The organism is Pontivivens marinum (assembly GCF_900231835.1).
GTDB lineage: Bacteria > Pseudomonadota > Alphaproteobacteria > Rhodobacterales > Rhodobacteraceae > Pontivivens > Pontivivens marinum.
In genome coordinates, this window is sequence record NZ_OCTN01000005.1 from 112,452 (window position 1) to 227,794 (window position 115,343).

At 59.4% G+C, this 115,343-nt stretch carries 105 protein-coding genes, 3 tRNA genes and 2 pseudogenes (2 of these 110 cut by a window edge); 68 read left to right on the top strand and 42 right to left on the bottom strand.

Going from position 1 to position 115,343, the window contains the following annotated elements; genetic code table 11:
- The 3 genes in view from CR254_RS12675 to puuE are tightly spaced (at most 59 nt apart) and all read right to left on the bottom strand, a layout consistent with a single transcriptional unit that may run on beyond the window.
- Positions 1-863, bottom strand: partial view of a uracil-xanthine permease family protein gene (locus CR254_RS12675; RefSeq protein ID WP_097930544.1) — the 5' portion only. Its footprint begins 571 nt before the window's first position; 863 of the gene's 1,434 nt are visible here — the first part of the coding sequence; its start codon is at positions 861-863; its stop codon lies off the left edge, out of view.
- Between the two features lie 59 nt (positions 864-922).
- Positions 923-1,408: an ureidoglycolate lyase gene (locus CR254_RS12680; RefSeq protein WP_097930546.1), complete on the bottom strand. Its 486-nt coding sequence runs from the start codon at positions 1,406-1,408 to the stop codon at positions 923-925.
- Positions 1,405-2,817, bottom strand: a complete 1,413-nt coding sequence (gene puuE, locus CR254_RS12685) for an allantoinase PuuE (RefSeq protein ID WP_245851622.1) — start codon at positions 2,815-2,817, stop codon at positions 1,405-1,407. The genes CR254_RS12680 and puuE overlap by 4 nt, the downstream gene beginning before the upstream one ends.
- Positions 2,818-2,965: 148 nt before the next feature.
- Here puuE and uraH point away from each other — a divergent pair, with 148 nt between their 5' ends.
- Positions 2,966-3,319 carry a hydroxyisourate hydrolase gene (gene uraH / locus CR254_RS12690; protein WP_097930549.1) on the top strand — a complete coding sequence of 118 codons (354 nt, stop codon included), beginning with the start codon at positions 2,966-2,968 and terminating at the stop codon, positions 3,317-3,319.
- Here uraH and CR254_RS12695 read toward each other — a convergent pair.
- On the bottom strand, positions 3,304-4,236 hold the full coding sequence (locus tag CR254_RS12695; RefSeq protein ID WP_097930551.1) for a LysR family transcriptional regulator: 933 nt from the start codon (positions 4,234-4,236) through the stop codon (positions 3,304-3,306). The two genes, uraH and CR254_RS12695, sit on opposite strands and share 16 nt — an antisense overlap.
- Before the next feature lie 97 nt (positions 4,237-4,333).
- Between CR254_RS12695 and CR254_RS12700 the strand changes: the two genes are divergently transcribed.
- Entirely contained in the window at positions 4,334-5,569 is a 1,236-nt protein-coding gene (locus CR254_RS12700; RefSeq protein ID WP_097930552.1) for a urate hydroxylase PuuD, read from the top strand.
- A gap of 1 nt (position 5,570) precedes the next feature.
- Here the strand turns inward: CR254_RS12700 and CR254_RS12705 are convergent, their stop codons facing one another.
- Complete coding sequence (locus CR254_RS12705) at positions 5,571-6,773, bottom strand: aminopeptidase P family protein (protein WP_097930554.1); 1,203 nt, start codon at positions 6,771-6,773, stop codon at positions 5,571-5,573.
- Positions 6,774-7,025: 252 nt separating this feature from the next.
- Here CR254_RS12705 and CR254_RS12710 point away from each other — a divergent pair, with 252 nt between their 5' ends.
- Together CR254_RS12710 and CR254_RS12715 are read left to right on the top strand one after the other, a co-directional pair.
- Positions 7,026-7,733, top strand: coding sequence for a CoA transferase subunit A (locus CR254_RS12710; protein ID WP_097930556.1), 708 nt, complete (start codon positions 7,026-7,028; stop codon positions 7,731-7,733).
- Positions 7,733-8,359: a 3-oxoacid CoA-transferase subunit B gene (locus CR254_RS12715; protein WP_097930558.1), complete on the top strand. Its 627-nt coding sequence runs from the start codon at positions 7,733-7,735 to the stop codon at positions 8,357-8,359. Before CR254_RS12710 ends, CR254_RS12715 begins: the two co-directional genes overlap by 1 nt.
- On the opposite strand, the gene CR254_RS12720 is transcribed toward CR254_RS12715, so the two are convergent.
- Complete coding sequence (locus CR254_RS12720) at positions 8,356-9,117, bottom strand: lytic transglycosylase domain-containing protein (protein ID WP_097930560.1); 762 nt, start codon at positions 9,115-9,117, stop codon at positions 8,356-8,358. The genes CR254_RS12715 and CR254_RS12720 overlap by 4 nt on opposite strands.
- 280 nt (positions 9,118-9,397) lie before the next feature.
- On the opposite strand from CR254_RS12720, the gene CR254_RS12725 reads away from it, so the two are divergent.
- From CR254_RS12725 to CR254_RS12810, 18 genes are all read left to right on the top strand, one after another.
- The gene (locus tag CR254_RS12725; RefSeq protein WP_097930562.1) at positions 9,398-9,610 is read left to right on the top strand and encodes a Flp family type IVb pilin; all 213 of its coding nucleotides are present in this window, start codon (positions 9,398-9,400) and stop codon (positions 9,608-9,610) included.
- A gap of 102 nt (positions 9,611-9,712) precedes the next feature.
- Positions 9,713-9,934: a hypothetical protein gene (locus CR254_RS12730; RefSeq protein WP_097930564.1), complete on the top strand. Its 222-nt coding sequence runs from the start codon at positions 9,713-9,715 to the stop codon at positions 9,932-9,934.
- 66 nt (positions 9,935-10,000) lie between these two features.
- Positions 10,001-10,852, top strand: coding sequence for a Flp pilus assembly protein CpaB (gene cpaB / locus CR254_RS12735; RefSeq protein ID WP_097930565.1), 852 nt, complete (start codon positions 10,001-10,003; stop codon positions 10,850-10,852).
- A gap of 244 nt (positions 10,853-11,096) precedes the next feature.
- Positions 11,097-12,488, top strand: a complete 1,392-nt coding sequence (locus tag CR254_RS12740; RefSeq protein ID WP_097930567.1) for a type II and III secretion system protein family protein — start codon at positions 11,097-11,099, stop codon at positions 12,486-12,488.
- Positions 12,475-13,101 carry an OmpA family protein gene (locus tag CR254_RS12745; RefSeq protein ID WP_180955987.1) on the top strand — a complete coding sequence of 209 codons (627 nt, stop codon included), beginning with the start codon at positions 12,475-12,477 and terminating at the stop codon, positions 13,099-13,101. Before CR254_RS12740 ends, CR254_RS12745 begins: the two co-directional genes overlap by 14 nt.
- A gap of 92 nt (positions 13,102-13,193) precedes the next feature.
- Entirely contained in the window at positions 13,194-13,808 is a 615-nt protein-coding gene (locus tag CR254_RS12750) for a TadE/TadG family type IV pilus assembly protein (protein ID WP_097930571.1), read from the top strand.
- Positions 13,809-13,828: 20 nt separating this feature from the next.
- The gene (locus CR254_RS12755; protein ID WP_180955988.1) at positions 13,829-14,440 is read left to right on the top strand and encodes a TadE/TadG family type IV pilus assembly protein; all 612 of its coding nucleotides are present in this window, start codon (positions 13,829-13,831) and stop codon (positions 14,438-14,440) included.
- Between the two features lie 76 nt (positions 14,441-14,516).
- Positions 14,517-15,668 (top strand): CpaE/TadZ family protein, encoded by a 1,152-nt coding sequence (locus CR254_RS12760; RefSeq protein WP_219618010.1) that lies wholly within the window; start codon positions 14,517-14,519, stop codon positions 15,666-15,668.
- A 48-nt stretch (positions 15,669-15,716) separates the two neighbouring features.
- Complete coding sequence (locus CR254_RS12765; RefSeq protein WP_097930576.1) at positions 15,717-17,168, top strand: TadA family conjugal transfer-associated ATPase; 1,452 nt, start codon at positions 15,717-15,719, stop codon at positions 17,166-17,168.
- Complete coding sequence (locus CR254_RS12770; RefSeq protein WP_097930578.1) at positions 17,168-18,130, top strand: type II secretion system F family protein; 963 nt, start codon at positions 17,168-17,170, stop codon at positions 18,128-18,130. The genes CR254_RS12765 and CR254_RS12770 overlap by 1 nt, the downstream gene beginning before the upstream one ends.
- A 5-nt stretch (positions 18,131-18,135) precedes the next feature.
- Positions 18,136-19,146, top strand: coding sequence for a type II secretion system F family protein (locus CR254_RS12775; protein ID WP_097930819.1), 1,011 nt, complete (start codon positions 18,136-18,138; stop codon positions 19,144-19,146).
- Entirely contained in the window at positions 19,118-19,723 is a 606-nt protein-coding gene (locus tag CR254_RS12780) for a tetratricopeptide repeat protein (protein WP_145996746.1), read from the top strand. Before CR254_RS12775 ends, CR254_RS12780 begins: the two co-directional genes overlap by 29 nt.
- The gene (locus tag CR254_RS12785) at positions 19,720-20,568 is read left to right on the top strand and encodes a tetratricopeptide repeat protein (protein ID WP_097930582.1); all 849 of its coding nucleotides are present in this window, start codon (positions 19,720-19,722) and stop codon (positions 20,566-20,568) included. The genes CR254_RS12780 and CR254_RS12785 overlap by 4 nt, the downstream gene beginning before the upstream one ends.
- Positions 20,565-21,053, top strand: a complete 489-nt coding sequence (locus CR254_RS12790; RefSeq protein WP_097930584.1) for an A24 family peptidase — start codon at positions 20,565-20,567, stop codon at positions 21,051-21,053. Before CR254_RS12785 ends, CR254_RS12790 begins: the two co-directional genes overlap by 4 nt.
- A gap of 3 nt (positions 21,054-21,056) precedes the next feature.
- The gene (locus tag CR254_RS12795; RefSeq protein WP_097930586.1) at positions 21,057-22,373 is read left to right on the top strand and encodes a DUF8689 domain-containing protein; all 1,317 of its coding nucleotides are present in this window, start codon (positions 21,057-21,059) and stop codon (positions 22,371-22,373) included.
- On the top strand, positions 22,373-23,149 hold the full coding sequence (locus CR254_RS12800; RefSeq protein ID WP_097930588.1) for a crotonase/enoyl-CoA hydratase family protein: 777 nt from the start codon (positions 22,373-22,375) through the stop codon (positions 23,147-23,149). The genes CR254_RS12795 and CR254_RS12800 overlap by 1 nt, the downstream gene beginning before the upstream one ends.
- Positions 23,146-23,907, top strand: coding sequence for an NAD(P)-dependent oxidoreductase (locus tag CR254_RS12805; protein WP_097930590.1), 762 nt, complete (start codon positions 23,146-23,148; stop codon positions 23,905-23,907). The genes CR254_RS12800 and CR254_RS12805 overlap by 4 nt, the downstream gene beginning before the upstream one ends.
- Before the next feature lie 6 nt (positions 23,908-23,913).
- Positions 23,914-26,301, top strand: a complete 2,388-nt coding sequence (locus tag CR254_RS12810; RefSeq protein ID WP_097930592.1) for a ligase-associated DNA damage response DEXH box helicase — start codon at positions 23,914-23,916, stop codon at positions 26,299-26,301.
- Here CR254_RS12810 and CR254_RS12815 read toward each other — a convergent pair.
- Positions 26,298-26,984 (bottom strand): M48 family metallopeptidase, encoded by a 687-nt coding sequence (locus tag CR254_RS12815; protein WP_097930594.1) that lies wholly within the window; start codon positions 26,982-26,984, stop codon positions 26,298-26,300. The genes CR254_RS12810 and CR254_RS12815 overlap by 4 nt on opposite strands.
- A gap of 7 nt (positions 26,985-26,991) precedes the next feature.
- The gene (locus tag CR254_RS12820) at positions 26,992-28,236 is read right to left on the bottom strand and encodes a polyhydroxyalkanoate depolymerase (protein WP_097930596.1); all 1,245 of its coding nucleotides are present in this window, start codon (positions 28,234-28,236) and stop codon (positions 26,992-26,994) included.
- A 163-nt stretch (positions 28,237-28,399) separates the two neighbouring features.
- Here CR254_RS12820 and CR254_RS12825 point away from each other — a divergent pair, with 163 nt between their 5' ends.
- From CR254_RS12825 to CR254_RS12840, 4 genes are all read left to right on the top strand, one after another.
- A complete protein-coding gene (locus CR254_RS12825) occupies positions 28,400-28,738 on the top strand; it encodes a TIGR02300 family protein (RefSeq protein WP_097930821.1) in 339 nt (112 codons plus the stop codon).
- Between the two features lie 86 nt (positions 28,739-28,824).
- Positions 28,825-28,900: transfer RNA gene (locus CR254_RS12830), tRNA-Ala, on the top strand.
- 285 nt (positions 28,901-29,185) lie between these two features.
- The gene (locus CR254_RS12835) at positions 29,186-30,325 is read left to right on the top strand and encodes an MFS transporter (RefSeq protein ID WP_097930598.1); all 1,140 of its coding nucleotides are present in this window, start codon (positions 29,186-29,188) and stop codon (positions 30,323-30,325) included.
- Complete coding sequence (locus CR254_RS12840) at positions 30,318-31,709, top strand: MATE family efflux transporter (RefSeq protein WP_097930600.1); 1,392 nt, start codon at positions 30,318-30,320, stop codon at positions 31,707-31,709. Before CR254_RS12835 ends, CR254_RS12840 begins: the two co-directional genes overlap by 8 nt.
- Positions 31,710-31,730: 21 nt before the next feature.
- Here CR254_RS12840 and ychF read toward each other — a convergent pair whose 3' ends face one another.
- Entirely contained in the window at positions 31,731-32,828 is a 1,098-nt protein-coding gene (gene ychF, locus CR254_RS12845) for a redox-regulated ATPase YchF (protein WP_097930602.1), read from the bottom strand.
- Positions 32,829-33,058: 230 nt separating this feature from the next.
- Between ychF and CR254_RS12850 the strand changes: the two genes are divergently transcribed.
- The 7 genes from CR254_RS12850 to CR254_RS12880 all read left to right on the top strand — a co-directional run bounded on the left by CR254_RS12850 (position 33,059) and on the right by CR254_RS12880 (position 41,051).
- A complete protein-coding gene (locus CR254_RS12850) occupies positions 33,059-34,450 on the top strand; it encodes an aspartate aminotransferase family protein (protein ID WP_097930604.1) in 1,392 nt (463 codons plus the stop codon).
- Positions 34,447-35,736 carry an NAD(P)/FAD-dependent oxidoreductase gene (locus CR254_RS12855; protein ID WP_097930606.1) on the top strand — a complete coding sequence of 430 codons (1,290 nt, stop codon included), beginning with the start codon at positions 34,447-34,449 and terminating at the stop codon, positions 35,734-35,736. The genes CR254_RS12850 and CR254_RS12855 overlap by 4 nt, the downstream gene beginning before the upstream one ends.
- Before the next feature lie 145 nt (positions 35,737-35,881).
- The gene (locus CR254_RS12860) at positions 35,882-37,309 is read left to right on the top strand and encodes an aldehyde dehydrogenase family protein (protein ID WP_097930608.1); all 1,428 of its coding nucleotides are present in this window, start codon (positions 35,882-35,884) and stop codon (positions 37,307-37,309) included.
- Positions 37,310-37,338: 29 nt separating this feature from the next.
- Positions 37,339-38,079: an SDR family oxidoreductase gene (locus tag CR254_RS12865; protein WP_097930610.1), complete on the top strand. Its 741-nt coding sequence runs from the start codon at positions 37,339-37,341 to the stop codon at positions 38,077-38,079.
- Positions 38,079-39,065, top strand: coding sequence for a P1 family peptidase (locus CR254_RS12870; protein ID WP_097930612.1), 987 nt, complete (start codon positions 38,079-38,081; stop codon positions 39,063-39,065). The genes CR254_RS12865 and CR254_RS12870 overlap by 1 nt, the downstream gene beginning before the upstream one ends.
- Positions 39,066-39,081: 16 nt before the next feature.
- The gene (locus CR254_RS12875; RefSeq protein ID WP_097930614.1) at positions 39,082-39,705 is read left to right on the top strand and encodes a TRAP transporter small permease; all 624 of its coding nucleotides are present in this window, start codon (positions 39,082-39,084) and stop codon (positions 39,703-39,705) included.
- A complete protein-coding gene (locus tag CR254_RS12880) occupies positions 39,702-41,051 on the top strand; it encodes a TRAP transporter large permease (RefSeq protein WP_097930616.1) in 1,350 nt (449 codons plus the stop codon). The genes CR254_RS12875 and CR254_RS12880 overlap by 4 nt, the downstream gene beginning before the upstream one ends.
- Before the next feature lie 32 nt (positions 41,052-41,083).
- Here CR254_RS12880 and CR254_RS12885 read toward each other — a convergent pair whose 3' ends face one another.
- The 3 genes from CR254_RS12885 to CR254_RS18080 form a co-directional block, all read right to left on the bottom strand.
- Positions 41,084-41,227, bottom strand: coding sequence for an entericidin A/B family lipoprotein (locus tag CR254_RS12885; protein WP_097930618.1), 144 nt, complete (start codon positions 41,225-41,227; stop codon positions 41,084-41,086).
- Positions 41,228-41,594: 367 nt separating this feature from the next.
- On the bottom strand, positions 41,595-42,152 hold the full coding sequence (locus tag CR254_RS12890) for a sigma-70 family RNA polymerase sigma factor (protein ID WP_097930620.1): 558 nt from the start codon (positions 42,150-42,152) through the stop codon (positions 41,595-41,597).
- Positions 42,145-42,318, bottom strand: a complete 174-nt coding sequence (locus CR254_RS18080; protein ID WP_180955989.1) for a hypothetical protein — start codon at positions 42,316-42,318, stop codon at positions 42,145-42,147. The genes CR254_RS12890 and CR254_RS18080 overlap by 8 nt, the downstream gene beginning before the upstream one ends.
- 154 nt (positions 42,319-42,472) lie before the next feature.
- Between CR254_RS18080 and CR254_RS12895 the strand changes: the two genes are divergently transcribed.
- The 3 genes from CR254_RS12895 (at position 42,473) to CR254_RS12905 (ending at position 50,427) form a co-directional block, all read left to right on the top strand.
- The gene (locus CR254_RS12895; RefSeq protein WP_097930622.1) at positions 42,473-43,276 is read left to right on the top strand and encodes a response regulator; all 804 of its coding nucleotides are present in this window, start codon (positions 42,473-42,475) and stop codon (positions 43,274-43,276) included.
- A gap of 150 nt (positions 43,277-43,426) precedes the next feature.
- Positions 43,427-45,223 (top strand): autotransporter assembly complex protein TamA, encoded by a 1,797-nt coding sequence (locus tag CR254_RS12900; RefSeq protein ID WP_097930624.1) that lies wholly within the window; start codon positions 43,427-43,429, stop codon positions 45,221-45,223.
- Positions 45,223-50,427, top strand: coding sequence for a translocation/assembly module TamB domain-containing protein (locus CR254_RS12905; RefSeq protein WP_097930626.1), 5,205 nt, complete (start codon positions 45,223-45,225; stop codon positions 50,425-50,427). The genes CR254_RS12900 and CR254_RS12905 overlap by 1 nt, the downstream gene beginning before the upstream one ends.
- 10 nt (positions 50,428-50,437) lie before the next feature.
- On the opposite strand, the gene CR254_RS12910 is transcribed toward CR254_RS12905, so the two are convergent.
- Positions 50,438-51,346, bottom strand: coding sequence for an NUDIX hydrolase (locus CR254_RS12910; RefSeq protein WP_180955990.1), 909 nt, complete (start codon positions 51,344-51,346; stop codon positions 50,438-50,440).
- Complete coding sequence (locus tag CR254_RS12915) at positions 51,343-51,930, bottom strand: HD domain-containing protein (RefSeq protein ID WP_097930628.1); 588 nt, start codon at positions 51,928-51,930, stop codon at positions 51,343-51,345. Before CR254_RS12915 ends, CR254_RS12910 begins: the two co-directional genes overlap by 4 nt.
- A gap of 88 nt (positions 51,931-52,018) precedes the next feature.
- On the opposite strand from CR254_RS12915, the gene ahcY reads away from it, so the two are divergent.
- Entirely contained in the window at positions 52,019-53,410 is a 1,392-nt protein-coding gene (gene ahcY / locus CR254_RS12920; RefSeq protein ID WP_097930630.1) for an adenosylhomocysteinase, read from the top strand.
- A gap of 100 nt (positions 53,411-53,510) precedes the next feature.
- On the top strand, positions 53,511-54,107 hold the full coding sequence (locus CR254_RS12925) for a hypothetical protein (protein WP_097930632.1): 597 nt from the start codon (positions 53,511-53,513) through the stop codon (positions 54,105-54,107).
- A 339-nt stretch (positions 54,108-54,446) separates the two neighbouring features.
- Here the strand turns inward: CR254_RS12925 and CR254_RS12930 are convergent, their stop codons facing one another.
- The 8 genes from CR254_RS12930 to CR254_RS12965 form a co-directional block, all read right to left on the bottom strand.
- Positions 54,447-55,097 (bottom strand): spermidine synthase, encoded by a 651-nt coding sequence (locus CR254_RS12930; protein WP_097930634.1) that lies wholly within the window; start codon positions 55,095-55,097, stop codon positions 54,447-54,449.
- Positions 55,098-55,124: 27 nt separating this feature from the next.
- Positions 55,125-56,129, bottom strand: a complete 1,005-nt coding sequence (locus CR254_RS12935; protein WP_097930636.1) for an LLM class flavin-dependent oxidoreductase — start codon at positions 56,127-56,129, stop codon at positions 55,125-55,127.
- Positions 56,130-56,180: 51 nt separating this feature from the next.
- Positions 56,181-57,023: an SDR family oxidoreductase gene (locus tag CR254_RS12940; RefSeq protein WP_097930638.1), complete on the bottom strand. Its 843-nt coding sequence runs from the start codon at positions 57,021-57,023 to the stop codon at positions 56,181-56,183.
- A gap of 22 nt (positions 57,024-57,045) precedes the next feature.
- Positions 57,046-58,071, bottom strand: coding sequence for a tRNA epoxyqueuosine(34) reductase QueG (gene queG / locus CR254_RS12945; protein ID WP_097930639.1), 1,026 nt, complete (start codon positions 58,069-58,071; stop codon positions 57,046-57,048).
- Positions 58,071-58,736: an FtsZ-binding protein FzlA gene (gene fzlA, locus CR254_RS12950; RefSeq protein WP_097930641.1), complete on the bottom strand. Its 666-nt coding sequence runs from the start codon at positions 58,734-58,736 to the stop codon at positions 58,071-58,073. The genes queG and fzlA overlap by 1 nt, the downstream gene beginning before the upstream one ends.
- A 94-nt stretch (positions 58,737-58,830) precedes the next feature.
- Positions 58,831-59,496 carry a monofunctional biosynthetic peptidoglycan transglycosylase gene (gene mtgA, locus CR254_RS12955; RefSeq protein ID WP_180955991.1) on the bottom strand — a complete coding sequence of 222 codons (666 nt, stop codon included), beginning with the start codon at positions 59,494-59,496 and terminating at the stop codon, positions 58,831-58,833.
- 42 nt (positions 59,497-59,538) lie between these two features.
- Complete coding sequence (locus CR254_RS12960) at positions 59,539-59,808, bottom strand: hypothetical protein (RefSeq protein WP_145996747.1); 270 nt, start codon at positions 59,806-59,808, stop codon at positions 59,539-59,541.
- Positions 59,805-61,463 carry an NAD+ synthase gene (locus tag CR254_RS12965; RefSeq protein ID WP_097930645.1) on the bottom strand — a complete coding sequence of 553 codons (1,659 nt, stop codon included), beginning with the start codon at positions 61,461-61,463 and terminating at the stop codon, positions 59,805-59,807. Before CR254_RS12965 ends, CR254_RS12960 begins: the two co-directional genes overlap by 4 nt.
- A gap of 225 nt (positions 61,464-61,688) precedes the next feature.
- On the opposite strand from CR254_RS12965, the gene CR254_RS12970 reads away from it, so the two are divergent.
- From CR254_RS12970 to CR254_RS12980, 3 genes are all read left to right on the top strand, one after another.
- Positions 61,689-63,125: an MORN repeat-containing protein gene (locus CR254_RS12970; protein WP_097930825.1), complete on the top strand. Its 1,437-nt coding sequence runs from the start codon at positions 61,689-61,691 to the stop codon at positions 63,123-63,125.
- Positions 63,126-63,625: 500 nt separating this feature from the next.
- Positions 63,626-64,948, top strand: a complete 1,323-nt coding sequence (gene gltX, locus CR254_RS12975) for a glutamate--tRNA ligase (RefSeq protein WP_097930647.1) — start codon at positions 63,626-63,628, stop codon at positions 64,946-64,948.
- 59 nt (positions 64,949-65,007) lie between these two features.
- Positions 65,008-67,512, top strand: a complete 2,505-nt coding sequence (locus CR254_RS12980) for a methyl-accepting chemotaxis protein (RefSeq protein WP_097930649.1) — start codon at positions 65,008-65,010, stop codon at positions 67,510-67,512.
- On the opposite strand, the gene CR254_RS12985 is transcribed toward CR254_RS12980, so the two are convergent.
- Complete coding sequence (locus CR254_RS12985; RefSeq protein WP_097930651.1) at positions 67,496-69,331, bottom strand: ABC transporter ATP-binding protein; 1,836 nt, start codon at positions 69,329-69,331, stop codon at positions 67,496-67,498. The genes CR254_RS12980 and CR254_RS12985 overlap by 17 nt on opposite strands.
- Complete coding sequence (locus tag CR254_RS12990) at positions 69,328-71,166, bottom strand: ABC transporter ATP-binding protein (protein ID WP_097930653.1); 1,839 nt, start codon at positions 71,164-71,166, stop codon at positions 69,328-69,330. The genes CR254_RS12985 and CR254_RS12990 overlap by 4 nt, the downstream gene beginning before the upstream one ends.
- Positions 71,167-71,330: 164 nt before the next feature.
- Here CR254_RS12990 and hemF point away from each other — a divergent pair, with 164 nt between their 5' ends.
- Positions 71,331-72,218 carry an oxygen-dependent coproporphyrinogen oxidase gene (gene hemF, locus CR254_RS12995; protein ID WP_425440273.1) on the top strand — a complete coding sequence of 296 codons (888 nt, stop codon included), beginning with the start codon at positions 71,331-71,333 and terminating at the stop codon, positions 72,216-72,218.
- Positions 72,215-72,808 (top strand): hypothetical protein, encoded by a 594-nt coding sequence (locus CR254_RS13000; RefSeq protein ID WP_097930655.1) that lies wholly within the window; start codon positions 72,215-72,217, stop codon positions 72,806-72,808. Before hemF ends, CR254_RS13000 begins: the two co-directional genes overlap by 4 nt.
- On the opposite strand, the gene CR254_RS13005 is transcribed toward CR254_RS13000, so the two are convergent.
- The 4 genes from CR254_RS13005 to CR254_RS13020 form a co-directional block, all read right to left on the bottom strand.
- Positions 72,774-73,355, bottom strand: a complete 582-nt coding sequence (locus CR254_RS13005; protein ID WP_097930657.1) for a LysE family translocator — start codon at positions 73,353-73,355, stop codon at positions 72,774-72,776. The genes CR254_RS13000 and CR254_RS13005 overlap by 35 nt on opposite strands.
- Positions 73,352-73,966 carry a LysE family translocator gene (locus CR254_RS13010; RefSeq protein ID WP_180955992.1) on the bottom strand — a complete coding sequence of 205 codons (615 nt, stop codon included), beginning with the start codon at positions 73,964-73,966 and terminating at the stop codon, positions 73,352-73,354. The genes CR254_RS13005 and CR254_RS13010 overlap by 4 nt, the downstream gene beginning before the upstream one ends.
- Before the next feature lie 82 nt (positions 73,967-74,048).
- Complete coding sequence (locus tag CR254_RS13015) at positions 74,049-75,203, bottom strand: CCA tRNA nucleotidyltransferase (RefSeq protein WP_097930661.1); 1,155 nt, start codon at positions 75,201-75,203, stop codon at positions 74,049-74,051.
- Complete coding sequence (locus CR254_RS13020) at positions 75,187-75,819, bottom strand: CoA pyrophosphatase (protein WP_097930663.1); 633 nt, start codon at positions 75,817-75,819, stop codon at positions 75,187-75,189. The genes CR254_RS13015 and CR254_RS13020 overlap by 17 nt, the downstream gene beginning before the upstream one ends.
- 48 nt (positions 75,820-75,867) lie before the next feature.
- Between CR254_RS13020 and CR254_RS13025 the strand changes: the two genes are divergently transcribed.
- Both CR254_RS13025 and CR254_RS13030 read left to right on the top strand, forming a co-directional pair.
- Positions 75,868-76,386 (top strand): DUF4329 domain-containing protein, encoded by a 519-nt coding sequence (locus CR254_RS13025; protein ID WP_097930664.1) that lies wholly within the window; start codon positions 75,868-75,870, stop codon positions 76,384-76,386.
- The gene (locus CR254_RS13030) at positions 76,383-76,916 is read left to right on the top strand and encodes a DUF4329 domain-containing protein (RefSeq protein ID WP_097930666.1); all 534 of its coding nucleotides are present in this window, start codon (positions 76,383-76,385) and stop codon (positions 76,914-76,916) included. The genes CR254_RS13025 and CR254_RS13030 overlap by 4 nt, the downstream gene beginning before the upstream one ends.
- 21 nt (positions 76,917-76,937) lie before the next feature.
- Here the strand turns inward: CR254_RS13030 and hslO are convergent, their stop codons facing one another.
- The gene (gene hslO, locus CR254_RS13035) at positions 76,938-77,975 is read right to left on the bottom strand and encodes an Hsp33 family molecular chaperone HslO (protein ID WP_097930668.1); all 1,038 of its coding nucleotides are present in this window, start codon (positions 77,973-77,975) and stop codon (positions 76,938-76,940) included.
- Between the two features lie 85 nt (positions 77,976-78,060).
- On the opposite strand from hslO, the gene CR254_RS13040 reads away from it, so the two are divergent.
- Positions 78,061-78,492 carry an NUDIX domain-containing protein gene (locus CR254_RS13040; protein ID WP_097930670.1) on the top strand — a complete coding sequence of 144 codons (432 nt, stop codon included), beginning with the start codon at positions 78,061-78,063 and terminating at the stop codon, positions 78,490-78,492.
- Positions 78,493-78,495: 3 nt separating this feature from the next.
- Here the strand turns inward: CR254_RS13040 and CR254_RS13045 are convergent, their stop codons facing one another.
- A complete protein-coding gene (locus CR254_RS13045) occupies positions 78,496-79,305 on the bottom strand; it encodes an ABC transporter permease (protein WP_245851623.1) in 810 nt (269 codons plus the stop codon).
- 199 nt (positions 79,306-79,504) lie between these two features.
- On the opposite strand from CR254_RS13045, the gene CR254_RS13050 reads away from it, so the two are divergent.
- Positions 79,505-80,104: a GcrA family cell cycle regulator gene (locus CR254_RS13050; protein WP_097930672.1), complete on the top strand. Its 600-nt coding sequence runs from the start codon at positions 79,505-79,507 to the stop codon at positions 80,102-80,104.
- The gene (locus CR254_RS13055; RefSeq protein ID WP_097930674.1) at positions 80,104-80,457 is read left to right on the top strand and encodes a glyoxalase superfamily protein; all 354 of its coding nucleotides are present in this window, start codon (positions 80,104-80,106) and stop codon (positions 80,455-80,457) included. The genes CR254_RS13050 and CR254_RS13055 overlap by 1 nt, the downstream gene beginning before the upstream one ends.
- A gap of 35 nt (positions 80,458-80,492) precedes the next feature.
- Here CR254_RS13055 and phoB read toward each other — a convergent pair whose 3' ends face one another.
- The 8 genes and pseudogenes from phoB to CR254_RS13090 form a co-directional block, all read right to left on the bottom strand.
- Positions 80,493-81,206 (bottom strand): phosphate regulon transcriptional regulator PhoB, encoded by a 714-nt coding sequence (gene phoB, locus CR254_RS13060; protein WP_097930676.1) that lies wholly within the window; start codon positions 81,204-81,206, stop codon positions 80,493-80,495.
- Between the two features lie 9 nt (positions 81,207-81,215).
- Positions 81,216-81,914, bottom strand: coding sequence for a phosphate signaling complex protein PhoU (gene phoU, locus CR254_RS13065; RefSeq protein ID WP_097930678.1), 699 nt, complete (start codon positions 81,912-81,914; stop codon positions 81,216-81,218).
- A 23-nt stretch (positions 81,915-81,937) separates the two neighbouring features.
- Positions 81,938-82,735, bottom strand: coding sequence for a phosphate ABC transporter ATP-binding protein PstB (pstB, locus tag CR254_RS13070; protein WP_097930830.1), 798 nt, complete (start codon positions 82,733-82,735; stop codon positions 81,938-81,940).
- Between the two features lie 30 nt (positions 82,736-82,765).
- A pseudogene (gene pstA, locus CR254_RS18370) lies at positions 82,766-83,560 on the bottom strand (phosphate ABC transporter permease PstA); the annotation flags it as partial.
- Positions 83,561-84,076: 516 nt separating this feature from the next.
- A pseudogene (locus tag CR254_RS18375) lies at positions 84,077-84,544 on the bottom strand (DUF3333 domain-containing protein); the annotation flags it as partial.
- Between the two features lie 12 nt (positions 84,545-84,556).
- Positions 84,557-85,936: a phosphate ABC transporter permease subunit PstC gene (pstC, locus tag CR254_RS13080; protein ID WP_180955993.1), complete on the bottom strand. Its 1,380-nt coding sequence runs from the start codon at positions 85,934-85,936 to the stop codon at positions 84,557-84,559.
- A 121-nt stretch (positions 85,937-86,057) separates the two neighbouring features.
- Positions 86,058-87,047: a substrate-binding domain-containing protein gene (locus CR254_RS13085; protein ID WP_245851627.1), complete on the bottom strand. Its 990-nt coding sequence runs from the start codon at positions 87,045-87,047 to the stop codon at positions 86,058-86,060.
- 178 nt (positions 87,048-87,225) lie between these two features.
- Positions 87,226-88,482, bottom strand: coding sequence for a sensor histidine kinase (locus CR254_RS13090; RefSeq protein ID WP_097930682.1), 1,257 nt, complete (start codon positions 88,480-88,482; stop codon positions 87,226-87,228).
- A gap of 119 nt (positions 88,483-88,601) precedes the next feature.
- Here CR254_RS13090 and CR254_RS13095 point away from each other — a divergent pair, with 119 nt between their 5' ends.
- The 9 genes from CR254_RS13095 to CR254_RS13135 all read left to right on the top strand — a co-directional run bounded on the left by CR254_RS13095 (position 88,602) and on the right by CR254_RS13135 (position 98,963).
- Entirely contained in the window at positions 88,602-89,015 is a 414-nt protein-coding gene (locus CR254_RS13095; RefSeq protein WP_097930684.1) for a DUF1178 family protein, read from the top strand.
- Positions 89,016-89,125: 110 nt separating this feature from the next.
- On the top strand, positions 89,126-90,376 hold the full coding sequence (locus CR254_RS13100) for an aspartate kinase (protein WP_097930686.1): 1,251 nt from the start codon (positions 89,126-89,128) through the stop codon (positions 90,374-90,376).
- A gap of 65 nt (positions 90,377-90,441) precedes the next feature.
- The gene (locus CR254_RS13105; RefSeq protein WP_097930688.1) at positions 90,442-91,707 is read left to right on the top strand and encodes an NAD(P)/FAD-dependent oxidoreductase; all 1,266 of its coding nucleotides are present in this window, start codon (positions 90,442-90,444) and stop codon (positions 91,705-91,707) included.
- A 77-nt stretch (positions 91,708-91,784) separates the two neighbouring features.
- Entirely contained in the window at positions 91,785-94,046 is a 2,262-nt protein-coding gene (ptsP, locus tag CR254_RS13110) for a phosphoenolpyruvate--protein phosphotransferase (RefSeq protein ID WP_097930690.1), read from the top strand.
- A 103-nt stretch (positions 94,047-94,149) separates the two neighbouring features.
- Positions 94,150-95,076: a hydroxymethylbilane synthase gene (gene hemC / locus CR254_RS13115; protein ID WP_097930692.1), complete on the top strand. Its 927-nt coding sequence runs from the start codon at positions 94,150-94,152 to the stop codon at positions 95,074-95,076.
- Positions 95,073-95,756, top strand: coding sequence for a uroporphyrinogen-III synthase (locus tag CR254_RS13120; protein ID WP_097930694.1), 684 nt, complete (start codon positions 95,073-95,075; stop codon positions 95,754-95,756). The genes hemC and CR254_RS13120 overlap by 4 nt, the downstream gene beginning before the upstream one ends.
- A gap of 75 nt (positions 95,757-95,831) precedes the next feature.
- On the top strand, positions 95,832-97,319 hold the full coding sequence (locus CR254_RS13125) for a COG4223 family protein (RefSeq protein WP_097930696.1): 1,488 nt from the start codon (positions 95,832-95,834) through the stop codon (positions 97,317-97,319).
- Between the two features lie 18 nt (positions 97,320-97,337).
- Positions 97,338-98,843 (top strand): heme biosynthesis protein HemY, encoded by a 1,506-nt coding sequence (locus tag CR254_RS13130; protein WP_097930698.1) that lies wholly within the window; start codon positions 97,338-97,340, stop codon positions 98,841-98,843.
- 44 nt (positions 98,844-98,887) lie between these two features.
- Positions 98,888-98,963 (top strand) — tRNA-Thr (locus tag CR254_RS13135).
- 110 nt (positions 98,964-99,073) lie between these two features.
- Here CR254_RS13135 and CR254_RS13140 read toward each other — a convergent pair.
- Positions 99,074-99,150 (bottom strand) — tRNA-Arg (locus CR254_RS13140).
- A gap of 126 nt (positions 99,151-99,276) precedes the next feature.
- Between CR254_RS13140 and CR254_RS13145 the strand changes: the two genes are divergently transcribed.
- Positions 99,277-100,662: a M48 family metalloprotease gene (locus tag CR254_RS13145; protein WP_097930700.1), complete on the top strand. Its 1,386-nt coding sequence runs from the start codon at positions 99,277-99,279 to the stop codon at positions 100,660-100,662.
- Complete coding sequence (locus CR254_RS13150) at positions 100,662-101,456, top strand: phosphotransferase (protein WP_097930702.1); 795 nt, start codon at positions 100,662-100,664, stop codon at positions 101,454-101,456. The genes CR254_RS13145 and CR254_RS13150 overlap by 1 nt, the downstream gene beginning before the upstream one ends.
- Here the strand turns inward: CR254_RS13150 and ubiB are convergent.
- Positions 101,422-102,969: a 2-polyprenylphenol 6-hydroxylase gene (gene ubiB / locus CR254_RS13155; RefSeq protein ID WP_097930704.1), complete on the bottom strand. Its 1,548-nt coding sequence runs from the start codon at positions 102,967-102,969 to the stop codon at positions 101,422-101,424. The two genes, CR254_RS13150 and ubiB, sit on opposite strands and share 35 nt — an antisense overlap.
- Positions 102,966-103,706: a bifunctional demethylmenaquinone methyltransferase/2-methoxy-6-polyprenyl-1,4-benzoquinol methylase UbiE gene (gene ubiE, locus CR254_RS13160; RefSeq protein WP_097930706.1), complete on the bottom strand. Its 741-nt coding sequence runs from the start codon at positions 103,704-103,706 to the stop codon at positions 102,966-102,968. The genes ubiB and ubiE overlap by 4 nt, the downstream gene beginning before the upstream one ends.
- A 137-nt stretch (positions 103,707-103,843) precedes the next feature.
- Here ubiE and mutM point away from each other — a divergent pair, with 137 nt between their 5' ends.
- The 5 genes from mutM to dnaA all read left to right on the top strand — a co-directional run bounded on the left by mutM (position 103,844) and on the right by dnaA (position 108,183).
- Positions 103,844-104,722: a bifunctional DNA-formamidopyrimidine glycosylase/DNA-(apurinic or apyrimidinic site) lyase gene (mutM, locus tag CR254_RS13165; protein ID WP_097930708.1), complete on the top strand. Its 879-nt coding sequence runs from the start codon at positions 103,844-103,846 to the stop codon at positions 104,720-104,722.
- A gap of 73 nt (positions 104,723-104,795) precedes the next feature.
- The gene (locus CR254_RS13170; protein WP_097930710.1) at positions 104,796-105,572 is read left to right on the top strand and encodes an enoyl-CoA hydratase; all 777 of its coding nucleotides are present in this window, start codon (positions 104,796-104,798) and stop codon (positions 105,570-105,572) included.
- 87 nt (positions 105,573-105,659) lie between these two features.
- Positions 105,660-105,923 (top strand): 30S ribosomal protein S20, encoded by a 264-nt coding sequence (gene rpsT, locus CR254_RS13175; protein ID WP_097930835.1) that lies wholly within the window; start codon positions 105,660-105,662, stop codon positions 105,921-105,923.
- Between the two features lie 379 nt (positions 105,924-106,302).
- Entirely contained in the window at positions 106,303-106,719 is a 417-nt protein-coding gene (locus CR254_RS13180; protein ID WP_097930836.1) for a rhodanese-like domain-containing protein, read from the top strand.
- Between the two features lie 90 nt (positions 106,720-106,809).
- Positions 106,810-108,183, top strand: coding sequence for a chromosomal replication initiator protein DnaA (gene dnaA, locus CR254_RS13185; protein WP_425440275.1), 1,374 nt, complete (start codon positions 106,810-106,812; stop codon positions 108,181-108,183).
- Positions 108,184-108,224: 41 nt separating this feature from the next.
- On the opposite strand, the gene CR254_RS13190 is transcribed toward dnaA, so the two are convergent.
- Entirely contained in the window at positions 108,225-111,824 is a 3,600-nt protein-coding gene (locus CR254_RS13190; protein WP_097930712.1) for a hydantoinase B/oxoprolinase family protein, read from the bottom strand.
- Positions 111,825-111,929: 105 nt separating this feature from the next.
- Between CR254_RS13190 and CR254_RS13195 the strand changes: the two genes are divergently transcribed.
- The 4 genes from CR254_RS13195 to CR254_RS13210 all read left to right on the top strand — a co-directional run.
- On the top strand, positions 111,930-112,889 hold the full coding sequence (locus CR254_RS13195; RefSeq protein ID WP_097930714.1) for a TRAP transporter substrate-binding protein: 960 nt from the start codon (positions 111,930-111,932) through the stop codon (positions 112,887-112,889).
- Between the two features lie 96 nt (positions 112,890-112,985).
- The gene (locus tag CR254_RS13200; protein ID WP_097930716.1) at positions 112,986-113,513 is read left to right on the top strand and encodes a TRAP transporter small permease; all 528 of its coding nucleotides are present in this window, start codon (positions 112,986-112,988) and stop codon (positions 113,511-113,513) included.
- Between the two features lie 75 nt (positions 113,514-113,588).
- Positions 113,589-114,884 carry a TRAP transporter large permease gene (locus CR254_RS13205; RefSeq protein ID WP_097930718.1) on the top strand — a complete coding sequence of 432 codons (1,296 nt, stop codon included), beginning with the start codon at positions 113,589-113,591 and terminating at the stop codon, positions 114,882-114,884.
- 14 nt (positions 114,885-114,898) lie between these two features.
- On the top strand, positions 114,899-115,343 hold the beginning of the coding sequence (locus tag CR254_RS13210; RefSeq protein ID WP_097930720.1) for a hypothetical protein. The gene runs 494 nt beyond the window's last position; only the first 445 of its 939 coding nucleotides appear in the window; the start codon lies at positions 114,899-114,901; its stop codon lies off the right edge, out of view.

Here is a 115,343-nt window from a genome sequence, read left to right on the forward strand (position 1 = left end):
GTAATACCGGACACGTCGCCAACGGTTTCAACTGCGGAAACGAACGCCATCAGACAGAAACCGATGATCGCGGCGAAGCTCAGCTCGAACCCGTATTTGAACGGCATCGGGAATTGGAACACCGATGCACGGCCCCAGCTATTGGCGATACCGTCCAGGGTAACCATGCCCATCATCATCGCATAGAAATAGCCAACGAAAATGCCGATCACGACCGCAGATACGGACAGCATGCCACGGGCAAAGAACTTCAGCCCCAGCGTCACAAAGATCACGACCAGCGCGGCGGACCAGTTCAGCAGCGATCCATATTCGGGCGAGTTGATCGCAGGAACGCCACCGGCGGCGTATTGAATGCCAACCTTCACCAGTGCCAGACCGATCATCGTCACCACCAGACCCGTCACCAGTGGCGGTAGGGCGAAGCGGATTTTGCCGATTACCGTTCCCAGCAGGGCGTGGAACAGGCCGCCGACCAGAACACCGCCGAACAGGGCTGGCAGTGCCTCAACACCCTTGCCCGCAACCAGCGGGATCATGATCGGGATAAATGCAAAGCTGGTGCCCTGCACGATTGGCAGGCGCGCGCCGACCGGCCCCAGACCGATGGTTTGAAACAGTGTCGCAATGCCCGCAAACAGCATCGACATCTGGATCAGGTAGGTCATATCGGGAAAGCCGCTGGCCCCCGCATCCGAGCCAAAGCCAAATCCGGCCGCGCCCGCAATGATGATAGCCGGTGTCACATTCGACACGAACATCGCCAAGACGTGTTGAATGCCCAACGGGATCGCCTGGTGTAGGGCCGGTGTGTAATTAGGATCGCGCAGTTGTTCCGGCGTTCCGATTGTGGTGTCTGCCATAGTGAATATTCCCTGTCCTGAAGGTGAGAGAACCAACCTTTGCGATCGGCATTTTTTATTTATTCCCCAATGAGGTAAGGCGTATCGAACCAATGCTCCTGCAAATTTGCGCCCTGTCCGATGCGGTCCACGACTGCAAATAATCCCGGCTCATGCAGGGGCGTTAGAACCCCGTGCCATGTGCCGCGATGGAAATTGATGCCCTGCCCCGCCTGCGTGATGAACACCTGCGGGCGGCCCGGAATGCCGTTCTGATCCGGTGCGACGACCACGATAAAGGGATCGTGGCTCATCGGTAGGAACGCTTGGCTACCCTGCGGGTGACGTTCCACCATATCCAGCGTGATGGGCAGGGTACGGGGCTGGGCCTTGAACAGGCTAATGCCTGCGCGCCCGTCCACGATGTCGAGGTTTGCGCGGTCGTGATAGCGCCCGCACAGGCCCTGATTGATGATTTTATCCGGTGCGCCGGACACGTCGAGCACATCGCCATAGGGCGCGAAGAGTTCGGCGGTTAGCGGTGTGATGGGCAATTGGGTGCTCATCCTGCGAACTTCTCGATCAGGCGCAGCTGGGCGATGCGCTCCACCTGTTTGCAGGCGGCGGCGAATTCTGTTGCGCGGTCGTTTTCCACGCGCTGCTGGAACGCCTGTAGGATCGACGCCTTGGTGTTGTCACGCACGGCAATGATGAACGGAAAGCCAAATTTGGCGGTGTACGCATCGTTCAGCGTGGTGAAAGCATCGCGTTCTGCATCGGTCAGCGCGTCCAACCCGACGGAGGCTTGCTCTGCCGTGGATTCCGCCGTCAGACGTTTGGCGCTGGCCAGCTTTCCGGCCAGATCGGGATGCGCGGTCAGCACCCCCAGACGTTGCTCGGGTGAGGCGCTGCGGAAAATACGGGACAGTGCCTGATGGATACCCTGCGCGGTATCATCGGTATGGCCCAGTTCCAGCGCATGTGCGCCCTGCGCGATCCACGGGCTATGCTCGAAGATACCGCCGAATTCCGCCACAAAGGTTTCGCGATCCATCTCCGAGGGGCGATCCTGTTGTACAGGCGGGTTTTGCATGGCCCAATGTTCCGCGATTTGTAGGCGGGTGGCGAACCAGACGCCCTCATGCGATTTGAAATGCTCAATGGCGCGGCGTAGCGCGGCGGCGCGGCCCGGACGGCCGATCAGGCGACAATGCAGCCCGATGGACAGCATTTTGGGGGCGCAGGCAACGCCCTCCTCATATAGATAATCAAAGCTGTCCTTGAGATAGCTTTCAAACTGATCACCATTGGTAAAGCCCGCCTGAATGGCAAAACGCATATCGTTGCAATCCATGGTGTAGGGCACGATCAACTGATCGGTGCCGTCGAATTGCATCCAGTATGGCAGGTCATCGGCATAGCTATCCGCGATATAGGCGAACTGGCTGGTTTCCGCGGCGAGGCGAATGGTGTTGTTGGAACAACGCCCCGTATACCAACCGCGCGGGGGGGTGCCCGTAACCTCGGTATGCAGGCGGATCGCTTCGGCTATCTGGGCGCGCTCCTCGTCCTCGGGCATGTCCTTATGCTCGACCCATTTCAGGCCGTGGCTGGCGATCTCCCATCCGGCGGCGTGCATGGCGGCGACTTGCTCGGGCGCGCGGGCCAAGGCGGTGGCCACCCCGTAAACGGTGATCGGCAGATCCTGAAGCATCCGGTGAACCCGCCAAAATCCGGCCCGTGCGCCGTATTCATAGATGGATTCCATGTTCCAGTGCCGCTGACCGGCCCATGGCTGCGCGCCTGTAATCTCGGACAAAAATGCCTCGGATGCGGCATCGCCGTGCAGGATGTTGTTTTCGCCGCCCTCCTCGTAATTCAGTACGATCTGGACGGCGATTTTCGCGCCATTGGGCCAGTTCGCGGCAGGAGGCGTTGCGCCATATCCGGTCATATCTCGGGGGTAGCGGTTCACGGGAACGTCCTTTCAGATTTAGATATCTGTAATCCAAAACAATCAAAGTGGTTTTCAAAAAAAATGCGAAGGAGCATTCTGTCCTCCACGCTTTGCCGATTTTTGCAGTATCAGCCTATATAAGCGGAATAGTATAGGAGTAGCCCCGATGACCGGATATCTGACAACTCACGTCCTAGACACGGCGCGCGGCTGCCCTGCGGCAGGACTGCGGATCGATCTGTACCGCATCGACGGTGAGGCCCGCACCCTGCTAAAGACCTGCGTGACCAATGATGACGGTCGCACGGATGAGCAAATTTTGCCCGCCGATCAGTTTGAAACCGGCACATATGAGCTGGTCTTTCACGCGGGTGCCTATCTGGACGCGACCGGCACACCGCCTGAAAGCCCGCGTTTTCTGGATATGATCCCGATCCGGTTCGGCATGTCGCAGGCCTCGCATTACCACGTGCCGCTGCTGCTATCGCCGTTCGGTTATTCCACCTATCGCGGCAGCTGAACCTGTAGCGAGCTGTTGCGCACGGCCTGACTGATCCGCTCGATCACGAATTCCATGAACAGGCGCGTTTTGGGGTCCTGCTGTTTGCGGTGGGTATATAGGCACGCCATCTGGATTGGCTCTGGCGGCGTCTGCGTGGCCACCGGCACCAAGCGGCCGGCGTGGATATGGTCGGACACCTCGAAGATCGGTTTCATCACGATGCCATGCCCGCCCAGCGCCCAATCGGTCAGCACGTCGCCATCATCGGATTCGTAGCGGCCCGTTACGCGAAACCGCTTGGGGCCGTCAGCCGTCATCAGCCGCCACTGGAATTCCGTCGCACCGGGAAACCGCAGGCTGATACATTCGTGCTGATCCGCAATCAGCGCATCCCCATTGGCCGGATTGCCCCGCGCCGCGATATAGTCCGGGGCGGCGCAGAGCACACGCGGCACGTCGGCAATCTTGCGTATGCGCAGCTTGCTATCCTGCGGTTGGCCGAGGAAAAAGGCGAGGTCCAGCCCCTCTCCCGTCAAATCAACCTTACGATCGGTCAGGCGCAGGCGGACCTGCACCTGCGGGTATTGTTCCAGAAAGGCGGGCACTTGCGGTGCGATCAGGCGACGACCAACGCCCAGCGGGGCGGCAACATATAGCGATCCCTTGGGGTTATCGGTGATATTGACGATCTGCGCCTCGGCGCTTTCCACCGATTCCAGAATCTCGCACGCACCGGCATAAAATGCCTGCCCCTGTTCCGTCGGGGTCAGGCTGCGCGTTGTGCGCTGGAACAAACGCACGCTAAGGTGATCCTCAAGCTGGGAAATCCGCGCGGAGGTCACAGCGGGCGAAATCCGCATATCGCGCCCCGCCGCAGACATGCTGCCCAGTTCATAGACCCGCACAAAGGTGCGTATGTTATCGAGATAGGACATTGTTCTGTTTTTTTTGATGCTGATTGATATTTTGCAAGAATAGCCCAGCAATAGCCTGTCGCCTAGTGTGCCACGAAATCGAATTTGGGAGTTTGCCATGTATGATATGGCCGTCATGTGGGACTGGATCGCGTTTTCCGTCCGTTGGTTGCACGTCATCACCGCCATGGCGTGGATCGGTGCGTCGTTTTTCTTTATCGCGCTGGATCTGGGCCTGCGTAAGGCCTCCAATATGCCCACCGGTGTTCATGGTGAGGAATGGCAGGTTCATGGCGGCGGATTTTACCACATCCAGAAATATCTGGTGGCCCCCGAAAACATGCCCGAGCATCTGATCTGGCACAAATGGCAGAGCTATATCACGTGGGTTTCCGGCGCGGCCCTGCTGATGATCGTGTACTGGGTTGGGGGTGAGCTGTTCCTGCTGGACCCGACCAAGGCGGATCTGGCGCTGTGGCAGGGGATTATCATCTCCGCCGGATCGCTGATCATCGGCTGGCTGGCCTATGATTATATGTGCAAGTCCAAGCTGGGCGAGCAGCCGACCCTGCTGATGCTGTTGTTGTTCGTCATTCTGGTGGTGATGGCGTGGGGCTATAACCAGATTTTCACCGGTCGCGCCGCGCTGCTGCATCTGGGCGCGTTTACCGCCACGATCATGACCGCCAACGTGTTTTTCCAGATCATGCCGAACCAGCGCATTGTTGTGGCCGATCTAAAGGCAGGGCGCACGCCCGATGCGAAATACGGCAAGATTGCCAAGCTGCGCTCCACCCATAACAACTACCTGACGCTGCCGGTCGTGTTCCTGATGCTGTCGAACCATTATCCGCTGGCCTTTGCCACGGAATATGCGTGGATCATTGCCAGCCTTATCTTCCTGACTGGCGTGACGATCCGGCATTATTTCAACACGATGCATTCCACGGGCAAGGGGCCGAACTGGACGTGGCTGGTCACGGTGATCCTGATGCTGGTCATCGCGTGGCTGTCCTCCGCCGGTACGGGCGAAACGTGGGAGGACGCGCAGGCCCGTGATCTGACGCCCTATGAGCAACGCTATGCCGCTGCGGACGGGTTCGAGGATGCCTATATCGCCGTCGCGGGCAATTGTTCCATGTGCCATTCGCGCGAGCCATCGTGGCCCGGCATTCGCTGGGCGCCGCGCGGTGTCTATCTGGAGACGGAGGGCGATGTCGCGCGCCATGCCAGCCAGATTTACATGCATGCCGGTGTTAGCGCCGCCATGCCGCCCCCCAACGCGATCCAGATGGATGCGCAGGCCCGCGCGGATATCGTCGCATGGGTGCGAGAAGTCCGCGCAGGCAGTTAATTTAGCCAACCACGTTGAAATCCGGCCCATAGGGGTAGCCGGTGATATTCTCGTTTCCATCCGCATTGATGACCAGAATATCATGCTCGCGGTAGCCACCGCCGCCCGCCTGACCGTCGGGGATCGTCAACATCGGCTCCATCGAGATGACCATCCCCGGTTCCAGCACAGTGTCGATATCCTCGCGCAGTTCCAGCCCGGCCTCGCGCCCGTAATAGTGGGACAACACGCCGAACGAATGCCCGTAGCCGAAGCTGCGGTATTGCAGCAGGTCGCGCTCGGCAAAGAAGTCGTTGATCTTGGCCGTGACCTCGGCACAACTCGCCCCCGGTTGCAGCAGGCTGATCCCGTATTCATGGGCGGCGACGTTGGCCTGCCAGATTTTCAGGCTGGCGGGATCCACCTCACCCACGAACATCGTGCGCTCCAGTGCGGTATAATAGCCTGAGATCATCGGGAAGGTGTTCAGGCTGAGGATATCCCCCCGCTGCAATTGCCGACTGGTCACGGGGTTATGCGCCCCATCGGTGTTCAGGCCGGATTGGAACCACACCCATGTATCGCGGTATTCGGCATCGGGGAACCGCTTGGCGATTTCCAGCTCCATCGCGTCACGCCCTGCCATGGCCACGTCGATTTCGCGCGCGCCAACGGCAACCGCATCGCGGATCGCGTAGCCGCCAACATCAGCCACCTGCGCACCGGCGCGGATCAGGTCGATTTCGGCGGGGGATTTATGCATGCGCTGCTGCATGGTGGCAGGGGCGATGTCGGTCGTTGCATTGGGCGTCAAAAATTCATCCAACAGTGCCTTTTGCGCCAAGCTGATATGATCGCCCTCATAGCCGATAACCTTGTTCGGGCCCGTCACCGACAGGATTGCGCGCCAATAGTTATTCCGCTGCCAGTCGGTATAGGTGATGTTATCCGCGTGCGATCGCCGCCATGGCTGCGCGGCATCAATGCCCGCGCTAAAGGTCACACTGTCCGTCGCCGTTACGACCAGCGCATAGGGCCGCCCGAATGCGCAGTACAGGAACCCCGAATAATAGGCGACATTGTGCATTGAGGTGAAAACGCAGGCATCAACGCCCTGCGCGGCCATGCTGGCACGCAATTTGGTCAAGCGCGCCTGATATTCAGCATCGGCAAAGGGCAGCACCTTGGCCCCCTGATGAAAGCGGTAATGTTGTGGACGATCCATAATGGCTCCTTCGTTCCGCAATGCGGCGCACGAAGCAGCGGGAAAACCTCCCCCACTGCGACGCAGCAAAGCAAGATCCCGGCGTTCAGGATGGGTTTCAGGTCTGCAATTTGCACTGGCGACGCCATCGCCGACCCGATGTTTTTAACATTAATAGCCCACGTGCAGGTGGCAAGTGCGAAGTTGTCCGGCTTGACTTGGCCCTGCCTTGCACGGCACTAATTCGCAAATGCAGCACGGGGAGGTGACGCAATGGTAAAGAAGGTTTACGGTTCTGCGGCGGAGGCACTAGAAGGTGTCCTGTTCGACGGAATGCAGATCGCAGCGGGCGGGTTTGGCCTATGCGGCATTCCGGAGAACCTGATCGCGGCAATTCGCGACGCCGGAACAAAGGACTTGACGGTCGCATCCAATAATGCAGGCGTGGACGGCTTCGGCCTTGGCGTGCTGCTGGAAACGCGGCAGGTCAAGAAGATGATCTCGTCCTATGTGGGCGAAAACGCTGAATTCATGCGCCAATATCTGGCCGGTGAGCTGGAGCTGGAATTCAATCCGCAGGGCACCTTGGCCGAGCGGATGCGCGCTGGCGGTGCCGGCATTCCCGGATTCTACACCAAGACCGGCGTTGGCACCGTGATTGCCGAAGGCAAAGAGGTGAAGAATTTCGACGGTCAGGATTATATCCTTGAGCGCGGGATCGTCGCCGATCTGAGCATCGTAAAGGCGTGGAAGGCTGACGACACCGGCAATCTGGTGTTCCGCAAAACGTCGCGCAACTTTAACCCGCCCGCAGCAACCTGCGGCAAAATCTGCATCGCAGAGGTTGAGGAAATCGTCCCACGCGGCAGCCTGAACCCCGACGAAATCCACTTGCCCGGCATTTATGTGCACCGTCTGGTCCAAGGCCAGCACGAGAAGCGGATTGAACAGCGCACCGTGCGCAAGCGGGAGGAAGCATAATGCCCTGGGATCGTAATCAGATGGCCGAACGGGCCGCGCAGGAACTAGAAGACGGCATGTATGTGAACCTCGGCATCGGGATTCCGACGCTGGTGGCGAACTATGTCGGGGATAAGGACATCACCCTGCAATCCGAAAACGGCATGCTGGGCATGGGCCCCTTTCCGTTCGAGGGTGAGGAAGATGCCGACCTGATCAATGCGGGCAAGCAAACCATCACCGAGCTGGACCGCACCTCCTATTTCGACAGCGCGCAAAGCTTTGCCATGATCCGTGGCGGCAAAATCGCAGCTGCGGTTCTGGGCGCCATGGAAGTGGCCGAAAACGGCGATCTGGCGAACTGGATGATTCCGGGCAAGCTGGTCAAGGGCATGGGCGGCGCGATGGATCTGGTGGCCGGCGTTGGCCGCGTCATCGTCATCATGGACCACGCCAATAAAAAGGGTGAGAGCAAGCTGCTCAAGGAATGCACCCTGCCTCTGACAGGTAAGGGCGTTGTGGACCGGATCATCACCGGTCTGGGCGTGTTTGACGTGGTTGAGGGCGGCCTGAAGGTTGTCGAAATCGCTGATGGCGTCACCATGGCCGAGATCGAGGCCGCGACCGAGGCAACCTTGGTTGCCTAATACATAACCTCGCAAGGCCCCGTCGGACTGATCGGCGGGGTCTCGCAAATATCCCTTGCGACATGCCACGCGGCTAAGATCTTGGGCACATAGGCACGGGTCTCAGCAAAGCGTGGCACACCACCCGCCCGCGCAACCGCCCCCGGCCCGGCATTATACGCCGCCAGCGCCAACACCGCGTCACCATCATGCTGCACCAACATCTGCGACAGATAGCGTGCGCCACCCATCACATTGTCACGCGGGTCCGTCGCATCCGCGACTTGCATCAATTCCGCCGTGGCAGGCATCAACTGCATCAGGCCAACAGCGCCGGCGGAACTGACTGCATCCGGCGCACCACCGGATTCCACCATTACCAGCGACATCAAAAAGGGCAGCGACAATCCATGCGCCGCCGCCGCGTCCTGAAGATCGTCGCCATATTCAGCAAACAGCGCCAGAAACCGCGCCCGCGACGGCACCTGATACGGGCCTGTTACAGCCAGCTCCGCCGCAGCCAACATCCGTCGGGGTGCTGCGGCATCCCGCTCAGGCGCAACCCCGCGCCAGAACCAGGCATCAAGGTCCGATACAGGCTGGCGCGCAATGCTGGTGGTTTGTTGGTCGAACAGATCGATCACCCCACCACGGGGCCGTCGCGCCAATTCCCCCGGAACCGAGCGAAACAGGCTATTGCTCTGGGCTGCAACTGGCGTGACAGCCGGAAACCCCGATAGCGCAACCAGAATCACCGCAAATGCGATTCGTAGAATCATCCGTGTTTCAGCGCGATCTGCGCCCCCATGCCATTCACATTTAGGGCAGCTTGTCTTATTTTGGCTCCAATTGGAATCGCACCCGACATGATTGTGACGCAGTCGCGGATTCCCGCCACATTTCCGCCGCAATTGGCGTCCGATTTCCACCTATGATTGTGTTTTCGCATATTTTCGTCGGACAAATTCAGGCCACAAATGCGTTTCATATTATAGGCAATCGCGGTTCAGCTCACTACGGCAAGCGATAACGGAAACAAATCTCTTGGAGGGGATTACTATGACTAAATTCTTCAGCAAGTTCGCTAACGACGAATCCGGCGCAGTAACAGTTGACTGGGTTGTTCTGGCAGGCGCAGTCGTTGCACTGGCAATCGGCGTTGTTGCTACCGTTGAGTCCGGTCTGGGCACTGCTGCTTCCAACGTTGGCTCGCAGCTCGAAAGCGCAGTCAGCTCGACAGCTATCGGCACCGACCAAGACCTCGGGGGCTGAATCCTATCCTAGTATAGGTTAAGTTACGGATGCCGTTCGCAATCGTGCGAGCGGCATTTTTTATACCTATCGTATGGAAGATACATATTTGCAGGATCCGACATGATGCGATCAAAAATCAGCTTTCACAGGTTCGTCGCCAGTGAAAATGGCGCAGTTACAGTGGATTGGGTCGTGTTAAGTGGTGCGGTTGTGGCATTAGGATTGGGCGTTCTGGTTCTGATTGATCCTAGCATCGAAAACAGTACTGAGGTCGTTTCGAACGCAATCGGAACAGCGGTTGTTGATCGCACTGGCGAAAGCTCGATCCCTGACCTAGACTAAAAACTTGAAACTGGCTGGGATACACAACCAGAGAAGACATAATATCGCACATATCCAGGGGGCATTATGCGATTTCTGTTTCTAATATTCCTCGTTGTCGGCCTAGGGCTGGGCGGGTTCGCTGTATACACAGCCAAAAGTCGCTTTGATGCCTATGAGGTTCGTTTGGCGCATACACTCGAACTAGAATCGCAGCAAAACTCATATGTTTCCGTTGCTGTTGCGCGGCGAAATCTAGCCTATGGTTCAGAGATCACGACAAACCACGTCTTATTTGTGGATTTTCCCACACGTGTTGTTGATATCGTTGGTGAAAACTGGTTCTTGACAGAGGAAGCGCTTTTCGACACTAATAGCGACACACTAAACGTATTGCGCAACATCGAGATGGGTGAGCCGATCACTCGCAGTAAAATTTCAGGCTTTGGTCAAGATGTTGGCATGGCCGCCCGTCTGGGTGAGGGCTTTCGCGCTTTCACCATTCGCGTCGATGTGGCGTCTGGCGTATCCGGTTTTCTGACACCTTCGGATCGCGTAGACGTGTTCTGGTCCGGCCGTTTTCGGGGTGAGGCTGTGACCCGCCTGATCATGGAAAACATGCAACTTATCGCGGTGGATCAAATCTCGGATCAAGACCGTAATAGGCCTGTTGTTGCGCGCACCATTACTGTTCGCGCCACTCCACAGCAGGCGGCGTTGTTGGCGCAGGCACAGACCTCCGGTGCGCTGTCTCTGTCGCTGCGCGGCATCGGGGATGTGGCTGAAACTGGTGATGTTGAGGTGAACCTCGACGACGTTGTTGGCTATGTCGCGCCCGAGCCTGTGATAGCTGAGGAAATCATTCCCGAGGTTATCGCCCCCCGTCGCACGATCACAATTCGGCGTGGATCTGACGTTTCGACGGTAAACGCGGACTAAGCTACGCCCTATACGGCCCTGAATGGCGAAAATCCGATAAATACTTACAATAGTTGGGTTTTCCGAGCGAAACGGGATGGTTTCAGCAACCTTAACGCGTGTTTCTGTTGCTGAAATCCCATAGTAAACACAGCTTACAACCCCTTGATTCTTGCCTTTTTTCCGAATTCAGGCACGATCACGTGAAAGCGCGCCCGTCAGATGGCGCGATACCAGAGGTTGTGGGTCAGGAGATTTCGGCAACATGTGCTTGAGAAAGCTGATTCGAGCAGGCGTGCTCGCTGGGAGCTCTGCGTTGATGGCGACTACCGCCACCGCGCAGCAGGAGCCCATTCTTACCGTTCAACGCGGCGCGATTGCGCAGGCGATTTCCGTAACAGTCGATCAGGCCAGTGTGCTGCAATCCAGCGTTGGAATTAGTGAGCTGAGCCTCGCCAATCCGCGGATTGCAGATGTGGCCGTGCTCAGCGATCAAAGCTTGTATGTTCTGGGCCGCGCGCCGGGGCGGACAACGTTAACCCTGATCGGTTTGAATAATGAGCTGGTTGCCAATGTCGAAATCCGCGTGACACCGGATTTGGCAGAATTCAAGGAACGACTGTCAGACATTCTGCCCGGTGAGAATATCGAAGTTCGCACCGCCGGTGCCGGTATTGTCTTGTCAGGCCGCGTTTCTGGCGCACGTAAGGTCAGCCAAGCATTGGAACTGGCCGAGCAATATGCGCCCGAAAACGTCACGAACCTGATGACCGTAGGCGGATCGCAGCAGGTGATGCTGAAGGTTCGCTTTGCCGAGGTGGCCAGATCCGTATCCCAAAACCTTGGTCTCGGCCTCGGCATCACAGATCAGGACGGGCACTTTACAGGAACGTTCGGTAGCGCAACGGCTGCTGCACCTTTGCCGGGCACGGACACTCTCTCGATTGGTGCCTCCACAACAGGTCAGCTTGGGGCACTTTTCCAGCTTGGTGATATCGGCATCGAAATTGCTATCGACGCGCTGGAGACCGAAGGCTTACTGCGTACGCTAGCTGAGCCCAATTTGGTTGCACTGTCAGGTGAAGGCGCTGAATTTCTAGCTGGCGGTGAATATCCAGTTCCCGTCACCGGAGAAGACGGCGCTATTTCGGTTGAGTACAAGCCATTTGGCATTCAACTTGCCTTCACACCTACAGTTGTTGATGATGACTTAATTAATCTTCAACTCCTGGCAACAGTTAGCTCAATCAACAGCAGCTTAACTGTCACTGGTGCAAACGGCATTTCGGTCAATGGTTTGATTTCACGCAGTACACAAACCACAGTGGAGATGCGCGACGGGCAAAGCTTTGCAATCGCGGGCTTGCTACAGGATGATTTCAGCGACGAGATATCTAAGATCCCGTTTTTAGGTGACCTGCCGGTGCTAGGCGCCCTGTTCCGGTCCACGGAGTACAGTCGCTCTCAAACCGAACTGGTTATCCTAATCACTCCCTATCTGGTTTCGCCCACTGATGGTGAGTTGCTATCCCTGCCAACCGACCGTGTGCGCATTCCGAATGAGCGTGAATTGTTCCTCTTGGGTCAAACGATTGGACAAAGTGATGCCATCGCCGCGCAAGATTTCGAGGGGGAGTACGGCTATGTCCTGGAGTAAGCTTGCACTACTTAGCGCGGCTGCGATTGCGCTGACGGCATGTAATAGCCGCGATACCCAGAATGTTTTACCCGGTTTCGGCACCGCAGTTAACGCGAACAACGCAGTTCAGGTCGGCTATGCCGTTGCTGGACCCAGCTTTGAGGAGCTGTCCTCGCGGTTCGTTTCACAGGTCGATGACACGATCAATTTCGAGTTCAACAGCGCCACGTTGACCTCGCAGGCGCAAATCACGCTGGAGCAGCAGGCATCATGGCTGCGTCGCACACCGCAGGCGCGTTTGCGTGTTGAGGGGCATACCGATCTGGTTGGCGGTGAAAACTACAACCTGCAACTGGGTTTGCGCCGCGCTGAATCGGCGGTGAACTTTCTGGTCGCGCGCGGCATTCGTCGTGAACGTCTGGATGCGACATCCACCTTTGGTGAGCAAATGCCAGTGGTCGACTCGACCGAGCGTGAGCTTTTGAACCGTCGGGCTGTTACACGTGTTGCCGGCATCGCAATCGAGCTGGCCGGTGGTGAGTTTGATGGCCAGCGCGCGAACATCATCTATGACACCTATGTTGAGCGGCCCGTCTACACGCTGGACGCCGGCGCGACCACTTCTGAATAATCGGTTAATATCCCCGCGCCTGCGCAGAATTATTTACAATTGCGTGCTTCGTGATACTGTCCTTGCGTGGGGCACTTTGGATCGGATCGGACATGCGCGTGGGGCGTAACTCCTTATCCCGTATCCGCAGCTTCGTTAGTGATACGCGGGGGGCGATCACTGTCGAATTTGTCGTAACGTTGCCAATTCTATTGGCTGCGCTCGGCTTTGCGGAACAATACGGGCAAGCAATGCAGACGCGGAACTCGCTGGACGTTGCGGCACGAGATGCTGCGCGTTTCATCAGCAGGGCACCGCTGGACCCGACTGGCACCACGGTGCCGGATACATTCCTGTGCACAGCGCGTGGCATCATCGAAACCCGTATGGGCGATGCGATTACGTTGTTCGATAGCGAACAGGACGGAATGGATTCGCTGGGCTGCACCGGCTTTTACACCAATGGCTCGGGCGAGATTGCGACGGATAGCTCAGGCGCGCCTGTGGTCGACTCCATCTCAATTGTCGCAACGTCAACATCGACGCAAATCACCATCAAGGCCTTTGCCGATTTCGCCTTCGTTAAGTTTATTGGAATGCGCGAAAATGATGCCGAATTCACAACCGAAAACGGCAATGCGGTCTACTCCTATACCGATCTGGAGGAGCGCAGTTTCGCTGAGGGCATCTGGATGACTGCCACCGAAAATTGGCCGAGAACACAATGATGCGCGCTCGGATTCGCCAAATGATTGGCCGCTTCATTTCGAATGAGCGTGGGGCCGCATCGCTGGAATATGTAATCGTCTTTACACCGTTGATGCTGCTTATCCTATTGATTGTGCAGGTTTCTATTGCATATCACTGGGCGTTGAGCGCGCAAAAGGGCCTGGAAATGGCCGCACGTCTGGCCGCAGTTACGCCACCGGTTTCAACCTCGCTAACGGTACAAACCGGATTGGGCACACGGGTCATTAACCGCACACCAACATCAGGGGCCAGCGTTGGTGATGCCTGCTATCTGGGCGCATGTGAGACGATCGCAACCAGCGTTTGCAACGGGTCCGCATTTGCACTGCGAGATGACGAAACGATCCCTGATAGCGACTGTGATTTCACGAGATTCAAGCTGATTTACGATGAAGTTGATCGGTTTGCCTATAGTCTTGAACTTGAAGATTTTGCTATTGCCTACGAGGATGTATCCTTGGGCAATGCAGGCCAAACATATGTGCCGCTCATCGTGCTAGCCGTTAGTCCACAATCTATGCCAATGATTTTGCGCATGTTTGATACATCGGTTGAATTCGAGATTCCTGAGATACTCGCCACAATCGTGGCTGAGGACCTCAGCAACTAAAGGCGGAAATTGCCCAGTCATGGCGCTACTCAGGAAACAGCCGGCAAAGGTCGAAGCCCTTGCTGTGGCTCGCGAAATGGATCAATTCGATTTGCTGATCGAGGATCTCGACGGTGAATATACAGGTACATGGCAGGGCTGTGGGCTGGATGATGCCGTTGCGCGCATTGCCGCACTGGATCTGGAACTGGCCGAATGTGTCATTCTGGCCGTGCAGCGTCAGGATGAGGCCGATCTGGACCCGTTCGAGATCGTCATCTCCACCGCCAAGGCGCGCGGCCTGAACGTATTGCTGGTGGTTGAGGAACTGACCCCGACGGCCATCCACCAATTGGTGCGCCGTGGTGCGGATGAATTCACGCCATACCCCCTGCCCGAGGGCGTTCTGTCCGAAAGCCTCGCAAAAATGCGCAGCGCGCCTGTACAGGCTGCGGCAACGATGGGCACCGCACGGCGCGGCATGATCCTGCCGGTGCACGGTATCGCAGGTGGCGTGGGTGCCAGCACGATGGCCATCAATCTGGCTTGGGAAATGGCACAGGCCCCGCGCAAGGTGGATCGCAAGGTCTGTATTATCGACCTGAACCTGCAATTCGGATCGATTGCGACCTATCTCGATCTGGCCCGCCGCGATGCGACCATGCAATTGCTGGCCGATCCGCAGGGGCGGGACAAGGCGGCGGTCCTCGACGCGATGACCACCTATGGCAAAAAGCTGTCGGTGCTGACTGCGCCGCCGGACACCGTGCCGTTTGATATCGCGGATAATGACGATATCCGCTTTATTCTGGACGTGGCCGCATCGTCCTATGATTTTGTCATCGTGGACATGCCATCGGTTCTGGTGAACTGGACCAGCGTTGTTCTGGAAATGGCCGAGACCTATTTCGCCGTTATGGAATTGGACATGCGCTGCGCCCAGAACATGTTGCGGTTCCTGCGCGCCCTGAAATCCGAGGATTTACCGCTGGAAAAGGTTCAATATGTTATGAACCGTACCGCCAGTGGTTTCGGTGGAAACAAGGCCCGGATCAAGCGCATGGCGGAATCCCTTGGCATCGAATATAATGTGATGCTTCCCGATGGCGGAAAGGCCGTCGTCGCCGCCGCTGATCAGGGGGCGCCGCTGGCTGAAACCGCGTCGGGCAATGTCCTGCGTAAGGAAGTGCGCAAGATCGCAAAATCGCTTGTTGATCTGGCCGAAAAGCAAAAACTAGGCGCAATCTAACGATCACGCTTGGCCATATGGCCCAGTGTACATTTTCGGGGGTATGGGATGTTTTCGCGCTATCAAAAACCAGGGCAGAACTCTGCCCGCCCAAAGGCGTCGCCCGCATTGGAAAAGGCCGCACCGGTCAAATCTGAACCGGCGGCGGCGCCCCCCTCACCCTCGATCAGCAAACCACAGGTCGATACCGCCGCACAGATCGCGGATAAGGAGCGTGACGCCAAACGGCGCGCGCGTCTGCTTGATATCCGCATGGAGCTGCATCGCCGGTTGCTGGAAACGCTGAACCTCGCCGTGCTGGACAAGGTTAGCGAGGGCGATTTACGCCGCGAAATCAGCGCCATCACCCGTGAGGGCCTGCGCGAGCAAGGCATCGTGCTGAACGCGATTGAGGTCGATCAGCTCAATAACGACCTATATGACGAGGTCACGGGCCTAGGCCCGCTGGAGCCATTGCTCAAGGACCCAACGGTCAACGATATTCTGGTGAACTCCCACCGGCAGGTTTTTGTTGAGCGTAAGGGTAAGCTGCAACTGACCGACACCGTCTTTAAGGACGAAAAGCACCTGCTGCGCGTGATCGACAAGATCGTTAGCGCCGTGGGTCGTCGTGTCGATGAATCAAACCCCTATGTCGATGCGCGCTTGCAGGACGGATCGCGTTTCAACGCATTGGTGCCGCCCTGTGCGGTGGACGGGCCGCTGGTATCCATCCGGAAATTCTCCAAGGAAAAGCTGTCCATCGACGAGCTGATCGATTTCGGAGCCTTCACCGAGGAAATGGCCGCCTATTTGCAGGCCGCTGTGTCGTGTCGCCTGAACATCATCGTATCGGGTGGTACGGGTTCGGGTAAGACAACGACACTGAACGCGCTGTCCTCGTTCATCGACAATTCCGAGCGGATTGTGACGATCGAGGATACAGCCGAACTTCAGCTGCAACAGGTTCATATCGGCCGCATGGAAAGCCGCCCTCCCAACGTTGAAGGACGTGGAGAGGTGACGCAGCGCGACCTGCTGCGCAACGCGCTGCGGATGCGACCGGACCGGATCATCGTGGGTGAAACCCGTGGTGATGAGGTTATCGACATGTTGCAGGCCATGAACACCGGCCACGATGGGTCGATGACCACGATCCACGCCAACTCCGCCCGTGATGCGGTCAGCCGCTTGGAAAACATGATCGCAATGACCGGCGTTGAAATGCCGATGAGCGCAAGCCGCGCCCAGATCGCGGCGGCGGTTAACCTCTTGGTACAGGTCAGCCGTTTGCAGGACGGATCGCGGCGGATGCTGTCCATCACCGAATTGACGGGGATGGAGGGGGAGATCGTGTCGATGCAGGAGATTTTCCGATTCAAGCGCACGGGTCTGGACGAGGACAATAAAATCCTTGGCCACTTCACCGCAACGGGCCTACGCTCCGTCTTCTCGGATCGATTCAAGCAATGGGGGTTCGAACTACCGAACTCCATCTACACACCGGTAAAGTCTGACTGATGTCGTTTGAACCACTCATCTACGCAATGGTATTTGTCGGCGTTCTGCTGATGGTTGAGGGCGTGTATCTGCTGATCTTTGGCAAATCCGTCCGACTGGAAAGCAAGGTCAACCGCCGGCTGGAGCTGCTGGAAAAGGGTGAGGACCCCGAGGACGTGCTGGAAACCCTGCGCGCCGAACGGGACCAGCATCGCAAAAGCAGCGGCATCCCGATCATGGCCCCGCTATATGAACGGGCAGCGCAGGCAAATATCGCCTTTACGCCCCGCGGATTGGCGCTGGTCATCGCGATGATGGCAATCATGGTTTTCGTACTGCTGACGGTGTTTTCCACGGCCGCGCTGGTTCTGCGTATCGGTCTGTCGGTGCTGATGGGATTTGCCGGCGTTTACCTGTGGCTGAACAACAAGGCCAAGGCCCGCATGGCGCTGTTCGAGGAACAATTGCCCGACGCGGTTGAGCTGATCGTACGCTCTCTGCGGGTGGGACATCCGTTTTCATCCTCCGTTTCCATCGTGGCCCATGAAATGCCCGATCCGCTGGGCACCGAATTCGGCATCATCGCGGATGAGGCAACTTACGGCATGGACATCACGGAATCCCTCGCGCGGATGTCCGAGCGGATTTCGGTGCAGGATTTACGCTTTCTCGCCGTTGCGGTTAGCATCCAGTCCCAATCAGGCGGTAACCTGGCCGAGGTTCTGGCCGGTCTGGCGGCGGTGATCCGGTCACGGTTCAAACTGTTCCGCCGGGTTAAGGCCATCACGGCCGAGGCACGCTGGTCTGGCTGGTTCCTGTCCGTCTTTCCATTGCTGGCGATCATTATCATTCAGTTGGTCGAACCCAATTACTATGACGACGTTCAGGAAAGCACCTATTTCACCCCGGCGGTGATCGTCGTCGGGGTCTTTCTAGTGGTCAATGTCCTGTTCATGCGGGCAATGGTTAATATCAAGGTTTGATGGCAATGGATGCGGTGCTTAGCAAACTGGATGGGGCCTATGTGTTTCTGGAGGCGGCCTTTGGCCCCCTAGGGCCGCTATACGCATCGATTGCATTTATCCTGTTACTGGTGGCACTGGCCGCCCCGCTGGCCCTGCGCCGCCCTGCGGACCGGTTGGACCGGCTGCATGAGGATGGCGGCCATAGCGGCCAAAACCGTCAAACCCGCCCCGAGGTGGTTCAACAACAAACCGGCCTGAAACTGCGCCACGATTCAGATGCGCGCGGGCTTGCCTCACTTGCCCCTTATCTGGAACCGCAGGATCAAAAGGAATTCTCGGAAATCCGGCTGAAACTAACGCGCGCCGGTTACCGGTCACGCTCGGCGGTTTCGACGTTCTTTTTCCTGCGGGTTGCGCTGGGGATTGGCCTACTGGGAACGGGCCTGATCGTCTATCTGATCACGGCGGGTGAAAATACCGACCTGACGAAGATGATGATGTATGTCGCCCTGCCCGGTCTGGTTGGATATATGGGCCCGAACTATTGGGTCACCAAACGCCTACAGGAACGGCAGGAGGAGATCGCGGTTGGTTTTCCTGACGCGCTGGACCTGATGCTGGTCTGTGTGGAGGCAGGGCAATCGCTGGATCAGGCGATCCTGCGGGTAAGCGAGGAAATCCGCGCCGGCTATCCCACCTTGGCAGAGGAATTCGAGATTGTCGCAAACGAGGTCCGCGCCGGTAAGGACCGCGTGACCGTTCTGCGCGACATGGCGGAACGCTGCGGTGTGCCCGACGTGTCCAGCTTTGTTACCGTGCTGATCCAGTCGGCCAGCTTTGGTACGTCGATTGCGTCTGCGCTGCGGGTTTATGGCTCGGAAATGCGGGACAAACGGGTGATGCGGGCCGAGGAAAAGGCAAACACCCTGCCCACGAAACTGACGCTGGGAACGATGCTGTTCACCGTTCCACCGCTGCTGATCATTCTGGTTGGCCCGTCCGTTTATGACATCCTGTATACCCTTGGCGGGTAAGGCTGCGATCCTTCTGGCGCTGGGGCTGGGCGCATGTACCCCGATGCAGGGGGATCAGCCGCTGCCCGAAACGCGCTATTCAACCCCGACCCTGTATGACATCGACGCCGTGGATGATCCGCTGGCGACGGGGCACCTGCTGATGCGGGCGCAGCAATTCGAGCTGGCCCTGCGCGCCTATACACGCGCCTTTGCACTGGGCCAAACCGGCGAGCCGGGGCAGATCGAGGCGGCACTGGGCACCGTCAATGCGCGGCTGGGCCGATTGCACACGGCCAAACGGTTCCTGAACATCGCGGTGGAGAAGAACCCCGCCTCCGTCGAGGCATGGAACAATCTGGGCGTCGTGAACCTAAGTTTGGTGGATCTGGTCAAGGCACGCAATGCGTTCGAAACCGCCTTTGCCCTGTCCAGCGGCACCAACATCGCGGCCCGTGAAAACCTCGCCCGTATGGACGAGGTCGAGGCAAATGAAACACCGGCACCGGAATTGCTGCTGTCCGAATTGACACTGGTACGCCACGGGTCTGGGCGATACCTTCTGGGCACGCCGTCGGGCGAGGGGGAAACAGAATGATACGCAAAATCACGATCCTTGGCACGGTGGGGCTCATGACCCTCAGCGCCTGTGAACAGGGCACACCCTTTGGCGAAAGCCCGAGCAGGTTGAACGCCATCGACAGTGTGAACCTGACCGAACTGATGCTCACCACCGGTGAGCCGGAGGCAGCGGTCGATTTTTTCCGATCCTCGCTGGCGGATGAACCGAACCGCGTGGATTTTCAGCGCGGCTATGCCATCAGCCTATCCCGCGCCGATCGCCATGACGAGGCGGTTCTGGCCTTTGAGCGGCTCGACGTTCAGGGTGACTTGCAGGATGGCGACCGCATGACCTTTGCCCAGTCGTTGATCCGCCTGAACCAGTGGGAGCGTGCAGAGGCGCAGCTATCATTGGTCAATAATGGCGCGGATGATTACCGCTGGAACCAGCTCAACGCCATGCTGTCCGATAATTACGAGCGGTGGGAGGAAGCGGATACCTATTACGCCAAGGCCCGCAGCCTGACCTCGCAGCCCGCCACGATCCTGAACAATTGGGGCGTTTCCAAAATGTCCCGTGGTGATCTGGAGGGTGCGGCCCGCCACTTTACCGACGCGGTGCGCTATGACCCTGAGGGGTTCGGCGCCAAAAACAACCTCGCCATTTCGCGCGCGCTGCGCGGCATCTATGCCCTGCCCGTCGTTCCGCTGAACGAGGAGGAGCGCGCCCAGCTATACCACAACATGGCGCTGGTTGCCCTGCGCCAGAATGATTCCGACATTGCCCGCGGCCTGCTAGAGCTGGCCGTCGAAACGCATCCCCGCCACTTCTCCGCTGCGGCGGATAAACTGGCCGCCCTACAGGGTACTGTAAACCGATGACATCCAGCATTGCCCTGATACATCTATGCGCCATTGCCGTGCCCGCACTAATCGCCGTGTGGACCGACCTTAGCGCGATGCGCATTCCCAACTGGATCAGTGTCGCAATGCTGGCGATCTTTGTGGTGGTGGCACCGCTAACCCTGCCGCTGGATATGCTGCCCGGTCGTCTGCTGACCGCCGGTATCGTGTTCGCAATCGGACTGGGCCTGTATGCATTGGGGCAAATGGGTGCGGGCGATGTGAAATTCGCGACCGTCGTGTTCCTGTTTGTGGAACCGGCTGATGCGACCTTCTTTATCCGTATTCTGGGCGTGATGGCGCTGGCGGGCCTGCTGACCCATCGCGCCTTTGCACGCTCGACCATGGCACGCGAAATGGCACCGCACTGGACCAGCTGGACGGCCAAGGGCGTGTTTTCCTATGGTGTCGCGCTGTCACTATCGCTGATCTACTACCTGCTCGTGCTGGCATTGGGGGGCTAAGATATGAGCCAGACCCTGCCTGCCACGGCCCCGATCGCCCCTGTCCGTTTGCAGGATCTGGGTCTGGAGGAGACATTCGCGCGGGACCTGATGCTCAAGACGATGTTCCGGATGAACCTCAGCATGCCGACGGAAATGTCACGCATCTGTGGCGTAACCCCGACCATCATCGACGCGCTGATCGACATTGCCCGCTCGCAAAACCTGATTGAGACATTGGGAAATCGCGGGGCGTCCTCCTCATCCGAGCTGCGCTACCAGTTGACGGATTCAGGCCGGATGCGGGCGCAGGACGCGCTGGCACAATCAGAATATTACGGCATCTTCCCCGTCGCCCTGTCCGCGTTCGAGGCGCAGAGCAAGCGGCAAAGCATCGGTGACGCCGCCATTCGCCGCCCGGGGTTGGAGGCCGCCTCGCGCCACCTCGTCCTGCCCGACGGCATGCTGGACAAGCTGGGACCGGCGGTGAATTCGGGCCGCTCTATCCTGTTTTACGGCCCCCCCGGCAACGGCAAATCCGTGCTGTCCGAGGCGATCCGCGATGCGCTAGGCGACGCGGTGTTCATCCCCCATACACTGACCGTTTTCGGCCAGACGATCAGCCTGTTTGACCCCATCGTGCATCAGGTGGTTGAGGGACCGCAGGTCGATCCGCAGGGCATCCGCGCGCGCCCGCCGTTTGATCCGCGCTATGTGCTGTGCAAACGCCCCTCGGTGATTACAGGCGGGGAACTAACGCTGGATATGCTGGATCTGGGCTATAACCCGATCAGCCGCACCTATCAGGCCCCTTTGCAGCTAAAGGCGACGGGCGGCGTGTTCATCGTAGACGATTTGGGACGCCAACGTGAAAGCGCGCAGGCGCTGATGAACCGCTGGATTGTTCCGATCGAGCAGCGTTATGACCTTCTAAACCTGCAATCGGGGCAGAAATTCACGGTTCCCTTTGATACGCTGGTGATCTTCTCCACCAACTTTGCGCCCACCGAACTGTTCGATGGCGCAGCGTTGCGGCGGATTTACTACAAGATCAAAATCGACCGGCCAGGTCAGCAGGACTTCCTGAAGATGTTCGTCATCATGTCGCGCAAGGCAGGGTTCGAGCCGCGTGAGGAAGTCATCACCCATATGCTGCGCAACCTGTATCCCAGCCCCAGTGGCCCCTTTGCCGCATATCACGCCCCGTTTTTGATGAGCCAGATGGGATCGATCTGCGATTACGAGGGCATCCCGCGTGAGATGACAATCCCGCTGATGGAACGCGCATGGCAGAACCTGTACGTCGATTCCGATGATAGCAGCGCGAAAGGAACCGGATAATGACCTGCGTCACAGTCGAGATTATAGACCACGTCGCCCATGTCCGCCTGAACCGTGCGGATAAAATGAATGCGCTGGACCCTGAAATGCTGGACGGCATCGTGCAGGCGGGCGCGGATGTGAACCGTGACGATGTGCGCGCCGTAGTCCTGTCGGGCGATGGCCGCGCCTTTTGCGCGGGTCTGGATGTTGCGACCTTTGGGAAGCTGGGTTCGGACCCGCAAATGTTGCTGGAACGAACCCATGGCCGGTCGAACCTGTTTCAGCGGGTCGCGATGATCTGGCACGAATTGCCAATGCCGGTGATCTGCGCGCTGCACCACACCTGCTTTGGCGGCGGCCTGCAAATCGCGATGGGGGCCGATATCCGTATCGCGGCACCCCAAACCCGTATGAGCATTATGGAGATGAAGTGGGGCTTGGTCCCCGATATGGGCGGCATGGTCCTGCTGCCCCGCCTGATCCGCGCCGATGTGATGCGCCGCCTGACCTATACCGGTGAGGTGTTCACGGCGGAACAGGCGCTGGACTGGGGCATGGTGACAGAAATCGCGGATGACCCGCTGGCGCGCGCACGCGAACTTGCCACCGATATTGCCGGCAAATCGCCCAGCGCCATTCGCACGGCCAAGGCATTGGCCGAAATCGCAGCGACACAACCGGTGGAGCAGGTTCTACTGGCGGAATCGCAGCTACAGGCCGATCTGATCGGCAAACCGCATCAGATGGAGGCCGTGATGGCCAATATGCAAAAGCGCGCACCGGATTTCAAATGAGGGTCGGCGTCGCCGGATGTGGTCGCATGGGCGGACCAATGGCCGCTGCATTGGCCATGAAATTCGACACGGTCGGCTATGATGTCTTGACGAAACCCTATCCGTTCATGAGCGACAGTCTGGATGGATGCGAGGTGATCTTTACCGTTGTGCGCGATCAGGCGGAAACCGATCTAGTCCTCTCCGACGTACTGAAAATTGCCTCGCTGCACACGTTGGTTATCTGCTCCACCCTATCGCCGGTCTATGTGAAATCCCTGCGCGCCCGCGTGCCTGCCCATATCGATCTGGTCGATGCCCCGATGTCAGGCGCGGCGATTGCGGCGCAGGAACAGCGGCTCAGCTTTATGCTGGGCGGTGACGCCGCTGTGCTGGACCGGCTGCAACCGCTGCTCGACGTGATGGGCACGAAGTTCCACCGCATGGGCGATTACGGCGCGGGCATGACGGCCAAGGTATGCAACAACCTCGTCGCGGCCAGTTCCACCGCTGCGACGCGCACGGCGCTGGCATGGGCGGCGGAACATGGGCTGGACCGTGATGCGCTGCTGAAACTGATGCATGATAGCTCCGGCCAAACATGGCTCGGCTCGAACTTCGATGCGATCGAGTTTGCGGCAGATGGCTATGCCGACGATAACACCATCGGCATTCTGGCCAAGGACGTGACCGCAGCCAAGGACGCCGCCCCCGCAGGAGGCGACACCACATTGGCCGACGCGATCATCCACACCATTCGCAATCTAAAGCCGCTGTGATTCCCCATGGCGCTGCCCGACCTGTTCACCGACTGGTTTGCGTCAAAGGGCTGGTCGCCGCACCCGCACCAACTCGCGCTACTAGACGCACAGGCACGCTCCACCCTGCTGATCGCCCCGACCGGTGGGGGTAAGACGCTGGCGGGGTTCCTGCCCTCACTGGTGCAGCTATCCAACGGCCCGCATCAGGGGATGCACACGCTGTATATTTCCCCGCTCAAGGCATTGGCGGCGGATATCCGGCGTAACCTTGAAACCCCCGTCCGCGAAATGGGTCTGGACCTGCGGATCGAGGACCGCACCGGCGATACCAAGCAAAGCACCCGTCAGCGGCAGCGCGTCGATCCCCCCGATATCCTGCTGACCACACCGGAAAGCCTCGCCCTGTTGCTCAGCTATCCGGAAGCCCCGCGCATCTTCGGCGGTCTGCGCCGCGTGATTGTTGATGAGATTCATGCGCTGGCCGAAAGCAAACGCGGCGATCAGATGACCCTGTGTCTGGAACGGCTGGAAACTCTCGCCCCCGATTTCCACCGCACAGGGTTGAGCGCAACGGTCGAGGACCCGCCTGCGCTGGCTCGGTTCCTTGGCCCTGATACGGATATCCTGCTGGCCGATGCAGGCCCGCCTGCCGATATTGCCATGCTGGACACCGCCCAGCCCCCGCCATGGATCGGTCAGGGTGGCAGGCATGCCGCGCCCGAGGTGATGCAGCAAATCCACCAGCACAAGATCACCATCATCTTCATCAACACCCGCGCCCAATCTGAGCTGTTCTTTCAGGCGCTCTGGGCGGTAAACGACGAAAATCTGCCGATTGGCCTGCACCATGGCTCGCTCAGCAAGGAGGCCCGTCAGCGGGTCGAGGCCGCAATGGTGGCGGGCGAATTGCGTGCCGTTGTGGCGACCGGCAGCCTCGATCTGGGCATTGATTGGGGGAATGTTGATCTTGTGATACAGGTCGGTGCCCCAAAAAACGTCAAGCGTTTGGTGCAGCGGATCGGGCGGGCGAACCACCGGTATAACGCCCCGTCCAAGGCGTTGATTGTGCCTGCAAACCAATTTGAAATCATCGAATGCCGCGTCGCGTTGGAGGCCGTAGAGGATGCCGATCTGGACGGCGATCCCCGCCCCGATGCGCCACTGGACGTGTTGTGCCAGCACATCCTGCTAACCGCCTGTTCCGCCCCGTTCGATGCTGATGCGCTCTATGAGGAAGTTAAACGTGCGGGGGCCTATCACACCCTCAGCCGGGCGGCATTTGAGCGGTGCCTGGATTATTGCGCCACCGGCGGCTACGCCCTGCGCGCCTATGACCGTTATCAACGCTTGGTGGAACGTAACGGCAAGTGGCAGCTACGCGACCCCCGCGCGGCCCGTGATCTGCGGATGAATGTCGGCACGATTCTGGACAGCCACACGCTAAAGGTCGCCTATCGTCGTGGCCGCATGTTGGGAGAGGTCGAGGAAGCCTTTGCCGCGCAACTGGTCCCCGGCGATACCTTCCTGATTGGCGGGCAGGTCGTGGAATATGACAGCCTGCGGGAAATGACGGTGCGCGTTAGTCCGTCGAACGGAAAAGCCCCCAAGATCGCAGCCTTTGGCGGCAGCAAACTGGCCATGTCCACCAAACTGGCGCACCGCGTGCTAGATTTTCTGAATGATCGCGCCGCATGGGCCCGCCTGCCACAGCACAGCGCCGACTGGCTGGACCTGCAAACGCGTATCAGCCAGATGCCACAGGCGGATCGGCTGCTGGTCGAAACCTTTGCCCGTGGGCCGAATTTCTATTCCGTCTGGTACGCCTTTGCCGGTCGCAACGCCCATCAAACGCTGGGCATTATCCTGACACGACGGATGGAGGAGGCTGGGCTGGGCCCCCTCGGCTTTGTCGCCAATGATTACGCGCTGATGATCTGGTCTCTGGACCCTGTGACCGACCCCGGCGCCCTGTTGCAAGGCGAGGATTTGCGCAGCGCCTTGGACACGTGGTTCAGCGAAAACACGGTGATGAAGCGGACCTTCCGCATCCCTGCCCGCGTCGCCGGATTGATCAGCCAGAACCTGCCGGGCCAACGCAAATCGGGGCGGCAGGCGACGTTTTCCACCGATATCCTGTACGACACGCTGCGCCGCTATGATCCTGAGCACCTGATGCTGGAAATCACCCGCGCTGAGGCGATGCGCGGCATGGTCGATTTTGATCGGGTCGAGGAATTATTAAGCCGGATCAAGGGCCGCGTCGATCACGTCGCAGCACCCCATGTCACGCCCCTCAGCGCGCCACTGATTCTGGAGGTCGGTCGCGTTCCGGTAAGGGGAGAGGCCGAACGCCGCCTGCTGGACGATGAGATTGGCGCGGTATTGCGCGAGGCAGGCGTCGCAACGCCCTAGGCGTCAAACCGATACCGATGCAAATCCGCCCCATCCGTGCGCAGCCAAGTGCGCTGCTCCTGCCAACCCGGTTTCAGCCGGTCCACAATGGTCCAGAAATCGGCGGAGTGGTTCATCTCGATCAAATGCGCGACCTCATGTGCAGCGACGTAGTCCAGCACTTGCATCGGGGCCATAATCAACCGCCACGAAAACATCAGATTGCCGTCGCTGGTACAACTGCCCCATCGGGATCGCGGGTCGCGCAGGGTCAGCTTGCCGCTTGGAACGCCTAGCTGCGCCGCATAATGCACCGTCGCAGTGGCCAGCCGGTCACGGGCCAGCCCGCGCAGCCACGCGGACAGCGCCCCACCCGGATTGCCCAGCGGCGCGTGCAGCACACCCTGCGCCGCCGCGATACCCCGACGCTTGCTCAACTGAACCTTGTGCAGGTTTCCCTCGACAGGAATGACCGTCCCCTCGGCAATGGGGACGGGTTGTGGCGTGCGGGCCAATGCGGCGCGCAGCCAATCCTCACGCTCCATCAGAAAGCCATCAATGGCCTTATCCGCCACACGGCGCGGCGCGGTCAGCACAGGATCACCGCCGATAAAGGGCACACGCAACGTCAACTGACGCGCCTGCGCGGAACGGCGCAACACCACCGTAATCGGAGGCGACCCGATGCGTCGAAGCTCGCTCACCTAATCCTCAGGCGTGGGGTGCGCGCTGCGCTTGCATGAACTCCGCCACCTTGGGCTGGATGAAATTGCGCCAGCGCGATCCGTTGAACACGCCGTAATGGCCAACCTTTTCCTGCACATAGTGCACACGCTTTTCATCCGGCAGATTCGAGGCCAGATCATGCGCCGCCTCGGTTTGGCCCAGACCGGTAATGTCGTCCTTCTCACCCTCAATGGTCATGATGGCGATATCGGTAATCGCCGCAGGCTGTACCAGACGGTCGCGATACATGTATTCGCCAATGGCCAAGGACCGCTTTTGGAACACACGCTCAATCGTTTGCAGATAGAATTCCGCAGTTAGATCCATCACCGCGTTATATTCATCATAAAAGGTCTGGTGCTGCGCAGTGCTGTCACCATCCCCCTTGATCAAATTGCGGAACTGGCGGACATGCGCGTCAACATGGCGATCCATGTTCATGGACATAAAGCCGGATAGTTGCAGGAACCCGGGATAGACCCGCCGCATGAACCCCTGATTGGGGAAGGGCACAGTCACGATGACGTTGTTCTCAAACCAGCTCAACGGGCGACCGGTGGCCAGATCATTGGGTTGCTTTGGATTGCGCGAGGTATCAATCGGCGACCCCATCAGCGTAACAGATGCAGGGCGCGCAGCATCGTTATCCTCGGCCATTAGGGAGGCCGCGGCCAGAACCGGCACACCGGGCTGACATACGGCCAGAACCGCAGGACGCTCACCGGTTTTGCGCGCCAGATAGCGGCACAGCTCCATCACGTAATCGGTATAATCATCCAGATCGAAATCACCGGCGGTGACCGGCACGTCACGCGCATCGACCCAATCGGTGATGTAAACGTCGTGATCGGGCAACATCTGCGTGACCGTACCGCGCAACAGCGTGGCGTAATGGCCCGACATTGGCGCCACAATCAGAACCGGTGTTTGGTCCGCAGGGGCGTCAGGCTTGGTAAAATGCAGCAGGTTGCAAAATGGCAGTTCCAGCTCGATCTGCTCAACCACGTCGAGGGTCTTACCATCGGTTACGACGGTTTTGATGCCGAATTCCGGCTTTGCGTAACGTCGCGTCGCATTGATGAACATCTCACATGCAGCAGCGGATGCGCGGGCCTGATAGGACGTGGACATGGGATTGAACGGCGAGGACAACATCTGCTGGCCCATCCGCGCGGCCTGCCGCATTGGGCCTAGCGCCGCATGCGTATATTCGTAGGCATGATACAGCATTGCCTGTCCCCTGTACTGACTCTTTTTGTTTGCGTCTGCGAAGGTGCGCCGTTTTGCGGTGCATTGCAACACATTGCTGCTTTCAGGGGCCAAAGCCTTTGACATCTATCCGCCCCTGTGGCACGGCACCGTCTTTAGTTATACGAGCAATGAGGGAAGTCTGATGCCGGAACAGGAATGGGGCACGAAGCGTCTTTGCCCTAGCTGCACGACACGCTTCTACGATCTGAATAATGAACCGACCACGTGCCCCAATTGCGGCGCAGTGCATGAACTGTCGGTCTTTACCCTGACCAAAGCCAAAGGCGCCCGCGCCGAGGCCGCGAAAAAGGAAAAGGCAAAGGCAGATGCAGCCGAGGCTGTGGTCGATGACGTGCTGGACGATGATGACGACGACAGCGATCTGAATGCCGATGATGATACGGTGTTGGACGATGACGACGATGACAGCGTTTCGCTCGATGAGATCGCAGACGCATCGAAAGATAACGACGACGATTGATTTCCGTCTTTGCGGAAATAACACTTTTCCCCTTGCGCGGGACCGGCAGTCGGCCTAGACATCCGCCGGTATCGTGCAAGCGGTTCGGGGCCTTAGCTCAGCTGGGAGAGCGCCTGCATGGCATGCAGGAGGTCAGGGGTTCGATCCCCCTAGGCTCCACCAAATATCCTTTTTTCGATATTTGACGGGAATGACCGAACAGGTCACCTGTGTTCCTGATGCAAAATCAGCACCCCCAATAGCGCAACAATATTTCGCGAACAGCACAGTTACCATTTAGTTAACGCACCCCTACACAGCTATTTATGCGCATTAAGAAATAAACTTATCCCTGTTTTGGGCAAGACACCTGCACCACCCACACAGTAGAGTTACCGCATCGCATCGTCATATCTGCGTCTGTAAAGCAGGCACTCATATCGGCCCGCCCCTTGCAGGACTATATTTATGCTGATCCTTGTGCTGTCGCTTGGCAACTTCGTCATTGGGATGGGCGTCTTTGTTGCCATCGGCCTGATCTTACCGATTCAGGAAACCTTTGGACTGACCGAATCTCAATCGGGATTTATCCTGACCATTTACGCCATCACCTATGCGATCAGTTCTCCGTTGCTGATAGCCGTCACAGGCGCGCAATCGCGCAAACGGGTGATGTTGTTCGGGCTGGGGGTGTTTGCGCTATCGGCGATTATGATCGCATTCGCGCAATCGGCGGCGATTCTCTTTCTGGCACGGGCGCTCTCTGCGCTGGGGGCGGGCCTCGTCACACCGGTCACCGCCAGCGTCGCCGCGTCGATCACAGCCCCCGAGCGGCAGGGCAAGGCACTTGCAACGGTTTTCGCCGGTTTAACCTTTGCCCAAGTGCTCGGCGTGCCAGCGGGAACATGGATCGGCTACACCTTTGGCTGGCAAACCGCGTTCTGGCTGGTTGCCGGACTGGGGCTGCTCTGTATGGGTGGCATCGCCCGCTATGTGCCGCGCGATCTGCCATTTCAGGTCACAAACCTGCACAGCCTGCGCGACGCGCTGCGAAACTGGCGGGGATTGCTGATCATCGGCTTCACCACCAGCTTTCTGGGCGCGATCTACGTGGTTTTCACGAACCTGCCCCCCTTGGTCGAGCAAACGATGGGCTATGGGCGCGACGGCATCACCGCCCTGCTGATCCTGTTCGGCGTGGGTGCGGTGCTGGGCAACTATCTGGGCGGATGGATGGCGGACAGGATCGGCCCGCTGAAAACGCTGAAAATGCTGTGCATCGCGCAAGTCATCCTGATGCCCGCCTATAGCCTGCTGCCCATGTCCGACTGGATGCTGGCCGTCCTGATGATCCTTTGGGCCGTGTTCGGATGGTCCTTTATGGCGGGACAGCAGGTGAGGGTCGTGCGCATGTCGGGCAACCGGCCTGCGGTCAGTCTGGCCCTGAACGCGGCGGCGGTGTATCTAGGGGCCACGATAGGCTCCAGCATCGGCGCAGCGACGATCTCAACGCTTAGCGTGAATGCGCTGGGGGTGGTGGGGTCCGCGACCGCGCTGCTCGCACTGGGCCACCTGCTACTGTCCGAGAGGGTCGTCCGCAATGGTTGAGAAGGCTAAGTTCCTGCACGGGCCCCTGATGGGCCACGTTGCGGTGATGTCGTTCACGGCCTCGCTGGGGTTGATGGCGGTGTTTCTGGTCGATTTCGCGGATATGCTGTTTATCTCGATGCTGGGCAATGCGGCGCTGGCGGCGGCGATCGGCTATGCCGGTGCGATCCTGTTTTTCACCACGTCGATTTCCATCGCCTTTGCCATTGCGACCGCCGCGCTTAGCGCCCGCGCGATTGGACAGGGCGATAACGACCGCGCGCGCCACGTGGCCAGCCACGCCATCACCTTTGGCATCGGGATCGCGATAGTAATCGCCAGCGTGGTCTGGCTGAACCTGCACAGCCTGGTCGCGCTGATCGGCGCGCAGGGTGAGGTGGCAGATCTGGCCGTCGGCTATCTGCGCATCATCGTGCCATCGCTGCCGGTCATTGTGATCGCGATGTCTGCGGGGGCCTTTCTGCGGGCCCATGGCGCTGCACGCGCGGCGATGTGGTCCACCATTGGCGGGGCGGTTGTGAATGCCGTGCTGGACCCGATCCTGATCTTTGGCTTCGATATGGAGCTACAGGGCGCAGCCATCGCCTCAGTCATCTCTCGCATGGCAATGGCATGGTTTGCGCTGCGGCCGATCTGGCGGGACTATGGCGGACTGCCGCTGCCGCGTATCTCGGAGCTGGTGGCGGATATCCGCCCCGTTGCCGCGCTGGCCATTCCCGCAATGATGACCAATGTGGCAACGCCCGTGGGCCAAGCATGGGTGACACGCTCCATGGCCCAATTTGGTGAGGACGCCGTGGCCGGCATGGCGATCATCAGCCGCATCGCGCCCGTTGCCTTTGCCGTGATCTTTGCCCTATCCGGCGCGATTGGCCCGATCATCGGTCAGAATGCAGGCGCGAACCAGCCGGAGCGCGTGCGCCGCGCCTTTACCGACGGACTGCTCTTTGTCGTGGGCTATATCGTGGTCGCAGCCACGCTGCTGTACCTGCTGCGCGCCCCCATCGCCGGTGTGTTCGAGGCGCAGGGCATCACCCGCAGCCTGATCTACCTGTTCTGCGGGCCGATTGCGCTGCTCTGGGGCTTTAACGGCGCGATCTTTGTGGGCAATGCCGTGTTCAACAATCTGGGGCACCCGCTATGGTCCGCCTGTGTGAACTGGGGGCGCAATACGCTGGGCACGATCCCGTTCGTGGCACTGGGCGCCATGTGGTACGGGGCCAGCGGCGTGTTGATCGGTCAGGCTGTTGGGGGAGTGGTTTTTGGCATTCTCAGCATCTGGCTAGGCTATCGCCTAACCTCGCACCAACTGCCACCATTGGGTGATCGCACATTGCCGCCGATGCAAATCCGGCTAATGCAGTTGATGGGCCGCAATCGTTAGGCGGCCCACCAACGGGTAAAATCAGGTGTTGAACAGGAAGTGCAGCACGTCGCCATCCGCGACGGTATAGGCCTTACCCTCAGCGCGCATCTTGCCCGCCTCCTTGGCCTTTTGCTCACCGCCCAGCGCGACAAAATCGGCATAGGCGATGGTCTCGGCGCGGATAAAGCCACGCTCGAAATCACCATGGATCACACCGGCGGCCTGTGGCGCCTTGGTTCCCTCATGGATAGTCCATGCGCGAGCTTCCTTTGGACCGATGGTGAAATAGGTCTGTAGGTTCAGCAGAGTATAACCCGCGCGGATCAGGCGATCCAAACCGGCTTCCTCCAGCCCCATATCGCCGAGGAATTCATCGCGCTCCGCATCGTCGAGCTGCGAGATTTCTTCCTCAATCGCGGCGGAGATAACGACCGAAACCGCACCCTGTGCAGCAGCCATTTCAGCAACACGGGCGGATTGGGAATTCCCCTCAGCCGCGCAGCTTTCCTCGACGTTGCAAACATACAACACGGGCTTCGCGCTCAACAATTGCAGCATTTTCCAGGATTTCTGCTCATCCTCGTCCACCTCAACGGTGCGGGCGGGGCGGCCATCCTCGATTGCGGCTTTGGCCTTTTGCAGCAGGGCTTCCTGCTCCTTGGCATCCTTGTCGCCGCCCTTGATCTTGCGCTGAAGGTTGGTCAGGCGCTTTTCGATACTGTCCAGATCGGCCAGCATCAGCTCCATCTCGATCACCTCCGCATCGGCAACGGGGTCAACGCGCCCGTCAACATGGGTGATGTCGTCATCCTCGAAACAGCGCAGCACATGGGCGATTGCGTCTGTCTCACGAATATTGGCCAGGAACTGGTTGCCCAGCCCCTCACCCTTGCTGGCACCCTTCACCAGACCGGCAATATCGACGAAGGTCAGGCGCGCGGGAATGATGCTCTTGGACTGTGCGATAGCGGCCAGTTCATGCAGGCGCGTATCGGGAACCGAGACCTCACCGACATTCGGCTCGATCGTACAGAACGGAAAATTGGCAGCCTGCGCAGCCGCCGTGCGCGTTAGCGCGTTGAAAAGCGTCGATTTGCCTACATTGGGCAGGCCCACGATACCGCATTTGAAACCCATGATCCTGCTCCTTGACCCAGAATGACCGGCTTCACTAAGGCCGCGAAGCGCCTCCGGTCAAGTGCGCCGCTCACTTGCATACATATATGGGGCAAATAACCCTGCGAACGGGGCGATTTCCGGTCAGATGAGGCTAGCGAAAATAACGACCGCACAACCCGCCCGACGCTGCTTATTCCCTTCCCTTCGCCGCGCCGCCGCGCCACTCTCACCGCAAAGGAGAGACTCACATGGCACCGAAGGATAACCACCCCCCCACCGCGGAAATGCAGGCGCTGGACGCCGCGCATCACATCCACCCGTTTTCGGATACCGCGCAAATGCGCAGCCGTGGCGCGCGTGTGATTACGCAGGCGGACGGGTGCTGGCTGACCGATAGTGAGGGAAAGCGTATTCTGGACGGCATGGCCGGTCTGTGGTGCGTGAATATCGGCTATGGTCGGCATGAATTGGCTGAGGTTGCAGCACGTCAGATGCAGCAGCTTCCCTATTACAACACCTTCTTCATGACGACACATCCGCCCGCAGTGGCCCTGTCCGCGAAGCTGGCCGAAATCGCGCCGGGCGATATGAACCGCGTGTTTTATGCCGGCTCGGGGTCCGAGGCGAACGACACCAATATCCGCCTTGCCCGCCATTACTGGCACCTGATGGGCAAACCGACCAAGCGCACGATTATCTCGCGCAAGAACGGCTATCACGGCTCCACCATGGGCTCTGCCAGTTTGGGCGGGATGTCGGGAATGCACGCACAGGGCGGCATGCCGATCCCTGACATTGTGCATATCGATCAGCCCTATTGGTGGGCCGAGGGGGGCGATCACTCGCCCGAGGAATTTGGCCGCATCCGCGCCGCACAACTGGACCAGATGATTGATGAGCTGGGGCAGGACAATGTCGCCGCCTTCATCGCGGAGCCCGTACAGGGCGCCGGCGGCGTTATCATTCCCCCCGAAACCTACTGGCCCGAAATTTCGCGCATCTGCAAGGAACGCGACATCCTGCTGATCGCGGATGAGGTCATCTGCGGCTTTGGTCGGACCGGCAACTGGTTCGGTTCGCAAACCTATAATATCGACCCTGACATCATGACCATCGCCAAGGGGCTTTCTTCCGGCTACCAGCCCATCGGCGGCTCGATCATTCGCGAAAGCGTGGCACAGGTGATCGAGGATGGCGGCGACTTTAACCACGGCTATACCTATTCCTCGCACCCCGTTGCAGCGGCAGTAGCACTGGAGAATATCCGGATTCTTGAGGAAGAAGGCATCGTCACCCGCGTTGCCGAACATACCGGTCCGTATTTGCAGAAAAAATGGGCCAGCCTTGCAGATCACCCGATGGTGGGTGAGGCCCGAATGGTCGGCATGATGGGCGCGCTGGAACTCACGCCAGATGCCTCGGCCCGCGCTGGTTTCGCGAATGAGGGCACGGTCGGCCTAATGACCCGCGAACGGTGCTTTGCCAACGGTCTGGTAATGCGCCATGTGGGGGACAAGATGATCCTGTCGCCGCCGCTGACCATCTCGGATTCCGAGATCGACACCTTGGTCGAGCTGGCATGGAAAAGCCTGGATGAGGGCATGGCCGTCGCCAAGGCCGAGGGGGCGTTCACCGCGTGAACCTGCTCTACGCCAACGACACACAGGGAACATATCCGCCCAGCTGGTATGCGGAAACAGCGATCCCGCACCCTGTCTCCGCGCCGCTGGATGGCGATATCACCACCGATATCGCCATTGTCGGCGCGGGCTATACCGGCCTCAGCGCGGCGCTGCATCTGGCACAGGCGGGGCGGCGCGTTGTTCTGGTCGATGCGCACCGCGTCGGCTGGGGCGCGTCAGGGCGCAATGGCGGACAGGTCGGGTCCGGCCAACGGATCGATCAGCCCGATCTGGAACAAAGCCTCGGCATGCAGGCCGCCCGCGACCTGTGGAATATCGGGCAGGATGCCAAATCGCTGGTCAAATCCCTGATCGCCAAGCACGCCATCCCCTGTGACCTGACACCGGGCGTGCTGCATACAGATCACCGCCAACGCTATGCCGCCGACAGCCGCGCCTATGTGGAGCATATGAACCGGCACTACGATTACCCCGTGGAATACCTGAACGCACAGCAGGTGGGTGAGCGTTTGGGCACCAGCGCCTATTTCTCAGGCTCCTATGACCCTGACGCGGCGCACCTGCACCCGCTGAACTATGCGCTCGGTCTGGCCGCTGCCGCGCGTAATGCGGGCGTCACGATATATGAGAACACCGCCGTCACCGCCCGCGACGGGCGTGTGCTGACCACGGCCACGGGAACCATCACCGCCGATCATGTGGTGCTGGCCTGTAACGGTTATCTGGGGCCGCTGGACGCGCAGGTGGCGCGCCATGTCATGCCGATCAACAATTTCATCGTGGCGACGGAACCGCTGGGCGAAAAACTGGCGCGCGAACTGATCCGCGATAATGTCGCCGTGGCCGATAGCCGCTTTGTGGTGAACTACTACCGCCTCAGCCGCGATCACCGGCTGCTCTTTGGCGGGGGCGAGAGCTACTCCTACCGCTTCCCCAGGGATCTGGCGGCCAAGGCGCGTAAGCCGATGCTAGAGATTTACCCGCAGCTGGCCGATGCAAAAATCACCCATGCTTGGGGCGGAACGCTGGCGATCACCATGTCGCGGATGCCCTATCTGCGACGGTTGCAGGATGGGGTGCTGTCGGCGTCCGGCTATTCCGGTCACGGGGTCGCGCTGGCCACGCTGTCCGGCGCGCTGATGGCCGAGTCGATTACCGGCAACAGCCCGCGGTTCGACACGATGGCGCGCCTTGCCCACCGCGCCTTTCCCGGCCCTCCCCGTTGGCGCACACCGCTGCTGGCCCTCGCGATGAGCTGGTACGCCCTGCGCGATCGCCTTTAACTCTTTTCGGCTGCTGGCTTTCTGCCAGCCACATAGCAGCCGGAAAGCAGCCACAGCGCAGCCTGCCGAAATATAGGTTAACGCAACCGCGCTTGACCTTTCGTCAGGCGCACGTTTGGGTTGCGCCAAAATTGGAGTGAACGACATGAATTTTGATCAGCGCGGCGTTTTTATTGCAGGTCAGTGGCACCCGGTCGCCAGCCACCTCCCCCTCGAAAATCCCTCAACCGGTGAGCAAATCGGAGAGATCGCACGCGGCGACGCCGATCACATCGAACAGGCTGTAATTTCAGCGAAAAAAGCACTCTCTGGCGATTGGGGCCGCGCAACAGCCGCCGAGCGGGGCCGGTTGTTGAGCAAGATCGGCCGCATGGTTCTGGAACGCGCAGATGATCTGGCGGAGCTAGAGGCGCAGGACGTCGGAAAACCGCTGGGACAGGCCCGCGCCGATGCTGTCGCACTGGCCCGCTATCTGGAATTCTATGGCGGCGCTGCGGATAAATTACATGGCACAACAATACCTTACCTAGATGGCTATACCGTCTACACCCTGCGCGAACCCCATGGCATTACCGGTCATATCGTGCCTTGGAACTACCCGATGCAAATCATCGGCCGGTCGGTCGGCGCGGCCCTGGCAACGGGCAATGCGTGCATCCTGAAACCAGCCGAGCAAGCCTGCCTGACCGCCCTCGCCTTTGCCGCCATCGCGCATGAGGCGGGCCTGCCCGAGGGGGCGCTCAGCGTGGTTCCCGGATTGGGTGCCGAGGCCGGTAGTGCGTTGACCGCGCACAAGGAAATCAACCATATCAGCTTCACCGGATCGGTCGGCGTGGGCCGTATGGTGCAGCGTGCAGCCTCGGAAAACATCGTACCGGTCACATTGGAATTGGGCGGGAAATCCCCGCAACTCGTCTTTGCCGATGCCGATCTGGACGACGCCCTGCCCTTCCTCGTGAATGCGGGTATTCAGAACGCCGGCCAAACCTGCTCCGCCTCGTCCCGTATCCTTGTAGAACGCTCGCGTTATCAGGAGGTTGTGGACAAAATGGCCCAGCGTTACAGCGCCCTGCGCGTCGGCGCGGCCAAGGATAATCTGGAGATCGGCCCCCTGATTTCCGCCCGTCAGAAGGCAACGGTCGAGGGCTTCCTGAAACTGGGCGGCGACATTGCCGGTCAGGGTCGTATCGTGGATGATGCGCCACAGGGTGGCCACTATGTCGCGCCGACTTTGCTAACCGGATTGGCGCCGGATCACCCCCTTGCGCGGGATGAAATTTTCGGTCCTGTTCAGGTGGTTATCCCCTTTGATAGCGAGGAGCACGCCGTCAAGATCGCCAATGGTACCGATTACGGTCTGGTCGCCAGCATCTGGTCCGATAGTGGTGCACGGCAGATGCGCCTAGCCAAGAAACTACGCGCGGGTCAGGTTTTCCTGAACAATTACGGCGCTGGCGGCGGTGTTGAACTGCCCTTTGGCGGCAGCGGATTGTCGGGGCATGGTCGTGAAAAGGGGTTCGAGGCGCTTTACGGCTTCACCACCCTGAAAACCGTCGCTGCACGCCACGGCTAAACCAACACCATTTTAGGGAGGATAATTCCATGCGATTAAAAGATAAAACAGCCATCGTCACCGGCGGCGCGTCAGGTTTTGGCGCAGGCATCGCCCGCAAATTCATTGCCGAGGGCGCACGCGTCATCATCGCGGATCTAAACGGCGAGGCCGCCACCGCAATGGCCGCTGAATTGGGCTGCGATGCGGTGCAGGTGGACGTTGGCGATAGCGACAGCGTCACGAACTTGGCCGCGCAGGCACAGGCGATTTTCGGCACACCCGATATCGTGGTGAACAATGCCGGCGTCACCCATTTGCCCAAGCCGATGGAGACAGTGACCGAGGAGGAATTCGACCGTGTTTTCCGCGTGAATTCCAAATCTATCTACCTGATGGCAAAGGCTTTTGTACCGGGCATGAAGGAACGCAAATCCGGCTCCTTCGTCAATGTCGCCTCGACTGCGGGGGTTAGCCCGCGTCCTAATTTGAACTGGTACAACTCGTCCAAAGGCTGGGTGATTACAGCGACCAAGGCGATGGCGGTGGAGCTTGCGCCCTTTGGCATTCGCGTCAACGCGCTGAACCCTGTGGCGGGTGAAACGCCTCTGCTCAAAAGTTTTATGGGTGAGGACACGCCGGAAATTCGGGCGAAGTTCATCTCCACCATTCCGCTGGGCCGTTTTTCCACAGCCGAGGATATGGGCAACGCGGCATGCTTCTTTGCGTCCGAGGAGGCCAGCATGGTCACCGGCGTCGCAATGGAAGTCGATGGCGGGCGCTGCATCTGATGTCTTACCTGCCCGGCCCCCGAAATTTGATCACTGATGTCAAAGGCCTGCGTGTTGGTAACGCGCAGGATGACACCATCCGTTCCGGCAGCACGGTCCTTGTATCGGATGCCCCGTTCACCTGCGGTGTGCACGTTATGGGCGGCGCACCGGGTACGCGGGAAACGGACCTGCTGGCACCGGATAAATCGGTGCTGGCGGTGGATGCGTTGGTGCTGTCCGGGGGCTCGGCATTCGGGCTGGATGCTGGCGCGGCGGTAATGGATGCGCTGGCCGCAGATGGCCGCGGCTTTGCCGTTGGGCCGGCGCGGGTGCCGATTGTGCCCGCCGCCATTCTGTTCGATCTGGTCAATGGCGGGGACAAGGATTGGGGCATTAACCCCTATCGTGCCTTGGGCGATGCGGCCTACCGCGATGCGTCCGAAGATTTCGATCTGGGCACAGTGGGCGCAGGTGCTGGGGCGATTGCGGGCTTGCTCAAGGGCGGCTTGGGGTCTGCCTCACTAACACTGCCCAGTGGTCATACGGTTGGCGCGCTGGTTGCTGTGAATTCCCTCGGCAATGTGACCAGCGACGGGCGGCGGTTCTGGGCCGCTCCGTTCGAGGTTGAGGACGAGTTTGGAGGCTTGGGTGCGGGCATGCCGCCATCTCTCGCCGATACGTTCCGTACCAAGCGTGAACTGTTCGAGCGCGGAAACACCACAATCGCTATCGTTGCCACCGACGCGGTTCTGGACAAGGCAGGCTGTACCCGCATGGCCACTACCGCCCATGACGGCATGGCGCGTGCGATTGTTCCGGCCCATACGCCCATGGATGGCGATCTGGTTTTCGCTGCCGCAACCGGTGCGAAGGACGGGGCCGATCCGCTGGCACTGGGGCATGCGGCGTCGATCTGTCTGGCCCGTGCGATTGCACGGGGCGTACATGCGGCGCGGGCACAGCAGGGTGATCTGGTTCCCGTCTGGTCATCCCTGAACGCTTGACACAAATGCCTAGATAATGCCCCTGAACCCCGAAGTTACCTGTGAGGGGTTGGGCATGGCGGCAATCGCACCGCAATTGGAACAGAGGGCAGGCGCGGTACTGGCCGCGACTGCACGGGCAATGGCCCTGTTCGGCGGGCTGGTTCTGGCCGGTATCGCGGCGATGACGGTTCTGTCCATCATCGGGCGGGCGCTGGTGCCCTATGGCCTCGGCCCTGTTCCGGGGGATTTCGAGCTGGTCCAGATCGGCTGTGCCATCGCGGTGTTCAGTTTTCTACCGTGGTGTCAGCTCAACCGTGGACACGTCACCGTTGATCTATTGGTTCAGCGGCTGTCACCTAGGCTACAGGCGCTCAGTACGTTGCTAGGCGATGTCGCACTGGCGGCAGTTGCGGTAATTATGGCGCGGCAATTGTGGATCGGCATGTCTGACAAGTTCTGCGCCGACCCCAATGACGCGATTTTCGGCTGGCTGTGGACGGCAACAGACCTCGCCCAGCCCTATTGCTGGGTTGAGGCGACATATGAGCTGAACATGCCTGTCTGGTGGGGATATGCCGTGGGGTTGATCGGTGCGGTTATGTTTGCTGTCACCGCGCTGCATTCCATCTGGCGATCCACGAATGAGGTTCTGGCATGAGCGGGTTAGAGATGGCCGCAGCAGGCTTTGCCGCGATGCTGGTCATGATTGCAGTGCGCATCCCGATTGCCGCAGCGATGGCGATCACCGGATTTGTCGGAGTATGGATATTGCGCGGAACCTCTGCGCCGATGCTGGGCATGCTCAAGAGTGTGACATGGGATGCGTTTGCGTCCTATTCCCTCAGCATTGTGCCGCTCTTTCTGCTGATGGGGCAGTTCGCGTCGAAATCTGGCATGTCCGAGCGATTGTTCCGTGCCGCCGCTGACTGGTTGGGCCATCGCCGTGGTGGCATTGCAATTGCCGCTGTGGGGGCCTGTGCGGGCTTTGGCGCGGTGTCGGGATCGTCGCTGGCGACGGCTTCGACCATGGGGCAGGTCGCGCTGCCACAGATGAAGCGGTACGGCTATTCCGATGCGCTGGCCACGGGTGTTTTAGCGGCGGGCGGCACGCTGGGCATTCTGATCCCGCCCTCAATCATTCTGGTCATATACGCCATTTTGACCGAGCAAAATATCGAGAAGATGTTTGCCGCCGCGATCCTGCCCGGTCTGCTGGCGGCGGCGGGCTATGTCATCGTTGTGCTGCTATATGTGACGCTGAAACCCGGATCGGCGCAGCGGATGCCGCGCAAGCCATGGGCGCAGCGGATGGGATCACTGTTGCAGGTTTGGCCGGTGGTGATGATCTTTGCCTTGGTGATCGGGGGCATTGCCGCCGATTGGGATTGGGGCAAAACCGGCAGGCAGGCGCTATTCACCCCGATTGAGGGCGCAGCGGTCGGCGCGGTCCTAACCGGATTATACGGCCTGTTGAGCGGTGGTTTAAACCGGCGCAGCTTTACCGATTGTGTGCTGCAAACCGCGCAGGCGACGGCGATGATCTATTTCATTCTGTTCGGGGCGCAGCTGTTCAATACATTCCTCGCCTTTACCCAAACGCCGCAAGCCTTGGCCGAATGGGTGGTTGCCAGTAGGTTCAGCCCGATGGCGGTGTTGTTGCTGATGCTGCTGACCTATCTGATCTTTGGCTGCGTCATGGATTCCCTGAGCATGATCCTGCTGACGATACCGATCTTTTTTCCGATCATCCAAGGCCTGGAGTTCGGCATGACGCCGGATGAAACCGCGATTTGGTTCGGGATCTTGGTGCTGATCGTGGTGGAGGTGGGGCTAATCACGCCGCCGGTCGGGATGAACCTGTTTATCATCAACGACATCGCCAAGGGCGTTCCGATGGGCCGCACCTATGCCGGTGTCATGCCATTCGTCGCCAGTGATTTGATCCGTGTGGCGATTTTGGTCAGCACGCCGTGGCTGAGCTTGGCCCTCGTCCGGGCGATGTAATGCGCCGGCCATTAAGGCCAGCGCATTTGAAATCAGTTCGATGCGTCGTTTGCTGCATCCTGAATGGCCGAGCCACCGCGCTCCACATCCGCGCCAACGCCGCGAACCGTGTTGCAGCCAGCCAGAACTGCGCCGGCCAGAAGAAGGGAGGATACCGTAATTGCGATTTTAGTCATGTTTAGTGCTCCTGTTTAAAATGAATGTCCGATAAAGTTTAAGTCAGGTGATGCCTGCCTCAGCATTCCGCATAGTCACAGATTAGTGCCGTACAAAATGTGTCTGCGCGCCCCAGAGTCAATAAAATGGGCCCGATACGTATAATGCGCCAACCTATCGGGCCGGCGCATTGAAATCAGTTTGATCTGTGGCCTGCGATGTCATCGAGGCGGCTGCCCCGAAAACATCGGCACAGGCGTCCTGTTATATCAGGCTACAACCAGCCAATGCGCCAACGGCCACCAGCGCGGCAATCTTAAATGCGATAGCGGGAACATTTTGTACGAGTTTAGGCATCTTCTGCATCCTGTTTCTGGTTTAAACGGGTTATGCGGCGCCCCGACCTGAATCGACCATAGCAGCGAGGGTCGTACCATCGGTTAGCCCGGCTTCATCCTGATCCATGCCCAACATGTCAGTCAAGCGTGCACGCGCACGGTTTACCCGGCTTTTGACAGTGCCAATCGCGCAATCGCAAATCTGGGCTGCCTCCTCATAGGACATTCCGGCGGCCCCGACGAGCATCAGGCTCTCACGCTGATCCGAGGGCAATGTCTCGAACGCCTTGCGAAAATCGCTAAGGTCCATCACGCCATCCTGCGCGGGTTTCACGCTGAGGCTGTCAGTATAGGCGCCGTCAACGTCCTCAACTTCCCATTTTTGCTTACGCTTCGAGGAATAGAAGGTGTTGCGCAGGATCGTGAACAACCATGCCCGCAGGTTTGTGCCGGCCTGAAACTTTTCCTTATTGGACAGCGCCTTTACGATGGTGTCCTGCACCAGATCATCGGCGCGCGCATGTTCGCGGGTTAACGAGCGGCCAAAGGCACGCAAATCGGGAACCAGTTCAACGATGCTTTGTTCGAAGTCGATTTCATCACTCATCGGCAGTACCGTCTGTTTTTGACGCAGCCTTTTTGCGCAATTGCGCAACCAGATCGGCGAGCTGGCCGGACATCGGTTCGCTCATGCTATCCTCATAGACCTGCTTGAGGTTTGCTTCGATCCGGCGCTCGCTTTCTGAACGCTCTGTGTCGTCGTATCCGACCATCCTAGTGTTTCCTGTTTCATCGGCGCGTGTTTCAATGGCGCGTGGGTTTGACCGACGTACGCACAGCCCTACAATGTTACTAACTTACAGGTAGGGCTGAACGTTCCAAAGGAAACGCCTTACCATAAAACCAATGTAAATTCTGAGGGACGACATGGATATCAGCGGCCAAATTGGTAAATCACTGCCGGAACTGCGCCGTTACGCCCGCGCATTATGCGGATCGCAAAGCGTCGGTGACGCCTATGCTGTGGCGACGATGGAGGCGATCCTGGCGGATGCCACCCTGCTAGAAGGCAGCACAAATGCACGACGCACCCTGTTTGAGGTGTTCAGCAGCATCTGGCGATCCTCGGGCGAGGATATTTCGACCAATACCGATATGATCTCGCAACGCGAGGCTGCAATGCAGGGGCAGCTATCGGTCCTGACCCCCCGCACGCGTGAGGCGCTATTGCTGCGTCTGCTTGAGGATTTCCAGCATCACGACATCGCCCGCATCATGCGCGTTCCACCGGCCGAGGCACAGGAACTGGTTGAGATCGGCATGGCCGAGCTGGAAAACGAGCGCCGTTCGCGCGTGCTGATCATCGAGGACGAGCCCCTGATCGCGATGGATCTAAGCCATATCGTGCAGGAGCTGGGCCATGATGTGATCGCCGTCGCCCGCACACGGGACGAGGCCGTCACCGCGGTAACCGACCTGACGCCGGATCTGATCCTGGCTGATGTTCGACTGGCCGATGGGTCCAGCGGCATTGATGCGGTTGAGGATATTCTGGGCGCTGGTAGTGAACAGATGCCCGTCATCTTTATCACGGCCTATCCGCATCGCCTGCTAACAGGAGAACGGAACGAGCCGACCTTTGTGATCGCCAAACCGTTTGACGAACGCAAGTTGCGCGTTCTGATTGATCAGGCCTTGTTCTTTAAGGTTCTGCCGGAAATGCAGGCCTAGGGAACGGCGGTTTTTCGCCAGCCTGAACCGACGTGAATGTGTGGCGGCCAAGGTGCAAAACACCTTGGTTTCCCCCTGATTTCGGGATGCATTCCACTGTGCTTGCGCCTAAGATTCGGGCCAGACATTCCATGATTGGAGCTAACTAGCATGTTGCGAACAATGCCATGTTTCGTGATCGTTACAGCACTGGCCGCGTGCGGCACTGACGATCTTGGCTTTGATGTGCCAGCTCCGGTTGATCGAATTGACTATACCGTAACCCTAACCGGCGCCCCCACCGATGAGGTGAGCGATCTGGCCGAGGAAACGCTAGCGCTATATCTGCGGCAGGAGGATGGCGCGGTTTCGCCCGCCTTTCTGCGGCGGCGTGCAGATAATGACATCGACACCCTGAAATCATTGCTGCAATCCGAGGGGTATTACACCGCCGAGGTGACGCGCGTTGTCACCGGTGGTGAGGATGACACGCCCCTAAATGTCGAAATGGTTATTGAACCGGGCACTGCCTATGCCCTGCGCAATCATGCGTTTGAGTTACAGAATGCCTCGCCCAACCCAACATTGCCAGCGCCGCAAATGCTGGGCAGCCCGGTGGGTCAGCGTGCGCAGGCGATCCTGATTCTGGAGGCGGAGGACGCCGCCGTCGCCACCCTGCGGGGTGAGGGCTACGCCTATGCCAAATATGTTGACCGCAACGCCGTGGCCGATCCGGAGGCGGGAACGCTGACTGTACGTTCCAGCATTGATGCGGGCCATCAGCATACATTCGGCCCGATGACCTATGTCGGTTTGACCAGTGTCGAGGAGGAATACCTCAACACCTATATCACATGGCAGCAGGGGCAGATTTATGACGCGCTGGCCGTTTCGCAATTCCAGCAGGACCTGATCCGCACGGAACTGTTCAACACCGTCACCGTTGAGCCGCCGCAGGACGCACCAGACGATGTTGCCCTACCGCTGACCGTCACGGTGGATGAGCGAAAGGAGCGCACCGGCTCCATTGGTTTGCGGTTTGATACCGATGCAGGTGTGACGCTGAATGCCTCGCTAGAGCATCGCAACCTGTTGGGCCGCAATGAAAACGCCCTGTTCGAGGTTGAGCTGGGGGAAACGGATACCAGTGTCGGGCTCAGCTTTCGGGTGCCGCAATTCGATCGCGACGGACAAACCTTGACTGTGGCCATGTCTATCTCGGACGTGGATGAAGATGCCTATGACGGCGTTATTGGCACGATTGGCGGCGGGGTTGAGCGTGAATTGAACGACGAATGGCGCGTAGGTGCCTCTGCCGTTTACGAAAATTCGAACATTGATGAGGATGGCGTTGATACCGACATCTCCATCGTCGGGCTGCCGCTATTCGCGGCGTTTGACAATACGGGTGACCCGCTGGACCCGCGCAGCGGTGTGCGGGGACGCCTGACGCTGGCCCCCTTTGCAGGTGATGTGAATGATGAGAGCGTTAATTTTGTACGCATTGACGGGCGCATCGCAGGTTATCTGGCGCTGAACGAGGATAGTTCGCTGGTGCTGGCCAGCCGTGCGCGCATCGGCTCGATCATCGCGAATGATGTTTATGACGTGCCAATCACGCGGCGCCTGTTTGCAGGCGGCGGCGGGTCTGTCCGCGGCTTTGCCAATAACTCGCTGGGGCCGGAGGATTCTGACGGCGATGCGCGCGGCGGCCTGTCGGTTGTGGAAATCGGCACGGAGCTACGCTTTGGCATTGTCGGTGATCTGGGCGGTGTCGTCTTTGCCGAGGCCGGGCAGGTAAGTGATAGCGTAACACCGCAATTTGACGATCTGCGTTCGGCGGTGGGTACTGGCATCCGCTACTATTCGCCGATTGGCCCCATCCGCGCCGATCTGGCATTCCCGCTGGACCCCGATGATGACGAAGACGGATTCCAGTTTTACCTCGCAATCGGGCAGGCCTTTTGATGCGTATTTTTGCCGTCCTGCTGATCTGGCTCAGCACTGTTCTGCCGGCTACGGCGCAAAGCTCGATTTTCGATCTGGATAACCGGCTGGTGCAATTCGCGCTGAGCCAGATTTCATCCCCCGGCAGCTTTGAGATCACCGCCGATCTGGTTGAGGATGCCGAGGGTGCAACCCGCCTGAACGGGGTGAAAATCTCGGACGGAACCGGTGTCTGGATGACGATTGATCAATTGGTGGTCGATTGGTCTGCAACCGCGATCCTGCGTGGTCAGCTCAACCTCAGCCGTATCATCGTGCGTGGCTTGGACATGACGCGCGCACCCTCCGCCAATGCGGAGGCACCTGAGCTGGATGTACAGGCGACGCAGGGCACGCCATCGCCCTTTGACTGGCCCCGCGCCCCGATCCCCGTGATCGTAGAGGCGATGACGCTGGAGGATATCCGCATCGGGCCCGACGTTATGGGGCAGACGCTGACCTTTGACGGACAGGGGTCCGCCCGCGATCAGGGGGATGAACAAACGGTCGAGATGACCATCACCCGCACGGATGAGATCGATGGCGAGATCGCCCTGACCTATCTGCGCGATTTCGCGGCAGAAACGCTGGGCATCGACCTGACCGCGCGTGAGGAAGCAGGCGGCATCGTCGCCCTGCTGGCCGGATTCCCCGAGGACAGCGCCAGCGCCGTTACCGTCAGCGGCAATGGCCCGCGCGATGATTGGCAACTGACCTTTGATGCCGAAACCGACGACGTTTTCGCCGCGCAGGGTGAGGCAACTGTCAGCTATGTTGAGCCGCTGGGCGTGAGCGCCGATTTCACCTTGGTTCCCGGTCCGCAGATCAGCCCGACCGTTCGCGCCGTCACGGGTGAGCGGGCGCAACTGGATGTCGCCATCGTTCAGGGTGAGGACCGCGTGCTGCGCATCGACGCGCTGCAATTGGACAGTCCCGCCCTGCAACTGACGGGGCGTGGCAGCTTTGACATGGAAACCCGCACCAGCGATCTGGCAATCGTTCTGGATGGCCAGCGTGAGCTGTCCGATCTGGTCGAGGGGTTAGCCTTTGAACGCTTCGGCTTTGACGGGCAGGTCACCGGCCCGCCCGAGGATTTGACCGCACAGGGCATGGCATCTCTCACCGATTTCCAGTCTGCGCTGGTCGATGCGCAACAGGTCTCGCTGACCGTTGATGCACGACGCATAGGGGAACGGTTGCGCGTTACCGCAGATGGCACCGGCACCGGATTGCGGTTGGACGAGGTGGATGCCGACACAGTGGGTGAGGCAACCCTGCGCATCGACGTGGTGCAGGATGGTGATCTGATCGAGCTGAACACAGCGCGATTGAACAGCCCGCTGATCTCCTTCTCGGCGCAGGGCACCACCGATCTGGCCTTTCAAAACGCGGATATGTCGGTCGATTTGTCGGCAGATAATGTCAGCCAGATCGCCCGCGCTTATGGACAGGACGCCACAGGCGGCTTGGTCATCAGCGGTGAAGTCGCGCGGGTTGAGGGTGTGCTAAACGGGCAGCTTTCTGGTCGTGTCGCGGATTTCCGCAGCCCCGCCGCCGATTTGGACAGCTTGGACCTGACGGTTTATCTGGGGCAGTTGGGTGAGGATATCAGCATCGCACTGGACAGCTCGGCAACCGGTTTGCGGTTGGATCAGCTGGAGGCCGGTTTGATCGGCCCCGCTCGGATCGAGGCACAGGCAACGCTGGGCGCCGAGTTGTTGCAGTTGAACAGCCTGACCCTGCGCTCCACCCCGCTGGATATTACGGTCAGTGGCTCGCAGGAGGTTGAGACCGGCCTGACGCAGTTCGAGTTGCGCGCCCAAACCGGTGAGGCAGAACCCTTTGCGCTGGCCTATGGCGTGGATGCGTCGGGGCGCTTGAATTTACAGGCCGAGGGATCGCTAACCGATGGCGTTCTGTCCAGCACGCTGAACGCCAATTTCCTGCAACCGCGATTTGCGGATCAGGCCAGCGCGGAGCAGTTGACCCTATCCGCCAACGTGATTGGCAGCAGCGAAATCGGCTACACCGTGCAGAACGTCATTGAGGCAACGGAACTGGCAACAGCCGACATTCCGGCCAGCACAATCGGACCGGTTCAGATCACGTCCGAGGCCCGCTTTATCGACGGTATTCTGGACGTGCAGCAACTGGATGTCAGCAGCCGTGTTCTGAACGCCACTGGCGCCGCGCAATACGCACTGGATACCGGCGACGGGACCGCACGGCTGAATGCAGAACTGCCGCAACTTGGCCCGCTGGCCGATGCGTTCGGGCAATCCGCGGCGGGGGCGGTCACGCTCAGCGCGCAGGCCTCCAGCACGGATGGCATTGTGCAGGCAGAGCTGCAAACGCAGTTGCGTGGCGGTGCCTATGCCGATCTGGCCGATATCGGTCAGGCGGATATCCGCATCGGTGTGAACGGTCCACTGGATGATTTTGCGCTGACTGCGGATGCGAACATCACCGGACTGCGTGTTGATAGACTGACGCCCGACCTGCTGGGTCCTGTCACATTGAGCGCGACCGCGCAGATTACCGATAGTGCGCTGGCCACGGCGCAGGCTGACCTTAGCTCGGATGTGCTGACCGCAACCCTAACACCGCGCGACGGTGGTCAGGTGCTGGATTACGCCCTGCGCAGCGATGATATCGCGCAACTGGCGGCGGCCTATGACGCGCAGGCCAGCGGGTATTTGAGCGCAGACGGCACCGTCACGTTGGGTGACGTTGCGGCGGTTAGCGGCGCGCTGGAGCTGCGCGATCTGATCGTTTCGCAAAATACGCTTGGTACGCTTAGTCTGAACCACGAGGTCACGCTTGGCGATGCGATTGAGGCGCGCGTCGGCTTGCAGGGCAGTGGTGGGCTGCTGTCCAACACCAATATCACGACACGCATTTCACTGGCGGGCGATGCCCTAGCCGTGCGTGATTTGAGCGGCACACTGGTCGGGCAGCAACTGACCGGTCGGGCGGATGTGGACCTGTCTACGCTGTTGACCGAGGCGAGCCTGAACCTGTCCGCCGCCGATCTATCCACATTGCCCGTTGCCGATCTGGTCGGCACCGGCACAGGTCAGATCACCTTGACGCGCAGCGGGGGACAGCAGAATGCAGACCTATCGCTGACGTTGAGCAATGCGGGGACTGGTGCCACCACTGCCAACAATACCACCTTGCAGGCAAATGCTGTGGACCTGCTGAGCGGTGATCCTCGGGTCACGGCCAATGTCACGGTGAAGGGCGTGGATGCCGGAACGGCGCAGATTAACACTGCGACCGTGACCGCGAATGGCACGCTGTCGGACCTGAACCTGACAGCAACCGCGCGGGGTGAGGCGGCTGGCCGTGATCTCAGCCTCGATACAACAGCGCAGGTCGCGCTGGATGGACCCACGACCAATGTAACTGTCACCGAGCTAACGACTGCGCTGGGGGATGCGCAAATCTCCCTCTCCGAACCACTGCGCATTTCCGTGGCTGGTGGGGTCGTGAACGCGAACAATATCGATATCACCCTGCCCGGCGACGGCAGGTTGACCGGTGACGTGCAGATGATCGGTGGCGGCTTGGTCGGATCGTTGAGTGCCGTTGCGATTGATCTGGGCACAGTGGCGGAGGATGCGGATATTTCCGTGCTCGCCGGTCGTCTGGATGCCGAGGCGACGTTCGACACCCGTGCCACACGTGCCAGCGCGACGCTGGAGGGTACATTGATTGATTTCGTTGGCTCGGACGTGTTGGAGGAGGGCCTGACCGTCGATGCCGATTTTGGCGCGACATGGAATGGACGGATTGTTCAGGCGGATGCGCGTATCGAGGGCGGCTTTGACGAACCGTTTGAGATGAGCGCATCCATTCCCGTTATCGCCAGCGCCAACAGCCCCATTCCGCAACCCGCGATGAACCAACCTGTATCAGCAACAGTACGCTGGGCGGGTGAGGTTCGGCCGCTTTGGGCATTCGTGCCTGCACCGGGGCAAATCCTGTCCGGCCTGGCGACACTCGATCTGGATATAGACGGCACATTGGCCGCGCCGCGTGTTGGCGGCAACGTATCGCTATCTGACGGGCGTTACGAGAATCTGGACGCGGGTGTGATCCTGACCGAATTGACGCTGATCAGTGATATCGATCCTGCGGGCAACCTTGCCTTTACCTTGCAGGGCAGTGATGGCGGCAGCGGGTTTTTATCCGGTGAGGTCAACCTGACCACGGCAGATGGCCCGCTTGAGGTGATCTCGGAGTTCGTGGTTGAGGAAGCCGTGCTGATCCGCCGCGATGACCTAACCGCACAGATCAGCGGAACGGTCGGGGTGAATGGACCGCTAAATGCGCTGGATATCACCGGTGCGCTGAATATTGATCGGGCCGAGGTGCGGCTGGTCAATGCCAGCGCGACGGAAATCGTGACGCTGGGCGATGTGCACATTCTGGGGCAACCTGTTGAGGAGGAAACCAGCAATGCACCGACCTCGATCAGCCTGAACATCGACATTCGCGCGGCCAATGGCCTGTTCGTGCGGGGGCGCGGGCTGGAATCCGAATGGGAGCTAGCGCTGGATATTCGGGGCACCGCCGCGCAACCCCGCGTGACAGGTGAGATTGAGCGCCTGCGCGGGTCCTTCTCCCTGATCGGGCGCAGCTTTGATTTGACCGAGGGGAAATTCACGCTGGATGGCGGCTCGACAATTGATCCACGCATCTATGTGGTTCTGACCCGCACGGATGATGACCTGACCGGTCAGATCATCGTTTCCGGGTCGGCCAGCAACCCCAGCATCAGTTTCGCCTCGCAACCCGCCCTGCCCGAGGAGGAAGTCCTGCCGCAACTGCTGTTCGGGCAATCCCAGCAGAGCCTGAATGCAGGGCAGGCGCTACAGCTCGCATCGGGACTGGCAACGCTGCTATCGGGCAATAGCGGCCCATTTGATGTAGCACGCGGCGCGCTAGGCGTTGATGTTTTCCAGCTGGATGCGGGTGAGGGCGGCGAAGGTTCATCTCTGACCGTGGGTAAGACCCTTGGGCAAGGTGTCTTTGTCGGCGCGGAAACCGCGCTGGATGGATCGGGTGAGAATACGGTGGTGATTGAGTTGGACGTGATCCGCAACGTGGTCATCGATGCGCGGATCGCCGCGGGTGAGGGGTCATCCTCGCTGGGTATCACCTATAGCCGCGATTTCTGAGCGGGCGCAGTTAACGCGCCCGCGCACCGCCAAATCGAACGGGGCTAACGCGCCGTTCCCATTCCGCCTCCGCCGCGAACCGGTATTCCGAGGCGGGCCTGCCGCCGCGCCTGCTGGTTTGCGCGCCTGTCGGCTCAATCAACCCCGATTGCATCATCATCCGGCGGAAGTTCTGTTTGTGCAGCAATTGCCCTGAAACGGCCTCGGCCGCTGTTTGCAGCTCGAACAAGGTGAAGGTTTCGCGCATCAACTCGAACAACACGGGACGGTATTTCAGCTTTGCCCGCAATCGCCCGATACCCGTGGCAAGGATACGGCGGTGATCGCGCGGCATGTGGCGCCCCGTTCCGGTCAGGTCCTGCGGCACATCACACCCACGATCATGGAAATGTTCCGCGACCAAGCCTGCCTCGTAGAGCAGCTCGTACCGTTCCAGCACCAGCTCATCGCGCCATGGGTGCCCCTCCAGTCCGAAGGACAAGTTCAGACGGTCGCGCCGCGCCGCCGCATTGGCCCATTTGCGCAGGCGCGGCTCCAACAAATCGGTCAGGACAGGGGGGATACCGGCGCGGCGATCCTCCCACGGGAAAAACTGCGCCCATGCGCGCCAGTCCTGCCCCTCCAACCGCTCACGCCCCGGCACGATGGCAAGGTATCCGATGGACACATGGTGCGGCCCGTCGCCCCCTGCCCGATCGCCAAAGGTGTAGAGCTGCTCGACATGGGCCAGCGTGTGGCCGGTATCGCTTTCCACCCAATCGCGCAGCGACATCTCCAACGTGCCATGTCGTTCAGGGTCAAAGGCGCGTGTCGGCAGCTCCGGCCCCGGCAGGGTCAGCACATGGGGCACGGCGCGGTCCGGCCCCTCGATCACGCCGACCAGAACGGCGCTGAGACCAAGTTCAAGCTTGCGGCTCACATCGCGGCCATATGTTGGGCGAAGCGTTCCAGAAACGCCTGTTTCACCACGCTGGGCGCCCGCAGATCAATCCGTATCGCGTCGGCGGGTTTATGGCGCGGGGCACCGAACAGGCGGTTAGCTTCCTCCTTGGTGAAACCGGCAATGCGCACCGCCTCGGCCCACGCGGAAATCTTGTCGGCCCGCTTGATCTGCGCCTTGATGGTTTGCGGGATCGCGGGCGGCAGGCCAAAGCGCAGGTGGATCGCGGCGGTCAGGCGCACGTCCATCGCCCTATATCCCGGCCCAACAGCAGCCTTTACCGGTGAGATCATATCCCCGATCACATATTCGGGCGCATCATGCAGCAGGGCCGCCAAGCGCCAGCGCACAGGCGCCTTTGGATAAAGCTCATGATACAAATCATCGACCAGCAGCGAGTGTTCGGCCACCGAATAGGGCCAATCGCCCTGCGTCTGCCCATTCCATCGCGCAACAAAGGCGAGGCCGTGCGCGATATCCTCGATTTCCACGTCCAGCGGGGATGGATCCAGCAAATCCAGCCTTCGTCCCGAAAGCATTCGTTGCCAAGCACGTTCCGTCATATCATCTCCTGCGGCATCAGCTGCATTGTGAGTAGTCCTCGGTTTTGTTATGTGCCGATCAAGTTGTGAAATAAAGGAGCCGCTGGTTATGGCCAACGATTACATCGTCAAAGACATCTCCCTCGCCGAATTCGGGCGCAAGGAGCTGGACATCGCTGAGACTGAAATGCCGGGCCTGATGGCACTGCGGACCGAATATGGCGAGAGCAAGCCGCTGGCCGGTTCGCGCATCGTCGGCTCCTTGCACATGACCATTCAGACCGCCGTTCTGATCGAGACATTGGTTGAGCTGGGCGCGGATGTTCGCTGGGCGTCGTGCAACATCTTCTCGACACAGGATCATGCGGCGGCGGCAATTGCTGCGGGCGGCACACCAGTTTTCGCGATCAAGGGCCAGACGTTGGTTGAGCATTGGGATTACCTCGACAAATCCTTCATGTTCCCAGAGGGCGCAAACCTGATCCTCGACGATGGTGGCGATGCCACTCTGTATGTCCTGCTGGGCGCACGGGTTGAGGCGGGTGAGACGGACCTGATCGAGGTTCCAACCTCCGAGGAAGAAGAAGCCATCTTTGCGCAGATCAAGAAGCGTATGGCCGAAACACCCGGTTGGTTCACCAAAACACGTGAGGCCATCGTAGGCGTGTCCGAGGAAACCACGACCGGCGTGCATCGCCTGTACGACCTGCACAAAAAGGGTCAACTGCCCTTCCCCGCGATCAACGTGAACGACTCCGTTACCAAGTCGAAATTCGACAACAAATACGGCTGTAAGGAATCGCTGGTCGATGGCATCCGCCGCGCGACCGACACCATGATGGCCGGTAAGGTTGCTGTGGTTTGCGGTTACGGCGATGTGGGCAAAGGTTCGGCAGCGTCGCTGGCCGGTGCTGGTGCGCGTGTGAAAGTCACCGAAGTTGACCCGATCTGCGCGCTACAGGCCGCTATGGACGGGTTCGAGGTTGTCACGCTGGAGGACGCAGTGAAAACCGCTGATGTCTTCGTCACCACAACCGGCAACAAGGATGTGATCCGCCTCGAGCATATGCGCGAGATGAAGGACATGGCGATCGTCGGCAATATCGGCCACTTCGATAACGAGATTCAGGTTGCCGCGCTGAAGAACCACAAGTGGACCAACATCAAGGACCAAGTGGACATGATCGAGATGCCCTCGGGCAGCCGCATCATCCTGCTGTCGCAGGGCCGTTTGCTGAACCTCGGCAACGCGACGGGGCACCCCTCATTCGTGATGTCCGCGTCCTTTACCAACCAGGTTCTGGCGCAGATCGAGCTGTGGACCAAGGGCGACGAGTACCAGCCCGGCGTGTTCATCCTGCCCAAGCATCTGGACGAGAAAGTCGCCCGCCTGCATCTGGACCGGATCGGCGTGAAACTGTCCAAGCTGAGCGACGAACAAGCCGCCTATATCGGCGTCACCGCTGACGGCCCGTTCAAGCCTGAGCACTACCGCTACTGATTTCTAAGTATCGGTGAGAATTTGGGAGGCCCTGCCGAAAGGCGGGGCCTTTTTTTATTTCAAAACTAAATATACAACTTATTCAAATTAAGGACGAAAAATGACCAGAAGCATAAGAAGTAGATATTCCTTCACACCGCAGCAAAAATTTGAAAGCGGAGATTTCAAAATTGAAGATATTACAAACATTATACACACCTCAACATGCCCCGAAGAAGACTGGATTGCCCAAACAACTCAGAAAATCGGGGACTGGCGCGACATGTCAAGGTCCGTATACCTAAGATGGGCCTTGACGATTAATGCCATGGAAGTTTCTCAAAAATATTATGAAGAACTAGAACCAAATCGAGCATTACAGACACAGACGATCAGGGTAGAGAATGGAATTCCAAAGCGTGTCACACTTGTAAATTGGGATGGCAGGGAAGCTTCTGAAAAATATATTGCCTCACAAGAACCTATATCTGCATATGGCTTCGCGGATATGTATGGAGTTATAGAAGACATCACATTTGAAGCTTACGAAATTTATCTTCAATTCAATCCGGTCACTCTACTTAAAGGAAGTGATTACAAAGACCTTAGAAATCTATATGCAAAAAAGATGAATATCCAGAAGCATGGAAAGTTGCAATCACACAAAGAATTGACCAATGGCGTCGCAGAAAAACTTACGATGGCCTTTCGCAAGTAACCAAAGCCTATTGGAGAGAAACAAAAATGCAAAGGCCGTCAAAATACATACACACAGATGTGCCAGATTGGGCAGATACGATTTCCATGTTTGGAGAGCTACGCAATCACATTACGCATAGCACGCCCACAGCAACAGAAAAACTTGAAAAATCCTGCAATATAAAGGGCAATATGGGATTTTCCTTCAAATCTGGAGATTCCATTTTCGTAAATTTATTTCACTTGATGGCAATAGAGTGCTTTATAGATCAATATTTAAACACGCTAAACACATCACTAATAGATCTTGCAATGAAGACCTCCGACAGGTCATCGCTGCAAACCTCTAACCAGTAAATCACCTAACCCCAACCCAAATAACATGCCGCGCCCCGCGCTTTCTGCCTGCGCGCACAGCAACCTCGTCCACCTCAAACCCCGCCGCTTCCATCCGCTTTGCAAACCGCTTGTCAGGATGCGCGGACCATACCGCCAGCACGCCGCCTTGGGTGAGGGCGGAGCGGGCGGCGTGTAGGCCCGCCTCACTATACAGCCCGTCATTACCGGCGCGGGTCAGGCCATCCGGCCCGTTATCCACGTCCAGCAGGATGGCGTCATAGCCGCCGCCCTCGATAATCCGCGCCACATCCCCGATCCGCATTTCAACATCGTTCAGGCAGTCGCCAAAGACCGCGCCCATATGCTGCGTCGCCCAGCCGACCAGTTCGGGGACGATCTCCGCCACCTCGATCTGCGCATCGGGGGCGACCTGTTGCAGGGCGCGCAAGGTAAAGCCCATGCCCAACCCGCCGATCAGCACCCGTGGCGCTTTACGCCCCAGACGCTGCACCGCCAACGTGGCCAAGGCCTCCTCGGACCCGCTGAGACGCGAGTTCATCAGCTCGTTTCCGCCCTGCAACCGGATCGAAAACTCCGTGCCGCGCTGAAACAGGCGCAGCAGGTCGCCCTCGGGCGTGGTGGCGGTATCCAGGTGAGTCCAAGGCAGCATGGGCGGTCCTTTCGCGATAGGACCGGTTTAGGCTGCTTGGGACTGCGCCTGCAACTGCGTCAACGCTTCGCCCGCGATCTGGAACGACCGGATGCGTGCCGCCGGATCGTGGATCATGCCCGTCACCATCAACTCATCCGGTTTGTAACGCTCGATCAGATCGGCCAGTTGCTGCTTTACCGTTTCGGGTGAGCCGGTGGCAGAACAGGACAGCGCCTGCTGTACCCCGGCCATGACCGAGGGCGGAATTTCGGACAGATCATGCGTCGGCAGTGGCAGCTTACCCGGCTTACCCGTGCGCAAGCGGGCAAAGGCGAGGTATTGCGAGCTGCGCAGATAGGCCGCCTGCTCGTCCGTTTCCGCCGCACAAACCCCCGCCGCAACCATCGCATAGGGCTGCGCAAGCGTGGCCGAGGGGCGGAACGTGGCGCGATAGGTTTCCAACGCTTCCTCAAGCATGGCCGGTGCGAAATGCGATGCAAACGCATAGGGCAGCCCCAGATACGCCGCCAGTTGCGCGCCATACAGGCTGGACCCCAGCACCCAGACAGGCACATGCGTTCCGGTTCCCGGCACGGCCTGCACCTGCGCGTTCGGCACCGGATCGCCCAGATATCCGATCAGCTCCTGCACATCCTGCGGGAAGCTATCCTCGGGCGCCATATGCCGCCGCAGCGCCCGTGCCGTTGCCATATCCGTGCCCGGCGCACGGCCAAGCCCGAGGTCGATCCGGTCGGGGTACAGCGTGGCCAGCGTGCCGAACTGCTCCGCCACCATCAGCGGTGCGTGGTTGGGCAGCATGATGCCCCCCGCCCCCACACGAATGGTCGAGGTTGCCCCCGCAACATGGCCGATCACCACTGCGGTCGCTGCGCTGGCAATGCCGGGCATGTTGTGATGCTCTGCCAACCAATAGCGGTGATAGCCCGATGCCTCAGCCACCTGTGCGAGCTCAACGGTGTTGGACAAAGCGTCCGCTGTCGTCTTCCCCTCAGGCACGGGGGACAGGTCTAGCAGTGAGAAATGATGCATGGCGATCTCCGATCTATCTTTGCCCTGAGATAGGAGACCACGCGGCGCGTATCAATGCGCGGCGCCCTCACGCGCCAACAGATCGGCAAGGCCTATGCGATAATCGGGGTATTTCAGGGTGACGCCCAGCTCCTCCTTGATCCGGTTGTTCCGCACCTTTTTGCTCTCAGCGTAGAAACTGCGGGCCATGGGGGTCATTTCGGCATCCTCAATTCGTATGGCGGGCGGCACTGGCACGCCCAGCAGTTCGGCGGCGTGGGCGATAACCTCCTGCGGGGGGGCCGGATCGTCGTCACAGACATTGTAAACAGCGCCCGCATTGGGTTGCGCGATGGAGGCAGCCAGAACCTGCGCGATATCCTCAACATGCGTGCGAGAGAAGACCTGCCCCTGTTTGATGATCCGGCGGGCGGTGCCTGCGCGTACCTTTGCAAAGGGGCCGCGGCCGGGACCGTAAATACCGGCAAGGCGGAAGATATGCAGCGGCAGGCCAAGTTGCGCCCACGCCCCCTCCGCCGCGACGCGCGCGCGGCCCCGTTTTGTGGCGGGGGTCAGCGGTGAGGTTTCATCCACCCAGTCGCCATGGCGGTCGCCGTAAACGCCGGTGGTGGACAGGTATCCCACCCATTCCGCCGGAGCGTGGCGCAAGGTTTCAGCATATTCGGCCAGCACGGGGTCACTCTCCGCAGGCGCGACCGAGGTCAGGATATGCGTCGCGCCCATAATTAGCGGGGTCAGATCAGTTCCGGGCCAGACCACGGCCTCGATCCCGTCATCATGCAGGGCAGCGGCCTTTTCCTCGGACCGTGTGGTGCCGATGATGCGAAAATCGCTTAGCAGTGGGGTCAAGGCGCGTGCGGAAAACCCGTGACCGATGGAAAGAAGCGTCTTCATTGGGGCACCTCGCAGGAAATCATCATGTCGCCAACCGCTCTGCCGCCCAGCGAGCCGCGTCGGCCACCGCCGGATCAGGATCGTCGGTCAGATCCTGCGCACAGGGGCGCAGATCGGGCTGTCCCGAATTGCCAATAGCGTACAAAACGTTGCGCACAAAGCGGTCGCGGCCGATCCGCTTGATCGGGGAGCCAGCGAAAACCTCGCGGAAGGTCGCGTCGGTCAGCTTTACCAAATCATCCAGCCGTGGGGCCACCAGCTCGACCCGCGCCCAGTAGCCCGCATCTCGTGCCTCCTGCGCGAACTTGTTCCACGGGCACACGGCAAGGCAATCGTCGCAGCCATAGATGCGGTTGCCCAGCTTTTCGCGCAGCTCCAGATCGACGAGACCCTTATGCTCGATCGTCAGATAGGAAATGCAGCGCCGCGCATCCAGTTGAAACGGAGCGGGGAATGCGCCGGTTGGGCACGCATCGAGGCAGGCCGTGCAGCTACCGCATTTTTCAACGCCCGCCGTATCCTGTTCCAGTTCCAGCGTCGTGAAAATTGATCCGAGGAAGAACCAGTTGCCCAAATCGCGGCTGAGCAGGTTGGTATGTTTTCCCTGCCAGCCTAGTCCAGCCGCCTGCGCCAGTGGTTTTTCCATCACGGGGGCGGTATCGACGAAAACCTTGATCTGGCATCCGGTCTGTTCCACCAGCCAGCGCCCCAGCCGTTTGAGGCGCTTCTTCACCAGATCGTGGTAATCCTTGTTGCGGGCATAAACGCTGATTGCGCCGATTTCAGGCTGCTCCAACAGGCTGAGCGGGTCCACATCGGGCGTATAGGGTTCTGCCAGCATGATAACGCTGCGTGCCTCGGGCCACAGGGCGGTTGGGTCGCCGCGCCAATTTGCGCGATCCGCCATCCAGCCCATCTGGCCGTGCATATCCTTGGCCAAAAACTGGCCCAAACGGTCGGCTGCATGAGGAATGGCGTCAGGTGCGCACACGCCCATCCGCGCAAACCCTTGCGCCTGCGCCTCGACCCTTATGCGGGCCGCATCCATCAAAAATCCAGATCGGCGTAATGCGGCGGCGGCGGCATTCCGGGCACGGCATCGGCCAGAATCGCACGGAAGGCGGGGCGCGATTTAATGCGCGCGTACCAATCCTTCACATTTGCGGACCGGTCCCAATCCACATCATCGACATAATCGAGGCAGGACAGGTGCGCCGCCGCCGCGAAATCCGCGATGGTCATCTGATCGCCCGCCAGCCAGCGCCGTTGATCGGTCAGCCAGTCCAGATAATCGATATGGAATTTGATATTCGACACGCCCTGCCGGATGCGCGCGCTCTCGGGATAACCGGATTTTTTGAGCTTTTTGGTTACGCGTTCGTAAAGCAGGTTTACCGTCACCTCATGATGAAACTTGTCATCGAACCAATTGGCCAGCCGCCGTGCCTCGGCCCGCTCGGCGGGGGTATCGGGCAGCAGTTTCGGCTCTGGCACGGTTTCGTCCAGATATTCACAAATCGCGCTGGAATCGCTGAGGGTTAGCCCGTCGATTTGCAGCACCGGCACCTGCGAGGCGGGGTTGAGCAGCAGGAACTCCATCCGACGCTCCCACGGCTTTTCCTCGACGAGGTCAACCTCGATACGCTTTTCGGCCAGCACCAGGCGGACCTTGCGGGAAAACGGGGACAGGGGCAGGTGGTGTAATCTACGCATGATGACTTTCGCGGTGTGATACTGTGATCAGGTATGCCTTCACGTAAGGGGCAGCATCAACCATCGCATGCAATTTACTCGCGAAATCTTGCCACTATCCATTGGGCAGGCAGTCCAATCCGCCATTTGAGCGAAGAGTCGCCGCCCCATCCGCGATTGACGCTGCCCTGCCCCGCACGAAATCCGACGGTTGTGCGGCGTTTCTGTCACGTGGTGCGGGCAGAATGGCCGCGATCCGCGCGGCCTGTACTGGCGATAAATCGGATGCGTCCACCCCGAACCAGTGTTGCGCGGCGGCCTGCACGCCGAATACGCCGCGTCCGGTTTCCGCGACGTTCAGGTAAACCTCGATGATGCGTTCCTTGGACCATGTTGCCTCGATCAACAGGGTCAAGGCGGCCTCTAGCCCCTTGCGGGTCCAGCTTGCCTGCTGCCACAGATAGACGTTTTTCGCGACCTGCTGCGTGATCGTGGACCCGCCACGGCGGCGGTCATCCTGCATTGCGTCACGGATAGCATCCAGATCCAGGCCGAAATGCTGGCAGAACCGCGCATCCTCAGCCGCGATAACGCTGGCCGGCATGGGGCCGGTTTGATCGTAGCGCACCCAATCGCGTTGCAAGCTGCCCTGCGCGCGCCATTGCACCACCTGCGTATGCGTGATTGGCGGCACGACCCAGCGGCCCGCAATGACAATCAGCATCACAACGGCCAGCACCCGTAGGGACCAGCGCAGGATCGTTCGGATCAATCGTTTCATCGTCAAGCTATGCACGAGTACTGAGGCAAGCGAAAGTCGGCACTAGCGGTCGTTCTCATCCAGACCAATCATCAGCCGTGTCACGGGGTTACGTTGTGCACGCGCCGTTGTTCCGCCGACCCGCAGCGCCCAACGCGCCGCGGCCGGAAACATGATGCCGAAGAACGCAACGATCACCACGATTGAGCCTGATGCCTGAAACAACACGTTTGCGATCGGGCCTTGTGACGCCATCCATGACAGCAGCGATAAAACCGCGACTGGCGCTGCAACAGCGATGATCATCAGGCTGATTCGTGTCCGGCGCCTCATGCGGAACGCCAGCGGTTTGCGATGGGATAACGGCGGTCCAGCCAGAAGGCGCGGGTTGTCAGACGTGTGCCGGGGGCGGATTGAAAACGCTTATATTCTGCAATGTAGAGCAGGTTTTCAATGCGCTTCACCGTCTCGAACTCATGACCGGCGGCGACGCAATCGGCGACGGATTGCTCTCCCTCGATCAGGCGTTCAAGGATGTCGTCCAGCACCTCGTAGGGGGGCAGCGAATCCTCGTCCTTTTGATCCTCACGCAGTTCGGCACTAGGCGGTTTGTCGATGATGCGCACGGGGATCACCTCACCCGCGTTACCTTTCATCCATGCCGGATCGTGGTTGGCGTTGCGCCAGCGGCATGTCTCGAACACCCGCATTTTATACAGATCCTTGAGCGGGTTATATCCACCCGACATATCGCCATAGATCGTGGCATAGCCGACGGCGACCTCGGATTTATTTCCGGTGGTCAGCAGCATCTCACCGAACTTGTTGCTCAACGCCATCAGCAGCACACCGCGCAGGCGGGACTGGATATTTTCCTCGGTCAGGCCGGGTTCTGTACCCGCGAATAGCGGGGCCAAGGTTTCGGTTACGGCGGTGCGAGGGCCAGAAATCGGCACGTAATCGTAATGGCAGCCTAGGGCGTTGGCGCAGGCCTCCGCATCCTCAAGGCTATGTGGGGACGTATATTCCGAGGGCAGCATAACGCACCGCACATTTTCCGAACCCAGCGCATCCGCCGCGATTGTCGCCGTCAGCGCCGAATCAACCCCACCGGACATGCCGAGCAATGCCTTTTTGAAGCCGGTTTTGGCAAAATAATCGCGAACGCTCTCAACCATGGCGCGGTAATCCAGCGCGTAATCCGAAGGCAATGTGACCTTTTCATCTGACGTGCAACGCACGCCCTGCGCCTCACGAGCGAACTCCACAGTCTGAATGCAGGCATCAAAGGCAGGCATCAGCACCGCCAGCGCGCCGCCGGGGTTCAGCACAAACGAGGTGCCGTCAAATATCTGGTCATCCTGTCCGCCGATCATGTTGAGGTAAACCAGCGGCAGGCCGCTTTCGACCACGCGCGACACCATGTGGCTCATCCGGCGTTCATGTTTGGCACGATGATAGGGCGATCCATTGGGAACAAACAGCATTTCAGCGCCGCTTTCCTCCAATGTTTCGGTCGGGCCGACATGCCATGCATCCTCGCAAATCGGGATGCCAACGCGCCAACCGCGAATCGAAACAGGGCCTTGGGGTTCTGCCGGTGTGTAGACGCGATGCTCATCAAACACGCTATCATTGGGCAACATCTGCTTTTTCACGACGGCAGCAACGCGGCCACCATCCAGAATCCAATAGGCGTTATAGAGGTCCGTCCCCTCCAGATAGGGGGCGCCGATTCCCAGCGCAGGACCGTCGGTCAACTCCGCGGCCAATGCCTCGACCCGTGCAATCACATCAGAGACAAAGGCAGGTTTGCGCCCCAAATCGGTGGTTTGATAGCCTGTTGCGAACATTTCCGGCAGGGCAACCATATCGGCATTATCCCGTGCACCAGCAGCGTGGGCCGCCCGTGCCTGCGCGATATTACCCGCCAAATCGCCCACCACCGGATTGAGTTGCGCCAGTGTCAGCCTGAACTTGTCCGCCATATCGCACCTCGTCTCACGAATTTGCCTCAATATGGCCGCATATCGTGCGCAGACCTAGCCGCGCAAGTCTAATGCCAACAGGTGATCGTGTCGGCAGCCCTATCTGACGGGATTCCATAGTTGTCAGGTTGGGCTGATGCACATACTGTCTGGTAATAATAGGCCAACATAGTTGGTGGAAAATGTCAGGGGGCCGGAATGATCTACATTCCGCGCGTGGAACAAATGAAAACACGGGTTTCGCAATTTGCTCTGGGTCTCGGCCTTGTCGCCTTTGGCACGATGTCTGCCCATGCGCAATCTGATGGCGCTGTAGAGACCAAGCAATACGATACTGGCGGCGTGTATGAGGGTGAGTTCAAGGACGGCCTTCAGCATGGTCAGGGGACCTATCGCCTGCCAAACGGATATGAATATACCGGCAATTGGGTCGATGGACAGATCGAGGGCGACGGCGTTGCGCAGTTCCCCAATGGCTCCGTCTATACCGGCCAGTTCCTGAACGGTCAGCCCCACGGCATCGGCTCCATCGTGTTTTCCGATGGCGGCACCTATGAGGGGGAATGGCTGGACAGCGTGATTTCCGGCACCGGCGTTGCGATTTACGCCAATGGTGTGCGGTATGAGGGTGAGTTCCAGAACTCCGTCCATCACGGCACCGGCACGATGATCTCTCCCAACGGGTACCGCTATGAGGGTACGTGGGTTGAGGGAACCAAGGACGGATCGGGCAAAATTACCTATCCTGATGGCGCTGTATACGAGGGCGATATCGCCCGCGGTATCCGTGAGGGTGAGGGCACGCTCGTCCTGCCAGACGGGTTGAGCTATACCGGTGAATGGTCCGACAACCAGATCAACGGTGAGGGGGTTCTGACCCAGCCCACCGGCGATATCTACGAGGGTACGCTGGTTGACGGTCAACGTCAGGGCGTCGGCATCGCAACCTATGCGAATGGCGATATATACGAGGGTGAGTTCGCAGCCGACCTGCGCGACGGCACCGGCACATTCCAGGGCGTAGACGGCTATGTCTATGAGGGTGAATGGGTCGAGGGCCGGATCGAGGGCACAGGCCTGGTCCGCTATCCCGATGGTTCGGTTTACGAGGGCGAATTCCTCAACGATCTCAGCCACGGCACAGGCACCATCACCTATCCTGACGGCTCCTCCTATTCCGGCGAATGGGTTGAGGGCGTGATCGAGGGTGAAGGCATCGCCAAATACGATAACGGCTTGGTCTATGAGGGTGCGTTCCGCAATGCGCGCAACCACGGCTATGGCGTTATGACCTATGATGACGGCTATCAATATGCCGGCAACTGGCAGGACGGCCTGCGCCACGGTGACGGCGTTGCAACCTATGCTGACGGCACGATCTATACCGGTACGTTCATCGACGGTCAGCGTGAGGGTGAGGGCACCATCACCATGCCAGACGGCTTTGAATATGTTGGCGGCTGGGCGCGTGGTGAAATCGACGGTCAGGGCACTGCGAAATACCCCAATGGCGATCTGTACGAGGGCTTCTTCGTCGCAGGTCAACGTCAGGGTCGCGGCCTGATGACATATGCATCCGGTGAGACATATGACGGCTACTGGGTCGAGGGTGAGCAAGCATCCGAGGATGAAGCCGCCGCTGCTGGTGTAGACACCAACTAATCTGGATGGGTGCTGCGTGATCGACATGCAGCACCCATAATCAGACCGCATCAATACCGATTATAAGATGATGGCCCCCCGAACGCAGATTTGCGCCTGCGGCGTGGGGTCCGCAGGCGCAACTGGCACGAGCCGCGTAGGAGGGGAGAGTCGGCCCGCATCCAGGACGTGAACGCCACTTATTAAGATGGTTCAGCTACGCTCGATTACCACTTTGCAAAAATCTTTCGGCAAAGTCTGTGTGAAATTAGACAGTTGCGCCCAAAATGCTGCAATTGCTCCATGCGAAGCTGTCACCGATAGGGCAGCAGCAGCCAGCAAATAATCATCGCAGCGCTGCCCATGGTTACATGATGTCGGTAGAATGGCATATGGCCCCTGCATTTCCCCCCTAATATTGGGCATCGCGCCCCATTGGCATGCGGACTAAACATTCCCACTTAAATGCCACGCCGGAGTGGGCTATGCAGTCCACAACGCACTCAAGCTGAAAGCAGACCATGACCGTCACCCGTTTCGCCCCATCGCCGACCGGATATCTTCATATCGGGAACCTGCGCACCGCGCTGTTCAACTGGCTGATCGCGAAGCAGCAGGGTGGCACCTTTATCCTGCGCCTCGACGATACGGACCCCGAGCGTTCGAAGCAGGAATATGCCGATGGCATTCAGCAGGATCTGGAATGGCTGGGCCTTACATGGGACCGCATCGAAACCCAGTCCAGCCGCATGGATCGCTATGCTGATGCCGCCGATAAAATGCGCGCGGATGGCCGGTTATATGAGGCATTCGAAACCCCGACCGAGCTGGATCTAAAGCGTAAAAAGCTGCTGAACATGGGCCGCCCGCCCGTTTATGATCGCGGCGCGCTGGATTTGAGCGAGGCGGAAAAGGATGCCCTGCGTGCAGAACGTGGTGGCCACTGGCGCTTTAAGCTGGATCGTGAGCGTATCAACTGGACTGATGGCATTCTGGGCGACATCTCGATTGATGCGGCCTCCGTCTCCGATCCGGTTCTGATCCGTGGCGACGGGCAGGTTTTGTACACCATTGCCAGCGTCGTGGATGACACCGATATGGGCATCACCAACGTCGTGCGCGGCTCCGATCACGTGACGAATACGGCGACCCAAATCCAGATCATGTCCGCAATTGGCCACGATCACCCCAGCTTTGCCCATCACTCGCTGTTGACTGGGCCACAGGGCGAGGCACTGTCCAAACGCTTGGGGACATTGTCCCTGCGTGATCTGCGGGCCGCCGGAATTGAGCCGATGGCATTGCTTAGCCACCTTGCACGCCTTGGCTCATCCGATCCGGTTGAACTGCGCAGCACGCATCAGGAACTGATCGATGGCTTTGACCTCAGCCGGTTCGGATCTGCACCGACGAAATTCGACGTGGATGACCTGCGCCCACTAACCGCGCGCGTGCTGCATGGCCGTGAATACGCCGATGTTGCCGATGCACTGACCGCACGTGGCGTCACCGGCCCCAAGGCGGAGCCATTTTGGCTAATGGCCCGTGAAAACGTTGAGGTGATCGCCGATGTCGATCCGCTGTGGGACATCGTGCAGAACGGTGCAACGCCGATGGTTGCGGAAGCGGATGCAGAATTTATCGCAGATGCTTTCGCCAATTTGCCTGCACAGCCATGGGGCGATAACAGCTGGTCTGAATGGGCTAACCTGATGAAATCACGATCAGGTCGCAAGGGTAAGGCCCTGTTCATGCCCCTGCGCAAGGCCCTGTCGGGGATGGAGCGTGGACCCGATATGGGCCGCCTGATGCCCCTGCTGAGCCAGAAACCGACCCTCGATTAGGAATGCCTTAATCTGCGTGGGGTACCGCTGAAACGGAGAAATCCGGCGGAGCCCTACGCATGAAAAACACGATTGCCCTACGTTTTATCCTAAGCTTCGTATTGGGTGGGCTGGGCCTGATAGGTATTGTTGTCCTCGTCTGGAACGCGATGGGCGACGTGCAATCGCAACTGCACCGATATGCCTCGCACAGCGATGCGCTGCGCACGCTTGATCAGTTAGAGCGTGATTTCTCCAAGGCACAGCAGGCGTCATTCTATGATCTACGGCGGCGCAATAACAGCATGCGCACCACGGCCCTGTCGCAATACGATCAGGTGATCCAGGCCCTGCCCAGTATCGAACCTGCATTGGCCAACCGCCCTGAACTGATCGAATCAGCCCGTGCGTTAAGCGAAAACATCCTGCAATTCCGCGATCTCTACCATGAGGCCTATACGGTTCAGGATACGTCATATGCCCTAACACAGGTGATGCAGGGCGCATTTGCACGAGCGCAGGCGCAAATCTCTCTGATGGAACATTCTGACCAAGTGCCGGTAGGCGGGGCACGGCACGGCGCCCTGATGGCGGTTGCTGCGACCTTCGACGCGGCGCGCCAATGGACCCGTGAGTCAGGATATCAACATAACTCCCCACTGCTGACGGTAATAGCAGCTGAACTGGACAAGACGCAGCAACTGATCGGCCCCTTTCGCAACGTAGCCCGTGGAAATCTACGAAATCTGACCGAAAACCTTGCTGACGCGATAACGCAAATTCAACAGAATCTGCAAGAATTCAGGGCCTTAAGCGTGCAGGCCCGCGCGCTGGAGCGGCGCCAGGTAGACATTGAGACCCCCAAGATCCTCAATGAATTCTCCAACATTATTCAGGAGTTGAGCGATACCCAGCAGCGGATCGGCCAATTTGCCGTCACTCAATCCACAATCGCAAAGAACCGTGTGGTGCTGATCGCAGGTATCACAATTATTCTGCTGATATTGCTGACCCTTCTCAACATGATCGCTCTGTTACGCCCCCTGCATCAGTTCCTGTCCGCCGTTCAAAATATCGCACAGGGGAAATCAGCAGGACGCTTGCCCAAATGGCGCAAGGATGAATTCGGCGCGATGGCGCATGCCGTCACCCTGATCGACGAACGTGGCGCATCGGCACAGCGCATTAGGGAAGCATTGGACGGGTCGGACATGATGCTGATCGTCGCCAGATCAATGAATGACATCGTTTATGTCAGCGAACCAATGCAGCATCTGGTCGATCAATTTGCGCCAGCAGACGTAAAAGCCACGCCCCTTAACTGGCTGGTTAGCTGTGTTGATGGCATGGCTGAAACTGTGAAGGGGCGGACAGATAGCACAATTGCAATCACGCTCGGCACACGTTGCTATGATGCTCGCATTCGCCCAATTGGTCAGAATCACCCGCGCGGCGGGTTGATCGTGCAGTTAATTGACCAAACGGCGGCGCGAACGCTGCAACACGACCTAGGCCAACTGGTTGGACGGGTCATAACTGGCGATTTCAGCACACGGATCGAAACGGACGAGGGCAGCAACTCACTGCAAGCCATCGGCCGCGATGTGAATGTGATGTGCGAAAGCTTCGAGCAAGGATTCGCCGATGTTGCCGAAACCGTTGCCGCGCTTGCCCGTGGCGACCTGACTTATCGTATGACAGGTCATGACACCGGAATTTTCCATAGGCTTCAGCAGGATTTCAACCAATCCCTGGCAACATTGGGCGAACTGGTGGGCGACATTTCCCTAACAGGCGAATCACTGGCCAATCACAGCGGGGAGGTCGCGCAGGAGGCGGATCAGCTGTCACGGCAAACGGAAACACAGGCGGCCGCCCTACGCCAGAGCAGCGCAACCATGCGCGAAATGGCCCGTGCAATTGCCATAACGTCCGAACGTGGGGGTGAGCTGCGCTCCCTCTCCACCGCCACCGCCACCGGCGCGCAGGAAGCTGCGCGCATCGCGGATACAGCACGAAACGCCATGGCTGAGATTGAGACCGCAGCAGCACGGATGCGTGATATTGTGGCCGTCATCAATGCGATTTCGTTCCAGACAAAGCTCCTCGCCCTGAATGCCGCGGTTGAGGCAGCACGGGCGGGCCAAGCCGGTAGCGGCTTTGCCGTTGTTGCATCCGAGGTTCGGCACCTCGCGGATCGCGCCGCACGATCCGCGCGCGATATCTCCACCCTGATCGCAACCAGTATCAGCAATGTTGAAAGCGGGTCGGTTCAGGTCACGCAAACAGGCGAACAGCTGGCCGTCATCGCGGAATCGGTCAACGATATGAACCGTGCAATCATCAGCATTGCCACCATGTCCATCGAACAAAGCCGGTCTGTTGAGGAAGTGACGGCGGCGATTTCCTCAATGGATGACGCAACACAACGGCAGGCCAGCTTGGCTGAGGGGGGCGCAAAGCGTGCCCGCAGTTTGCAGGATGGGGCGGAGCGGTTGCGCGGCTTGATCGCACAATTCCAATTGCATCGACAGATTGACGAGTCAGAGGTCCTATCGCAGGTCGCTGTCAGTCATCAGTCGTGATGAATCCACCCGATTGCCGTTGCCAGAAGGAGGTGTAGGTCCCGGCACTATCGGTCAGAAGCTGCGCATGTGTACCGCTCTCAACAATATGTCCCTGCTCCATCACGATGATCCGATCCATATGGGATAGCGTGGACAAGCGATGCGCGACCGCGACAACTGTCCGGCCCAGCATCAAATCCTCCAGCGCGATTTGCACTGCGGCCTCTGTTTCCGAATCCAGCGCCGAGGTTGCCTCATCCAGCATCAGGACGGGCGCATCCTTTAGGAAAGCACGGGCGATTGCGATGCGCTGGCGTTGCCCGCCGGACAGGCGAACACCCCGTTCGCCCAGATGCGCGTCATAGCCAGTGCGACCACTGGGATCGGTCAGGCCGACGATGAAATCATGGGCCTGTGCGCGCCGCGCTGCCGCCTCGACCACCTGCATCGTTGCGTCGGCCACGCCATAGGAGATGTTGTCAAAGGCAGAGCGGTTGAACATCGACGTATCCTGTCGAACCATCGCAATCGCACCACGCAAACCGTCCTGCGTCAGGTCGCGGATATCAACGCCGTCCAAAGTGATCCGGCCACCCTCAACATCATAGAGGCGCAGCAGCAATGACAGCGCAGTAGATTTCCCTGCGCCTGAGCGACCGACCAAACCGATCTTCTCACCCGCATTGATCGATAGGTTCAAACCCTGCACGCCAGCGCCATCTGTCCCCCCATAAGCGAAATCGACATTTTCGAACGCGATCTGACCCGCAACAGCCTGTGGCGGCTGTGCATTTGGGCGATCCGGCAAATCATGGGGCGGCGATAGGGTTTTCATGCCGTTTTCGATCTCACCAATATTGGCAAAAATCCCCATCGCGACAAAACTGATCCAGCCTGACATTTGCCCCAACCGCGTCGAAAGCAGGCCCGCAATCGCGATATCGCCGGGGGAGGCATCGCCGCTCTGCCAGAACCACAATGAACATCCGATCAGCGCGACCGGCAAAATTCCTGCAAGGATGCTCAACCCGCTGCGAAACAGCACCGACACTGCGCCGAAATCGTGTAGCCGGTCGCGGTAATTCGCCATTGCCTGCTCAGCGGATTTTTCCTCGCGTGCGCCTGTGGCGAACAGGCGCACCGTTGCCATATTGGACAGCACATCCACCAATTGGCCCGACACCGCAGCCCGTGCACCTGCACGCGCCGAGGCCCGCTTGCGTACTTTGGGTAGGAAATATCGCACGTAAACGACGTAAACAGCGAACCAGATAACCAAGATCAGGCCCAACCGAGGAGAAACCTGTATCAGCACCAGCAGCGCGCCCAACAGGACCGACAGGGCATAGGCGAGGGAGTTAACCACCTCGGACAGGATCGAGCCGATGGCAGACACCGTTTGCATTTGCTTTTGCGCGATACGCCCGGCGAAGTCATTTTCAAAGAACCGCAGCGATTGCCCCATTGTGTGCCGGTTCAAACGTGACATCGCCAACGTCGTCGCATTCGGCCCAACCGCCAGCGCATTCAGCGCGGATGTCAGCGCAACCAGTACAGGCCGCAGCAAAACGAAAAAGGCACAGGCGGCGATCAGCAATCCTGCATTTTGCGTAAAGAACGCCTGCCGTCCCTGCGCCACGGCCAAATCGACGACATGCCCGATCAGCCAAGCGGCGGCGGCCTCACTGATCCCCAATGCCAATCCGAACAGCGCGGTGATGACAACGACCCGCCCCGCACCGGCCAAAGTCCAGCGCAGAAAGGCGATCAGCGTATTGGGCGGCGGGCCGTCAGCGGGTGCAAAGGGACTAATCAGGTTGGCAAAGAAAGACTTCATTGTGGCACCGCATTCAAAAATCCACCGGATTGCCGCGCCCAGAAACCGGCATATTGGCCGCCCTGCGCGATCAGATCCTCGTGTGTTCCGTCCTCAACAATCCGGCCACCATCCAAGACGACAATCCGGTCCATAGCTGCAATTGTGGACAGGCGGTGCGCGATGGCGATCACGGTTTTGCCCTCCATCATTCCGTAGAGCGCCTGCTGAATCGCGGCTTCAACCTCGCTATCCAATGCGGAGGTTGCCTCATCCAGCACCAGGATCGGGGCATTTTTCAGCACCACGCGGGCAAGGGCGATGCGCTGGCGCTGGCCGCCGGATAGTTTTACGCCGCGTTCACCCACATGGGCATCATAGCCGGTACGCCCGTTCATATCCTCCAGATCGAGGATGAAATCATGGGCCTCCACCCGCTTTGCCGCGGCGATCACCTGCTCGTCTGTGGCATCGGCAGTGCCGTAGCACACGTTGTCACGAACCGAGCGATGTAGCAGCGAGGTATCCTGCGTCACCATCCCCACCGCTTGGCGCAGGCTGTCCTGTGTTACCGTGCCCAACGGTTGCCCATCGATGGTGATCTGCCCTGTCTCAACGTCGTGGAAGCGCAGCAGCAGATTCACCAGAGTGGATTTACCCGCACCGGAACGGCCCACCAGACCAACCCGCTCACCCGGACGGATGGTCAGGTTCACGCCCTGCAATCCACCTGAATCGCGGCCATATTGATGGGTGACGTTGTTGAATGCGATCTGCCCACCATCGATCTGCAACGGTGCGGCCTCTGGCGCGTCGAGCAAGTCGATCGGTTGTGCGATCGTCTCCATCCCCTCACGCACGACGCCAAGGTTCTGGAAAAACGAGGACAGCGCCCACATGATCCAGCCGGTCATCGCATTCAGCCGCAGCACCAACGCGGAGGCAGCAGCAACCGTGCCAACACTTCCAATCCCCTGTTGCCACAACACAATCGCCCAACCAATAACCGCGACGATCAGAAAGCCGTTGATGATCAACAGGCCCAACTCCATCTGCGTGATCAGGCGCATTTGCCGTTGGAATTTCACGCGGGCAACCTCAATCGCCTCACCAGCGAAGGCTTCCTCCTCGCGCGTGTGCGAGAACAATTTGACGGTTTGAATATTCGTGTAGCTGTCCACAATCCGACCGGTAATGGCGGAGCGGGCGTCGGAAAATTCCTTGGACGCGCGACCAATGCGCGGGATGATCACAAAGCACAGCAGGATATAGGCCACGCTCCACACGGCCAGTGGCAGCATCAGGCGCACATCCGTGCCTCCCAGCAGGACCAGCGCGCCCAGCAGATAGATCACCGCATAGACCAACGCGTCAAAGACCTGAAACATCGCCTCGCCGGTGGCCGGCGCCGTTTGCATCACGCGGTTGGCGATCCGCCCCGCAAAATCGTTCTGAAACCAGCCAACAGATTGCCGCAGCACATGCCGATGCGAGCGCCAGCGCACCAGCGTGGCAATATTCGGCATCAGTGTCTGGTTCAGCAACATCGAGTTGATGATCTGCACCGTCGGACGCAAAAACAGGATGAACGCCGTAATAAACAGCAACTCAACCCCATGATCGCTGAGGAACGCAACAGGCGCTGCAACCTCCAGCAGATCCACAATGCGGCCGGCATAGAAAATCAACCCGATCTCAACCCCGGCAACGGCCAGTGTCAGCAGGGCCGTTACAATCAGCACATTGCGGAATGGCCGCATATAGCTGGCCAAAAACGGCCACAGCTTGGCTGGTGGCACGTCGTCAGCGTGGTAGGGCTGATAGGGATCAACCAGCTTTTCAAAGAAGCGGAACATCGTGGGAACCTCGGACGGGATGGCACGGGGCACAACCCGCAGATGTGTAGAACTTAAGCCGCCACACGCATAGAACAACCGCAATTGGCATGCGACATTGGGTGGCTTGAGTATTTCCGCGCAAAAGACGAAATTCCCCAAAACCGAGCAGATGAGGCACCCGCATGGATATGTTAGACGAGAAGGCCCGCGCCGCAGATTGGTTTCGCGTTCTGCGCGATGAAATTTGCAGCGCGTTTGAGGGGTTAGAGGGCGCGCAGACCTCCGGCCCATTTGCTGACCTCGCCCCCGGCCGGTTCGAGCGTAAGCCAACAAAGCGTCATTCCGATGATGGCAGCGATGCAGGCGGTGGTGAGATGTCCGTGATGCGCGGTGGCCGGTGCTTTGAAAAGGTCGGTGTGAACATCTCGCAGGTTTACGGCACCCTCGCCCCACCCGCACAACGCGCCATGGCCGCGCGTAAGGATATGCCCGGCATGGCCGAGGACCCACGTTTCTGGGCATCCGGCATCAGTCTGGTCGCACATATGCGCAGCCCCAAGGTGCCCGCCGTCCACATGAACACCCGTATGTTCTGGACCCCCCATGGCTGGTGGTTTGGCGGCGGATCGGACCTGAACCCGATGGTTGAGGTGGCCGAGGACACGGCCTTTTTCCACGCTCAGCAACAGGCCGCCTGCGATCCGCACGGTGCCGATCTGTATCCTCGCTACAAGGCATGGGCCGATGAATATTTCATGATCCGCCACTGGAACGAGGCCCGCGGCGTTGGCGGCATCTTCTACGACGATCATTGTTCGGGCGATTGGTCCGCCGATTTCGCCTTCACGCAGGATGTAGGCCGTGCGTTCCTAAAGGCCTTTGTGCCCTTGGTTGAAAAGCGCATGTTCGAGGCATGGACCGATGCCGACCGTGACCACCAATTATTCCGGCGCGGGCGCTATGCCGAATTCAATCTGGTCTATGATCGCGGCACCACCTTTGGCCTGCAAACCGGTCATAACCCCGAGGCGGTTTTGATGAGCCTGCCCCCACTGGCCGCATGGCCATGAGGATTGCCATCCTCGGCTGGGGGTCACTGATCTGGGATATCGAGAACCTCGAACCTTTTGTCACCGGCGATTGGCAGATGAGCGGTGGGCCTGCGCTGCCCATGGAGTTTTCCCGCGTCTCACCCAAGCGTAAGATGGGCCTGGCCGTGTGTCTGGACCCAGAGGTTGGCGCGTTGTGTGCCACCCACGTTATCCGATCCACCCGCACGGATGTACAACAGGCCGCACGCGATCTGGCAGCGCGGGAACGTGCGCCAATGGACCGGATCGGTTGGGCAACGGCGCAGGAGTGCTTTGGCCGGTTGCCCGCCGTGAATAGCCGCGTGATGCAATGGTGCGCGCAGGGTGATTACGATGCCGCCCTGTGGACCGATCTGGAGCCTACTTTCCATGAGAGTCAGGGGCAGGATTTCACCGTTCTACGGGCCATCGAATACCTGAAAACCCTACGCGGTGAACAGATCGAGGAGGCATATCGCTATATTCAGGAAGCGCCACCAACCACAATGACGCCCCTGCGCCGTGCACTACAAAACGACCCGTGGTGGGCAACGCTTAGCGCAGGACCAGCAGCGCAGACAGCGCCATAGCGGCGGCCATCACGGTCATAAATTTGCGCCACAGCACCTCATCCGACAGCAACCGGCCCAGCAGGTGCCCCGCGCTGGTCCAGAACAGGCAAACGCCCAGGTTGATGCCGGAAAACGCCACAGCCAACGCCAATCCGGCGGAAACCGCCCCCTGATCCGCGACAAAGGATGATGCCGCCACCGCGACGGCCCAGACCTTTGGGTTCACCCATTGGAACAGCACCGCCTGTAGGAAGGTAAAGGGCGTCTCCTGTGCCTGCGCCCTAGGGGCGCGGGTCGATTTGAACAGGCTCCATGCGAGGTACAAAATCCACGCCATCGCCGCCAGTTTCAGCACCATGGTCAGCGCGGGAACAGCGACGATCACCGCGCCCAGCCCCAATCCGGTCAGCCCCGCCGTCACCCCCACGCCGATAGCTACGCCCAGGATATGCGGAACTGTTGCCCGAAATCCGAAGCGCGCCCCTGACGCGGTTAGCAGGATCACGTTCGGCCCCGGCGAAAACAGGCCGGTAAAGATAAAAAAGGCGAGGCTGGCGGGGATCATCCGGCGGGCCGTAGGTCAGCGAACAGCAATGCCAGAACCGTCAGCACGATCAGGCCGGCCATGACCGCGTTAAAGCACAGCATCCGTGTGCGCGTTGACAGGAACCGCTGCAATGCTGCGCCAAAACCGGCCCAGCCTGTCGCAGATGTCAGCCCGACCAGCGCGTAAATACCGCTGAGGATTGCGGCCTCACGCAGGGGTTCGGTGCCTGTCACGAATTGCGAGATCATGGAGACCGCCATCATCCATGCCTTGGGGTTTACCCACTGAAAGGCGCTGGCCTGAACGAAACTCCACGGCTTGGCCGATCCTGCCTCGGTGCCCGGTGGTTTTGCTTGCAGGGTTTTCCATGCGATCCACAGCAACATTCCCGCACCGGCCCAACGTAGGACCTCACCAATCAGGGGTTGCGCCTCGAACACTTGGCCAAGGCCCAGCGCCATGACGAAACACATCACCGGAAAGCCTAACGCCACGCCCAGCACATGCGGCACCGTTGCCCGCAACCCGAACCGCGCACCAGATGAGGCAAGCATCGCATTGTTGGGCCCCGGCGTCCAAACCGTGCCTGCTGCCAATGCAAAGATGCCGATAATAGTTTCGAGGGTCACTGTGGGCTCCATTTTGAACGAGCGCAGACCTTCGCGCCCGTTCCGCATTCCGTCAACGCATGGTTTGTATCCGTTACAGCGGCTAGGGTTGGCGCATCATGTTCAGCAGCGTCTGCCGATCCGGCTGAAAATCCTGCTCAACCCAGATTTCACGCAGCCGTGCCAATTCAGCGCCCAGCGCCTTGCCACCGCGATAGGGCGGCATCAGGTCAGCACCGGTTAGCGGAAACTGGGCCGCAGCCCCCCGTGCGCATTCGCTGGCTACATCTGTGGCGGGCAGAACGCCCAGTATCGCGGCCTCAACCAATGATACGTCCATAGCGATATCAAACCCAGCCTGCTGCGCCCGTGCGGCGGTTGTGCCAACTGTGCCAAGCACCCGCTGCGCGATGGTCAACTGCTTGCGATCCGCGTTGGACATGCGCCAACCCGTGCTATCACCTCCGATAGCCAGCAACCGCCGTTGCCATCGGGGAGGAGCAGCCAGCGCCGCCTCTGCCTGCTGTAGCGCCGCCATATGGGCCACCTGCGCCATTGGCAGAACCTGTTGCAGCACGCCCGCATCGGCCATCTCGACCAAGCTGCGAACGGGGTCTGCTGCGCCCAGCAGCTTGCACATCTCAACGGTGATGCGTTCCGCCGATAATTGCGACAGGCCATCCGCCAGTTCGCTACAGGCGGCCAAGCCCTGCGGGTCGGCCGCACCGCTGGCATAGGTCGCGTTAAATCGGAAAAAGCGCAGAATCCGCAGGTAATCCTCACGAATGCGGGCATGAGCATCCCCGATAAACCGCACCCGTCCGGCGCGGGCATCATCCAATCCGTCCAGCGGATCAATCACCACACCCTGCGCATCCACATAAAGCGCGTTCATCGTGAAATCACGGCGTGCGGCGTCCTCGGCAATATCTGTCGAATAGGCGACAGTAGCGTGGCGTCCGGTCGTTTCCACATCACGGCGAAAGGTTGTGACCTCATGCGCGATACCGTTCGCGACGATGGTGACTGTGCCGTGCTCAATCCCCGTGGCAATTACCTTTAGCCCTGCCGCGCGGGCCTGTTCCATCACGACCTCGGGCAGGACCGGCGTTGCCATGTCCAGATCGCTGACCTCGCGTCCCTGCACGGCATTACGCACCGTGCCGCCAACGATCAGTGCGGGGCCCGCATCGCCGCTAGCGGCACGCAGCACGGCCTGCGTGCTGTCGGCATCCAGCCAATCACCTGTCAGTCGCATGAACCATATCCGAGAGCGATTTCAGAACACGCGCCGTCGCGCCCCAGATGTAATACGGCCCGTAAGGCATCGCGTAATAGCGGCGCATCTGGCCCCGCCACCGGCGCGCATGCACCTGTTGCCGTGCAGGGTCCAGCAAGTGGCGCAGCGGCACCTCGAACACTTCCTCAACCTCCGCCGGATCAGAGCGTGGGGTGAAATCCGGTGACACCAGCCCGACAAAGGGATGCATCCGAAATCCGGTTACGGTTTCGTGGTCCGGCAGTTGGCCAAAAACCTCGACCTGAGTGGCGGCCAACCCGATTTCCTCATGCGCCTCACGCAGGGCGGCGGCCTGTGCGTTGGCATCCGCCGCATCAACCTTGCCCCCGGGAAAGGCGACCTGCCCCGGATGGTGGCGCAATTGCGAGGAACGGCGCGTTAAAATCACATGCATCCGGCCATCACGCTGCACAATCGGGCACAGCACCGCCGCAGGGCGCAGCACACGATCCGCAGGCAGCAGGCCACGCGCCTGTGCGTTGAGGTCGAAATCCGAGGATGCCGCCACCCGCCCCGCATCGAGCGCATGACGCACCCGCGCCAGTTCTGTTTCTGCCTGAAATACTTGATCCATTTGCCTGTGATGGCCTAGCTTACCCAACGACACAAGAGGAGCGACACCTTGCGATCAATTCTGGCACTCTTGCTTGTGCTGGCGCATCCCGCCTTGGCCCAGCATAAAAAACCCGAACATGCCGCAGCATATTACGCGTTGAGGGAAATCCAGCAGCGCAGCGTTGAGGAAAGCCGCGAATATTGTGGATTCATCGGATATGACAGCGCGGGCGTATTGCGCACAACACCGGCGAGCCCCGGAACGTTGGCCAGTTGCACGATCAAGCCTGCGCCACGCGATTGGACCGTTGTTGCCTCCTATCACAGTCATGGTGGCTGGACGGAGCAATATGATGACGAGGTGCCATCGCCAACGGACATGTATTCCGACATCAACTCGCAAACGAACGGTTATGTCGGAACGCCGGGGGGGCGCATCTGGTTTTTTGACTGGCAGCGCCGCGTTGCGGTCCAGCTATGCGGTTTAGGCTGTCTATATCAGGACCCCATTTTCACCACACGCGGCAGCCGGTCCGTGCGGGACCGATACGCATTTGAACAATTGCTCAACAGGTTCGGCGAATGATCCGCCGCCTCTCGCTCTGCCTACTGCTATCTGCCTGCGCAGCGCCCGCATTACAGCCGCAGCAAGTGGCGGAGCAGGCGCTGGCGCAGGCCACATTGGATGGCTTGCAGGCACGCTCCATCGCTGAGCAGCGCGAATATTGCGGCTATATCGGCTATGATGCCACCGGCGCCCTGCGCGTCACCACGGCGGTGGCTGGCAGCTTGGATGGATGTGTTATCCCTGATCCGCCGAAGAATTGGATCGTGGCCGCATCGTACCACACCCACGGATCGTATGATTATGAATACGATTCCGAGGTCCCCTCCATCGACGATATGATCGGGGATCTGGAGGAAGGTGTGGATGGCTATATCTCCACCCCCGGCGGACGGTTGTGGATGATCGATTTCAGGCAGGAACGGGCACAGATGTTATGCGATGTGGGGTGCGTAACGGCTGACCCAAATTTCAGGCGTGACCCCGAATATCTGCCCGCGCAAAGCTATACTCTGTTCGAGCTATATGCCCGATTTGACGAGCCCTACTGAAAGGGCTCGTCAGCGGGTATTTTAGCCAGCCGGACGGCCGGGCCAGCTGGCCTTGGCCGCGGCGGCAGCGGCTGCTGCGGCCTCTGGATCAGCCTCGAATCCCAGAACCTCGGCTGGCAATTCGTAATGCGCGCCACAGAACTGGCAATCCGCAGTTACAACACCCTCATCCGTGGTCATGTGGCCGACATCCTTGCTTGAATACATCGACATGGTTTGCACCACCTTTGCCGCGGAACATGTACAGCCAAAATGAACCGGCTGCGGGTCAAAGACCCGTGGCGATTCCTCATGGAACAGACGCACCAACAGACGATCCGGCGTGACATGCGGGCCGACCAGCTCGATCAGTTCCGTGGTTTCCAGCAATGTGGTTACACGGTTCCAGTCTTCCTCAACATCACGGTCGATCAGATCATTCGCGGACAGCAAGCCGCCATCGCCCGAACCCTCCTCACCGGTTACATGGCTGCCTGCTGGCGGCATGTGCTGCACCATGATGCCGCCACCGCGCCATGTTGTGCCCTCATCCTCGACCTGCTGCGCGGCAGCCAGAACAAAGCGAGTGGGCAGCTGTTCGGATTGCGCGAAATATGTCTCGGCACAGGCAGCCAGCGATCCACCGGCCAGCGGTGTGATGCCCTGATAGGGTTGCATACCCTGCCCCTGATCGATGATGACCGCGAACATACCCTTGCCGATTTGTGCAAAACCGGGTCCGGACTGCAACGCCTCCTCATCATAGCTGGCATAGGCGCGGACCTGTGCAGGCTCGCCATCCTTGCCCGGCGCGAAGTAATCCGTGGCGATCAGGCGCAATGGGCCGTCACCACGAATTTGCAGCGATAGACGCCAGCGCAGCTTCATCGTTTGCCCGATCATCGCGGTCAGCAGAACGGCCTCTGCCACCTGCTCGGACACATTGGACGGGTAATCGTGCTGCCCCAAAATCTGGTCGAGCGAGCCATCCAGCCGCGCAACACGTCCACGCATATCGGACGCATCCAACTGGAAGGGCAGGATGCTATCATCCCAGGCAATCGTTGCGGCGGTGCTCATCTCTCTCACTCCGGGCTTTTCACTTGAGGACGCGACATAGTACGCAGGCAGGGTCATTGTAACCCCTTCGACATGGGAGCCGGATATGCGCAGGTTTGGCGAAACAATACAAAACGGGCAATCCTATGCCGATCGCCCCGGAGCATACGCGATTATTGCGGACGGGAAATGGCTACTTCTGGCGGAAAGCAAAGGGCAGGATTTTCTGTTGCCCGGTGGCGGCATTGATGCAGGCGAACACCCCTTGGCCGGATTACACCGCGAAATCATCGAGGAAACCGGCTGGCGCGTCGCACGGCCACGGCGGATCGGTGCGTATCAACGCTATGTTTACATGCCTGAATATGGCTGGTGGGCCCATAAGATCTGCGCGATCTACACCTGCTATCCGGTGCGACGCCTAGCTGACCCCACGGAACCCGACCACCTGCCCGTCTGGATGCGTGCCGAGGAGGCTGTGCACCGCCTCAGCGTTGGGGCGGAGCAACATTTCGTTCGGCAACATTTCCGGCTATAATGCTCAGCTTTTCAGGCGGTACCCTGTGGCGAAGAACCGGTAGCAAATCACCCATAGGACCGAGCATGTGGCCAGCACAACCAGCGCCCCCAACCATGGTGAGCTGTCCGACTGTCCCAATATGCCGTAACGGAATCCGTCGATGACGTAGAACACCGGATTCGCATGGCTGATGACCGACATTGCAGGCGGCAGCGTTTCCAGTGAATAAAATGTACCGGACAGAAAGCTGAGCGGCGTCACGATGAAATTGGTGATCGCAGCCATCTGGTCAAATTTCACCGCGTAAACGCCGGCCAGAACGCCGATCAGGCTCATCATCGTGGCCCCTAGCAAAACATAGATCAGCGCCCAGAACGGATTCGCAATCCCGACGCCTGCAAAGGGAAACACGACCAGCGCCACGGCAACCGCAACCAACGCACCGCGTGCAACACCGCCCGCAACATAGCCCAGCATAATTTCCGAGGCGGAGAGCGGCGGCATCAACGTATCAACGATATTTCCCTGCACCTTGGAAATGACCAGCGATGACGACGTATTGGCAAAGGCGTTTTGCAGCACAGTCATCATCACGATCCCCGGGGCAAGGAATTGCGCAAACGGCATGCCCATCACATCGCCGCGCCGATCACCCAGTGCCAGCACAAAGATCAGCATGAACAGCAGTGCCGTCGCCACAGGGGCCGCCAATGTCTGGGTCCACACACTGGTAAAGCGGCGAATCTCTCGCAGGGCTAATGTTTGCGTTCCTAGCGTATTCCAGCGCCCAAACCGGCGCTCGCCCATCGGGCGATGATCGTTAGCGGTCATATTTTCCTCTCGCGCGGCGGCCGCGCCCTCTTAAAACAGCGCTTTAGGCGCGACTTGATCTATCTAAGCATCCGCACGGCCCCTTGTAACCGGACCGCCTGACGCCATACTATGCATTCAGCGAATTGTTATGATGATATCGTCGGCGGTCATATGGGCCGCGTTTTTGTTTTTGACAGACCGAAGGAAGGCGTGAGCGATGTCCTGGACTGACGAACGTGTGGAAATCCTCAAGCAGATGTGGGCTGAAGGCAAGTCCGCTTCGGTGATTGCCAAGGAACTTGGCGGCGTGACGCGCAATGCGGTGATCGGCAAGGTGCACCGCCTTGGCCTGTCGAATCGCACTGCGGCACCTGCTGCGGCTCCTAAAACAGCACCCGAGCCGGAGGCAAAGGCACCACCGCCCCCCCCGCGGGAGCCTGAGGCGAAAAAGCCCGAACCTGCACCGGCCCCACAGGCCGCCGCGCCCAAGCCGGTCGAAAAGCCTGCGAATCTGCCGATTCCGCCGCGCAAACCGATCATCACTGCGGGCCAGCCCCTGCCGCCGCAGCCATCCGCCAATGAAATCAGTGCTGAGGCACTGGCGAATTTGGCCGAGGTGGAAAAGCGCGCGCGCAAGCTGACCCTGATGCAATTGACCGAGCGGACCTGCAAATGGCCAATCGGTGATCCCGCGACCGAGGAATTCTGGTTCTGCGGTTTGCCCTGCCAGCCCGGGAAACCCTATTGCGAGGCGCATACAGCAGTGGCCTTCCAGCCAATGTCGTCGCGTCGTGATCGTCGCAGTTCCAGCCGCTAATGCGCGCCGCTGTCCCGATTCTGCGTAGCTTTGACACGCAACGGGCCGTGGAGTTCTGGATAGACTATCTAGGGTTCGAGGTGATGTGGGAGCATCGCCACGAACCCGACCTACCCCTGTATATGGAAATTCGACGCGGCGATTGCGTCATTCATCTAAGCGAGCATCACGGCGATGCCTCGCCCGGTGCCCGTGTACGGATTGAGGTCGAGGATATCGACGCCTTCCACGCCGCGCTCAACCCCGACTACCTATATGCCCGCCCGCAAATCGAGGCGATGCCATGGGGCACGCGAGAGGTCAAATTGACCGATCCGTTTGGAAATACAGCGCTATTCTGGATGAAAAGCTAGGGATTGGCGCGGGACCGAAGCGGCCCCGCACCTGATTAGCTCGCGCGGGCCTGTGCCACTGTGGAGTAGGTTTCATCCAACGCATATCCGGCGGAGCGCACGGTACGCACCGGGTCCTGTTCACCACGGCGGTTCAATGCCTTACGCAGGCGCCCGACATGGACGTCCACGGTACGAATCTCAACATAGACGTCATGTCCCCACACGCGGTCTAGCAACTGCTCACGGCTGAACACACGGCCCGGACGTTGCATCAGCACATCCAGCAGTCGGAATTCGGTCGGGCCAAGATGCACGTCACGCTTGCCCCGCCGCACGCGGCAGGTTTCGCGATCCAGCGTGATGTCGGCAAAGCTGGCCACATCGCCCGCCACACCGGGCCGTGCACGACGTAGAACCGCACGCATCCGCGCGACAAGCTCCGTCATCGAAAACGGCTTCGTCATGTAATCATCAGCGCCGGTTTCCAGCCCCCGAACGCGGTCTTCCTCCTCACCACGCGCGGTCAGCATGATGATCGGGATGTCCCGTGTTTGGGTGCGCGCGCGCAATTGGCGGCAAATCTCAACGCCGGACACGTTCGGCAACATCCAGTCGAGCAGGATGATATCCGGTGCGTCCTCCTCAACCATGTACAGCGCATCATCGCCGTCCATGGCGAGGGCCACGTCAAAGCCCTCTTTCGTCAAATTGTAGTTGAGCAGCTCGCTCAGCGCCTGCTCATCCTCGACAACCAATACTTTGGCCATAACGCCCCCCTAGAAGCCCTCAAGCCCAACCGGCTCACCCTTGGGGCGCTCATCGCCCAGCGGCGTGCCCTCAACGATATAGTAAATCATCTCCGCCAAGTGGGTGGAGTGGTCGCCGATCCGCTCAAGGTTCTTCGCAACAAACAATAGTTGAGACCCCAGACCGATCGTGCGCGGATCCTCCATCATGTAGGTCACGACCTCACGGAAAATGGAGTTATAAACGTCGTCAATCTCGATATCCCGCTTCCACACGGACACGGCCAGCGCTGTATCCTTGGACGTGTAGGCATCCAGAACCTCGGTCAATTGGCCCAGGGTTTGCGTGCCCATACGAACGATCGAGGAGCTGAGTTTTACCGGACGCACACTGGCCAGATAGACCGCGCGACGGGCGATATTTTTCGCCAGATCGCCGATACGCTCCAATGTCGAGGCCATTTTCAGCGCCGAAATCAGTAAGCGCAGGTCACCGGCCATTGGTTGGCGCAGCGCGATAACCCGCGTGGCCAGTTGTTCAACTTCCATCTCGATAGCATCGAGGCGTTTGTCACGCTCGATAACCTCTTGGGCCAGTTTGGGATCACGGTTTTTGACCGCTTCCAAGGCCGAGGACAACATGTCCTCAGCAATTCCGCCCATTTCCGAAATACGCGCCTGAACTGCTATCAGGTCGTCATCGAACGAAGATACGATATGTGGACCCACAGCGTGGCCCTCCCAAATTCAGGTCAGCCGAAGCGACCAGTGATGTAATCCTGAGTGCGCTGATCCACCGGGTTGGTGAATATCTGGTTGGTGTCCCCAAACTCAGCAATCACCCCAAGGTGGAAGAACGCGGTTTTCTGGCTGACCCGTGCCGCCTGCTGCATCGAGTGTGTCACGATGACCACGGCGAAATCCTGCCGCAACTCATCAATCAACTCCTCGATCTGCGCGGTGGCGATGGGGTCCAGCGCGGAACATGGCTCGTCCATCAGCAGAACTTCGGGCGCTGTGGCGATCGCACGGGCGATGCACAAACGCTGCTGCTGACCACCGGACAGACCGGTTCCGGGTTGGTCCAGACGGTCCTTAACCTCGTTCCAGATTGCGGCGCGGGTCAGGGATTTTTCAACCACCTCGTCCAGCTCCGCCTTGTTATTGACCAGACCGTGAATGCGCGGGCCATAGGCAATGTTGTCATAGATCGATTTGGGGAACGGGTTCGGTTTTTGGAAAACCATCCCGACCCGTGCCCGCAGCGTTACCGGATCAACCGAGCTGTCATAGATGTCGTTACCATCCAGCAGAATATCGCCCGTCACGCGGCACACGTCGATCGTGTCGTTCATCCGGTTCAAACACCGCAGGAACGTGGATTTACCGCAACCCGATGGGCCGATAAAGGCCGTCACGGTGTTGTCGAGGATATCGACATCCACGTTCTTGATCGCATGTGTCGCGCCGTAAAAGACGTCTACACCCTTAGCTGCGATCTTGGTTTCACGGTTGTTAACGTCTTGTTCAGTCATGCGCATATTCGTCATATCTTTGTTTCCTTCGGCCATGTGATCCCCCTACCAGCGCCGCTCGAAGCGCTTACGGAGAAACACGGCGAACGCGTTCATGAGTACTAGGAATACAAGCAGCACACAAATTGCTGCTGCTGTGCGCGCCTCGAATGCACGCTCGGGGAAGTCGGACCAGCGGAAGACCTGCACAGGCAGGACCGTCGCCGGATCGGTTACGGAGGTCGGTACGTCCACGATGAAGGCCACCATGCCGATCAGGATCAGCGGTGCGGTTTCACCCAGCGCCTGCGCCATGCCAATGATCGTTCCGGTCAGAATTCCGGGCATCGCTAGCGGCAGAACATGGTGGAACGAGGTTTGCAGCTTGGACGCGCCCAATCCCAAGGCCGCATCGCGGATCGAGGGGGGAACAGCGCGGATCGCCGCACGGCTGGCAATAATGATCGTTGGCAATGTCATCAGCGCCAGAACGATACCACCCGCAATCGGAGCCGATCGTGGCACGCCAAAGAACCCTAGGAACACCGCCAGACCCAGCAGACCAAACACGATGGATGGAACCGCTGCGAGGTTGTTGATGTTCACCTCGACGAAATCGGTGAAACGATTGCGCGGGGCGAATTCCTCAAGGTAAATCGCAGCCAGCGTTCCGATGGGGAAAGCCAGAACAAATGTCACCATCATGGTCCAGAACGACCCGACCGCAGCACCCCAGATACCGGCACGTTCCGCATCACGACTGTCACCAGCCGTAAAGAAGCGCCAGTTGAACACCTGATCGACAGCACCTTCGGAGCGCAGCTCCTCGATCCATGCGACCTGATTGTCGGACACCTTACGTGCGCTTTCCGGCAGGGGCTGAACCAGCATCGAGTAATCAGGGTTGGTCAGGTTTGTATCGTCCAGAGGAACGATGATCTCTGCCTCAACAACATCTGCACCAACGCTGGTCGCCTTTAGCCACCCACCATTCAAGCGGAACAGCAGGCTTTCATTGTCGTCGCTAACCGCCTCGAAGCCATTGGCATCTGTGGACCGTGCCCGCAGATCGTCAGCCTCTGCTTGCAGGGCATCGCGGGCGACCTCGCGGTTGGCAGCCTCGGCGATTGCGGCGTCGCGTGCCTCAACCGTTTCGGCAACATCCGCGCGGCGCAGGAACTCGACCCGTCCTGCCTCCTGCCGTCCTGCCTCACGCTCACGACGTTCGGCCAGCAGCAGCAGATCACGCTGCACATCCTGAAACACATTCTGGAATACAGGCTCTGTTGCCTCAACCAGGACTGTGTCCTCACCAGTGGAGGTGAAGGTCAGCGGCGTTGACAGCTCCGTTTCCGCCAGCGTGCCGTAATCCCCCTTGATGTACAAATCCGCGACATCCGAGGCCAGCATCCGCACGTCAATCGTCTGACCGATCAGCGATGGATCGGCGATGACCATATCGCGCAGATCGAAACCGGCAGCGTTGGAATACAGATCTGCCAGTTCGCGGCGCGGCGTACGGCCCGACACATAGTCGAACTCTGCGCGCACCTGATCCCGAACGAACCGCTCGTAATCGCCACGGCGAATGCTTTCAGGATCGGTCGGATCGACATTCAGTTCCTCAGCCGAGATGGTCATCGGCAAAGTGATATAGCTTTCGCTCAACGCGTAGCGGGCATTGCCTACGACCGACGACATCAGCGTTACAAGCGCGAGGCCCGCAATCACGATGGCAGCGATACCGTAAGCCTTGAGCCGGAATTCCGCAGCGCGCCGCTTGCGCAGGCGACGGCGAGAGGCCTCACCCCCGTGGAGCGCACTCAATTCATTCATGGCAACCATGATCGGCCTTCCTCAATCGTACATTTCGCGGTAGCGGCGCACGATGCGCAGGGCCACCACGTTCAGGAGAAGCGTCACGCAGAACAACGTGAAGCCTAGCGCGAAGACGGGACCAGAGGCCGTCTCAAGGTCGGTATCGCCAGTATACAGCATGACGATCTGCACGGTGACGGTCGTAACCGCCTCCAATGGGTTCCAAGTCAGGTTTGCACCCTGACCCGCAGCCATAACCACGATCATCGTTTCACCAACGGCGCGGGAAATTCCCAGCAACACAGCCGAAACAATACCGGGCAATGCGGCAGGCAGAACAACCTGACGGATCGTCTCGGCCTTGGTTGCGCCCAGTCCGAATGAACCGTCGCGCAGGCTTTGTGGTACCGCGTTGATAACGTCATCCGATAGCGAGGAGATGAACGGGATAATCATGATCCCCATCACCATACCCGCCGCCAGCGCCGATGAACTGTCCACGCTAAGCCCGAGGAAGTTGCCCGCATCACGGATCGCCGGTGCAACCGTAATCGCCGCGAAGAAGCCGTAAACAACCGTCGGCACACCGGCGAGGATTTCCAGCATCGGCTTGGCCCATGCCCGAACGCCCTTGCTGGCGAAATCCGACAGATAGACCGCCGCGAACAGGCCCACCGGAACAGCAACCAGCATCGCGATGATGGTGATCATGAACGTACCGGCGAACAACGGGATCGCGCCGACCTTATCAGGGTCCAAACGCCCCGCACTGACGCCCGAGAGGGGCGACCAAGTGGTGCCGAACAGGAACTTGTGTACCTGCCAGTCGATTTTACCAAAGAAGTTGATCGTCTCGAAGATCAGGCTGAGCACAATGCCGACTGTTGTCAGGATCGCGATGATCGCACAGATCATCAAAATGCCGCCGATAATCCCCTCGGACCGGTTGCGCGCGCGCCATGCCCGGTCAATTTTACCATATGTCAGATAGGCCGCGCCAGCAGCCACAGAAACGGACAAGACTGCGGTTACGATCGTGCGCCACAGCTCCATGCTGGCAATCGTTCCGGATAGCGATGTGCGCAGATCATCCGTCTGCGATGCAATGCCACCATTGGCCAGTTGGTGCGCGTCGGACAGCACCAGTTGCTGTTCGATGAATTCCATCCCCGGACGGGCATCGTCGATAATTGAAAAATAGATTTGCTCGTTGAGCAGCGACCACAACTCACCCACGATCAGCAGCGTGGCAATGCCCGCCAACAGCACCCATAACAGCGAATATGTGCCGTGATAGCTGGGCCGCGAATGCAGGTTGGCCAGATCACCGCCCGCGACCGAAACCGCGCGGGAACGCGACATACCATATCCGGCCACTGCCAGTATCAGGATTGCCACAAAACTCGTAATCAGCACCATGCCGTCTTCTCCATTCCAGTCTGAAGGCGTGGCCCGCCGACCACTTCCCCGCAAAGCGAGGACAGGGACGCATCAGCGCCCCTGCCCATCATGTCAACTGCATTGCATACGCAATGTCAGATCAGTAGTCGCCCGCTGTCAGTACTGTGCCATTTGCAACAGCGTCCTGAACTGCGGCCAGCTCGTCCTCGGGCAGCGGGATCAGGCCCAGATCGATCATCGAGCCATCTTCGCCAACCATGTCGTCGGAAACGAACAGGTCTGCATATTCCTGGATGCCAGGAACAACGCCGACATGCGCGCCCTTGATGTAAAAGTACAGCGAGCGCGAAACAGGGTAGTCGCCATCAGCGATCGCGTCGAAAGTAGGCTCAACGCCGCCGATCAGCGAGCCGTGGATCGCATCAGTGTTCTGGTCGAGGAACGAGAAGCCGAAGATGCCAACAGCCTGCGGGTTTGCTTCCAGACGGGAAACGATCAGGTTGTCGTTCTCACCTGCGTCAACATAAACGCCATCGTCGCGGATTTCTGCGGAGTGCTCGCAGTTTGCGCCTTCGACGGTCTCACAACCTTCTTCCATGACCAGTTCTTCGAACGCGTCACGTGTACCGGAGGAGGGTGGAGGGCCGAACACTTCGATTGCCACTGCTGGCAGCGAAGGATCGATTTCGTTCCACATTGTTGGCAGTGGGCCGTCAGCAGCCAGCGCCTGCCAGATCTGACCGATGGTCAGGTCGTATACAGGTGCTTCGTTCGAGTTTGCCAAAACGATACCATCAAAGCCGATTTTAACTTCAACAACTTCGGTAACGCCGTTCTCGTTGCATGTTTCCAGCTCGGAGAGCTTCATGCGACGCGAAGCGTTGGTCATGTCAGGGTGAGAAACGCCAACACCTGCACAGAACAGGCGGATGCCGCCACCGGAGCCTGTCGACTCAACGATAGGCGTCTGGAAATCGGTTACGTTACCAAAACGCTCAGCCACAGCGGTGGAGAACGGGAAAACCGTGGAGGAGCCAACGATCTGGATCTGATCACGCGACTGGGCGTTCGCAGCAGCTGCGGCGACCAGGCCAGCAGTTGCGAGCGCGATGATGCTAAGTGTTTTCACAGCGAGAAACTCCGCTTTTCGGGCCAGTGGGTGGCCCATTCGTTTGCGCGACGTGCGTGCCGCTCATAAACCTTCGGCGATCACCGAAGTTGGACATTATCTAGCATCGGCCCATTTCGGAATTGTGACAGTTTAAGTATCAGAATTAAAACAAAAAATCAAACCAACGTGATTCACTCTATGACAGTTTTCGCAACGGCAGCCAAACTGTGAAGGTGCTGCCCTCCTCCAAAACCGATGCGATATCCAGCTCGCCGGCATGGCGGGCAAGGATGTGTTTCACGATGGCCAGACCCAGACCCGTGCCGCCCTGCTCCTTACTCTGCTTGGCGTTCACACGGTAAAACCGTTCGGTCAAACGATGCAGGTGCTGGCGCGGAATGCCGGGGCCGTTATCCTTGATACTAACCCCGATCATACCGGGGAATCGCGAATCCTCGGGGCTGATAGAGACGTGGACGGTGCCGCCGGTGCCGCCATATTTCAGGGCGTTTTCGATCAAATTGGTGAAAACCTGTCCCAACTGATCCCGGTCGGCGGTCACCTGCGCGCTCTCCTCAAACTCAACGTCGATGTCCAGCGTTGCGTCACGCCGTTCGGCCAACGGGCGGATACCATCGCTAACCTCACGCACGATATCGGTCAGGTTGCACTGCGTCGTCGGGGCAGTATGCGCGTTCATCTCGATCCGGCTGAGCGACATCAGATCCTCGACCAAGCGCTGCATACGGCTGGCCTGTTGTGACATCGTGTTCAGGAAATGCACGCGGGCCTCAGCATCATCGCGGGCATGGCCCTGCAATGTTTCGATATACCCGATGATCGAGGCAAGCGGCGTGCGCAGCTCGTGACTGGCATTTGCGATAAAATCAGTCCGCATCCGGTCCGTCGCCATACGTTCCGTCTGGTCTGATAGTTGGATCAAGACATATGGGCCATCGCCCAACTCATCCGTCGCATCCAGCCGGCGCATTTCGGCAGCGATATGGTTTTCCACACCACCATAGGCGGCGGCAAAGCTGACTGTGTGGGCTGGTGCGCCCTCAATAATACGCGACACACCGTCCAGAAACCCCGGCGAGCGGAACAGGTTGGCGTAATGCTGCCCCGTCTCCAGACGTGGCAGCATAGCCCGTGCCGCCGCGTTGGAATAGGCAACCCGCCCCCGTAGATCGAGCAGGAAGAGCGGGCTGGGGATCTGTTCCAGTAGATGCCGGTCGATATCACTGGGCAGCGGCGATGCATCGCTGTTGCGCTGTGGCGCATTTAGATCCGGCAATGGAACCAGAACAGCCATGGCCATGACGCAAAACAAGCCAGCGACGGAAACGGCAATCATGGCCGTCAAAACAGGCACACCGCGTGATACGGCTAGGCCGCTCAAAAAAGTACAGACAAGTACAATGGCGATCTGGCGCCACAATCGTTTCGGCATTAGGTATCCTCGTGTATCATGCCCCCCTCATACCGCCCGACGCGGTGAAGCCATAGTGGCTTTGCAATGATACGGCTAAACCGTTATTTACACGGTGTTTTTGACGCTATGGTGACTGGATGATCCGCTACACCCTGAAATGCAGCACTGGTCACAGCTTTGATAGCTGGTTTTCGGACAGTGCGACATATGAGCGATTGGAAAAGGCCGGCCACGTGTCGTGCTCCATCTGTGGCACCACCGAAGTAAGTAAAGCGATGATGGCCCCCCGCGTGACTATAGGGCAGGACCGTGCCCCGCTCAGCACCGAAACATCGCCCGAAGAAACCGCGATCAAGCAATTGCGCGAAAAGGTTGAGGCCGAAAGCGACTATGTCGGCAACACCTTCGCGCAGGAGGCCCGCCGTATGCATGATGGCGAAAGCGACGCCCGATCCATCTGGGGTGAGGCAACAGGTGGTGAGGCCCGCGCATTGGTTGAGGATGGCATCCCCGTAATCCCCCTGCCATTTGGCCCGCGAAAAACCCATTGATACCGGCATAACTTGCCGTTTGCCGTCCGACGCGCTAAGAACCGCGCGGATTTTCCCGCTATGTGCGACCTGCGTTCATAGCCACGCTTCAAGTCAACAGGATACGCCTTATGCCCCGCCTCGTGATGAAATTCGGCGGCACGTCGGTCGCCGATCTGGACCGCATCCGAAACGCCGCGCTGAAGGTAAAGCGCGAAATTGATGCCGGCTATGATGTCGCCGTTGTCGTGTCCGCAATGTCGGGCAAAACGAACGAGTTGGTCGGCTGGGTGCGCGATGCATCTACGCCTGATGGCTCGAACGAGGTCGGTTTCCACGACGCGCGCGAATATGACAGCGTTGTCGCGAGTGGTGAGCAGGTGACGGCGGGCCTGATGGCGCTGACCCTGCAACAGATGGGCATTGATGCGCGATCCTGGCTGGGATGGCAGGTGCCTGTGAACACGTCCTCCAGCCATGGCGCGGCGCGGATCACGGGGATCGACACGGAAAACCTGGACGCGAAATTCGCCGAGGGCACCCATGCCGTGATCGCCGGTTTTCAGGGCCTCAGCCCTGAGGGACGCATCACCACGCTGGGTCGTGGCGGATCGGACACGACCGCCGTTGCCTTTGCCGCCGCATTAGGTGCGGAACGGTGCGATATTTATACTGACGTGGACGGCGTCTACACCACCGATCCGCGTATCACGAAAAAAGCCCGAAAGCTGGACCGCATCGCCTATGAGGAGATGCTGGAGCTGGCCAGTCTGGGTGCAAAGGTGCTTCAGGTCCGCTCGGTTGAGTTGGCCATGGCGCAAAAGGTCCGCCTTGTCGTGCGGTCCAGTTTTTCGGACGAGCCGGGAACGCTCGTTTGCGATGAGGAGGAAATCATGGAAGCCAATGTTATCTCCGGTGTGGCCTATAGCCGCGATGAGGCAAAGATCACCCTGCTCCACCTCGCCGATAATCCCGGCATTGCCGCCAGCGTCTTTGGCCCCTTGGCCGATGCGGGTGTGAATGTGGACATGATTATCCAGAACATCTCCGAGGAAGGGTATACCGACATTACCTTCTCGTGCCCTGTCGATGATGTTGCCCGCGCAACCGCAGCCGTTGATGCGGCCAAGGATGCAGGCGCCATCGCCTATGACGACATGGTTGTGGATACTGAATGCGCTAAAATCTCGATCGTTGGCATCGGAATGCGGTCCCATGCCGGTGTTGCCGGCAAGATGTTCCGCGCACTGTCCGAGGAACGGGTGAACATCAAGGTTATCACCACCAGCGAGATCAAGGTCTCCGTCCTGATCGACCGCAAATATATGGAGCTGGCCGTTCAGGCCCTACACGATGCGTTCGAGCTGGAAAAAGCAAGCTAAGGCGGCCAGCCCCTGATTGACACAGTCCCCCGCAGATGCGCTGATTTGCGGGGGAGCAAAATCTGATGACAGATTATGATATTGTTGTGGCCGGTGCCGGCATTGTCGGGGTCAGCACAGCACTACACGCGCAGATGCGCGGACATCGGGTTTTGCTTGCGGACCCGAACCTGCCCGGTTCCGGCACCAGTTCGGGCAATGCATGTACCATCGCGACATATGGCTGCATGCCGATCAATGATCCTGCGGTCTTTGGCAATCTACCCAAACTGATGTTCGGCAAGGATAGCCCGCTTTCCGTCTCTCTACCCTATGCGCTGCGCAATCCGCGCTGGATGCTGTCCTTTCTGGCGAATTGCCGTCTGACGAAATCACGGGCCATTGCGGGGTACCTTGCGCAGTTGCTGTCCCATGCCGAGGCGGGACTGAACCCCCTGATTGTTGAGGCCGGAGCCGAGGATTTATTCGTCGCGCGCGGGCAGCTATCGGTCTGGAGCACCAGCGCAGGGTTTGACGGCGCACGGGCGGGACTGGAATTTCGGCGGCAACAGGGGATCCCCTTTACCGAGATGTCGGGGGCGGAGGCGAAAGAGCTGGAGCCCGGTCTGGACCTGCCGATTGAGCATGCGATTCATTTTCATCAGGCCCGTCATGTCAGCGATCCGCAAGAGCTGATCCGCCGGATGCATGCACGCTTTGCCCAGCTAGGCGGTCATACTCGGCCCGCAAAGGTCAACGCGACACAGGCGCATGGTGATCTGGTCGAGGTCGAAATCGACGGCGACACTATCACTGCAAACCGTGCCGTCATTGCCGCCGGTGCGTTCTCACGACAGATTGCAGGGGCCGGAACCGCACAATTACCGCTGGGGGTCGAGCGTGGTTACCACCTGCTTTACACACAGGACGCACACCGCGTTACCCGCCCCGTCGGCTGGATGGAGGGTGGCTTCTACGCCACCCCAATGGCGCAGGGGCTACGCTTGGCCGGTACTGTCGAGATCGCACAGCTCAACGCGGGGCCAAACCAGAACAGGATCAACTACCTCGCCCGACAGGCGACACAGATGTTTCAGGACCTGCCGCAGCATGACAGCTCGTGGTTGGGTTATCGTCCTACAATGCCGGATTCGATGCCAGTGATCGGTTACAGCCCGCATTCGGACAGGATCGTGCATGCCTTTGGCCATCAACATCTAGGCCTGACCTTGGGCGGAATTACAGGGCGGATCGTCACCGATCTGGTTGAGGATCGCGCGCCAAACTTCGCAATTTCGGCCTATTCACCCAGCCGTTCGTTCGGCCCATTCGCAAACCGGTCCGGTCCGTGACTTTTATCGCACTTCACCTCTGCCACCTGCCCCCGTATAGTCACATTACCTAGAACAAGCGTACTGGTGAGCCACATATGAACGCCCCAACGCGCGGTGCCTCCTCCCGAGTGCTGCTACAAAAACTGCGAGACGTCCTCGCCTCACGCGAGGGTGGGCAGGAGCGGCTGGACATTATCGTGCGCCTGATCGCGGAAACGATGGTGACGGAGGTATGCTCGATCTATCTGCGCCGTGATGCGCGCACGCTGGAACTGTGCGCGACCGAGGGGCTTAACCCCGATTCCGTACACCTGACGCGCATGCGTTTTGGTCAGGGTCTGGTGGGGCGCGTCGCCGAACAGGGGCAGGCCGTTAACACGGCGGATGCCACACGCACGCCCGGCTTTCGCTATATGCCTGAAACGGGTGAGGAAATTTACTCCGGCTTTCTGGGCGTTCCGATCCAGCGACTGGGTGAATCGCTGGGCGTTCTGGTTGTTCAGAACAAGGCCGCGCGCAAATTTTCCGAGGATGACCTGCACGGGTTGGAGGTCGTCGCCATGGTGATCGCCGAGATGGCAGAGGCAGGCGCCTTTACCTCCACCGGTGATATGGGTGCGCTGGCCCCACCCCATTCCGGACCCGTCTTTTTTCGCGGCATTCAGGGGCAGGAGGGCGTGGCCGAGGGCGTCGTTCACCTGCACGACCCCCATATCGTGATTGCCAATCCGGTCAGCGATGACCCCGATGCCGAACATGCCCGCCTGCACGTCGCCCTGCATAAATTGCGCGGTGAGGTGGACCGCATGCTGGACGATGACGCGGTTGAGGATACCGGCGAGGCCGCAGAGGTACTGCAAACCTACGCCATGTTTGCCCGCGATCGCGGCTGGATCACTCGGATCGAGGGCGGCATTGGTGAGGGGCTGGCCGCCGAGGTTTCGGTGGAGAAGGAGCAATCCAGCATCCGCCAACGCATGTCCCGCATGACGGACCCCTATTTGCGCGAACGCTTCCACGATCTGGATGACCTGTCCAACCGCCTGCTGCGCCTGCTATCGGGTCAACGGCATGACCGTCACGACATCCCTGAAAATGCGGTTCTGGTTGCGCGCAATATCGGACCGGCCGAACTGCTTGATTATGGCCCCAACCTCCGCGGAATCGTGCTGGAACAGGGAGCCGTTGGATCGCATGCGGTGATTGTTGCCCGCGCGCTGGCGATACCGCTGGTCCTACAGGCTGGACGCATCACACGTGAGGCGCTGGACGGCGATACCATCCTGATCGATGGCGGTGAGGGGGCTGTGCATCTGCGCCCAGAGGACAGCGTTCGCACTGCCTTTCGTGAGAAAATGGCCATGCGCGCCGAGGCGCAGGAGCAATATGCCGCTCTGCGCGACCTGCCCGCGCAGGCGCTGTGCGGATCGACCGTTGCATTGACCATGAATGCAGGCCTGATGGCCGATCTACCTTCGCTGGCCGGCAGCGGTGCGGAGGGCGTCGGCCTGTACCGGACCGAACTGCAATTCCTCGTCCGGTCCAAGGTGCCACGTCGGGCCGAGCAGGCAGCGCTATATTCCCGCATCCTCGATTCCGGTCTGGGTAAACGGGTGGTGTTTCGCACGCTGGATATCGGCTCGGACAAGGTGCTGCCCTATATGCGCCGCACGGATGAGCCGAATCCCGCGCTTGGCTGGCGCGCGATCCGCCTTGGGCTGGATCGGCGCGGTGTGATGCGGATGCAGGTGCAAAGCTTGTTACGCGGTGCAAATGGCCGGTCGCTGGCTGTGATGTTCCCGATGGTGGCCCAATTCGATGAATTCGTGACGGCCCGCGATTTGGTTCTAAAGGAAGTCGAGCGCGAGCAAAGCATGGGGCACACCATCCCCGAAAAGCTGGAAATCGGCGCGATGCTGGAAACCCCGTCGCTGGCCTTTGCTCCCGATGCGTTTTTCGAGATGGTGGATTTCCTGTCCATCGGCGGCAATGACCTGAAACAATTCTTCTTTGCCGCGGATCGTGAAAACGAACGGGTACGCCGCCGCTATGACACGTTGAATGTCAGCTATCTGACCTTCATCGCGCAGATCGTGGACCGCTGTAACCGCCATAAAACTCCTGTCAGTTTCTGTGGTGAGGATGCTGGAAAGCCGGTTGAGGCATTGTGCTTTGCCGCCATGGGGTTGCGCAGCCTGTCGATGCGCCCTGCCTCCATCGGTCCGATCAAGCATCTGTTGCGGCAATGCGACCTTTCCGAGGTTCGCACAATCATCGACGCCGCCTGTGCCAGTGGCGCGCAAAGCGTTCGCCCCGCCGTTGAGGGCTGGCTGACAGAGCGCGGCATCGCATTTTGAGGGGCCTTCGGGCATCACGTCGCAGCGACAAACCGATCCACCGGCCCTAACTACGTCGCAAACACCCATTGTAGCGCACCAATCCACGGGGCAAAATGACCGCATGACCAGTCCCACACCAGATACCCCGCTCAAAATCGGCACTCGTGGCTCTCCGCTTGCCTTGGCCCAGGCGCATGAGGTCCGCGCGCGCCTTGCCGCCGCCCATGGCTTGGCCGAAGATTGCTTTGCCATCACCGTCATCCAGACGACCGGTGACGCGGTTCAGGACCGCCCGCTATCGGAAATCGGCGGCAAGGGCCTGTTCACCAAGGAGATCGAGGCCGCGCTGCTGGATCGCCGCATCGACATCGCGGTTCATTCGACCAAGGACGTGGCGAACCTGCTGCCCGACGGATTGGCGCTGACCGCGTTTTTGCCGCGTGAGGATGTGCGCGACAGCTTTATTTCCCGCGACTTTGCCAGCTTTGACGCGCTGCCTCAGGGGGCCGTGGTTGGCAGTTCCTCGATCCGGCGGCGTGCGCAAATGGCGGCGATGAGGCCCGATCTGAACTTCGTCGAGTTTCGCGGAAATGTGCAGACGCGCTTGGCCAAACTGGATGCAGGCGTGGCCGTGGCGACCCTGCTGGCCAGTGCGGGCCTGAACCGTCTGGGTCAGACCGACCTACTCAACCCGATCCCGCCAGAGGTCATGCTGCCCGCCGTGGCGCAGGGAGCAATCTCGATCGAGCAGCGTCAGGATGACGCCTTGGTCAGCCAGATGCTCGCCCCGTTGAACCACGCCGATAGCGCGCTGGTTGTGGCCGTTGAACGTGCCTTTCTGGCCGAGCTGGACGGGTCATGCCGCACCCCCATCGCGGGCTTGGCTGAACTGGACGGAGAAACTGTTACATTGCGTGGTGAGATCCTGAAAATGGACGGCTCTGCCGTGCATCGGGATCGCTGGGTTGGCACACGGGCCGATGCGGTTGAAATGGGGGCGGAGGCAGGACGTGAGCTGCTGCGCCTCGCCGGACCGAATTTTCTTTGACGCAGATCCTGCTAACCCGCCCACTGGCACAATCGCATCGTTTTGCGGACAGCCTGGGGGCAGGATATACGGCTGAAATCTCCCCGCTGCTTGAAATCAGCTATCGTGATGGACCGGTGGAAACAGGGGCCGCGCGGGCTGTGGTCTTTACCTCCAGCAATGGCATCCAAGGCTGGGCGCAACGGGGTGGCGCAACCATCCTGCCCGCATGGTGCGTCGGGCAGCGTACGGCCGAAGTTGCCCAGCAGGCTGGCTTTCCCGTTCAGGGCTATGCCCCAAATCTACGCGCATTGGCACAGTGCCTCGACACGCAAACCCGCGGGCCACTGCTACATATTCGCGGCAAGCATGTTTCTACCGAGCTATCTGCGCTGCTGCCCACACGCATAGTCGAAACCTGCATCGTTTATGAGGCGGTCGCCCACCCACTGACCCAGTCGGCCACCACCGGTTTGCGACAGGGTAGATTCGATGTGATCCCTATCTTTTCCCCCCGCACGGCGCGCCGACTGGTTGCAGCCTATCAACCGCAATGGCACCTTGGGCAAACCAGAATTCTGGCGATAAGCGATGCTGCGGCGCAGGTGCTAAAGAGCCTGCCCGCAAAAACTATCGAGACAGCATTGTCACCAAATTCTGCGAGTGTACTTGCCTTGCTGCGTCGCAACAGCGCACAATGAGGGAACCTTGCCGCCAGCCGGTGTTGGTCTAGCTAAAGCGGTACAACAAACCGCGACGAATGAGAGTTTATCGACATGTCCGACCCCAAGCGCCCTGACGATCAGACTGATACCACAGATATCACAGTGGATGATGAACAGATCACGCCAAAGGTTGAGGATGCCGAACTGGCAACGGAAACGACAGACGAATCTGTTGTTGAGGAGCCCGAAGCGGAACAGGACGCAACAGAGGAATCCGAAACATCTGACGATGAAGCCGCCGCAACAACGCCATGGGGCGGCGCCCCTGCGGATGTAACTGCGCGCTCCACCTCGGACCCGACCAGCCCCGCCTATGTCGCACCAGCCGCTGCTGATGCCCCCCACGACTCATCGGATGATGAATATCACGAGGAAGCCGGCTCCGTCGCCGGTCGGGTTTTGTTCTGGCTATTCCTGTTGGTGGCTGGCGGCGCTCTGGTTTTATGGGGCGGGCCAAAGGTGGCCCCGCACTTGCCCTCAGGCATGGCACCCGTGGCCGAATGGCTGACCCCCGGAAATCGCGCGGCACAGATGCAAACACAGGAACAGGTTGAGGCATTGGAGGCGCGGTTGAGCGCGCGGATCAATGCGCTGAACACCGGCCTTACACCGGACGGCGTAACCGAGCAGATCAACGCCGCCGTGTTGGAAAGCGAAATGCTGACCGCCGAAACGATCACCGCGCTGGCGCAGGATGTGAACGCGCTATCAGATCAAGTCGCCGCCGCGGACGGCGCCCCGATTGAGCAACGCCTGGCGCAGGCAGAAACCCTTCTGGAGGGTTTGAACGCAGAGTTTTCGGCCCTGCGCACCGATCTGACAGGCTTGGCTGCGGGTGAGGGCGGGATTACCGGCCAAAACGCGGCGGAGATCGACGCCTTCACCGCCGCATTGACCGGTTTGCGGGCTGAACTGGACGCCGTTTCCGCACGTACCGGCGCACAGGATCAACGTATTGATGAGGTTGCCGCCACAGCCGAACGCCAATTGCGCACCGCCCGTGAGGAAGTAGCACAGGCCGAGGCGGAGGCAGAGGCCCGCGTCGCCGTCGCCTCCGAACAGGCCGACATGGTTGAGCTAGCAAACGCGCTGGACACCGGCACCTCGTTCGAGGGGCCACTGGGCCGCCTAGCAGAGCAAACCGAAATCACCGCACCGCTGCCTGCACTGGCCGCATCAGGCGTGACGACCCAGGCCGAGCTAGAGGCGCGCCTGCCCAATCTGGCGCATCAGGCGATCCGCGCCGATATTGCACCGGGTGAGGATGACGGCATTCTGAGCAGCGCCACCTCCTTCCTGCGCGCCCGCGTTTCTGGCCGATCCTTGGTTGAGCGTGAGGGCGATGATGCCGATGCGATCCTGTCGCGGGTCGAGGCCCGTTTACGCCGTGGTGATCTGGGCGCCGCATTGACCGAGGCAGAGCAGCTAACAGGTGCCGCTGCCGATACTCTTTCCCCATGGACCGCCGATCTGCGCGCGCGTCATGAGGCCCTTACCGCCTATACCATTCTGGCCGACCGGCTGGATGCAAGTAACTGATTCTAGAGGAACATATTGATGCTCTGGTCCCTGCTGAAAATCATCCTCTTCGTGGCGCTGGTCACGGCCGCAGCCTTTGGCGTGATCTACGTCATGGATCAGGATGGCGGGCTAACGCTTGCTGTTGGCGGGCGTGAATATCCGTTCGAACCGGTCGAGGTACTGATCGTCCTGATCATCGCCATGATCGTGTTCCTGATCCTGCTGAAACTGGCCGGCCTGCTGATTGCAACGCTGCGGTTCCTGACTGGTGACGAAACCGCGTTGTCCCGCTTTTTCGACCGTAATCGCGAACGTCGCGGCTTCCACGCCTTGGCTGAGGCGATGATGCTGAACGCCTCGGGCGATGGTAAGGGCGCACTGGCCCGCGCGAAAAAGGCAGACAGGCTGCTGGACCGCCCCGAACTAACGCGTCTCGTCACCGCACAGGCGGCTGAGGAAGCAGGCGATCATCATCAGGCGGAGGAACAGTACAAGGCGATGCTGACCGACGGGCGCACCCGCTTTGTTGGCATTCACGGCCTGATGCGACAGCGTTTAGCCAAGGGTGAGACGGAAACCGCACTGAAGTTGGCGGAAAAGGCATTTGCCATCCGCCCACGCCACGAGGGACTGCTGAGCACGCTTTTCTCACTGCAAACGGAGCAGGCCGAATGGGGCGGCGCACGGCGCACTCTGGCCGCTCAGGTAAAGGCCAGCGCCCTGCCGCGTGATGTTGCAAACCGCCGCGATGCGATGCTGACCCTCGCCTCCGCTCAGGAATCGATCGTTCAGCATGATTTCAGCAATGCAGGGGATGCCGCGCTAGAGGCACATCGCCTGACTCCCAGCCACGTTCCCGCCGCCATCACAGCGGCGCGGGTGCACCAGCACCGTGGCAGCCCGCGGGCGGCACAGCGAACCTTGCTCAAGACGTGGAAAATCGCACCACATCCCGACATTGCTGCCGCCTTTGCAGCACTGGTGCCGGACGAGTCGCCCGCTGACCGTCGCAAGCGGTTCGAGCCACTGCTAAAGGCACATCCAGAAAACCCCGAAACAAAGATGCTGCACGCCGAGCTGGCAATAGCGCAGGAGGATTTCCCCGCCGCACGTCGCGCCATGGGCGATCTTGCCACGACAGCCCCAACCACACGCGCACTGGCCATCATGGCCGCTGTGGAGCGTGGAGAAGGCTCGGAGGACAAAGTGGTTCGCGGCTGGTTGGCTAAGGCACTGTCGGCGCCACAAGGCCCGCAATGGGTCTGCTCCAACTGCCGCACAACCCATGCCGAATGGTCCGCCACATGCTCAAACTGCGACGCCTTTGATACCATCGACTGGCTGGAGTTGCCCCAAACCGCGGCCAGCCGTTCCGACAGTGCCGCAATGCTGCCAGTCATCACCGGAATCCTCGGCTCCGACGCTGAGCCTGAGGCAGATGAACCAACTGATATGGGCGAAATCGACGATGCTGCGACGGATGAAATAGACCTCGCAGCGGCGGCTGAAAATCGCGAAACAGAGCAGGTAAAACCCGCTTGATTTCTCTTGCACAGATCCGTTGCAATCGCTAATCACAGCCCGTTGCCGCTGTAGCTCATCTGGTAGAGCACATCATTCGTAATGATGGGGTAGTAGGTTCGAGTCCTATCAGCGGCACCATTTACTACTCCAAAGAATCGCATATTCACCTTAGTGGGCACCTGCCTGCACGGCGCCCAAACGCCATGTGTACAAGCAAGACCCCACCAAGTTCCCGTTTAAAAAGGTGTTGGTGACCCCGACTGGATTCGAACCAGTAACCTGCCCCTTAGGAGGGGGCTGCTCTATCCAGTTGAGCCACGGGGCCATCGCGCGGGACACTGCCCCATGGGCAGCGGATCGTCAATCATCGCACAGCACCTACGCGGGCTTTCACTATGCTTAAGGAGTGGCTACGGTTGTGAGGTCTGATGACCCTCAAAGGACCTTGTATATGCTCAAATTTATACCCTTCCTGTTGACTGGCCTTCTGGGGTTTATCGGGTGTGTACCTATCACTGATCAGGATAGCTTTCGAGAAGAGCACGGCCTCATTTTATTACAGAATAACGGCCTGACGCGGGATCGGCAGCTATATGACTACGTGCAGCAGGTTGGACAGCGCATCATTGCGGCAACACCGGCTGCGCGTGATGATTGGCAAATCTACGTTCTGGATACGCCACTGGTGAATGCATTCGTTTTGGACGGAGGTGCAATCTACGTGACACGTGGCTTGGTGATGTTGGCGAATAACGAGGCCGAGGTGGCAGCGGTTATGGCACATGAGATTGCCCATCTCACGGCGAACCACTCACAGGAACGCGCGGAGCATATTCGAAACGCTGATCGTGATAGAATTGACGACAAGCATGTTGTGGATACAGCAGCATATGCTGACGGCTTCGCTGCGTTCACACGCTTGCAGGAAGCTGATGCTGATCGTCTGGGTCTGATCTATTTGCAGAATGCCGGCTATGCGCCTGTGGCGATGGCCGACTTTCTAGAAGCGATGATCACCCACGGCACGATTGAGGCCCAAGTCGCAGGGCGCGACTATGATCCGACCCGGACCGGAGTGTTGGCGAGCCATCCCGCATCAGCCAGCCGCCTTGCCGCCGTTCGTGCCGCCTTACCGTCCGCAGGTGGCGGTGATCTGGGGCGCGACGCGCATATGGATGTGGTAGACGGAATGATCTGGGGGACGGACGGGCGTAATGGCTTTGTTCGGAACAACCGATGGATTGACCCACAAACCGGATTGTCCTTTTCCGCGCCGACCGGCTTAAGCATTGATGTAACCGCACTGGCGGTAAGGGCCGTTGGGGATGATGGCCGCTATCTGAACTTTCTACGCAGCCGCGCACGGGGGTTTACTCCGAGCGACTATCTTTTCGATCTATGGCTGCCCTCTATCGGCCCCGCCGATTTCACTGCGGCTCCAACCGATGTGGTCAACCAATCCATTAATGGCCGACAGGTCGCATATGTAGAGATGCCGATCAGCAGCCTACAGGGCCCGCAATTGCTGCGGCTGGTCGCGGTTCAGGCCGGTTTGGAGATGCTGGAATTTGTGATGATCGCGCCCCAAGACGATACAGCCGCAATGGACAGCCTGTTCGCAACAATTCCGAGCATCCGCATAATTCCGGCCAACCAGCGCGCCGATCTTGTGCCAACACGGCTGCGTGTTGTGACTGTCACGCAGGGGCAAACAGTGCGCGATCTTGCAGCTATGATGCGCGGTGATGATTTTCCATTGCAGCGGTTCCTTGCCCTCAACAATCTTGCCCCCGATGCGCAGCTTGTGGCGGGGCAAAGGGTCAAGATATTACAGTGATGATGCCGCCCGACATATTGTATGCAGAACTTGGCGGGGTCTGGACGCCGCTGACCGGCGGTTTGAGCCACCATGTTTGGCACGTCGCCGTAGATGATCAACCCGCCATGACAGTGCGCATTGCGGACAGAACAACAGCACCGCGCCTGTTTGCCCGCGACCCCGATGCGGAGTGGACCGCCCTGACAGCCCTTTCCGGTACTGGTCTAGCACCACGCGCAATTCGCCGGTTTCCTGATGCAGTGGTGACGGAATATATCGACGGCACCACATGGGATGGGCAGTTTATGGCGGCTGGTAAGGCCCTGCGCGACTTGCACGCCCAGACGCCACCGCCACTGCCCGTCGCCCCCCGATGCGCCCTACAGGACGGTCAGAAAATCTTGCAGATGTGCAGGGATCGCAACCTAAGCACAGTCATGCCAGCCGCGCAGCCCATGACCGGACCCGATGTGTTTTTGCATGGCGATCCGGTGGGCGGCAATATTGTGATGCACGCAGGGCAGGCGCGGCTGATCGACTGGCAATGCCCCGCACGTGGACCAGCCCTGCATGACATCGCGCTGTTCCTGTCCCCCGCGATGCAAGTCATCGCACAGGGCCGCGTACCAGGTGCCGATGAGATCGCCGCCTTTAGCGCCGGTTACGGCCCCCTGCCCGATGATGCGATTGCACCGCTGCGGTGGCGCATCGCCTGCCACTGCCAGTGGCGGGTCGAACAGGGGCACGAAATTTATCGTGAGGCATTACAGGCCGAGCTTACAGCCCTTGCCCAATCAATACGCCGGCAATAACCGCAGCCGCGCCCAGCAGAACACCGGCGCTCAGCATCATCAGGTTGTCACGCCCGCGCCCCGAACGGTTGCGCCCTTCGGGTTGTGGGTTGTTCCTGCGGATCAGGGCATCCTCGGCCATGTGGGGCAATAGCGGGCCAAAGCGGGACAGAACGCGGACCGTTGCGGCAAGGTCACGCAGCACTGCCTTGGGCCCGATATTGTCGCGGATATAGGCCTCGACCACCGGCTGCGCCACGGACCACATGTTCATATTCGGGTCCAGTGAGCGGCCAACCCCCTCAACCACAACCATCGTGCGTTGCAGCAGGATCAGCTCGGTGCGGGTTTCCATGCCGAACCGTTCCGTCACATCGAACAAATGCGCCAGCAGCCGCGCCATGGAGATATGCGACGCATCCTGACCAAAGATCGGTTCGGCAACCGCACGCAGGGCCTGCGCAAATGCCTCCATATCCTGATCGGCGGGGACATATCCTGCCTCGAAATGCACCTCGGCCACGCGCATGTAGTTCTTGCTGAGGAAACCGTACAGGATTTCTGCGTAAACGCGGCGCGCATAGGGATCGATCCGGCCCATAATGCCGAAATCAAGGGCGACCAGATCTCCCTCCGGCCCAACCTTCAGGTTGCCCTGATGCATATCGGCGTGGAAAAATCCGTCGCGCAGGGCGTGCCCTAGAAAGACCTGAACGATCCGCGCGCCCATCTGCTCCATATTGACGCCGCGTTCGCGCAGCGTCTCAACCTCGCCCAGATTTGTGCCCTCGATCCATTCAGCGGTCATCACGCTGTGCGCGGAGAGGGGCCAGATGATCTCAGGCACCCGAAAGCCATCATCCTGCGCCGAATTGGCGGCGAATTCCGCACCTGCTGATGCTTCCAGCCGGAAGTCCAGCTCCTGCCGAACGACCCCGTCGAAATGGGCGATGACCTCGGTCGGTTTCAGGCGGCGCGATTTTGGCGATAGCAGCTCGATCGTGCGCGCGGCGAAATAGAAGGCGTTGATATCGCGGGCAAAGGCACGGGCGATGCCGGGACGACGGATTTTCACCGCAACCTCACGCCCCGTGGCGGCAACACGCGCCCTGTGGACCTGCGCGATGGATGCGGCGGCAACCGGCGCGCTGAATTCGCTGAACAACACATCAACCGGCGCGCCCAGCTCTCGCTCCACCTCCGCCCGTGCGGAGGCCAGATTGAACGGAGGCAACTGATCCTGTAACACCTTCAGCTCGCGGCTAAGGTCAACGCCCGTCACGTCGGGGCGTGTGGATAGGATCTGGCCCAGCTTGATATAGGACGGGCCCAATGCGGTGATCGCGCGCACCACAGGCGGTTGCGTCGGGTCGCCCCGTTCGCCCAGCCATTGCACCGGCCACATGATCGTCTTTGCCGCAATCCGCAGGGGACGCGGCGCGCCAAGCTCTCTCATCGCAACGTCCAGCGCACCTGTCCGCTCAAACGTCGCGCCCGTGCGGATCAACCGCCATAGGTTGGAAACGGGGTTCAAATCTTCCACCCCGAATGCAGGCAGGCGATACCCATTGTCAGGTTGCGATAAGCGGCGTTCTCAAACCCTTCCTGACGGATCATGCTGGCAAAGGTGTCCTGATCGGGAAACTTGCGAATGGACTCGACGAGGTACTGATAGCTCTCGGAATCATCGGCGATAATCTTACCCATGCGGGGGATCACGTTGAAGGAATAGGCGTCGTAAGCCTTTTGCAGCATGTCGTTGGGAATGTGGCTGAATTCCAGACACATCAGCCGGCCACCGGGCTTCAGAACGCGGTACGCCTCGGCCAATGCCTCCTGCGGGCGCGTCACGTTCCGAATGCCAAAGCTGATGGTGTAAACGTCAAAGGTACTATCCTCGAAGGGCAGGTTCATCGCATCACCTACGATCCAGTCCATCGGGGCGTCCTGTGCCTCGGGGCGTTTCTTGCCCTCTTCCAGCATCGAGGCGGTCATATCGCAAACAGTCGCCTGTCCGCCGCCACGTTTTAGGAACCGGAACGACACATCGCCCGTACCACCGGCAACATCCAGCAAGTGCTGATAGGGGCGCGGCGCCAGCCAATCCATCATCGCATCTTTCCAGACACGGTGGATGCCCATGCTCATCACATCGTTCATCACGTCGTATTTCGACGCGACGGAGGTAAAGACCCCGTGGACCTTTCCGGCTTTTTCGTCCTCAGGCACATCCTGAAAACCGAAATGCGTTGTTTTCTGATCGTCAGACATGTGCTGCTCCATCGCGTGCGTGTTAATGTGCAACCTAGCGATTGGCGCGCGATTGGAAAGCGTGGTTTGGCGTCGCAGTGATTGCACGTATCGCACGCCGCCCCTAGATGGGGTCAATTAAGCCGGAGGTTATCGCAATGCCCGAACTGCCAGAGGTCGAAACCGTGCGTCGCGGATTAACCCCCGTCATGCAGGGGCGCGTGATTGTGCACGCTGATATCCGCCGCCCCGACCTGCGCTGGCCCTTTCCCGAACGTATGGCCGAACGACTAACCGGTGCGCGGATCGAGCGCTTAAACCGCCGTTCAAAGTACATCCTGATGGATCTGGACCGTGGTGAGACATTGATCGTGCATCTGGGCATGTCGGGCCGCATGTTGATTGCCGGCCCATCTGACACAAGCACATCCGGTACAACCACCCCCGGCGCATTCCACCATCACCACCCCGCACCCGCCAAACATGACCACGTCGTGTTTGATATGGAGGACGGAACCCGCATCAGCTTCAACGATGCCCGCCGCTTTGGCGCGATGGATTTGGTGGCAACGGATGCGTTGGATGAGCACAAGCTGATCGCGGTTCTAGGGCCGGAACCCTTCGACAATATGTTCTCCGAATCCTATCTGGCGGCAAAGCTGGCAGGCCGTGCAACACCGATTAAATCCGCGCTTCTGGATCAACGAATCGTGGCGGGGCTGGGAAATATCTATGTTTGCGAGGCGCTGTGGCGCGCCGGAATCAGCCCGACACGGCAGGCGCGCGATATTACATCACGGCAAATTGCGACCCTGACGCGGATCATTCGTGACGTGCTGAACGATGCGATTGCGGCGGGCGGCTCCAGCCTGCGCGACTACCGGCAGGCAAACGGTGAACTTGGCTATTTTCAACACTCTTTTGCGGTCTATGGACGCGAGGGCGAACCCTGCCGCACCCCCGGTTGCACAGCCCGGATTGAGCGGTTGGTACAGTCGGGCAGGTCCAGTTTTCACTGCCCGGTATGTCAGGGGTAGTGACTGAAACAACTTGCAATCATTCGCTAGCCGTTTCAAATCGGCCCCGGATGGCAAGGGAAAGGAATTTCGCATGGCCTATGAGATGTTGATAACCGACGTGTCCGACTATGTCGGTCTTATCAAACTGAACCGCCCCGATGCGCTGAACGCGCTGAACGCACAAATGCTGGATGAGCTGGCTGCTGTGTTGAAGGCATGGGACCGCGACGAGAACGTGCGGGCCATTGTTATCACCGGATCGGAAAAGGCATTTGCCGCCGGTGCTGATATCAAGGAAATGTCCGAGAAATCCTTCGTGGATATGTTCGGATCCGATTATTTCACCGATCAGACTGAATCCATCAGTCGCACCCGCAAACCGATCATCGCAGCCGTTTCCGGCTTTGCCTTGGGCGGTGGATGTGAGCTGGCAATGATGTGCGATTTCATCATCTGCTCTGACACGGCGAAGTTCGGCCAACCCGAAATCAATCTCGGCGTTATGGCAGGCATCGGTGGAACACAGCGTTTGACCCGCCTGGTGGGTAAGTCCAAGGCGATGGAGATGAACCTGACGGGTCGCTTCATGGATTCTGAGGAAGCGGAGCGTTCCGGCCTCGTGTCGCGCGTTGTACCGGCCAAGGAGTTGCTAGACGATGCGCTAAAGACAGCAGGCAAGATCGCCGAGAAATCGCAGATCACCGCGATGGCTGTGAAAGAATCAGTCAACCGCGCCTATGAAACGACTCAGCGTGAGGGACTGCTATTCGAGCGTCGGGTCTTCCATTCCCTGTTCGCAACTGAGGACCAATCCGAAGGAATGGCCGCTTTTGCAGAGAAACGTACCCCTAAATTCCGCGACAGATAGGCCATTCACATCCATGGGCGTTGACAGGCCATGGATGCGGGTGTATTTGCGCGGCTCATCTTTGAACTAAAAGAACCGGAATCAAACATGGCAAATACGCCTTCCGCTAAAAAGCGCGTGCGCCAGCTCGAGCGCCGCACCGAAGTAAACAAAGCGCGCCGTTCGCGTATTCGCACCTTCCTGCGTAAGGTTGAGGAGGCGATTGCCGGTGGCGATCAGGCCGTTGCGAAATCCGCACTGCAGGACGCACAGCCAGAGATCATGCGTGGCGTGACCAAAGGCGTGATCCACAAGAACACCGCATCGCGCAAAGTTTCCCGGCTTACCAGCCGCGTTAAGGCAATGGCATAAGCCATTCGCTGACAGCGATAGCAATTCGAGGGGCGCATCTACGGATGCGCCCTTTTCGTTAAAACCGCCCTCCCCAACGTCACTTCGACCACCAACCTGAATGTTCCGCATTCAGTCCTGTTGTTCGAATCGCACCCAATCCGTAAGTTCTCAGAACACCCAGATACGGCTCCACCCAAGAATCCGATCTGAATGACCCGTTAGGAATTCGTTTCCAACGGAAACTATGTTTATGATTTTTTTCGTTTAATACGAAAGAGTTAGCTGAAATTTTCGGTGGTTTCACTTGTGTGAAGACCCCGACTCGGACTAGCTTCGCGAAACCAAAACGCAGAGTCGAAAGACCAGAGGAGAGCATAACGTGCCGCAGATAGAGCAGATGAAACCGCAAGACGCTTACGACACATTGCGGTCAAACCCTGCGGCAGTTCTGGTTGACGTGCGCACCCAGGCGGAGTGGAATTTTGTAGGCATCCCCGACACGAGGGAGCTGGGCAATGCAATCGCACTGGTACAGTGGATGCAATTCCCGGACATGGCCGTAAATTCCGCCTTTTCCCAGGAACTGACCCAACAGCTTGGCGGGGAAATTCCCGATACGTTGTTGTTCATCTGTCGCTCCGGCGCGCGGTCGCACAATGCGGCACAGATGATTGCGCAGCAAATGTCCGACGCAGGCAGGGACATTCGCTGCATTAATGTTGCTGAGGGATTCGAGGGGGATCTAGACCCTTCTGCCCATCGCGGGCACGTCAACGGCTGGAAGGCTGCTGCACTACCTTGGCGACAAACCTGATCGCATAGGCGGGCTGTCTATAGTCCGCATCGCAACTGTATTTTGCCTGCCGTTCCGCCTGATGCGTGGTTCGGTAAGACCGGATTTTTGATGGGACGAATGATGTCGGACACGGATGCCTGGGGGCGCATTTGCACGGATATGAAGTCTACGATCGGGAAGGAAGCTTATCAAAGCTGGATCGACCCGCTATCGCTGGACCGCATTGATCAGGGCATCGCGCATTTCGCAGCCCCGACCAGCTTCATCGGCCGTTGGGTCGATCGCAATTACGGCGAACGCATCCGCACATCCTTCGCGCGTGAGGGATACAGCGTCACCCGCCTGAATTTCAGCGTGAACCCCGCCGTTCAAAAGGCAGCCCCCCAACCCCGCAGCGCACCAGCCGCGCAGGTTGCAGCGCCCCAGACCGGTGATGAGGAACTGCCCGGCTCACCACTGGACCCACGCTTTACCTTTGACAGCTTCGTTGTGGGTAAACCCAACGAGCTGGCCCATGCGGCCGCGCGCCGCGTGGCGGAGGGGGGCGAGGTCGCGTTCAACCCGCTGGTGCTGTATGGCGGCGTAGGCTTGGGTAAAACCCACCTGATGCATGCCATCGCGTGGAAGTTGCAGGAGGATAACCCCGGTTTCCGCGTGCTCTACCTCAGCGCGGAACAGTTCATGTACCGCTTTGTTCAGGCATTGCGGTTCCGCGATACAATCTCGTTCAAGCAGATGTTCCGCTCCGTCGATGTGCTGATGGTGGACGATGTGCAATTCATCGCAGGCAAGGATTCTACGCAGGAGGAGTTCTTCCACACCTTCAACGCACTGATCGACCAGAACAAGCAGGTCATCATCTCCGCCGACCGTGCGCCGGGGGAAATTGACGGGATGGAGGATCGCATCAAGTCGCGCCTGCAATGGGGCCTTGTCGCGGATATCCACCCGACCGATTACGAACTACGCTTGGGCATCTTGCAGGCAAAGCTGGACACACAGCGCGCACAGCATCCCAATGTCACGATTGATCCCAAGGTCATCGACTTCCTCGCCCATCGCATCAGCTCGAACGTGCGTGTCCTTGAGGGGGCGCTGACACGGCTCTACGCCTTTGCGTCGCTGGTTGGGCGCCATATCGACCTGGACATGACCCATGAATGCCTAACGGACCTGCTGCGCGCATCCGAGCGGAAGGTAACGATTGAGGAAATCATGCGAAAGGTGGCCGAATATTACCACCTGCGCATGAACGACCTGATGTCCGCCCGCCGCGCCCGCGTTGTGGCCCGCCCCCGTCAGGTGGCGATGTATCTGGCAAAAACGCTGACCTCCAAAAGCTTGCCCGAAATCGGTCGCAAGTTTGGTGGCCGCGACCACACCACGGTGATCCACGCGGTAAAGCGTGTGGAAGAGCTAAAGCAAAACGACAGCCAGATCGCCGATGATGTGGAACTGCTGCGCCGGATGCTAGAGGCCTAGGCCGTATTGGGCAGGCCATGTGGCCCGCCCAATAGTGTGCATTATTCCTGCCATTGACCCCAACCACCGGCACCGGGTGTCAGCATGTGGAATGCGTCGCCTGGGGCCAGTTGAACCTCGACATTCGCGCCCAGCACCTGCCGGGTCCCATCGGCACGGATCACCGCATTCACCCCGAGCGCACCATCTGCACCACCCGCCGCACCGGCAGGGGCAACACGACGATGCGAGGTCAGGGTTGTGACCGTCGCAGGGACGAGGAACCGCAACTGGCGATCCATTCCGTTGCCACCGATCCACTGCCCCGCACCACCGGACCCGCGCCGAATGGCCAGATGATCCAGACGCACAGGGAAGCGACGCTCCAGAACCTCCGGATCAGTCATGCGGGTATTGGTCATATGGCTCTGCACAGCGCTGGCACCATTCCAGCCCGGTCCGGCGCCACAACCACCGGCGATGGTTTCGTAGTTCTGGAATGCCTCAGTACCCCAAACGAAGTTGTTCATGGTGCCCTGCGATCCCGCAATCACACCCAGCGCCTGATATAGACAATCGGCAATGGACTGGCTGACCTCGGTATTGCCGGAAATCACCGCAGCAGGGGCAACCGGATTCACCATGGAGCGCAGCGGCGCGATGATGCGGATCGGCTTCAGACAGCCCTCGTTCATCGGCATGTCCCGCCCGACCAAGGTGCGGAACACATAAAGCACAACTGCGCAGGCGATGGAGAACGGCGCGTTGTAATTGCCATCATGCTGGGCAGAGGTTCCAGTGAAATCAACCTCCGCACCACGGCCATCGGCATCGACGCGCACAGCAACCTTGATATGCGCGCCGTGATCCAGCTCGTAATCGCATGTGCCGTCGCGCAGTTCACCGATCACGCCGCGCACTGCTGCCTCGGCATTATCCTGCACATGGCCCGCATAGGCCCGCACAACAGCGGCCCCGTGATGGGCACAAGTCTCAACCAAGGCCTGACGCCCTGTTTCATTGGCCGCAATCTGTGCACCCAAATCCGCAAGGTTCTGATCGGGATTTCGCGCGGGGTATTTCGCTCCACCCAGAATGCCACGGATCAATCCCTCGTCCAGCGTACCTGTCGTCATGACACGCACAGGGTCGATCAGGACGCCTTCTTCCTCGATATGCCGCGAATCGGGCGGGGCAGATCCCGGCGTGCGACCGCCAATATCGGCATGGTGGCCACGCGATGCGGTCCAGAACGAGAGCTCACCCTCAACAAAGACAGGCGTGATGATCGTGATGTCAGGCAAATGCGTGCCACCGCGATAGGGTGAGTTCAGCATCCACGCATCGCCATGGGCGACGTCCGCGCCTGCAACCTCAATCACGGTCCGAACGGAATCGGACATCGATCCCAGGTGCACCGGCACATGCGGCGCATTCGCCACCAGATTGCCCGCCGCATCAAACACCGCGCAGGAAAAATCGTAACGCTCCTTAATGTTCACCGATTGCGCGGTCAGGGCGAGGGTCGCGCCCATCCGTTCCGCGACAGACATGAACAGGTTGTTATACAGTTCCAACCGCACAGGGTCGGCGGAGGTATCGCCAACGGGCCGCGGTGCGGCGCTGACCTGTTGCAGCAACAATGTGCCCCGTGCATCGACGGTGGCCTGCCAGCCGGGCTCAATCACGGTGGTTCCTGTCGCCTCGCTTAGCACTGCGGGACCATCAACCACCTGTCCGGCGATCAGCTGTGCACGATTATACAGCGCAACCGGCCTGCGCGCGTCACCCTTCCACACGGACAGGCTGGCCACAGCAACGCCCGCCTGATCGCCGGTCAGCATAGGTGTTTCACCTGCACCGGTTTCGCCCACGGCCTCCGCTATCAGCATATCGAACAGGATCGCACGGTCGGGCAGATCGAAACCAAAGCGGGCGCGGTGTGCAGCGGCGAAATCAACGGCCATGGCGTCATGACGCTGGAATTTCACCTCCAACCCCTGCTCGGACCCGTCATAGCGCAGGCGCACACGGCGCGAGACCTTGGCCTGCTCGGCGGAAATGCCCTGCTGCAACAGTTCGCTCATCGCCTTTGCCGCCATCGCGTCCAGGGTTTCAGCCGCCTCAACCGCATCCGATAGGGGCGCGTCGAACTGGCGTTCCTGTAGGGACCGGATATCGGCCAAGCCCATGCCATAGGCCGACAAAACACCGGCCAAGGGGTGCAGCATAACGCGGGTCATACCCAAAGCCTCGGCCACCAAGCACGCATGTTGCCCACCTGCCCCGCCAAAGGAGGCCAGCGTATAATCGGCAAGGTCATGCCCACGCTCCGTCCCGATACGCCGGATTGCGCGCGCCATATTGTCCACGGCAACGGCGAGGAAGCCCTCGGCCACCTGCTCCGGCGTCAAAACCTCGCCAGTGGTGGCGGCAATCTCACCTGCCAGCGTCGCGAATTTGCTGCGCACAGCATCCACATCCAGCGGCAGGTCGCCATTCGGTCCGAACACAGTGGGGAAATGATCTGGGTCCAGCTTTCCCAGCATCACATTCGCATCGGTCACGGTCAGCGGACCACCACGGCGATAACAGGCCGGTCCGGGATCAGCGCCGGCGCTTTCAGGGCCAACCAGATAACGACCATCGCGGAAGGACAGGATCGAACCACCGCCCGCCGCCACCGTATGAATATCCATCATCGGCGCGCATAGGCGCACACCTGCAACCTCGGTCTCGAAACTACGCTCATAGGCGCCGGCATAATGGCTGACATCGGTGGAGGTGCCGCCCATATCGAACCCGATCAGGCGGTCCAGATTGGCCTCCGCCCCTGTGCGCGCCATGCCCACAATACCGCCAGCAGGGCCGGACAGGATTGAATCACGGCCCTGAAACAGGTCCGCATCGGTCAAACCGCCGCTGGATTGCATAAACATCAACCGATCCGCCCCATGGCCCAGCGCCTGTGCGACCCGATCAATATACCGACGCAGAACCGGCGACAGATAGGCATCCGCAACCGTGGTGTCACAACGTGGAACGATGCGGATCAGGCGCGATGTTTCGTGACTGGTGGATACTTGGGTAAAGCCGACCTCACACGCGATTTCTGCGGCGCGGACCTCATGCACGGGGTTTAGCCATGCATGCAGGAAGGCAATCGCCACGGCCTCAGCCCCCGCCATGCGGGCCTGTTGCAGATCACGGCGCAGGGTATCCTCGTCCAGCACAGTCAGGATTTCGCCCTCGGCGTCCAACCGCTCCTGCGCCTCAATCGTGTGATTGTGCAACAGTTCCGGCAGCTTGATATCCAGATCGAACAGACGTGGGCGGGTCTGATACCCGATGCGCGGCAGGTCAGCGAAACCCTGCGTGATGACCAATGCGGTGGGCGTGCCCTTACGCTCCAGCAGGGCATTGGTGGCAACGGTGGTGCCCATCTTTACGGCGGCGATCATGCCTGCGGGAATGTCATCCCTCGCCGCGATGCCCAGCATACGGCGAATGCCCTCAACCGCGGCATCCAGATATTGCTCGGGGTTTTCCGACAGCAATTTATCCGTGTGCAGCGTCCCGTCCGGTGCCCGCCCGACAATGTCGGTGAAGGTGCCGCCACGGTCGATCCAGAATTCCCATTTGGCTTCTACCCGCTCGCTCATTGCCTCATCTCCAAAACCGGCCCAAGAATGTGTTGCATTGATTTCTTAACGATGACAATTTGTCAACGTAATGATAGCAACATGTCAAAAGACAGGAAGTCCAACATGAAGTATGCAATCCTCACCGCCGCTATGATGGCAGCCGCAACACCAACCCTGGCCGAGGGATGGGACATGCCAACGCCATACGGCGATTCCACATTCCACACCGTCAACATCATGCAATTCGCAGATGACGTGCGCGCCGCCACCGATGGCGGGCTGGACATCACCGTGCATTCCGCCGGATCGCTGTTCCCGCATTCCGAAATCAAGAACGCTGTCCGTTCCCGTCAGGTACCCGCAGGTGAATTCCTGCTGTCGCAGTTGAACAACGAAAACGCGGCATTCGGTCTGGACAGCCAGCCCTTCCTCGCGACCTCCTACGAGGATGGCATGGCCCTGTGGGATGCACAGCGCCCCGTCGTGACAGAACTGCTGGCTGAACAGGGCCTGATGCCGCTGTTCGCCGTTCCATGGCCGGCACAGGGCCTGTACACCAATGGCGAAATCGAAACAGTTGGCGATCTGTCCGGTCTGCGGTTCCGCGCATATAACGCCCAGCTTGAGGAATTCGCCCAGCTCGCCGGTGCAGCCCCCGTACAGGTTGAGGCACCAGACATCCCGCAGGCATTCGCAACCGGTCAGGTTGATGCGATGATCACCTCGCCCTCGACCGGTGCCAACTCCACTGCGTGGGATTTCGTGTCGCACTACACGCCGATCAACGCATGGCTGCCAAAGAACATCATCGTCGTCAGCCAGCGCGCCTTTGACCGTCTGGATACAGATGTCCAAACCGCCGTGCTAGAGGCAGCAGCCATTGCCGAAACACGCGGCTGGGAAATGTCCGCAGCCGAGGCAGCCGAGAAAACCCAAGTCATGGCCGATAACGGCATCACCGTGGTTGAGCCTTCGGTAGAGCTGGTAAACGGCCTGCAAACCATCGGCGCGACAATGCTGCAAAGCATGACGGCAACTGCCTCGCCCGAGGCACTGGCAATTCTGGGCGCCTACACCCAGTGATCGCGCGCAGGCCCCATACGGGCCTGCCTAGACGACTTGCCGCCGGTTTCCCGAACGGGATTTGGGGAACCGGTTTCAACCCGATGAGGACATATCATGGCGCGCCTTCTTGACCGACTTTACGACTTCGCCGGATGGCTCGCCGCCATTGCTATCTTGATCATCTGCTGTGTGGTTTCCGCGCAAATCGGGCTGAACATCCTGGCCCGTATCGGGGGGCCTGCATGGTCATGGACGATCCCGTCCTATGCCGATTTTGCCGGTTTCGCGCTGGCCGCAGCATCCTTTCTGGCGCTGGCACATACGTTGCGGCGCGGGGGTCATATCCGCGTCAATCTGGTCACAGACCGCATGCGCCCCCGCGCGCGTTGGGGGGTGGAGCTGCTTACGCTGGCCCTGTCCACGCTGATGTCGGGCTATGCCACCTATTACGTGATCCTACTGGTGATGGAGAGCGTGCATTACGGCGATCAATCCACGGGGATTATCGCGGTGCCGCTATGGATTCCGCAGCTTCCCGTCGCCATCGGTCTGGTCCTGCTGACCATCGCGCTGATCCACACCCTGGCTGAGAGTGTGATTGCCCGTGCGCCGGTTCTGACCGCCGACACGACCGAAGAATAAGGCCCCCGCCGCTCCAAACTATCCCCGCCGCAGGGAACACAGCCCGCGCCGCGCCCGACTGGAAAGCCCGACAGAATGTCCGATCCGATAATTGCACTTGTCCTGCTCGCCCTGCTGCTGACCCTGCTTGCCAGTGGCATCTGGGTGGCTCTCGCACTGATGATGACGGCCTTTGTGGCCATTGTAGCCTTTTCCAACACGTCCGGCGGGTTGGTTCTGGCCACAACGATCTGGGGCCATTCCCACAGTTGGGCACTGGCCGCATTGCCGCTGTTCATCCTGATGGGAGAGATATTATTGCGATCGCGGCTTAGTCAGGACATGTTTTCCGGCCTTGCCCCATGGCTGGGCCGTGCACCGGGGCGGTTGCTGCATGTGAACATTCTGGGCTGTGCGATCTTTGCTGCGGTGTCCGGTTCCTCCGCCGCGACGGCAGCAACTATTGGCCGGATGAGCGTACCTGAGCTGACAGATCGTGGTTATCCAGAGCGCTTGATCATCGGCACCTTGGCCGGTTCCGCCACGCTGGGCCTGCTGATCCCGCCCTCGATCATCCTGATCGTTTACGGCGTCGCGACAGAGCAAAGCATCGCCCGCCTGTTCGTGGCCGGCATCTTGCCCGGTTTGATGCTGGTGCTGATGTTTGCGGCCTATGTGGCCGTGCGCGCCATTATGGACCCAGACCTAATCCCGCCCGCGCCACAGCGTGTTGCCCTGCGTGAAAAGCTGGCCGCGTCGCGTCGCCTGATCCCTGTTGTCCTGCTGATCGCGGGCGTCATCGGGTCGATCTATACCGGCGTTGCCTCACCCACCGACGCGGCGGCGCTTGGCGTGGTGCTGTCCATCGTGCTGGCCTTTTTCACCGGCGGGTTCGGGTTCGCACAGCTCAAGGAAGCCTTCATCTCCGCCACGCGGACATCGTGCATGATTGCGTTCATCCTGATTGGCGCGGCGTTCCTGTCGATCTCCATGGGCTTTACAGGGCTGCCGCGTAACCTAGCCGCATGGATCGGGGGCTTTGGCCTGTCGCCCTATGCGTTGCTGGCCGCGCTGACTCTGTTCTTTATCGTGCTGGGGTGTTTTCTGGACGGGATTTCGGTGGTGGTGCTGACCACCTCGATCATCTTGCCAATGGTTGAGGCAGTGGGCATCGACCCCCTATGGTTCGGCATTTATCTGGTTATCGTGGTTGAGATGAGCCAGATCACGCCGCCCGTTGGCTTTAACCTCTTCGTGATCCAAGGGCTGACAGGCATAGACATTCTGCGGGTGGCCCGTGCGGCACTGCCCTTCTTTATGTTGCTGCTGCTTGGCCTCGCGCTGATTGTTATCTTCCCCCAAATCGTGACATTGCTGCCAAACGCAATGTAGGCGGTGGGGCGAGTATGAAGTTTCTGGAGGTTATCGGCGCAAATGCGCGTTGGGTGATGGCAGGGGGGTGCGTGGCCGCGCTGTTCCTGCCATCGCTTTCAGCACTGCTACGCCCCGCCCTGCCCGCATTAGTCAGCGTGGTTCTCGCCGTCGCAATGACCCGCATTGATCTGGGGGCAATTGCACGCGGTGCCATCCGCCCGGCGCGCCTGTTCAGTTGGCTGGCGGCGGTTGTGCTGATGATGCCGGTCTCCGGAGCTTTGCTATGGGTGATCGGGCATCTGGTCCTGCCGCAGGACCGGTCCTTGTTGGTTTTATACGCCGCTGCCCCGCCCATCGCATCGGCCGCGGGCATCTGTTTTCTGATGCGCTATGACGCGCAACGCGCGGTCGAGGTTACAGCCACCGCGACATTGCTAACCCCGATCATCGGCCCACTGTTGCTGGCGCTGATGGTGC

What these genes read in the sequence shown, in the direction of transcription:
- CR254_RS13145 (WP_097930700.1), top strand. Translation starts at nt 99,277, where the DNA reads ATGCTCAAATTTATACCCTTCCTGTTGACTGGCCTTCTGGGGTTTATC.
- CR254_RS12695 (WP_097930551.1), bottom strand. Translation starts at nt 4,236, where the DNA reads ATGTCCTATCTCGATAACATACGCACCTTTGTGCGGGTCTATGAACTG.
- CR254_RS12915 (WP_097930628.1), bottom strand. Translation starts at nt 51,930, where the DNA reads ATGACGGAACGTGCTTGGCAACGAATGCTTTCGGGACGAAGGCTGGAT.
- CR254_RS13200 (WP_097930716.1), top strand. Translation starts at nt 112,986, where the DNA reads ATGGCGCGCCTTCTTGACCGACTTTACGACTTCGCCGGATGGCTCGCC.
- CR254_RS12800 (WP_097930588.1), top strand. Translation starts at nt 22,373, where the DNA reads ATGACCTGCGTCACAGTCGAGATTATAGACCACGTCGCCCATGTCCGC.
- CR254_RS12930 (WP_097930634.1), bottom strand. Translation starts at nt 55,097, where the DNA reads ATGCTGCCTTGGACTCACCTGGATACCGCCACCACGCCCGAGGGCGAC.
- CR254_RS12700 (WP_097930552.1), top strand. Translation starts at nt 4,334, where the DNA reads ATGTATGATATGGCCGTCATGTGGGACTGGATCGCGTTTTCCGTCCGT.
- CR254_RS13205 (WP_097930718.1), top strand. Translation starts at nt 113,589, where the DNA reads ATGTCCGATCCGATAATTGCACTTGTCCTGCTCGCCCTGCTGCTGACC.
- CR254_RS12825 (WP_097930821.1), top strand. Translation starts at nt 28,400, where the DNA reads ATGCCGGAACAGGAATGGGGCACGAAGCGTCTTTGCCCTAGCTGCACG.
- CR254_RS13095 (WP_097930684.1), top strand. Translation starts at nt 88,602, where the DNA reads ATGATCCGCTACACCCTGAAATGCAGCACTGGTCACAGCTTTGATAGC.
- CR254_RS12775 (WP_097930819.1), top strand. Translation starts at nt 18,136, where the DNA reads ATGGATGCGGTGCTTAGCAAACTGGATGGGGCCTATGTGTTTCTGGAG.
- CR254_RS12780 (WP_145996746.1), top strand. Translation starts at nt 19,118, where the DNA reads ATGACATCCTGTATACCCTTGGCGGGTAAGGCTGCGATCCTTCTGGCG.
- CR254_RS13170 (WP_097930710.1), top strand. Translation starts at nt 104,796, where the DNA reads ATGGCCTATGAGATGTTGATAACCGACGTGTCCGACTATGTCGGTCTT.
- dnaA (WP_425440275.1), top strand. Translation starts at nt 106,810, where the DNA reads ATGGGACGAATGATGTCGGACACGGATGCCTGGGGGCGCATTTGCACG.
- CR254_RS12870 (WP_097930612.1), top strand. Translation starts at nt 38,079, where the DNA reads ATGTCTTACCTGCCCGGCCCCCGAAATTTGATCACTGATGTCAAAGGC.
- CR254_RS12885 (WP_097930618.1), bottom strand. Translation starts at nt 41,227, where the DNA reads ATGACTAAAATCGCAATTACGGTATCCTCCCTTCTTCTGGCCGGCGCA.
- CR254_RS12840 (WP_097930600.1), top strand. Translation starts at nt 30,318, where the DNA reads ATGGTTGAGAAGGCTAAGTTCCTGCACGGGCCCCTGATGGGCCACGTT.
- CR254_RS13040 (WP_097930670.1), top strand. Translation starts at nt 78,061, where the DNA reads ATGCGCAGGTTTGGCGAAACAATACAAAACGGGCAATCCTATGCCGAT.
- hemF (WP_425440273.1), top strand. Translation starts at nt 71,331, where the DNA reads ATGGATATGTTAGACGAGAAGGCCCGCGCCGCAGATTGGTTTCGCGTT.
- CR254_RS13180 (WP_097930836.1), top strand. Translation starts at nt 106,303, where the DNA reads ATGAAACCGCAAGACGCTTACGACACATTGCGGTCAAACCCTGCGGCA.
- CR254_RS12935 (WP_097930636.1), bottom strand. Translation starts at nt 56,129, where the DNA reads ATGCATCATTTCTCACTGCTAGACCTGTCCCCCGTGCCTGAGGGGAAG.
- CR254_RS13005 (WP_097930657.1), bottom strand. Translation starts at nt 73,355, where the DNA reads ATGATCCCCGCCAGCCTCGCCTTTTTTATCTTTACCGGCCTGTTTTCG.
- pstC (WP_180955993.1), bottom strand. Translation starts at nt 85,936, where the DNA reads ATGGTGCTGATTACGAGTTTTGTGGCAATCCTGATACTGGCAGTGGCC.
- gltX (WP_097930647.1), top strand. Translation starts at nt 63,626, where the DNA reads ATGACCGTCACCCGTTTCGCCCCATCGCCGACCGGATATCTTCATATC.
- CR254_RS12820 (WP_097930596.1), bottom strand. Translation starts at nt 28,236, where the DNA reads ATGCTGTATCATGCCTACGAATATACGCATGCGGCGCTAGGCCCAATG.
- ubiE (WP_097930706.1), bottom strand. Translation starts at nt 103,706, where the DNA reads ATGTCTGACGATCAGAAAACAACGCATTTCGGTTTTCAGGATGTGCCT.
- CR254_RS12965 (WP_097930645.1), bottom strand. Translation starts at nt 61,463, where the DNA reads ATGGCGGACAAGTTCAGGCTGACACTGGCGCAACTCAATCCGGTGGTG.
- ahcY (WP_097930630.1), top strand. Translation starts at nt 52,019, where the DNA reads ATGGCCAACGATTACATCGTCAAAGACATCTCCCTCGCCGAATTCGGG.
- CR254_RS13055 (WP_097930674.1), top strand. Translation starts at nt 80,104, where the DNA reads ATGCGCGCCGCTGTCCCGATTCTGCGTAGCTTTGACACGCAACGGGCC.
- cpaB (WP_097930565.1), top strand. Translation starts at nt 10,001, where the DNA reads ATGCGATTTCTGTTTCTAATATTCCTCGTTGTCGGCCTAGGGCTGGGC.
- CR254_RS13190 (WP_097930712.1), bottom strand. Translation starts at nt 111,824, where the DNA reads ATGAGCGAGCGGGTAGAAGCCAAATGGGAATTCTGGATCGACCGTGGC.
- CR254_RS12905 (WP_097930626.1), top strand. Translation starts at nt 45,223, where the DNA reads ATGCGTATTTTTGCCGTCCTGCTGATCTGGCTCAGCACTGTTCTGCCG.
- CR254_RS13000 (WP_097930655.1), top strand. Translation starts at nt 72,215, where the DNA reads ATGAGGATTGCCATCCTCGGCTGGGGGTCACTGATCTGGGATATCGAG.
- CR254_RS12730 (WP_097930564.1), top strand. Translation starts at nt 9,713, where the DNA reads ATGATGCGATCAAAAATCAGCTTTCACAGGTTCGTCGCCAGTGAAAAT.
- CR254_RS12765 (WP_097930576.1), top strand. Translation starts at nt 15,717, where the DNA reads ATGTTTTCGCGCTATCAAAAACCAGGGCAGAACTCTGCCCGCCCAAAG.
- CR254_RS12810 (WP_097930592.1), top strand. Translation starts at nt 23,914, where the DNA reads ATGGCGCTGCCCGACCTGTTCACCGACTGGTTTGCGTCAAAGGGCTGG.
- ptsP (WP_097930690.1), top strand. Translation starts at nt 91,785, where the DNA reads ATGAACGCCCCAACGCGCGGTGCCTCCTCCCGAGTGCTGCTACAAAAA.
- CR254_RS13015 (WP_097930661.1), bottom strand. Translation starts at nt 75,203, where the DNA reads ATGCGACTGACAGGTGATTGGCTGGATGCCGACAGCACGCAGGCCGTG.
- pstB (WP_097930830.1), bottom strand. Translation starts at nt 82,735, where the DNA reads ATGACGAATATGCGCATGACTGAACAAGACGTTAACAACCGTGAAACC.
- ychF (WP_097930602.1), bottom strand. Translation starts at nt 32,828, where the DNA reads ATGGGTTTCAAATGCGGTATCGTGGGCCTGCCCAATGTAGGCAAATCG.
- CR254_RS12770 (WP_097930578.1), top strand. Translation starts at nt 17,168, where the DNA reads ATGTCGTTTGAACCACTCATCTACGCAATGGTATTTGTCGGCGTTCTG.
- CR254_RS12750 (WP_097930571.1), top strand. Translation starts at nt 13,194, where the DNA reads ATGCGCGTGGGGCGTAACTCCTTATCCCGTATCCGCAGCTTCGTTAGT.
- CR254_RS13020 (WP_097930663.1), bottom strand. Translation starts at nt 75,819, where the DNA reads ATGGATCAAGTATTTCAGGCAGAAACAGAACTGGCGCGGGTGCGTCAT.
- CR254_RS12860 (WP_097930608.1), top strand. Translation starts at nt 35,882, where the DNA reads ATGAATTTTGATCAGCGCGGCGTTTTTATTGCAGGTCAGTGGCACCCG.
- hslO (WP_097930668.1), bottom strand. Translation starts at nt 77,975, where the DNA reads ATGAGCACCGCCGCAACGATTGCCTGGGATGATAGCATCCTGCCCTTC.
- CR254_RS12760 (WP_219618010.1), top strand. Translation starts at nt 14,517, where the DNA reads ATGGATCAATTCGATTTGCTGATCGAGGATCTCGACGGTGAATATACA.
- CR254_RS13045 (WP_245851623.1), bottom strand. Translation starts at nt 79,305, where the DNA reads ATGACCGCTAACGATCATCGCCCGATGGGCGAGCGCCGGTTTGGGCGC.
- CR254_RS12835 (WP_097930598.1), top strand. Translation starts at nt 29,186, where the DNA reads ATGCTGATCCTTGTGCTGTCGCTTGGCAACTTCGTCATTGGGATGGGC.
- CR254_RS13030 (WP_097930666.1), top strand. Translation starts at nt 76,383, where the DNA reads ATGATCCGCCGCCTCTCGCTCTGCCTACTGCTATCTGCCTGCGCAGCG.
- CR254_RS13105 (WP_097930688.1), top strand. Translation starts at nt 90,442, where the DNA reads ATGACAGATTATGATATTGTTGTGGCCGGTGCCGGCATTGTCGGGGTC.
- CR254_RS12785 (WP_097930582.1), top strand. Translation starts at nt 19,720, where the DNA reads ATGATACGCAAAATCACGATCCTTGGCACGGTGGGGCTCATGACCCTC.
- CR254_RS12980 (WP_097930649.1), top strand. Translation starts at nt 65,008, where the DNA reads ATGAAAAACACGATTGCCCTACGTTTTATCCTAAGCTTCGTATTGGGT.
- CR254_RS12990 (WP_097930653.1), bottom strand. Translation starts at nt 71,166, where the DNA reads ATGTTCCGCTTCTTTGAAAAGCTGGTTGATCCCTATCAGCCCTACCAC.
- uraH (WP_097930549.1), top strand. Translation starts at nt 2,966, where the DNA reads ATGACCGGATATCTGACAACTCACGTCCTAGACACGGCGCGCGGCTGC.
- CR254_RS12900 (WP_097930624.1), top strand. Translation starts at nt 43,427, where the DNA reads ATGTTGCGAACAATGCCATGTTTCGTGATCGTTACAGCACTGGCCGCG.
- CR254_RS12880 (WP_097930616.1), top strand. Translation starts at nt 39,702, where the DNA reads ATGAGCGGGTTAGAGATGGCCGCAGCAGGCTTTGCCGCGATGCTGGTC.
- CR254_RS12725 (WP_097930562.1), top strand. Translation starts at nt 9,398, where the DNA reads ATGACTAAATTCTTCAGCAAGTTCGCTAACGACGAATCCGGCGCAGTA.
- CR254_RS13100 (WP_097930686.1), top strand. Translation starts at nt 89,126, where the DNA reads ATGCCCCGCCTCGTGATGAAATTCGGCGGCACGTCGGTCGCCGATCTG.
- CR254_RS12960 (WP_145996747.1), bottom strand. Translation starts at nt 59,808, where the DNA reads ATGAGGCGCCGGACACGAATCAGCCTGATGATCATCGCTGTTGCAGCG.
- mtgA (WP_180955991.1), bottom strand. Translation starts at nt 59,496, where the DNA reads ATGAAACGATTGATCCGAACGATCCTGCGCTGGTCCCTACGGGTGCTG.
- CR254_RS12875 (WP_097930614.1), top strand. Translation starts at nt 39,082, where the DNA reads ATGCCCCTGAACCCCGAAGTTACCTGTGAGGGGTTGGGCATGGCGGCA.
- CR254_RS13195 (WP_097930714.1), top strand. Translation starts at nt 111,930, where the DNA reads ATGAAGTATGCAATCCTCACCGCCGCTATGATGGCAGCCGCAACACCA.
- CR254_RS12985 (WP_097930651.1), bottom strand. Translation starts at nt 69,331, where the DNA reads ATGAAGTCTTTCTTTGCCAACCTGATTAGTCCCTTTGCACCCGCTGAC.
- CR254_RS13130 (WP_097930698.1), top strand. Translation starts at nt 97,338, where the DNA reads ATGCTCTGGTCCCTGCTGAAAATCATCCTCTTCGTGGCGCTGGTCACG.
- CR254_RS13125 (WP_097930696.1), top strand. Translation starts at nt 95,832, where the DNA reads ATGTCCGACCCCAAGCGCCCTGACGATCAGACTGATACCACAGATATC.
- CR254_RS12680 (WP_097930546.1), bottom strand. Translation starts at nt 1,408, where the DNA reads ATGAGCACCCAATTGCCCATCACACCGCTAACCGCCGAACTCTTCGCG.
- CR254_RS12895 (WP_097930622.1), top strand. Translation starts at nt 42,473, where the DNA reads ATGGATATCAGCGGCCAAATTGGTAAATCACTGCCGGAACTGCGCCGT.
- CR254_RS13150 (WP_097930702.1), top strand. Translation starts at nt 100,662, where the DNA reads ATGATGCCGCCCGACATATTGTATGCAGAACTTGGCGGGGTCTGGACG.
- CR254_RS12850 (WP_097930604.1), top strand. Translation starts at nt 33,059, where the DNA reads ATGGCACCGAAGGATAACCACCCCCCCACCGCGGAAATGCAGGCGCTG.
- queG (WP_097930639.1), bottom strand. Translation starts at nt 58,071, where the DNA reads ATGGATGCGGCCCGCATAAGGGTCGAGGCGCAGGCGCAAGGGTTTGCG.
- CR254_RS12970 (WP_097930825.1), top strand. Translation starts at nt 61,689, where the DNA reads ATGAAAACACGGGTTTCGCAATTTGCTCTGGGTCTCGGCCTTGTCGCC.
- CR254_RS12890 (WP_097930620.1), bottom strand. Translation starts at nt 42,152, where the DNA reads ATGAGTGATGAAATCGACTTCGAACAAAGCATCGTTGAACTGGTTCCC.
- CR254_RS12925 (WP_097930632.1), top strand. Translation starts at nt 53,511, where the DNA reads ATGACCAGAAGCATAAGAAGTAGATATTCCTTCACACCGCAGCAAAAA.
- phoB (WP_097930676.1), bottom strand. Translation starts at nt 81,206, where the DNA reads ATGGCCAAAGTATTGGTTGTCGAGGATGAGCAGGCGCTGAGCGAGCTG.
- CR254_RS12740 (WP_097930567.1), top strand. Translation starts at nt 11,097, where the DNA reads ATGTGCTTGAGAAAGCTGATTCGAGCAGGCGTGCTCGCTGGGAGCTCT.
- mutM (WP_097930708.1), top strand. Translation starts at nt 103,844, where the DNA reads ATGCCCGAACTGCCAGAGGTCGAAACCGTGCGTCGCGGATTAACCCCC.
- CR254_RS12720 (WP_097930560.1), bottom strand. Translation starts at nt 9,117, where the DNA reads ATGATTCTACGAATCGCATTTGCGGTGATTCTGGTTGCGCTATCGGGG.
- CR254_RS12705 (WP_097930554.1), bottom strand. Translation starts at nt 6,773, where the DNA reads ATGGATCGTCCACAACATTACCGCTTTCATCAGGGGGCCAAGGTGCTG.
- CR254_RS18080 (WP_180955989.1), bottom strand. Translation starts at nt 42,318, where the DNA reads ATGGTCGGATACGACGACACAGAGCGTTCAGAAAGCGAGCGCCGGATC.
- CR254_RS12710 (WP_097930556.1), top strand. Translation starts at nt 7,026, where the DNA reads ATGGTAAAGAAGGTTTACGGTTCTGCGGCGGAGGCACTAGAAGGTGTC.
- CR254_RS12805 (WP_097930590.1), top strand. Translation starts at nt 23,146, where the DNA reads ATGAGGGTCGGCGTCGCCGGATGTGGTCGCATGGGCGGACCAATGGCC.
- CR254_RS12715 (WP_097930558.1), top strand. Translation starts at nt 7,733, where the DNA reads ATGCCCTGGGATCGTAATCAGATGGCCGAACGGGCCGCGCAGGAACTA.
- hemC (WP_097930692.1), top strand. Translation starts at nt 94,150, where the DNA reads ATGACCAGTCCCACACCAGATACCCCGCTCAAAATCGGCACTCGTGGC.
- CR254_RS12795 (WP_097930586.1), top strand. Translation starts at nt 21,057, where the DNA reads ATGAGCCAGACCCTGCCTGCCACGGCCCCGATCGCCCCTGTCCGTTTG.
- CR254_RS13090 (WP_097930682.1), bottom strand. Translation starts at nt 88,482, where the DNA reads ATGCCGAAACGATTGTGGCGCCAGATCGCCATTGTACTTGTCTGTACT.
- CR254_RS12865 (WP_097930610.1), top strand. Translation starts at nt 37,339, where the DNA reads ATGCGATTAAAAGATAAAACAGCCATCGTCACCGGCGGCGCGTCAGGT.
- CR254_RS12940 (WP_097930638.1), bottom strand. Translation starts at nt 57,023, where the DNA reads ATGAAGACGCTTCTTTCCATCGGTCACGGGTTTTCCGCACGCGCCTTG.
- fzlA (WP_097930641.1), bottom strand. Translation starts at nt 58,736, where the DNA reads ATGCGTAGATTACACCACCTGCCCCTGTCCCCGTTTTCCCGCAAGGTC.
- rpsT (WP_097930835.1), top strand. Translation starts at nt 105,660, where the DNA reads ATGGCAAATACGCCTTCCGCTAAAAAGCGCGTGCGCCAGCTCGAGCGC.
- CR254_RS13050 (WP_097930672.1), top strand. Translation starts at nt 79,505, where the DNA reads ATGTCCTGGACTGACGAACGTGTGGAAATCCTCAAGCAGATGTGGGCT.
- CR254_RS12745 (WP_180955987.1), top strand. Translation starts at nt 12,475, where the DNA reads ATGTCCTGGAGTAAGCTTGCACTACTTAGCGCGGCTGCGATTGCGCTG.
- CR254_RS12790 (WP_097930584.1), top strand. Translation starts at nt 20,565, where the DNA reads ATGACATCCAGCATTGCCCTGATACATCTATGCGCCATTGCCGTGCCC.
- CR254_RS12755 (WP_180955988.1), top strand. Translation starts at nt 13,829, where the DNA reads ATGATTGGCCGCTTCATTTCGAATGAGCGTGGGGCCGCATCGCTGGAA.